Source organism: Methanoregula sp. (genome assembly GCF_028712425.1).
GTDB lineage: Archaea > Halobacteriota > Methanomicrobia > Methanomicrobiales > Methanospirillaceae > Methanoregula.
In genome coordinates this window covers 1-115,343 of the sequence record NZ_JAQTQD010000001.1, presented here as the reverse complement: position 1 = coordinate 115,343, position 115,343 = coordinate 1, and the positions used below count along the sequence as shown (strand labels likewise).

92 protein-coding genes, 1 tRNA gene, 1 other RNA gene and 1 pseudogene (1 of these 95 running past the window's edge) are annotated in these 115,343 nt (G+C 55.1%); 55 read left to right on the top strand and 40 right to left on the bottom strand.

Going from position 1 to position 115,343, the window contains the following annotated elements; translation table 11 throughout:
• Positions 1 to 907, top strand: partial view of a PLP-dependent aminotransferase family protein gene (locus tag PHF39_RS00465; protein ID WP_300218983.1) — the 3' portion only. 326 nt of this gene lie to the left of the window's left edge; only the last 907 of its 1,233 coding nucleotides appear in the window; its start codon lies off the left edge, out of view; the stop codon is at positions 905 to 907.
• A 765-nt stretch (positions 908 to 1,672) separates the two neighbouring features.
• On the top strand, positions 1,673 to 13,909 hold the full coding sequence (locus PHF39_RS00460; RefSeq protein ID WP_300218980.1) for a tetratricopeptide repeat protein: 12,237 nt from the start codon (positions 1,673 to 1,675) through the stop codon (positions 13,907 to 13,909).
• Between the two features lie 42 nt (positions 13,910 to 13,951).
• Here PHF39_RS00460 and PHF39_RS00455 read toward each other — a convergent pair whose 3' ends face one another.
• The 5 genes from PHF39_RS00455 to PHF39_RS00435 all read right to left on the bottom strand — a co-directional run bounded on the left by PHF39_RS00455 (position 13,952) and on the right by PHF39_RS00435 (position 19,303).
• Positions 13,952 to 14,641: a tetratricopeptide repeat protein gene (locus tag PHF39_RS00455; RefSeq protein ID WP_300218978.1), complete on the bottom strand. Its 690-nt coding sequence runs from the start codon at positions 14,639 to 14,641 to the stop codon at positions 13,952 to 13,954.
• 59 nt (positions 14,642 to 14,700) lie between these two features.
• Positions 14,701 to 15,669, bottom strand: coding sequence for a TRM11 family methyltransferase (locus tag PHF39_RS00450; RefSeq protein WP_300218975.1), 969 nt, complete (start codon positions 15,667 to 15,669; stop codon positions 14,701 to 14,703).
• A gap of 68 nt (positions 15,670 to 15,737) precedes the next feature.
• A complete protein-coding gene (dnaJ, locus tag PHF39_RS00445; RefSeq protein ID WP_300218972.1) occupies positions 15,738 to 16,871 on the bottom strand; it encodes a molecular chaperone DnaJ in 1,134 nt (377 codons plus the stop codon).
• A 12-nt stretch (positions 16,872 to 16,883) separates the two neighbouring features.
• Positions 16,884 to 18,752 (bottom strand): molecular chaperone DnaK, encoded by a 1,869-nt coding sequence (dnaK, locus tag PHF39_RS00440; protein ID WP_300218969.1) that lies wholly within the window; start codon positions 18,750 to 18,752, stop codon positions 16,884 to 16,886.
• A 5-nt stretch (positions 18,753 to 18,757) separates the two neighbouring features.
• Positions 18,758 to 19,303, bottom strand: a complete 546-nt coding sequence (locus tag PHF39_RS00435; protein WP_300218966.1) for a nucleotide exchange factor GrpE — start codon at positions 19,301 to 19,303, stop codon at positions 18,758 to 18,760.
• Positions 19,304 to 19,587: 284 nt separating this feature from the next.
• Here PHF39_RS00435 and purH point away from each other — a divergent pair, with 284 nt between their 5' ends.
• Complete coding sequence (gene purH / locus PHF39_RS00430) at positions 19,588 to 21,072, top strand: bifunctional phosphoribosylaminoimidazolecarboxamide formyltransferase/IMP cyclohydrolase (RefSeq protein ID WP_300218964.1); 1,485 nt, start codon at positions 19,588 to 19,590, stop codon at positions 21,070 to 21,072.
• A 133-nt stretch (positions 21,073 to 21,205) separates the two neighbouring features.
• Positions 21,206 to 21,847 (top strand): DUF4013 domain-containing protein, encoded by a 642-nt coding sequence (locus PHF39_RS00425; protein ID WP_300218962.1) that lies wholly within the window; start codon positions 21,206 to 21,208, stop codon positions 21,845 to 21,847.
• Positions 21,848 to 22,040: 193 nt separating this feature from the next.
• Here PHF39_RS00425 and ilvD read toward each other — a convergent pair whose 3' ends face one another.
• From ilvD to PHF39_RS00410, 3 genes are all read right to left on the bottom strand, one after another.
• On the bottom strand, positions 22,041 to 23,684 hold the full coding sequence (gene ilvD / locus PHF39_RS00420; protein WP_300218959.1) for a dihydroxy-acid dehydratase: 1,644 nt from the start codon (positions 23,682 to 23,684) through the stop codon (positions 22,041 to 22,043).
• A gap of 83 nt (positions 23,685 to 23,767) precedes the next feature.
• Positions 23,768 to 25,096: a cobyrinate a,c-diamide synthase gene (locus PHF39_RS00415; protein ID WP_300218956.1), complete on the bottom strand. Its 1,329-nt coding sequence runs from the start codon at positions 25,094 to 25,096 to the stop codon at positions 23,768 to 23,770.
• Positions 25,097 to 25,263: 167 nt separating this feature from the next.
• Positions 25,264 to 26,562 carry an S-layer protein gene (locus tag PHF39_RS00410; RefSeq protein WP_300218953.1) on the bottom strand — a complete coding sequence of 433 codons (1,299 nt, stop codon included), beginning with the start codon at positions 26,560 to 26,562 and terminating at the stop codon, positions 25,264 to 25,266.
• A gap of 981 nt (positions 26,563 to 27,543) precedes the next feature.
• Between PHF39_RS00410 and PHF39_RS00405 the strand changes: the two genes are divergently transcribed.
• Together PHF39_RS00405 and PHF39_RS00400 are read left to right on the top strand one after the other, a co-directional pair.
• Positions 27,544 to 28,323, top strand: a complete 780-nt coding sequence (locus PHF39_RS00405) for a hypothetical protein (RefSeq protein ID WP_300218951.1) — start codon at positions 27,544 to 27,546, stop codon at positions 28,321 to 28,323.
• Between the two features lie 111 nt (positions 28,324 to 28,434).
• Positions 28,435 to 28,506 (top strand) — tRNA-Arg (locus PHF39_RS00400).
• A gap of 78 nt (positions 28,507 to 28,584) precedes the next feature.
• On the opposite strand, the gene PHF39_RS00395 is transcribed toward PHF39_RS00400, so the two are convergent.
• Genes PHF39_RS00395 through PHF39_RS00385 form a run of 3 tightly spaced genes read right to left on the bottom strand, consistent with a single transcriptional unit; the run spans position 28,585 to position 31,339 of the window.
• A complete protein-coding gene (locus PHF39_RS00395) occupies positions 28,585 to 29,379 on the bottom strand; it encodes an energy-coupling factor transporter transmembrane component T (RefSeq protein WP_300218949.1) in 795 nt (264 codons plus the stop codon).
• Positions 29,380 to 29,381: 2 nt separating this feature from the next.
• On the bottom strand, positions 29,382 to 30,809 hold the full coding sequence (locus tag PHF39_RS00390) for an energy-coupling factor transporter ATPase (protein WP_300218947.1): 1,428 nt from the start codon (positions 30,807 to 30,809) through the stop codon (positions 29,382 to 29,384).
• Positions 30,806 to 31,339 carry a tryptophan transporter gene (locus PHF39_RS00385; protein WP_300218945.1) on the bottom strand — a complete coding sequence of 178 codons (534 nt, stop codon included), beginning with the start codon at positions 31,337 to 31,339 and terminating at the stop codon, positions 30,806 to 30,808. Before PHF39_RS00385 ends, PHF39_RS00390 begins: the two co-directional genes overlap by 4 nt.
• A 227-nt stretch (positions 31,340 to 31,566) precedes the next feature.
• On the opposite strand from PHF39_RS00385, the gene PHF39_RS00380 reads away from it, so the two are divergent.
• Complete coding sequence (locus tag PHF39_RS00380; RefSeq protein WP_300218942.1) at positions 31,567 to 32,799, top strand: NADP-dependent malic enzyme; 1,233 nt, start codon at positions 31,567 to 31,569, stop codon at positions 32,797 to 32,799.
• A gap of 140 nt (positions 32,800 to 32,939) precedes the next feature.
• Positions 32,940 to 34,370: an aldehyde dehydrogenase family protein gene (locus tag PHF39_RS00375; RefSeq protein WP_300218939.1), complete on the top strand. Its 1,431-nt coding sequence runs from the start codon at positions 32,940 to 32,942 to the stop codon at positions 34,368 to 34,370.
• A gap of 9 nt (positions 34,371 to 34,379) precedes the next feature.
• On the opposite strand, the gene PHF39_RS00370 is transcribed toward PHF39_RS00375, so the two are convergent.
• The gene (locus tag PHF39_RS00370) at positions 34,380 to 35,444 is read right to left on the bottom strand and encodes a hypothetical protein (protein WP_300218936.1); all 1,065 of its coding nucleotides are present in this window, start codon (positions 35,442 to 35,444) and stop codon (positions 34,380 to 34,382) included.
• Between the two features lie 131 nt (positions 35,445 to 35,575).
• Positions 35,576 to 35,913: RNase P RNA component (rnpB, locus tag PHF39_RS00365), an RNA gene on the bottom strand.
• Between the two features lie 135 nt (positions 35,914 to 36,048).
• On the opposite strand from rnpB, the gene PHF39_RS00360 reads away from it, so the two are divergent.
• The 10 genes from PHF39_RS00360 to PHF39_RS00315 all read left to right on the top strand — a co-directional run bounded on the left by PHF39_RS00360 (position 36,049) and on the right by PHF39_RS00315 (position 46,677).
• On the top strand, positions 36,049 to 36,612 hold the full coding sequence (locus tag PHF39_RS00360; protein WP_300218934.1) for a TIGR00296 family protein: 564 nt from the start codon (positions 36,049 to 36,051) through the stop codon (positions 36,610 to 36,612).
• Positions 36,613 to 36,666: 54 nt separating this feature from the next.
• Complete coding sequence (gene tgtA, locus PHF39_RS00355; RefSeq protein ID WP_300218932.1) at positions 36,667 to 38,121, top strand: tRNA guanosine(15) transglycosylase TgtA; 1,455 nt, start codon at positions 36,667 to 36,669, stop codon at positions 38,119 to 38,121.
• Positions 38,108 to 39,742, top strand: a complete 1,635-nt coding sequence (gene arcS / locus PHF39_RS00350; RefSeq protein ID WP_300218930.1) for an archaeosine synthase subunit alpha — start codon at positions 38,108 to 38,110, stop codon at positions 39,740 to 39,742. Before tgtA ends, arcS begins: the two co-directional genes overlap by 14 nt.
• A gap of 87 nt (positions 39,743 to 39,829) precedes the next feature.
• Positions 39,830 to 40,999, top strand: coding sequence for a Re/Si-specific NAD(P)(+) transhydrogenase subunit alpha (locus PHF39_RS00345; RefSeq protein WP_300218927.1), 1,170 nt, complete (start codon positions 39,830 to 39,832; stop codon positions 40,997 to 40,999).
• On the top strand, positions 40,996 to 41,307 hold the full coding sequence (locus tag PHF39_RS00340) for an NAD(P) transhydrogenase subunit alpha (RefSeq protein WP_300218924.1): 312 nt from the start codon (positions 40,996 to 40,998) through the stop codon (positions 41,305 to 41,307). The genes PHF39_RS00345 and PHF39_RS00340 overlap by 4 nt, the downstream gene beginning before the upstream one ends.
• A gap of 1 nt (position 41,308) precedes the next feature.
• Complete coding sequence (locus PHF39_RS00335; RefSeq protein WP_300218921.1) at positions 41,309 to 42,694, top strand: NAD(P)(+) transhydrogenase (Re/Si-specific) subunit beta; 1,386 nt, start codon at positions 41,309 to 41,311, stop codon at positions 42,692 to 42,694.
• 216 nt (positions 42,695 to 42,910) lie between these two features.
• Complete coding sequence (locus PHF39_RS00330; RefSeq protein ID WP_300218919.1) at positions 42,911 to 43,546, top strand: vWA domain-containing protein; 636 nt, start codon at positions 42,911 to 42,913, stop codon at positions 43,544 to 43,546.
• Positions 43,547 to 43,553: 7 nt separating this feature from the next.
• A complete protein-coding gene (locus tag PHF39_RS00325) occupies positions 43,554 to 44,468 on the top strand; it encodes a PP2C family serine/threonine-protein phosphatase (protein WP_300218917.1) in 915 nt (304 codons plus the stop codon).
• Positions 44,468 to 45,820 (top strand): protein kinase, encoded by a 1,353-nt coding sequence (locus PHF39_RS00320; RefSeq protein ID WP_300218916.1) that lies wholly within the window; start codon positions 44,468 to 44,470, stop codon positions 45,818 to 45,820. Before PHF39_RS00325 ends, PHF39_RS00320 begins: the two co-directional genes overlap by 1 nt.
• The gene (locus tag PHF39_RS00315) at positions 45,817 to 46,677 is read left to right on the top strand and encodes a HEAT repeat domain-containing protein (RefSeq protein WP_300218913.1); all 861 of its coding nucleotides are present in this window, start codon (positions 45,817 to 45,819) and stop codon (positions 46,675 to 46,677) included. Before PHF39_RS00320 ends, PHF39_RS00315 begins: the two co-directional genes overlap by 4 nt.
• A 23-nt stretch (positions 46,678 to 46,700) precedes the next feature.
• Here PHF39_RS00315 and PHF39_RS00310 read toward each other — a convergent pair whose 3' ends face one another.
• From PHF39_RS00310 to PHF39_RS00295, 4 genes are all read right to left on the bottom strand, one after another.
• Positions 46,701 to 48,296: a Ppx/GppA phosphatase family protein gene (locus PHF39_RS00310; RefSeq protein ID WP_300218910.1), complete on the bottom strand. Its 1,596-nt coding sequence runs from the start codon at positions 48,294 to 48,296 to the stop codon at positions 46,701 to 46,703.
• A complete protein-coding gene (locus tag PHF39_RS00305; RefSeq protein WP_300218908.1) occupies positions 48,293 to 49,909 on the bottom strand; it encodes a CHAD domain-containing protein in 1,617 nt (538 codons plus the stop codon). The genes PHF39_RS00310 and PHF39_RS00305 overlap by 4 nt, the downstream gene beginning before the upstream one ends.
• The gene (ppk1, locus tag PHF39_RS00300) at positions 49,893 to 51,995 is read right to left on the bottom strand and encodes a polyphosphate kinase 1 (protein WP_300218905.1); all 2,103 of its coding nucleotides are present in this window, start codon (positions 51,993 to 51,995) and stop codon (positions 49,893 to 49,895) included. Before ppk1 ends, PHF39_RS00305 begins: the two co-directional genes overlap by 17 nt.
• A gap of 155 nt (positions 51,996 to 52,150) precedes the next feature.
• Positions 52,151 to 52,825 carry a DUF2115 domain-containing protein gene (locus tag PHF39_RS00295; protein ID WP_300218902.1) on the bottom strand — a complete coding sequence of 225 codons (675 nt, stop codon included), beginning with the start codon at positions 52,823 to 52,825 and terminating at the stop codon, positions 52,151 to 52,153.
• Positions 52,826 to 53,343: 518 nt separating this feature from the next.
• On the opposite strand from PHF39_RS00295, the gene PHF39_RS00290 reads away from it, so the two are divergent.
• From PHF39_RS00290 to PHF39_RS00270, 5 genes are all read left to right on the top strand, one after another.
• A complete protein-coding gene (locus PHF39_RS00290; protein WP_300218899.1) occupies positions 53,344 to 54,834 on the top strand; it encodes a 2-isopropylmalate synthase in 1,491 nt (496 codons plus the stop codon).
• Positions 54,831 to 56,504, top strand: coding sequence for a biosynthetic-type acetolactate synthase large subunit (gene ilvB, locus PHF39_RS00285; RefSeq protein WP_300218896.1), 1,674 nt, complete (start codon positions 54,831 to 54,833; stop codon positions 56,502 to 56,504). The genes PHF39_RS00290 and ilvB overlap by 4 nt, the downstream gene beginning before the upstream one ends.
• Positions 56,501 to 57,004 carry an acetolactate synthase small subunit gene (gene ilvN, locus PHF39_RS00280; RefSeq protein WP_300218893.1) on the top strand — a complete coding sequence of 168 codons (504 nt, stop codon included), beginning with the start codon at positions 56,501 to 56,503 and terminating at the stop codon, positions 57,002 to 57,004. Before ilvB ends, ilvN begins: the two co-directional genes overlap by 4 nt.
• A 285-nt stretch (positions 57,005 to 57,289) precedes the next feature.
• Complete coding sequence (locus PHF39_RS00275) at positions 57,290 to 58,045, top strand: hypothetical protein (protein ID WP_300218889.1); 756 nt, start codon at positions 57,290 to 57,292, stop codon at positions 58,043 to 58,045.
• A 446-nt stretch (positions 58,046 to 58,491) separates the two neighbouring features.
• Positions 58,492 to 59,400, top strand: coding sequence for a 4Fe-4S binding protein (locus PHF39_RS00270; protein ID WP_300218886.1), 909 nt, complete (start codon positions 58,492 to 58,494; stop codon positions 59,398 to 59,400).
• 63 nt (positions 59,401 to 59,463) lie between these two features.
• Here PHF39_RS00270 and PHF39_RS00265 read toward each other — a convergent pair whose 3' ends face one another.
• On the bottom strand, positions 59,464 to 60,375 hold the full coding sequence (locus PHF39_RS00265; RefSeq protein WP_300218883.1) for a HAMP domain-containing sensor histidine kinase: 912 nt from the start codon (positions 60,373 to 60,375) through the stop codon (positions 59,464 to 59,466).
• A gap of 403 nt (positions 60,376 to 60,778) precedes the next feature.
• Entirely contained in the window at positions 60,779 to 60,991 is a 213-nt protein-coding gene (locus tag PHF39_RS00260; protein ID WP_300218881.1) for a hypothetical protein, read from the bottom strand.
• Between the two features lie 246 nt (positions 60,992 to 61,237).
• Here PHF39_RS00260 and PHF39_RS00255 point away from each other — a divergent pair, with 246 nt between their 5' ends.
• Both PHF39_RS00255 and PHF39_RS00250 read left to right on the top strand, forming a co-directional pair.
• Complete coding sequence (locus PHF39_RS00255) at positions 61,238 to 61,921, top strand: PEGA domain-containing protein (RefSeq protein ID WP_300218879.1); 684 nt, start codon at positions 61,238 to 61,240, stop codon at positions 61,919 to 61,921.
• Between the two features lie 64 nt (positions 61,922 to 61,985).
• Complete coding sequence (locus PHF39_RS00250; protein ID WP_300218876.1) at positions 61,986 to 62,534, top strand: shikimate kinase; 549 nt, start codon at positions 61,986 to 61,988, stop codon at positions 62,532 to 62,534.
• A gap of 89 nt (positions 62,535 to 62,623) precedes the next feature.
• Here PHF39_RS00250 and PHF39_RS00245 read toward each other — a convergent pair whose 3' ends face one another.
• Complete coding sequence (locus tag PHF39_RS00245) at positions 62,624 to 62,785, bottom strand: hypothetical protein (protein ID WP_300218875.1); 162 nt, start codon at positions 62,783 to 62,785, stop codon at positions 62,624 to 62,626.
• Positions 62,786 to 62,974: 189 nt separating this feature from the next.
• Between PHF39_RS00245 and PHF39_RS00240 the strand changes: the two genes are divergently transcribed.
• Positions 62,975 to 63,772 (top strand): DUF4013 domain-containing protein, encoded by a 798-nt coding sequence (locus PHF39_RS00240; RefSeq protein WP_300218874.1) that lies wholly within the window; start codon positions 62,975 to 62,977, stop codon positions 63,770 to 63,772.
• Positions 63,773 to 64,245: 473 nt separating this feature from the next.
• Here the strand turns inward: PHF39_RS00240 and PHF39_RS00235 are convergent, their stop codons facing one another.
• Positions 64,246 to 64,842 (bottom strand): hypothetical protein, encoded by a 597-nt coding sequence (locus PHF39_RS00235; RefSeq protein WP_300218873.1) that lies wholly within the window; start codon positions 64,840 to 64,842, stop codon positions 64,246 to 64,248.
• 128 nt (positions 64,843 to 64,970) lie between these two features.
• On the opposite strand from PHF39_RS00235, the gene PHF39_RS00230 reads away from it, so the two are divergent.
• On the top strand, positions 64,971 to 65,621 hold the full coding sequence (locus PHF39_RS00230; RefSeq protein ID WP_300218871.1) for a TMEM175 family protein: 651 nt from the start codon (positions 64,971 to 64,973) through the stop codon (positions 65,619 to 65,621).
• An 85-nt stretch (positions 65,622 to 65,706) separates the two neighbouring features.
• Here PHF39_RS00230 and PHF39_RS00225 read toward each other — a convergent pair whose 3' ends face one another.
• A complete protein-coding gene (locus tag PHF39_RS00225; protein ID WP_300218870.1) occupies positions 65,707 to 67,272 on the bottom strand; it encodes an L-lactate permease in 1,566 nt (521 codons plus the stop codon).
• 274 nt (positions 67,273 to 67,546) lie between these two features.
• On the opposite strand from PHF39_RS00225, the gene PHF39_RS00220 reads away from it, so the two are divergent.
• The 3 genes from PHF39_RS00220 (at position 67,547) to PHF39_RS00210 (ending at position 70,819) form a co-directional block, all read left to right on the top strand.
• Positions 67,547 to 68,878, top strand: coding sequence for an ABC transporter substrate-binding protein (locus PHF39_RS00220; RefSeq protein ID WP_300218868.1), 1,332 nt, complete (start codon positions 67,547 to 67,549; stop codon positions 68,876 to 68,878).
• Between the two features lie 70 nt (positions 68,879 to 68,948).
• The gene (locus tag PHF39_RS00215; protein ID WP_300218866.1) at positions 68,949 to 69,827 is read left to right on the top strand and encodes a branched-chain amino acid ABC transporter permease; all 879 of its coding nucleotides are present in this window, start codon (positions 68,949 to 68,951) and stop codon (positions 69,825 to 69,827) included.
• Between the two features lie 2 nt (positions 69,828 to 69,829).
• The gene (locus tag PHF39_RS00210; protein ID WP_300218864.1) at positions 69,830 to 70,819 is read left to right on the top strand and encodes a branched-chain amino acid ABC transporter permease; all 990 of its coding nucleotides are present in this window, start codon (positions 69,830 to 69,832) and stop codon (positions 70,817 to 70,819) included.
• 69 nt (positions 70,820 to 70,888) lie between these two features.
• On the opposite strand, the gene PHF39_RS00205 is transcribed toward PHF39_RS00210, so the two are convergent.
• Together PHF39_RS00205 and PHF39_RS00200 are read right to left on the bottom strand one after the other, a co-directional pair.
• Positions 70,889 to 71,584, bottom strand: coding sequence for an ABC transporter ATP-binding protein (locus PHF39_RS00205; protein ID WP_300218862.1), 696 nt, complete (start codon positions 71,582 to 71,584; stop codon positions 70,889 to 70,891).
• Positions 71,585 to 71,599: 15 nt separating this feature from the next.
• Positions 71,600 to 72,328, bottom strand: coding sequence for an ABC transporter ATP-binding protein (locus PHF39_RS00200; RefSeq protein WP_300218860.1), 729 nt, complete (start codon positions 72,326 to 72,328; stop codon positions 71,600 to 71,602).
• Between the two features lie 227 nt (positions 72,329 to 72,555).
• Between PHF39_RS00200 and PHF39_RS00195 the strand changes: the two genes are divergently transcribed.
• From PHF39_RS00195 to PHF39_RS00160, 9 genes and pseudogenes are all read left to right on the top strand, one after another.
• Entirely contained in the window at positions 72,556 to 74,061 is a 1,506-nt protein-coding gene (locus PHF39_RS00195) for a sodium/solute symporter (protein WP_300218858.1), read from the top strand.
• A gap of 106 nt (positions 74,062 to 74,167) precedes the next feature.
• A pseudogene (locus PHF39_RS13905) lies at positions 74,168 to 74,236 on the top strand (zinc ribbon domain-containing protein); the annotation flags it as partial.
• 132 nt (positions 74,237 to 74,368) lie between these two features.
• Positions 74,369 to 74,836, top strand: a complete 468-nt coding sequence (locus PHF39_RS00190) for a hypothetical protein (RefSeq protein ID WP_300218857.1) — start codon at positions 74,369 to 74,371, stop codon at positions 74,834 to 74,836.
• Positions 74,837 to 74,874: 38 nt separating this feature from the next.
• Positions 74,875 to 76,218 carry an FAD-dependent oxidoreductase gene (locus tag PHF39_RS00185; RefSeq protein ID WP_300218855.1) on the top strand — a complete coding sequence of 448 codons (1,344 nt, stop codon included), beginning with the start codon at positions 74,875 to 74,877 and terminating at the stop codon, positions 76,216 to 76,218.
• A gap of 63 nt (positions 76,219 to 76,281) precedes the next feature.
• On the top strand, positions 76,282 to 76,986 hold the full coding sequence (locus PHF39_RS00180) for a glycosyltransferase (protein ID WP_300218853.1): 705 nt from the start codon (positions 76,282 to 76,284) through the stop codon (positions 76,984 to 76,986).
• A 20-nt stretch (positions 76,987 to 77,006) separates the two neighbouring features.
• Positions 77,007 to 77,420 carry a PaaI family thioesterase gene (locus PHF39_RS00175; RefSeq protein ID WP_300218851.1) on the top strand — a complete coding sequence of 138 codons (414 nt, stop codon included), beginning with the start codon at positions 77,007 to 77,009 and terminating at the stop codon, positions 77,418 to 77,420.
• Between the two features lie 62 nt (positions 77,421 to 77,482).
• Positions 77,483 to 78,043, top strand: a complete 561-nt coding sequence (locus PHF39_RS00170; protein ID WP_300218849.1) for a DUF2148 domain-containing protein — start codon at positions 77,483 to 77,485, stop codon at positions 78,041 to 78,043.
• Between the two features lie 152 nt (positions 78,044 to 78,195).
• The gene (locus PHF39_RS00165) at positions 78,196 to 79,275 is read left to right on the top strand and encodes a GHMP kinase (protein WP_300218848.1); all 1,080 of its coding nucleotides are present in this window, start codon (positions 78,196 to 78,198) and stop codon (positions 79,273 to 79,275) included.
• Positions 79,276 to 79,329: 54 nt separating this feature from the next.
• Positions 79,330 to 79,830, top strand: a complete 501-nt coding sequence (locus tag PHF39_RS00160) for a YqhA family protein (RefSeq protein WP_300218846.1) — start codon at positions 79,330 to 79,332, stop codon at positions 79,828 to 79,830.
• Between the two features lie 125 nt (positions 79,831 to 79,955).
• On the opposite strand, the gene PHF39_RS00155 is transcribed toward PHF39_RS00160, so the two are convergent.
• Positions 79,956 to 80,624, bottom strand: a complete 669-nt coding sequence (locus tag PHF39_RS00155; protein ID WP_300218844.1) for a VTT domain-containing protein — start codon at positions 80,622 to 80,624, stop codon at positions 79,956 to 79,958.
• 173 nt (positions 80,625 to 80,797) lie between these two features.
• On the opposite strand from PHF39_RS00155, the gene PHF39_RS00150 reads away from it, so the two are divergent.
• Positions 80,798 to 81,682: a PEGA domain-containing protein gene (locus PHF39_RS00150; RefSeq protein ID WP_300218842.1), complete on the top strand. Its 885-nt coding sequence runs from the start codon at positions 80,798 to 80,800 to the stop codon at positions 81,680 to 81,682.
• 316 nt (positions 81,683 to 81,998) lie between these two features.
• On the opposite strand, the gene PHF39_RS00145 is transcribed toward PHF39_RS00150, so the two are convergent.
• The 9 genes from PHF39_RS00145 to PHF39_RS00105 form a co-directional block, all read right to left on the bottom strand.
• Entirely contained in the window at positions 81,999 to 83,306 is a 1,308-nt protein-coding gene (locus PHF39_RS00145; protein ID WP_300218840.1) for a PEGA domain-containing protein, read from the bottom strand.
• A gap of 61 nt (positions 83,307 to 83,367) precedes the next feature.
• Complete coding sequence (locus tag PHF39_RS00140; protein WP_300218838.1) at positions 83,368 to 83,994, bottom strand: class I SAM-dependent methyltransferase; 627 nt, start codon at positions 83,992 to 83,994, stop codon at positions 83,368 to 83,370.
• A gap of 84 nt (positions 83,995 to 84,078) precedes the next feature.
• Positions 84,079 to 85,914, bottom strand: a complete 1,836-nt coding sequence (locus PHF39_RS00135; RefSeq protein WP_300218836.1) for an ASKHA domain-containing protein — start codon at positions 85,912 to 85,914, stop codon at positions 84,079 to 84,081.
• A 94-nt stretch (positions 85,915 to 86,008) separates the two neighbouring features.
• Complete coding sequence (acsC, locus tag PHF39_RS00130) at positions 86,009 to 87,445, bottom strand: acetyl-CoA decarbonylase/synthase complex subunit gamma (RefSeq protein ID WP_300218834.1); 1,437 nt, start codon at positions 87,443 to 87,445, stop codon at positions 86,009 to 86,011.
• Entirely contained in the window at positions 87,442 to 88,698 is a 1,257-nt protein-coding gene (gene cdhD / locus PHF39_RS00125) for a CO dehydrogenase/acetyl-CoA synthase subunit delta (RefSeq protein WP_300218832.1), read from the bottom strand. The genes acsC and cdhD overlap by 4 nt, the downstream gene beginning before the upstream one ends.
• Positions 88,679 to 90,082, bottom strand: a complete 1,404-nt coding sequence (cdhC, locus tag PHF39_RS00120) for a CO dehydrogenase/CO-methylating acetyl-CoA synthase complex subunit beta (protein ID WP_300218830.1) — start codon at positions 90,080 to 90,082, stop codon at positions 88,679 to 88,681. The genes cdhD and cdhC overlap by 20 nt, the downstream gene beginning before the upstream one ends.
• 15 nt (positions 90,083 to 90,097) lie before the next feature.
• Positions 90,098 to 90,637, bottom strand: a complete 540-nt coding sequence (gene cdhB / locus PHF39_RS00115) for a CO dehydrogenase/acetyl-CoA synthase complex subunit epsilon (RefSeq protein WP_300218829.1) — start codon at positions 90,635 to 90,637, stop codon at positions 90,098 to 90,100.
• 2 nt (positions 90,638 to 90,639) lie between these two features.
• The gene (gene cdhA / locus PHF39_RS00110; protein WP_300218827.1) at positions 90,640 to 92,991 is read right to left on the bottom strand and encodes a CO dehydrogenase/acetyl-CoA synthase complex subunit alpha; all 2,352 of its coding nucleotides are present in this window, start codon (positions 92,989 to 92,991) and stop codon (positions 90,640 to 90,642) included.
• 119 nt (positions 92,992 to 93,110) lie between these two features.
• Entirely contained in the window at positions 93,111 to 93,686 is a 576-nt protein-coding gene (locus tag PHF39_RS00105; protein WP_300218825.1) for a hypothetical protein, read from the bottom strand.
• Between the two features lie 100 nt (positions 93,687 to 93,786).
• On the opposite strand from PHF39_RS00105, the gene PHF39_RS00100 reads away from it, so the two are divergent.
• From PHF39_RS00100 to PHF39_RS13900, 3 genes are all read left to right on the top strand, one after another.
• Positions 93,787 to 95,538: a DUF2070 family protein gene (locus PHF39_RS00100; RefSeq protein ID WP_300218823.1), complete on the top strand. Its 1,752-nt coding sequence runs from the start codon at positions 93,787 to 93,789 to the stop codon at positions 95,536 to 95,538.
• A gap of 240 nt (positions 95,539 to 95,778) precedes the next feature.
• Positions 95,779 to 96,039, top strand: coding sequence for a type II toxin-antitoxin system HicB family antitoxin (locus PHF39_RS00095; protein WP_300218821.1), 261 nt, complete (start codon positions 95,779 to 95,781; stop codon positions 96,037 to 96,039).
• On the top strand, positions 96,026 to 96,253 hold the full coding sequence (locus PHF39_RS13900; RefSeq protein WP_366144126.1) for a type II toxin-antitoxin system HicA family toxin: 228 nt from the start codon (positions 96,026 to 96,028) through the stop codon (positions 96,251 to 96,253). The genes PHF39_RS00095 and PHF39_RS13900 overlap by 14 nt, the downstream gene beginning before the upstream one ends.
• A gap of 12 nt (positions 96,254 to 96,265) precedes the next feature.
• Here PHF39_RS13900 and PHF39_RS00090 read toward each other — a convergent pair whose 3' ends face one another.
• The gene (locus PHF39_RS00090) at positions 96,266 to 97,030 is read right to left on the bottom strand and encodes an AAA family ATPase (RefSeq protein ID WP_300218819.1); all 765 of its coding nucleotides are present in this window, start codon (positions 97,028 to 97,030) and stop codon (positions 96,266 to 96,268) included.
• A 4-nt stretch (positions 97,031 to 97,034) separates the two neighbouring features.
• Entirely contained in the window at positions 97,035 to 97,898 is an 864-nt protein-coding gene (locus PHF39_RS00085; RefSeq protein WP_300218817.1) for an AAA family ATPase, read from the bottom strand.
• Between the two features lie 88 nt (positions 97,899 to 97,986).
• Between PHF39_RS00085 and PHF39_RS00080 the strand changes: the two genes are divergently transcribed.
• Entirely contained in the window at positions 97,987 to 98,982 is a 996-nt protein-coding gene (locus tag PHF39_RS00080) for a zinc ribbon domain-containing protein (RefSeq protein ID WP_300218816.1), read from the top strand.
• A gap of 39 nt (positions 98,983 to 99,021) precedes the next feature.
• Here PHF39_RS00080 and PHF39_RS00075 read toward each other — a convergent pair whose 3' ends face one another.
• The gene (locus tag PHF39_RS00075) at positions 99,022 to 99,225 is read right to left on the bottom strand and encodes a hypothetical protein (RefSeq protein WP_300218815.1); all 204 of its coding nucleotides are present in this window, start codon (positions 99,223 to 99,225) and stop codon (positions 99,022 to 99,024) included.
• 125 nt (positions 99,226 to 99,350) lie between these two features.
• Here PHF39_RS00075 and serS point away from each other — a divergent pair, with 125 nt between their 5' ends.
• Together serS and PHF39_RS00065 are read left to right on the top strand one after the other, a co-directional pair.
• Positions 99,351 to 100,628, top strand: coding sequence for a serine--tRNA ligase (gene serS / locus PHF39_RS00070; protein WP_300218813.1), 1,278 nt, complete (start codon positions 99,351 to 99,353; stop codon positions 100,626 to 100,628).
• Positions 100,629 to 100,713: 85 nt separating this feature from the next.
• Positions 100,714 to 102,450, top strand: a complete 1,737-nt coding sequence (locus tag PHF39_RS00065; protein WP_300218811.1) for a zinc ribbon domain-containing protein — start codon at positions 100,714 to 100,716, stop codon at positions 102,448 to 102,450.
• 20 nt (positions 102,451 to 102,470) lie between these two features.
• On the opposite strand, the gene PHF39_RS00060 is transcribed toward PHF39_RS00065, so the two are convergent.
• Positions 102,471 to 103,646 (bottom strand): response regulator, encoded by a 1,176-nt coding sequence (locus tag PHF39_RS00060; RefSeq protein ID WP_300218809.1) that lies wholly within the window; start codon positions 103,644 to 103,646, stop codon positions 102,471 to 102,473.
• Positions 103,647 to 105,383: 1,737 nt separating this feature from the next.
• Between PHF39_RS00060 and PHF39_RS00055 the strand changes: the two genes are divergently transcribed.
• The 6 genes from PHF39_RS00055 to PHF39_RS00030 all read left to right on the top strand — a co-directional run bounded on the left by PHF39_RS00055 (position 105,384) and on the right by PHF39_RS00030 (position 113,078).
• Positions 105,384 to 108,065: a DEAD/DEAH box helicase family protein gene (locus PHF39_RS00055; protein WP_300218807.1), complete on the top strand. Its 2,682-nt coding sequence runs from the start codon at positions 105,384 to 105,386 to the stop codon at positions 108,063 to 108,065.
• Entirely contained in the window at positions 108,062 to 109,507 is a 1,446-nt protein-coding gene (locus PHF39_RS00050; protein ID WP_300218805.1) for a class I SAM-dependent DNA methyltransferase, read from the top strand. Before PHF39_RS00055 ends, PHF39_RS00050 begins: the two co-directional genes overlap by 4 nt.
• Positions 109,504 to 110,877 (top strand): restriction endonuclease subunit S, encoded by a 1,374-nt coding sequence (locus tag PHF39_RS00045; protein ID WP_300218804.1) that lies wholly within the window; start codon positions 109,504 to 109,506, stop codon positions 110,875 to 110,877. Before PHF39_RS00050 ends, PHF39_RS00045 begins: the two co-directional genes overlap by 4 nt.
• Before the next feature lie 304 nt (positions 110,878 to 111,181).
• Positions 111,182 to 111,988 (top strand): hypothetical protein, encoded by an 807-nt coding sequence (locus PHF39_RS00040; RefSeq protein ID WP_300218802.1) that lies wholly within the window; start codon positions 111,182 to 111,184, stop codon positions 111,986 to 111,988.
• An 83-nt stretch (positions 111,989 to 112,071) separates the two neighbouring features.
• On the top strand, positions 112,072 to 112,632 hold the full coding sequence (locus PHF39_RS00035) for a hypothetical protein (RefSeq protein ID WP_300218801.1): 561 nt from the start codon (positions 112,072 to 112,074) through the stop codon (positions 112,630 to 112,632).
• A 272-nt stretch (positions 112,633 to 112,904) separates the two neighbouring features.
• Positions 112,905 to 113,078, top strand: coding sequence for a hypothetical protein (locus PHF39_RS00030; RefSeq protein WP_300218800.1), 174 nt, complete (start codon positions 112,905 to 112,907; stop codon positions 113,076 to 113,078).
• A 25-nt stretch (positions 113,079 to 113,103) separates the two neighbouring features.
• Here PHF39_RS00030 and PHF39_RS00025 read toward each other — a convergent pair whose 3' ends face one another.
• Both PHF39_RS00025 and PHF39_RS00020 read right to left on the bottom strand, forming a co-directional pair.
• Positions 113,104 to 113,307 carry a hypothetical protein gene (locus PHF39_RS00025; RefSeq protein WP_300218798.1) on the bottom strand — a complete coding sequence of 68 codons (204 nt, stop codon included), beginning with the start codon at positions 113,305 to 113,307 and terminating at the stop codon, positions 113,104 to 113,106.
• Positions 113,297 to 113,743: a PIN domain-containing protein gene (locus PHF39_RS00020; RefSeq protein ID WP_300218797.1), complete on the bottom strand. Its 447-nt coding sequence runs from the start codon at positions 113,741 to 113,743 to the stop codon at positions 113,297 to 113,299. The genes PHF39_RS00025 and PHF39_RS00020 overlap by 11 nt, the downstream gene beginning before the upstream one ends.
• Before the next feature lie 316 nt (positions 113,744 to 114,059).
• Here PHF39_RS00020 and PHF39_RS00015 point away from each other — a divergent pair, with 316 nt between their 5' ends.
• The 3 genes from PHF39_RS00015 to PHF39_RS00005 are packed head-to-tail and all read left to right on the top strand — an operon-like array spanning position 114,060 to position 114,767.
• Entirely contained in the window at positions 114,060 to 114,278 is a 219-nt protein-coding gene (locus PHF39_RS00015; protein ID WP_300218795.1) for a type II toxin-antitoxin system HicB family antitoxin, read from the top strand.
• Positions 114,275 to 114,496: a type II toxin-antitoxin system HicA family toxin gene (locus tag PHF39_RS00010; protein WP_300218793.1), complete on the top strand. Its 222-nt coding sequence runs from the start codon at positions 114,275 to 114,277 to the stop codon at positions 114,494 to 114,496. Before PHF39_RS00015 ends, PHF39_RS00010 begins: the two co-directional genes overlap by 4 nt.
• Before the next feature lie 58 nt (positions 114,497 to 114,554).
• Positions 114,555 to 114,767 carry a hypothetical protein gene (locus PHF39_RS00005; protein WP_300218791.1) on the top strand — a complete coding sequence of 71 codons (213 nt, stop codon included), beginning with the start codon at positions 114,555 to 114,557 and terminating at the stop codon, positions 114,765 to 114,767.
• Positions 114,768 to 115,343: the final 576 nt, after the last annotated feature.

Genomic DNA, 115,343 nt, shown 5'->3' with positions numbered 1-115,343 from the left:
CGAGATCCTGATCACGAACGGATCGCAGCAGTGCCTTGACCTGATCGGAAAAGTCCTCATCAGTGCCGGTGACCATGTGGCCATCGAGCGGCCCGGGTATCTTGGAGCAATCCAGGCATTCTCGCTGTACGAACCGGTCTTCCACCCAATCCTGCTCCATGATGATGGTCTGGACCCGGCGCAGTTCGCTCATGAACTGAAAGCACACCCGATCCGGTTCTTCTATGGCGTCCCGAACTCGCAGAATCCATCAGGGGTCACGTACTCGGAGCAGCGGAGACAGGATATCGCAGAACTGCTCCGTGGAAAAGACACACTGCTGGTCGAGGACGATGCCTATGGCGAACTGAATTTTGCCGGGAAATCGCTGCCATCGTTCCGGCAGTACCTTCCGGAGCAGACCATCATCACCGGATCGTTCTCCAAGATCCTTGCCCCGGGCATACGGATGGGTTGGGTTGTCGCACCGCCGGCCATCATGGAGCAGCTCGTTATTGCAAAACAGGCGTCGGATCTCCACTCCAATTACCTCTCGCAGCGGATCGCGTACGAGTACCTCACGCATGAGGATATCGATGCAAAGATCCGCATTATCCAGGCGCGGTACAAGGCCCAGGCAGAACTGATGGTCAGCCTCATGAAGGAACTGATGCCGGTGTCAGTCCGGTTCACGACGCCGCAGGGCGGCATGTTTGTCTGGGTTACGCTGCCGGAAGGGATCTCTTCAATGGAAGTCTTCGAGCGGGCGCTTAAAGAAAATGTAGCGGTCCTGCCCGGCACACCATTCTACACGGACGGCGGCGGAAAAGACACGCTGCGGCTCAACTTCTCCAACTCGTCGCCCGAGAAGATCCGGGCCGGCATCGAGCGGCTCGCCCGGGTGATCCGGGATATGGATCGCTCCTGATTTTTGGCTTTATAAAATTCCCCATAATAATCTTTGATTGATTACGATGGAGCCACGGGCGCTCGCCGCCTCGTCGGGGCTTGCCCCGTGGAGCATGACCGGGGACAGCGTATCACCAAGAAATCTGTTCTGTAGAATCCTATTCTTCCTGTTATGATCGCCCCCTTAGCGCCAGCGCAGCGTTTGATGCGGTGGGTATGCAGGAGATGCCTCGGTACTATCGGTAAAGGAAAAATGCCACGATCCGAACAGGGAATTAATGCCGCCGCGGGGACAGTCGCAGGCTGTGGAGAAATGATACCTTCGACTCGCCCTTCGGGGAGGTAATCGTCGCATCAGCGAGGATTACCTGGAGAAGGCATCAGCCTTCGACTTTGGCAGCGGCATACGTCTCAATGTGGGGTATGGGGGCATCAGCCCCCATCTTATTTTTGATGAGTTCAACGGAACAAAGAACCGAAGAAGGGGATTTCACTCATACAAATCCACTGAGTATGAAAACCAGAATGAATTCTACAGAGCTGATATTTCGCCCGCATTTTCCCCATGGTGCGAGAGTTTTATCATGAGCAGACCAGATCGTTCCCGCCGCCCTTAATACGGATTGAGTATAAAAACTCTGGCAAACCAACAGTATTGTACCATAGTAAATACCGGAAAGGGTATATGTGGTCTTTATAAAATCTTTAACAGGATTTGCGTCAGTAAAAAAGGCGCACAATAACAGAATACCGATCGCCAGATTTCATCCGGGGCAAATAGTATATGAACAAGAGTGATGCAGAAGCATTGTTGCGGCAGGGCATTGAACTCTATGACCTTGGCCGGTACGAGGAGGCCATTGTCATGTTCGACCGGGGGCTTGCCCTTTACCCCCGGCTTGCAAAGGCCCACTATTTCAAGGGCATTGCTTTATACGATCTCGGGAAGTTCGAGGACGCGATTGCCGCGTACGACATGGCAGTCTCCATCGAACCGTCCGATCCCAATGCCTGGTACAACAAGGCTGCCACGCTTGCGCAGATCGGCAGGAACGAGGAAGCCCTTGAGGCCTGCGACCACCTCCTTGCGATCCGGTACGACAATGCCGAGGCATGGATCTTAAAAGGCATCGCCCTGTACGAACTGGGCCGGTTCACGGATGCCATCTCCGCGTACGACCATGCCCTGATGATCGACCCGCGGCACGCGAAGGTCTACTACAACAAGGGCATCGCCCTTGCGGACCTTGGCCGGCACCAGGAAGCCATCTATTCTCACAACAAGGCAATCGAGATCGTGCCGGGATATGCACGGGCATATTACAACAAGGGCATCTCGCTCTACGAGCTCGGGAACCTCGACGATGCGCTGTCGGCATTCAACCGGGCCGCGGAACTCGATCCCGAAGATATCTGGGTCTGGTATTACCGGAGTTTCATCCTCTCCAGGCAGGACCAGAATGAATTTGCAGCCCAGTCCGCAGAAAAATTTCTGGCGCAGGAACCCGATCATGCGGACATCTGGGCGATCCGGGGCATGTCCCTCTTCAAGCTGGGCAGGTATGATGAAGCACTCGATGCCCTCCGGCAGGCCACAGCGATCAATCCCGATCTCTCCGATGCATGGTACTACCTCGGGCTTGCTGGTGTCGAGACCCGGCAGAATGACGATGCAGTCGAGGCATTCACCCGGAACCTTGAGATCCATCCTGGAAATGCCGGGGCACTCTACCACCGCGGGCTTGCGCATTACCGGCTGAAGCAGTACCGGGAAGCGGTGCAGGATTTCGATGCAACCCTTGAGCCGGAGCCCGGGAACAAGGAGGCGTGGTACCGCCGCGGGATCGCCTGCGTCAACCTGAGCCGGTACGAGGAGGCGCTCGAGTCCTTCAACCGCCGCCTTGCTCTTGGGCAGAACCATGCCGGCTCGTTGTACTTCCGGGGTATTGCACAGGCGCGTCTCGGACGCAACAAGGAAGCAATCGAATCTTTTGATGGAGCGCTTCAGGTCGATCCATCGTGTGCTTCAGCCGCGTTCCAGCAGGGCGTTGCGTACGCGAGCCTGGGCCGTTTTTCCGAGGCGGTTGCATCGTACGACCATGCCCTGCGGATCAACCCGGGGCTTTCCGATGCCATCTACCACAAGGGGTTTGCACTCTCGAAACTCGGCAGGACCGAGGATGCCGTGCAGGAGTTCGAGCGGACCGTTGCGTTCGACCCGAATAATGCAAAGGCATTCCACCAGAAAGGCCTGCAGCTGGTGAAGATCGGCAGGTTCGATGAAGCAATCGAAGCATTTGACGAGAGCCTTGCATTAAAGCCCGGGTTTGCCCAGGCAGCGTTCGATAAGGGCGCAGCTCTTATACGGGTCGGGAAATTCGGGGATGCACTTCAGGCATTCGACCAGGCAATTGCGACCAATCCCAAGTATGTCAATGCCTATTACCAGAAGGGCCTGACCCTTGTCCAGCTGGAACGGTTTTCCGATGCAATCACGGCGTTCGAACAGGCGGCAGTTATCGACCCGACCCATACGCTCTCGCTCTACCACCGCGGGCTGACGCTCGGGCGGCTCAACCGGTTCATGGAAGCGGTGGTTGCGTTCGATGCGGTCCTCGCCATCTCACCGGAAAATACCAATGCCCGGTACGAAAAAGGTATTGCCCTCTTCCACCTCCTGCGCTACGCGGAGGCAGTGCAGGAATTCCACGAGGCCCTCGAACAGAACCCGGCGCTTGTCAACGGCTGGCTGTACATGGGCATCTCGCTTGCGCACATCGGCCAACTGGAAGAAGCACTCCCTGCGTTTGACAAGGTAATCGCGCTGAACCCGAAACTTGCCGAGGCCCACGTGCGGAAGGGGATTGTCCTCTTCACCCTTGAACGACACGATGAGGCTGTCAGTACCCTCAACCGTGCGCTGGATGAGAATGCAAAGGACGTGTACGGCTGGTGCTACAAGGGTCTTGCCCTCTCTGCCCTCGGGAGGTTCGAGGAGGCGGTCCGCTCCTTTGACAAGGCGCTTGAGATCAACCGACGGTGCGCCCGGGCATTCTTCGAACGGGGCAACGCGCTCCTGAAACTGGGCAAGCCTCTCGAGGCAGTGGTTTCATACGACCAGGCGCTGGAGCTCTCTCCCGATGACCCGAAGATCCTGTACCAGAAAGGCCTGGCCCTGACCCAGCGGGAGCGTTTCGATGAGGCCATCCAGGCTTTCGAAAGCGCCCAGTCCCTCGAACCGGAGAATGCTTCCGGCGCCTATTACCTGGGCGTGGCCTATGCCGGGCGCGAACGGTACGATGACGCGATCCGGGCGTTCGACAATGCGATTGCGCTTGACCCCACGCAGGGTCAGGCATTCCACTTCAAGGGGATAGCCCTTGTCCAGCGCGAACGTTACCCGGAAGCAATCACGGCGTTTTTAAGCGCCCTGAAACGCGATCCCGACAACCCTGCTACCCACTATTACCTGGGGCTTGCATACCTGCAGGACAAGCAGTTTAAAAACGCGATCCCGGAGTTTTCCCGCGCAACGGAGCTCGACCCATCGCTTCTTGACGCATACCTGTACCATGGAATTGCCCTTGCAGCCATTGGTCAGCATGCTGAGGCCGTCCCGCTCTTCGATAAGTGCCTTGCCGGAAACCCGACACATATCGATGCTATGACAGCCCGGGCCCGTTCGCTCATGGTCCTCGAACGTTTTTCTGAGGTTGTCGAGACAGATGACCGGATCCTTTCTCTCAACCCGACACTCATCGATGTCTGGATGCAGAAAGGCGATGCCCTTGCAAGCCAGTCGCTGAAACAGGAAGCAATCGGGGCTTACAGCAAGGCCTTGGAGATCAATTCCGGTTTTACCGATGCATGGATCCGGAAAGGGAACGCCCTCATGGACCTTAACAAGATCCAGGACGCGGTTGGCGCGTACTCGCGGGCGCTTGAGATCAACCCGGCACTCTGCGACATCTGGATGAGGAAAGGCGATGCCCTGCAGCAGCTGGGAAAGACCGAGGATGCCATCCTTGCGTACGGCAAGTCCCTGAAGATCGATCCGGACAATGAGCCCGGCTGGATACGGCAGGGCAAGGCATTCTTTGACCTCACCCGGTACCAGGATGCCATCGATGCCTTTGACAATGCCATTTCCTTAAACCAGCGGAGTATCGAGGCGTTCTGGTATAAAGGTCTCGCTCTTGAAAAGGTCAACCGGCATGAGGGCGCTATCCATGTCTTTGAGATCCTGCTGGAGATCGATCCGAAGAACGGCGATGCGCAGTTCCACAAGGGGCTCGCACTTGCTGTCCTTGGCGATCACCGTGATGCTATCGGAAGTTTTGACAAGACCCTCCAGATCCTTCCGGACTCCGCCCCGGCATGGTACAATAAGGGTAAATCGCTTATCGAGATCGGGAGATACCCGGATGCGATTGCGGCACTGAAACGTGCAATAGAGATCGAGCCAGCCTATACGGAAGCGTTCTATTACTTCGGTTATGCGCTCTTAAAAACCGGTGACTACACCGGTGCCATCGAGGCATTCGACCGCAACCTTGCGCGGGACGGCAGCAATGCCCCGGGACATTTCAACCGTGGGATCGCGCTCGAAAAGAGCCGGCGGTTTGAGGAAGCGCTTGAATCGTTTGACAAATCCCTCATCTACGATCCGGGGAATGCTCTCGCATTCTACCACAAGGGGAAGGTCTATGCAGACCTGGGACGGCATGCCGACGCGGCCTTTGCTTTTGACAAGACCCTGCAGCTGAAACCTCGGTACACCGATGCCCGCCTCCGGATGGGGATTGCCGAGTACAACCTCGGAAAATTCATCGAAGCCATCCATGATTTCGACAAGACCATAGCCGATAACGCAAACAATTTGCAGGCCCATTACTACAAGGCCCGGGCCCTTGCTGACCTGAAACGGCATGAGGAAGCCGTTGAAGAGTATGACCTCGCGCTCAGGCTCGATCCCGACACTGCGGATATCCATTACCACAAGGGATTCTCGCTCATGGAACTCTCGCAGTACGAGAAAGCCATTCCGGAGTTCGAGCGCACCGAAGCACTCACGCCCGCAAATGCCATGGCTTTCTATTTGCACGGCCTTGCGCTGGTACGACTCGAACGGGAGAACGATGCAATCCCGGTGCTGGACCAGAGCATCGCCCTTTCTCCCCGGTACGCTCCGGCCCAGTACCAGCGGGGCCTTGCCTTAAACTCGCTCGGGCGGTACCGGGAATCCCTGGAATCGTTTGACGGGGCGCTTTCAGCCGACCCGCAGATGTCGGATGCAGCACTCCAGAAAGCAATTGCACTTGCCAGTATCGGAAGGCATGCCGACGCACTGGGGGCGGCAGATGTTGCCATCGCCATTCGGCCGGAACTGGCCCAGGCATGGCACCGGAAGGGGAGTGCACTTGCGGAACTCGACCGGGTCCCCGAAGCACTGGCAGCGTTCGACCGTGCCATCGAGATCGATCCTGCGAATGCACGGTCGCATTTCGAACGCGGCCTTACGCTTGCAAGGCTTGGCCGGCACCTTGAAGCAATCCAGGCCTTTGACCAGTCACTCTCCCTGATCCCGAACTATGTGCCGGCGTTTTACAACAAGGGACTGGCCCTGATGGCTACGGGGATGCAGGAGGAAGCGGTCTTATCCTTCAATATCGCCCTTGAGATCCTGCCGGATGACCCTGCTGTCCTGTACCAGAAAGGCCTTGCCCTGATGCGGTTGGAGAGTTACGAGGATGCCATCAGTGCATTCGATGCTGCCCTTGCGATCGATGCGCAAAAAACAGAATACCCGTACCAGAAAGGTCTTGCCCTTGCCGCACTGGGAAGGCATGACGAGGCAGAGGCAGCGTTCTCTGCAGCACTTGCACGGGATAAGGACAACCAGGATGCGCTGTACCACAAGGGCCTGTCGCTTGCCGAACTGGGCAGGTTCAGTGAGGCAATCGAAGACCTGACAAAAACCCTGGAGAGGAACCAGAAGATTGCCAATGCGTGGCTGATCCAGGGATTCTGCCTCTTTGCTGTCGAGCGCTACTCTGATGCACTCGCCTCGTACGACAAGGCCCTCGAGCTGGAGGCGCACAATCCCCACACGTGGTTCTACAAGGGCAGGGCCTGTTTGAACCTCGGGAACGACAGCGATGCCGTTCTGGCGTTTGAGCAGGCGATAAAGATCGTGCCGGATTTCGGCGAGGCGTTCCACTACATGGGCCTTGCCCTCTTCCGGCAGAAGAAACTTGCCGAGGCTGCCGTTGCATTCGAAGAGGCAAACCGCCTGATGCCGGACTTCCCCGAAGCATTCCAGGAGAAGGGCCGGGCCCTCTTTGCGCTGGGCAGGTATCGCGAGGCAGCCACAGCCTTCGAACAGGTGCTTGCTGCGGTGCCACGCGACCTTCATGCAACATACGGTTTGGCCCGGTCCCTTGACCTTCTTGGATCGGCAAAAGAGGCGATCCCGGTATATGCCAGGGTCAACCGGATCGCCCCCGATTGCGAACGGGCATTCCTCTACAAGGGATTCGCTCACCGGGATGTCCGCGAGTACGAAGAGGCGGTTGTTGCATTTAACCGGGTCATTGAGATCAATCCCGCAAATACCGGTGCCTGGCACGAGAAGGGAAAAGCACTCGTTGTCCTGGAAAAATATGCTCAGGCGCTGGAAGCATTTGACGGGTATCTTAAGCAGAAGCCGGACGATCCGGAGATCCTGTACGCGAAAGGCCTGTCCCTTGTAAAACTCGACCGGTTCGAAGACGCGCTGGCTGCATTCACCAATGCCATCGATAAGGGAATGAACACTCCCGCAGTCCATACCGAACAGGCGCTCTGCTTCTTAAAACTCGGGCGGGACGAGGAGGTCATCCTTTCGGCGGACCGTGCCCTTGCGCTTGATGCCGGCGAGACACGGGCGCTGCTGGCAAAGGGGGAGTCACTTGCCCGGCTTGGCCGCCATGAAGAGGCAGTCGTTGCATTCGAGGGCGTGATCGCACGGGATGCGGAGAACGACCGGGCCCGCCGCGGCCGGGGAATCTCCCTTGTACAGCTCAGGCGCTACGAGGACGCGGTCATTGAACTGGACCATGCGCTGGAGAACGATGCCACAAATGCCGAACTCCTCACCTGCAAAGGCTATTCGCTTTACCGCCTTGCGCGGTACAAGGAGACGGTAGAGTATCTCGGTAAGGCACTGAAACGGAAAGCAAAGGACCGGACCGTCCTGCTCTTCCGCGGAAAAGCATACCTCCGGCTGGGCCGGTGGGAAGATGCATACGGGATGTTCGACAGACTGACCGCTGTCGACCCGAAGCATGTGAAGGGCTGGTATTACAAAGGGCAGGCCCTTGCGGCCAAAGATCTCTACGAGGATGCCCTTTCCGCGTTTGAGACTACACTCTCGCTTGAGGAGCCCTGCGCAGTTGCATGGTACCATAAAGGGCGTGCGCTCAGTTCGCTTGCAAAACATGCGGACGCCGTTGCCGCATTTGACCGGGCGCTGGAATTGCAACCTGACATGCGGGATGCCGCGTACCATAAGGGTTTCGCCCTTGCAGCTCTTAACCGTCATGAGGATGCCGTAGCTGCATTCGATGCGGCCGCTTCCCTTGGCGTGGATAATGGCGAACTCTGGTACTGCCGCGGGACTTCTCTCATGCAGCTGGCCCGGTGGCAGGAGGCGCTGGATTCATTCAATAAAACGATCGCGCTTGTCCCGGACAATGCCCCGGCCTGGCTCAACAAGGGCCTTTCCCTCCAGAAACTGAACTATCACGCCGCTGCAGCCGAGGCTTTTGAGAAAACGTCAGCGCTTGATCCCATGTCCGTTTCCGCTGCTTTCGGCCGGGGCCAGTCGCTGGCGGAACTGGGAAGGGACGAGGAAGCAATTGCCGCGTTTACCCGCACGCTTGAACTCGACTCTACGCGGTATGAGGCCGCATACCTCCGGGGATATGCGTATCTCCGGCTCGCGAAACACACAGAGGCTGTCTCTTCGTTCGACTACACGATCCAGTACGCTCCCGATCATGCCCAGGCGCATTACCGCAAGGGCCTTGCCCTGCAGGCGCAGGGGAAGTACGAGAAAGCAATCCGGTCCTACAAGCAGGCACTGACACACGATGGCAGCATAACAGATGCTGTGTACCAGACCGGGCTCTCCTATGAAAGCCTTGGCAGAAACGAGCAGGCATTAAAAACATTTGACCGGATACTGGAGACATTCCCGGAACGACCTGATGTCCTGTTCCACAAGGGCAGGGCGCTCTTCCGCCTCCTGCGGTATGAGGAGGCGCTCGCTGCGATTGACGCTTCGCTTGCCATAGAGAACAATGACCTTACCGTATGGGAACTGAAAGGCAGGACACTCTACGAGCTCGGGCGGTACGAGGAGTCGCTCGAAGCTTATGACCGGGCCCTGGCCCTCAATCCTGACAGCATCACCTGCTGGTACTTAAAAGGCCGGTCGCTCTCCGACCTGGCACGGTACGAGGAGGCAATCCCCTGTTTTGACCGGGTCATCGGGGTCGATGAGACCTGTGCGGGAGCATGGTTACGGAAAGGAAGTTCCCTGCTCTCACTGGGTAAGTTTGCGCCGGCAATCGAAGCGCTCACCCGTTCGCTCGATCTCAAACCGGAGAATGCCAACGGGTGGTACGACCGCGGCATTGCCCTTGCGGAGATGAAACAGTTTGAAGATGCGGTTGCATCTTATGACCGGGCTATCGCGATCAACCGGAAATATGCCAATGCCTGGTACGACAAGGGAGTTGCGCTGGTCCACCTCGGGAGGGACACAGACGCTATCCAGGCATTCGAGAATACGACCGCAATCGATCCCCGGTTCATGAACGCGTTTTATGACAAGGGGCTGGCCCTTGCCCGCCTCGGGGAGCACACGGACGCGGTTTCGGCATTCGATGGGGCGCTCGCCATCAATGGATCGTTTGTCCCCACACTCTGCCAAAAAGGCCTCTCGCTCTTTTCGCTCCAGCAATACGAAGAGGCAGCCTCATCGCTGGGTGCTGCTCTCGACCTTGATCCGGGAATTTTCGATGCCTGGTATCACCAGGGCCTTGCATACCGGCATCTCGGGAATGCACCAGAAGCCATAGCATCGTTCAATCAGGCAATCCGGCTTGACCCTCATTCGTTTGCTGCACACTATGAGAAAGGCCTTGTCCTCTCTTCGCAGGAGCAGTGGGAAGCCGCGGTTACCGAACTCCGCACGGCGATTGAGTGCGACAGGGAAAGAAAGGAAGCGCACTATGCTCTTGGTCTTGCCCTGTTCGCGCTTGTGCAATATGCGGACGCACGGGATGCGTTCACAGCCGCAGCAGCACTGGACGCCGGGTATACCGACGCCCACTACTATGAAGGCCTCTCATCAGAATGTCTTACGCAGTATCCTGAGGCGGTTTCTTCGTTCGACCGCACGATAGCAGTAGTGCCCGACCATGCGATGGCATGGTACCACAAGGGCCTTGCCCTGGAGCACCTTGAAAACGATGAGGAGGCTATGGAAGCCTTCGAACAAGCCCGCAGGACCGAGCCGGACAACCCGGCAATCCTCCTTTCGCTCGGGAAGGTACGGTCGCGTCTCGGGCAGTTCGAGATGGCAATCCGGGTCTACGATCATGCCCTCTCCCTTGTGCCTTCCGATGGGGAGTTCCTGCTGGAAAAGGGGATTGCCCTTGCCCATCTCGAACGCCATGAGGAAGCGGAGGTTGTGTTCGCCCAGTCCGCAGACAGACTGCCGGACCGGTTCGAACCCCCGTTCCTCCGGGGACTCTCGCTCATGCTGATTGGGCGGTATGACGATGCAGTCCTGTCATTCGGGAAGGCCCTTGCCCTGAACGAAACGGACCCGGATATCTGGTACCACAAGGCCATCTCCCTTTTCCACCTGGGCAGGGCAGAGGAGGCGGTTCCTGCCTTTGACAAAGTACTCGAACTGCGTCCGGACGATGCTGAGGCATTCCTCGGGAGGGGCAGGGCATATTATTCCCTGAAGTCGTTTGACCGGGCCATTGAATCCTTTGACCGGGTCATCGGTTATCTCCCGCAGCATGCAGCAGCCTGGCATGAAAAAGGGATGGCGCTCTATGACCTTCGCAGGTACGAAGAGGCTATTGCAGCGTTTGACAAGGCGCTTGAAGAAGACGGTGGAAACCATGACGCGCTGTACTACAGCGCTCTTGCATATGCTGCCCTCGGGAAGGATGCCGAAGCGGTGGAGTCGTTTGAGCGTCTCCTTGCCCTGGCGCCCGACAACGCTACTGCCTGGTACGAAGACGGTCTCGCCCTTTCGCGCCTGAAACGTCATAAGGATGCCATCCATGCGTTCGACCAGGCAATCCGGGTCAGGCCGGATTATTTCGATGCCCACGAAATGCGGGCCAGGTCATTTGACAGCCTTGACGATCCAAAGGAGACGATTGACGCGTACAACCGGGCGCTGGCCCTCCAGCCGATGCATGTCCCCTCGCTGCACCGCAAGGGAGTTGCACTCATCCGCCTGGAACGATACGAAGAAGCCATCAAGATCTTTGACCGTGCACTTGAGATCGATCCTGCCTGTTCCGATGCGGTATACGACAAAGGCAGGGCACTCTCGGCCCTCGGGATGTACCGCGAGGCTGTCAAGACGTATGACAAGCTGCTCGGGACTGATGCAGGCAATGCGGAAGTGTTCTATGATAAAGGGATTGCGCTCGCGCACCTGGGGCGGCATGATGATGCCATTGTTGCATTCAACAAAGCTCTCGACCTTGACCCGGGCAGTGCGCAGGCTGCCTATCACAAGGGGCTCTCGCTTGCTACGACCGGCCGGCACCCGGATGCCATCGAGGCATTCGATCGGGTAATCGAACGGCAACCAGGTTCAGTTGAAGGATGGGTCCACCGGGGATTGTCCCTGTTTGCCCTTGGGAAATACAACGATGCCGTGGAATCCTATGTACGTGCCATAGCCATCGACCCATCGAATGCCGAAGCATGGTATTTCAAAGGAAGTGCCATCTTCGCATCAGGAGGATATGAGGATGCCATTGAGGCTTTCAACAAGGCACTGGAGTTCCGGCCGGACTATGTATCTGCATACAACGACAAGGGCCGGTCACTCTTCCACATGGGCATGTTTCGCGAAGCAGTTATTGCGTTCGACAATGCGCTTGCCCTTCAGCAGAAGAACGTGGATGCCCTGTATCACAAGGGCACCTCCCTCCTGCGGCTGGAACAGTACGACGAGGCCATCCAGGCGTTCGACCTTGCCCTGAAGATACGGCCTAACCATGCCCATCTCTGGACCGGAAAAGGCATTGCCCTCTCTTCGCTTGGAAAGGACCAGGATGCCGTCAGATTTTTCACAAAGGCACTGGGAATCGACAGTAAGGATGCCCGTGCCGCATACCATCTTGGAGTATCCTACTTAAAACTTGGGAAATACCATGAGGCCATACGGTATTTTGAGGCGGCCCTGGCACAGAAGCCTGCCTGCGTTGAAGCTAATTACCAGAAAGGCCGTGCGCTTGCGATGCTCGGGATGCATAACGACGCCATCACGGCGTATGACAAGGCACTTGCCGGAAAAGAGGACTTAGCTGAAGCCTGGTTGTACCGCGGCATCTCGCAGGCCAGCCTCAACCAGTACGACCGGGCGATCCAGGACTATGACCATGCACTTGGCCTCAGGCCAGAGTATGCACCAGCGCATCTTTTCCGGGGCATTACTCTTATCCATCTCTCCCGTCATGATCAGGCCGTGGAGGCCTTCAACAAGGCGCTGACCGTAGAGCCGGAATACCCCGAAGCCCTGTTCTACAAGGGGCTTGCACTCCTGGAACAGAAGCGGTATGCCGAGGCAATCCCGGTCTTCGACCAGGCACTTGCTGTCAACAGCCGGTATTCCGAGGCATGGCACAACAAAGGTGTCGCCCTTGCCCGCACCGGGCAGCATGAAGAGGCAATCGCTGCGTTTAATACAGCACTCGGGATACGGTCCGACTATGCCGAAGCACTCTTCGAACGCGGGAGATCGCTCGTATATACCGGCATGTTCCGGGAAGCCATTGCCTCCTTTGACAAGGTTCTGGTTCTTGCTCCCGGTAATGCCGGCGCACATTTCGAGAAAGGCCGTGCCCTGATCGCTCTTGGTAACCATGCCGATGCCATAACCGCCTTTGACCGGGCCATCGACATCAACCCGTCCTGCTGGCAGGCACTCGCCGGGAAGGGAAGGGCGGAGGCCTACCAGGGCAACTATGATGGAGCAATTACTGCGCTTGACCATGCTCTGGAGATTATGCCGAAGAAGGCGATCCTCCATGACCAGAAAGGACTTGCCTATGCGGCCCTTGAACAGTACCGCGATGCGGTGCAGTCCTATGACCGGGCCCTGGAGATCGAGCCCCTTGCTCGGGTCTTTGCCCACAAGGGTATCGCCCTTGCCGAGCTGGGGATGTACCGTGATGCCATTGAGGCATTCGACAAGGCGATCGAGTATGACGGGAATCTTGCCGAGGCGTGGATGGGCAAGGGGAATGTCCTGTACGATCTTGGGAAATATGCCGATGCCGAGCAGGCCTACGAACGCGGTCTTGCGCTCGACCCGGAGAATACTGAGGCCTGGACACGGCAGGGGATGGTTCTCTCAGCCCAGCAGAAATTCGAGGAGGCGCTCGAACACTATGACCGGGCTCTCATGATTGATCCGACATTTTCCATTGCCTACTTTACCAGAGGGAGTGCCCTCATCGCGATGAAACGGTACCAGGATGCGGTTGAGGCATTCGATGCCATGCTCCAAATTCAGCCGGACTTCGTGGACGCGTATATCCACAAGGGCCGGGCGCTCCAGGAGCTGGAGCTGTATCAGGATGCCCTTGCAGTCTTCAAGCATGCGCTTGAAATTGATCCTATGCGCAAGGAATGCTGGAATGATATCGGGGACATTCTCGAAAAGATCGGGAAGCACGAAGAAGCCCGGATCTGTTATGAGAAGGGACGGTAAAACCGGCCATTTCTCTGGTAATATTGAAAAAAACCTGAAAAATTAATCTTCTTTTTCCCTTAAGAAGAGGACCCAGAACAGGATCCCGATGATGATCGCGGCAATGCCGATGATCACGGGTGCATACGTAACATAGAACGGCGTGACGGAATCCCGGAGCTGGCGGGCAATCTCGCGGTTCTTGTCAATCTTGGGATATGCGGGATTTAGCTCCTTTACCTTGTCGAACGCTGCGATCGCTTCATCGTACCGTTTCAGGCCGGCCAGCGCATATGCCTTGTTGAACCAGGCATCGGCATTTGTCGGGTCAAGTACAATCGCTTTCTCGAATGCCTGGACCTGCTCAAGATAATACTCGTTTGCTTTCACCGGATCTTTTATCTGGTCCTCGTATACGTACCCGAGATTATACAGGATCTGGCCCCGGTTGATCCAGCCCGGCAGGTAACTGGAATTGACGGCAAGGGCACGGGAGGAGGATTCGAGGGCACTGGAGAACTGCCCGTCACGGTTCAGGGCATCAGCCCGGGCGTCCCAGGCTTCGTAATACTCCGGCTCAAGCAGGAGAGCCTGGTCGAATGCGGTTATTGCGTCGGACAGGTTGCCGGCAGCTACCGATGCTGTTCCCTGTTCATACAAAGTAACGGCGTCCGGAGAATAACCGGATGCAGGAACAGACAGGAAGAGCAGTGAGAGGAGGAGCAAAATCAGGATCGGGTACTGGTATTTCATAACGTGTGATACTATCTGACGTAACATGAAAAAAGCGTTCTCCCCAGGCAGGCACAGAATTACCTGGTGAGGACAAGCACCCGGCGGGTCAGGCTCTTGTGGACACGCTGGCTGTGCTGTTGCAGGATGGTCATATGCTGTGCAGCAATCGCAGAGATATCGCGGTGGGTGACCACTACGGCCCTTCGACCGGGCCGGAGCACACGGCAGATTTCCGAGAGCGCGTCACTGTACAGCCGGTCCATGGTGTCGACCTTGAGGATGCACACTGACTGGCCATAGGGAAAGTCGGTGACGATGCTGTCAATGGAATGATCCGGGAACGGGAGGCAGGTCGCGTCACCAGTGAGAAGATCGGAATCCTTTGCGTTCAGCCGGCTGCCGGCAATCATGAAGGGATCGAAGTCGCTGCCGATCGCGTGCATGCCGAGGAGTTCAGCCTCGATGAGAATGCCCCCGGTCCCGCAGAACGGGTCAAGAAGTGTATCACCCGCCCGGGTACACGCGATATTGACAAGAGTCCGCGCCATCCGCGGCATCATCACGCCTGGATGGAAGAAATCGCGTTTGCCGGGGTTCCGGTGGTCATATCCTCCGCGATCGATCCGGTGCAGCACTTTTCCAAAATAGCAGCGGTCTTCGGAAAGGATGGCACGGTACTCGACATCTGGGTGGAGCAGGGAGACCGGGCCATCGATCATGGTACCGATAAGGCGTTCGAACTCGCGCTGCGATGCAGGGTTTCGTTCCTGCGATCCCCCGTGGACTTTCTTTGCCCGGCCGGCAAAAGGCAGGTCGGTTGCCAGGGCAAGGTCTTTGAGCAGGTTTTTGAATGAAACAAGGTCCGGATCACATTCGCCAAGGTATTCCAGGACAACCTGGGTCATGGCAAGGCGACGGGTTGCATCCGGATCCGGGCATTCGGCAACAGCTGCCTGGAGCCTTTTGTCGGTAAGGGTGCCGATACAATCGATCTCGGCAAACGGGAGTGTCGCGTTCTCTCCCGAGAGCTCAAAGAGCAGCTTCATCCTGATCAGATGGTACCCGGGCGCTCAAATAGGTGTGCCAGAAAAAAAGTATGTGGAGTATCAGGGTTTTACTTCTTCCCTTTCTTCTTTCCCATTATACCGGAAAAGAAACCCCCGACACCGCCACCTTTGCCTTCAAGATCGATGATTTTCTGGTACAGTTCTTTCTGTTCGCTGCTGACAGATTTGGGGGTGACAATTTTCACCCGGACAAGAAGATCGCCGGGTTTTCCGCGTCGTTTGACCCCCTCACCGGCAATTTTTAATGCCGTGTTGTATTGCACTCCGGCAGGGATCTTGATGTCGATATGGCGCTTGTCGATGGTCTCGATCTCCACATCTGTGCCGAGAACTGCCTGGGCCGGCGAGATCTCGATGAGCGTCTCGAGATTGTCGCCCGAACGGATGAAGCGCTCGTGGGGCATGACATAGACTTCGAGGAATAAGTCCCCGTTTTGCGCGCCAAAGTCACCTGCCTCGCCATACCCTTCCATCCGGAGCCGCATGCCGCTGTCAATCCCTGCCGGGATATGGACCGAGACCTTCCGCTTGACACGCTTATGGCCGGACCCGTGGCACTCATGGCAGGTCTTCTCCGGGATCTTTCCCCTGCCGCCGCACTGGGTACAGGTAGACATCCGGACAAACTGCCCGAACGGGGAGTTTGTTGCCTGCCGCATCTGGCCGCTCCCGCCGCACCGCGGGCAGACATTCAATCGTTTCGTCTCGCTGCCGGAGCCGCTGCAGGTTGCACATGGCTCCGAATGCATCACCTCGATCTCCCGGTCGGTGCCGGCAACCGCGTCCTCAAGCCGGATCTGGATCCGCATCAGGAGATCGGCACCGGGTTGCGGGCCGGACCTCCGGTGGCCGCCACCGCCAAAGAAGTCGAAGATATCCCCAAAACCCGAGAAGTCTGAGTAGAACCCGCCGTTCCCAAAGCCGCTGCCTCCACCGGTGTAGGAGCCTTTTGATGCATTGGTGAAGGTCTCGTGGCCCATGTTGTCGTACTGGGCCTTCTTCTGGGCATCGGAGAGTACGCTATACGCCTCGTTGATCTTCTTAAACTTCTCCTCTGCTCCGGGCTCCTTGCAGACATCGGGGTGGTACTTGCGGGCAAGGTTGCGGTAGGCTTTCTTGATCTCCTTCTCGTCAGCATTCCGCGGGACACCTAAGGTGTCGTAGTAGTCGCCCGCACTCATTCCCTGATCACTTCACTCGTCTTTCACTTTATAGTCTGCGTTGACCACATTGTCGTCGGTCTTAGGCTCCTGCCCGGGAGCCTCTCCGCCGGCTCCTCCCGCAGCGCCGGCCTGCTGTTGTGCTGCTGCCTGCTGCTCGGCCTGCATCTTCTGGTAAATTTTCGTGGTTGCTGCATAGACTGCTTCGGTCAGGGATTCCATTGCCTTCTTGATCGCTTCGAGGTCTTCACCAGGTAAAACCTTCCTTACTTCTGCAATGCCTTCTTCGATCTTCGTCTTGTCTGCCGTCTCGAGCTTGTCGCCACTCTCTTTGAGCATCTTTTCGGCAGTGAAGACTGCTGTGTCAGCCTGGTTTCTGAGCTCGATCTCCTCACGCTTCTTCTTGTCGTCGGCCTCGAACTGCTTTGCTGCGTCCATCGCCTTCTTGATGTCCTCTTCTGAAAGCTTGCGGTCGCCCTTGATGGAGATGGCCTGCTGATTGCCGGTACCCATGTCCTTTGCGGAGACGTGGATGATGCCGTTGGAGTCGATATCGAACGTGACCTCGATCTGCGGGATGCCCCGGGGTGCCGGCGGGATGCCGGTCAGCTGGAAACGCCCGAGCGTGAAGTTATCCTTTGCGAGCGCACGCTCGCCCTGGACAACGTGGATCTCGACACTGGTCTGGCCATCGGCCGCAGTCGAGAAGATCTGGCTCTTCCGTGTCGGGATGGTGGTGTTTCGCTCGATGAGCTTTGTGGCGATACCCCCAAGCGTCTCGATACCCAGGGTCAGCGGGGTGACATCCAGCAGGACAATGTCCTTTGCTTCACCGGTGAGGACTGCTCCCTGGATCCCGGCACCGAGGGCGACACACTCATCGGGATTGATGCCCTTGTCGGGTTCTTTTCCGAGGAGCTTCTTGACAGTCTCCTGCACGAGCGGAACGCGGGTCGAACCACCTACAAGCAGGACATGGTCGATGTCCTTGGGCTCCAGCTTGGCGTCCGAGAGCGCCTGCTTGACCGGGCCCATGGTGGATTCGACAAGGCTGCTGATCAACTGCTCGAGCTTTGCCCGTGTGAGATCGATGTTAAGGAACTTGGGACCGCTTGCGTCCGTGGTGATGTACGGGAGGTTGATGTTTGTGGACTGGCGCTGGGAGAGCTCGATCTTCGCGTTCTCCGCCGCATCGCGCAGCCGCTGCATGGCATAGGGATCGTTGCGGAGATCGATGCCCTCCTTTCTCTTAAATTCCTCAATCAGGTGATCCTGGACCAGCTTGTCAAAGTCGTCGCCACCGAGGTGGTTGTTGCCGGCTGTTGACTTGACCTCGAAAACGCCATCGCCAAGCGTCAGGATTGAGACATCGAAGGTCCCGCCGCCAAGGTCGTACACGAGGATCGTGGCATCGGTTTCCTTGTCAATGCCGTAGGCAAGGGCGCTGGCAGTCGGTTCGTTGATGATACGGAGCACTTCGAGCCCGGCGATCTGGCCGGCATCCTTGGTTGCCTGCCGCTGCGCATCGTTGAAGTATGCCGGGACGGTGATAACGGCTTTTGAGATCTTCTCGCCCAGGTAGGCTTCCGCATCGATCTTCAGTTTCTGCAGGATCATTGCAGAGATCTCCTGGGGGGAGTATCCCTTTCCGTCAATGGTCACCTTCTCGCTCGTCCCCATCTTGCGCTTGATGGACTGGATCGTCCTCTGGGGATTGGTCACTGCCTGTCTCTTTGCAAGGCTGCCAACAAGGCGTTCGCCTTCCTTGGTGAACGCGACAACCGACGCGGTTGTCCGGCCGCCTTCGGAGTTCGGGATGATAATAGGTTTCCCGGCCTCCATGATCGAGATACAGGAATTGGTTGTTCCCAGATCGATTCCCAGAACCTTCTCATTTGCCATTGTATTCAGACCTCCTTGTGATTATTCTCATTTCCCTTGGATACTGCTACTTTTGCATACCTGATTACTTTGTCATGCATCCGGTACCCGCGGCAGACTTCGTCAATGACGGTTCCGGTGCAGGCATCCGATGGCACATGGGCAATTGCCTCATGCACCTCCGGATCGAACAATGTGTTAAGCGACTCTATGGGACAGACGCCGTGGCGTTGCAGCTGGGCAGAGAGGAGCTGCCGGATCTGGAGCATTCCCTCCCGTAAGTGGGCGTCATCCGATTTCAGTGCCCGCTCGATGTTGTCCGCAACTTCGAGAATATCACAGGCAAATCTCTCGTTGGCAAGGGCAATGGTCTGGGCCCGCTCCCGCTCACTGCGTTTCCTGAAATTCTCAAAATCGGCAGCAAGACGCAGGAACCGGTCGTTCAGTTCTGCGTAGGCTCCCTTCTGTTCATCAGCTTCCGCAGTTCCAGGCACCGGGGATCCCGCATTTTGTGCAGTCATGTCCGATATCTCCTGTTCCGGGGGCTCCTGCCCGTTCTCTGCATTGCTCATAGTCCATCCCATTCGATGTTCCAATATCTATTGCATTGTGGTTCTATATAAATTTTTGGTGTGTGAATATTAAGCAAGCCGCAATTATTGGCCTGTTTCAGAAACTGGGACTAAATTTCGCGTGAAATGAACATCCGACAAGGCAGGATTGTCGGTTTTATGGAAAATCTTACCGGAATCCGGTAATTTTTGCAGTGTTCGGCCGGTTACCCGCGCAATCTTAGGATGAAACGGGAAATTTCCCTCCATATCTTTTTTCTTCCTTCCAGCCCATAGTAATGACCATGAAGTGGGCATTACTTTCAGTCTGGGACAAGACCGGAATTGTGGATCTGGCGCGGGAACTTGCCGGGCAGAAATACAATATCATGAGTTCCGGGGGCACTGGCAAGGCTCTTGCCGCTGCCGGGATCCGCTTTACGGAAGTCTCCAGTTATACCGGGTTTCCCGAGATGATGGATGGCCGGGTCAAGACCCTCCACCCCCGGGTCCACGGCGGTCTTCTTGGCCGTCGGCAGATCGATGACGCGGTAATGGCCAAGCATGGCATCAACCGGATCGATCTCCTCGTTGTCAATCTCTACCCGTTCGAGACAATGTCACAACAGGACATGGACCTAGAGAAACTGATAGAGTTCATCGATATCGGCGGACCTGCGATGATCCGGGCCGCTGCGAAGAACTATCGCGATGTTGCCGTTGTTGTCGACCCTTCAGACTATCCTGCTATCCTTGAAGCCATCAAAAGCGGAGGGATCTCTGACAAGCAGCGCCTTGAACTGGCAAAAAAAGTGTTTGCCCGCACGGCTGCCTATGACGCTGCCATCAGCAATTATCTCCAGCGACTCGATTCCCCGTTCCCCCCTGCGCTCTCGATGCAGTTCACCCATGGCAGGCCTCTCCGCTATGGGGAGAACCCGCACCAGATGGCGGCCGTGTACGGGACAGCCGGGATTGCAGGCGCGGAACCGCTCCAGGGAAAGCAGATGTCTTATAACAATTATCTCGATGTTCACGCCAGTGTCTCGCTGCTCCGCGAATTCGATGGTCCGGCTGCGGTTATTGTCAAGCACAACAACCCCTGCGGAGTCTCAACCGGAAACGATGTTCTCGATGCTTACATCACTGCCCGCGAAGTGGACCCGGTTTCAGCATATGGTTCTGTTGTTTCCGTGAACCAGACCGTCACAAAAGCATTTGCCGAAGAGATCTGCGGTACCTTTGTCGAAGTAATTGTTGCCCCGGAGTTTGCACCTGATGCTCTTGAGGTCATGAAGAAGAAGGAGAACATGAGAGTTCTCCTCCTTCCAGAACCCTGTTCTTCTGATGAAGTCCGGACCATCGATGGCGGAATCCTTGTCCAGCGGACACCGGCCTACCAGGAGCACTGGCAGGTCATTACGGACCGCGACCCCACAGCGGATGAGATGAAGGGGCTCCAGCTCGCCTGGAAGGTCTGCAAGCATACCAAGAGCAATACGATCATCTTTGCTGACCAGAAGAGGACGCTCGGGATTGGAGCCGGCCAGATGAGCAGGGTGGACTCGGCAAAGATCGCCATCAGCAAGGCATGTGGTTCCCTCAAAGGATCTGCTGTAGCTTCCGATGCATTCCTCCCGTTCCCGGACACGCTGGAAGTTGCAGCAGAGGCAGGTGCAACAGCGCTTGTCCAGCCGGGTGGATCGATCCGGGACAAGGAAGTCATCGATGCAGCGAACCGCCTTCACATGGCAATGGTCTTTACGGGCATACGATACTTCAGGCACTGAAAATTTTCCTCTTTTTTAAAAAACACGCAGGAATCTGCGATAGATATTTATTCTGCGAAGTTTCCATACCTTCTTTAAATCGTTTGTGCCCGCTTCCGGTCATGGACGATTTGACTATACTGAGGCGAAAAGAATGGATTTCGGAAACATGCTTGGCGAGTCTTTTGCCTATGCAAAAGACGGGGTTGTTGGTAAATGGATGCAATGGATTTTGCTCCTGATAGCGACCATCCTTCTCTGTATCCCGCTCCTGGGGTACACCCTGAAGATCTATCGCGGTGAGAAACCTGCGCCTGAAGTCACAGGATGGGGGACTCTCATCATTGACGGCATCAAGTATCTCATCATCTCGCTTATCTGGGCCATCCCGAGCCTGATTATCTTCTTTGTCATGATTGGTGCAACGGTAACCTCCTATGTGACAAACCCCGCGGCAATTGTAGGAATCATGGGAGGCATGCTCGTAGGCTTCCTCCTTTTCTTCATTGTTCTCTTCATCACGGGCCTTCTTGCAACGATCGGTATCATCCGGTTTGCACGGACTGGATCCATGGGTGAGGCATTCAACTTCGGGGCAATCCTCGAAACCATTGGCAAGATCGGATGGGTCAACTACATCATTGCCCTCATCATCATCGGTATCATCATCGGGATCATCGAGTTTATCCTCATGTTAATCCCCTCTGTTGGAACACTCATCCTGTTCCTCATCATCCCGCCCCTCGTGCTCTGGCAATCGCGCTATTTCTGCCTGATCTACGATAGCGCAGCATAATCCTTCAACACTTTTTCTCCCTTTTATAGATTCAACCGCTGGTTATCTTTGACTCATAACCAACAGACTGCCGTTCGCTGCGAAAGACTGGTCCATTAAAAAAAGGGAACATCTCCTGGCTGGTGATTCACCTGCATACTTGAATCCAGAGCGAAGAAATTCGGCAGGAGGGAAAGGAGCGTTAAAAAAAGGATCAGCGCTGGACAGCGCCAAGATTGGCCTGCTCAACGGTCTTTGCGTATCTCGCAAGTACACCCGTCAGGTTCTTTGTGACGGGTTTCCATGCACTCTTCCGCTTTTTGAGTTCCTGTGCCGATACTTTGAGATCGATTGTCTTTTTGTGAAGGTCGACGGCGATGACATCCCCGTCTTTTACCAGCGCAATCGGACCGCCAATCGCGGCTTCCGGTGCAACATGGCCGATACAGGGACCGCGGGTGCCGCCGGAGAACCTCCCGTCAGTAATGAGCACGACCTTTTTGAACCCGAGCCCCATCATCGCGGATGTGGGCGAGAGCATCTCCGGCATTCCCGGTGCACCGCGGGGGCCTTCGTACCGGATCACGACAACGTCCCCTTCCCGGATCTTCCTTCCCAGGATTGCTTTCATGGCTGGACTTTCCCCATCAAAGACGCGGGCCGGACCGGTATGCTTCCACATCTCTTTGGGAACAGCAGCGCTCTTTACTACAGCCCCGTCAGGCGCAAGCGAACCGGAAAGGATCCGGAGTCCGCCTTCTGCATTGACAGGGTTTTTCACCGGCCGGATCACTTCGCTGTCCCTCACGACTGCCGACTTTGCAATTTCAAGGACTTTCCTGCCGGAGACCGTGGGAGTATTGTCAAGGACCTTTTCCAGCTGTTTCATAACCGCCGGGATCCCGCCGGACCGGTGCAGGGTTTGCATCGAGTGCGGGCCTGAAGGCTGCATGTAGCAGATATGGGGAATCTTCTCCGCAAGTTCTGAAAAATCATCAAGGGAAAGCGGAATTCCGGCCTCGGTAGCGATTGCCATGAAGTGAAGGACCGTGTTGGTGGAACCTCCAAGCGCCATATCAACCCGTATGGCATTCCGGAGGCTTTTTCTCGTGATGATATTGCGGGGAAGGACCTGTTTTTTCACGAGCGGGATAATTGCCTCTCCGGTCTCACGGGCGATCCGGAGTTTTCCGGCATCGACCGCGGGTGTTGCCGCACATCCGGGGAGTGACATCCCCATAGCTTCAGTCATGCAGGCCATAGTGTTCGCGGTGTAGAGTCCCTGGCAGGAGCCGCACCCCGGCATAGCGCAGCACTCGAGCTCGCCAAGAGCTTTCTCGGTCATGGATCCCGCGGCGACTTTTCCCACGCCTTCGAAGATATCAATGAGAGAGAGCTCCTTTCCGTCCTGGAAGCCGGAGAGCATGGCCCCGCCGGTCAGGACAACTGTCGGGATATTGCACCGGACTGCCGCCATCAGCATACCGGGCACGATCTTGTCGCAGGTACCGACACAGACGAGGCCGTCAAAACAATGGGCCTGAACCATCAGCTCGATCGAGTCAGCGATGTTCTCACGCGACGGAAGGGAATACCGCATTCCTTCGTGACCCATTGCGATACCATCGCAGATACCGATTGTGCCAAACTCAAAAGGTACGCCCCCGGCAGCAGCGATACCCTCTTTAACCTTCCCGGTCAGCTGGTTGAGGTGGACATGACCGGGCACGATCGTGTTATATGCATTAGCGATTCCGATGAACGGGAGTCCCATCTCGCGATCGGTCACCCCAAGCGAGCGGAGAAGCGCCCGGTTTGGTGCCCGCTCATATCCTTTCTTTGCATTATCACTGCGCATAAAAAACCAGACTACCTGTGAAAAAAGATTCGTGCTTCTGAATGATTATCCCTTGTGTCTGCGTGCGATGTGGTGCAGGAATGTCAGGTACGCGAGAAGGAAACTGCTGCATCAACAAAGCACCGGGCGAATTCCGGAGAGAAATATGCATGGGTGTACTGTCCCAGGGCATTCAGGGACACGAGCCCGTCCCTGCCATTAAAAATTCCCTTTCCCCGGGAGAGCGTGATGGTGAACCGCGCATCACGATCGGGATCGAGCTGGGAATAATGAAATTCATGTCCGGTAATGGTTTGGCCGGGGGTGAGAAATCCCGCGCCTTTGGAAGTTATTGTGCCTTTTGTGTACCCGAGAGCCTGGACACGTTTTGTCATGGTTGCTGAAGCCGGGAGGATCCCGGTCATACGGTGATTTGCTTCTCCTAAAACATCCCGCGCAAGATACATCAGTCCTCCACATTCACCAAGGATGGGCAGGTTATCTCCAGCTGCTTTTTTGAGTTCCATTGTACAGGAAGCCGATGCAAGATTGGGAAGAAACAACTCAGGATACCCGCCACCAATATAGACTGCGTCTACGGATGGCAGGTGATCTGTAAGCGCGGAGAAAAAGACGAGTTCAGCACCGGAACGTTCCAGCAGGTCGAGGTTGTCACGGTAGTAGAAGCAGAAGGCCTTGTCATATGCAATGCCGATCCGTGACCCGGGTGCAACTTTGATATCGGCATGTGCCGTAGCGGGAAGGGGAGGAGCGGCGCGTGCTGCCAATATGATCGCATCAAGATTGCAATGTTCAGCGATCAGGGCTGCAATTTCACGGTGGGGCGCGGGCTCATGGCCCATGACCAGCCCGAGGTGACGGCTCTTTACGGCAATTTCATCACTCCGTGGGAGCCACCCCAGCGCGGGGAGTGCAAGAAACGGCTCTATCATCGCCCGGTGACGCGGGCTGCCGGTGCGGTTGACAATCACTCCGGCAATCGAAACGGTTGGATCAAATTCCCGGAAACCACGGATAAGGGCATGGATACTCCGTGACATCCCTTTTGCATCGACAACAAGGATGACCGGGGCCTGGAGGATTCTGGCTACGTGTGCGGTGCTGGCAAGGTCTGTTCCGTCGACCCCGTCAAACATCCCCATTACTCCTTCAATGATCGCCACATCGGACGTTTCCGATGCACGGAGGAACGTATCACGGCACCCGGTTTCTCCCATCATGAATGGATCGAGGTTGCGGGATTCCCTGCCGCAGATCCGGGAATGGTGGCTTGGATCGATGAAGTCAGGGCCGACCTTGAAAGGCTGGACACGGTACCCTTTTGCGACAAGGGCTCCCATAAGCCCGCCAGCCACGGTTGTCTTCCCGCACCCGCTGTGCGTACCGGCAATAACGATACGGGGAATTGTCATGAGGGCTTTTCCGTTCTTCCTGGTGAAATGATCATGATTACCTGCCTGTTTATGGTATGAGTTCCCCATATCACCAGATCTTATTTGAGTTCCGGCTGAATGGTATCGTTATCATATTCTGGCAGTATCGCAGATAAAAGTGTATTTGAGAAAAAAAGGCTTATTGATTATTCCTTTTTCCTCCTGTAATAGAGTACCAGGTAGGCAATGCCGATAATTGCAGCGGCTACTATCGACAGGTAGATGGGATTTGTCAGGATAATGGCAAGTCCTTCCGGTGAAGTTACGTTTACTGTGACTTTCATAGGATCCGAGATGTGAGTATTATCAAGAGCATCCCGGTACCGGATCTCGGAATCAAGACCATACTCTTTTATCGTCGCGGTACGGTCCACGCCCAGCTGGAAGGCTACGACTCTCGATTCATTGGGCGGAAGTTCGCCGATATAAGCGATATCTGAAACGCTGGTGAACGGATCTACAGCACTTATCCTTGCCTGTGCACTGTAAACCGGACTCTCACCGGTGTTTTTGTATTCAACGGTGATCTCCTTCTTGTTCCCCGGGTGCATTTCAGCCGGTGGTGAGACAATGGCAAATTTTACCTTTCCGCCAACAGGAACACCGATGGTTTTTTCCCGGGCCGATACACTGTCCCCTTCATCATTCTGGTATATGACACCAACACCCATTGGGTAGGATTGCGATTCCGCCCGGTCCGAGACCGATACCTTGTATTGGACAGTTGCTGTGCTCCCGACGGGGAAATCTCCTATATAGACGCTATCGTCAACCGGAACAACCGGGCTTTCTCCATTACGGGTAAGAATCACAATGGCCTGCGAACCGTGCGCCGTGCCGGAATTTTTTATCTTCAGGTTGATGTATCCCTCAGCCCCTGCCGTTATATGTTCAGGCTCGGCAGAGATTACCTCAATTGCCAGTTCCGGTTTAATCGTGACAGGGATACCCAGAGTAATCTCTTTTGACTGGTAGGAATATTCCATTGCCGCATCATTGTACTGATTCGCATAAGAGAGGTAAGAATAATTCAGCGTAAGAGGAAGAATGAACGTTCCGCCTTTCGCATTCTCCTGGATCTTAATCGTGTATCGTGCGATGGTGGATGATGATTCTGCAAGGTCGCCAAGCATTACCGGATCGGTTTTTATCGTAAGTGGAGCATCGCCGGGCGACAGCGATGCTGTGAGGAATTTCGCAGTTGTCGGCAAATCGTCCCGGTCCGTAATCCCCGACTGGACAAGTTTATCTTCGCTCTGCCCGGTGTTCTGGACTGTGATGCTAATCTGTACTTCTGAATTAGGTGTGAACTCATTGGTTCCTGATACCGATGCTGAAAGATTTGGGCTGCCGGAAAGATACAATGTGCCGCCCATTACCGGCGTGACAAAAATTGCAGCCATGACGAACAGCACAAGGATAATGATTCTTTTAATTACTGCCATAGAAACCTACCATGAACCTCTCATAACATGATGTATGCGGATATTCCCGAAGAAAATTTCTTAAATTGTAATTCTTTCTATATCTAATGATAATCAACCGTAAAATAAATTATGGGGATTCAGTACTTACCTAATTATTCCTCCATGAATCCTGGCAGTATACGCTACCTGCCAAAAACCTGAATGAAAAGTTACACCATTCTTACTATCATGATGGATATCCAATAAAATTTTAATCACTCCCTCATACTCTGCTTGTTTTTTTTCTTGCAACACTTGATTGCAATTTCCGGGCAATCACGCCGGAGACTTGAAATTTTTGTAGCATGTACATACATTTTGTAGGATAATTATCCGATTGTAGTCTCTATAACTAACACCTTATGATCGCGATTGAAAATTTTTTAGCAGAGTCTGCTTGAAAAAAAAGTGAACTGAAAAGACCTTAATCCAAACACTTTATGCGAAACATATGAGTCTGTAAATCTTTGTCCATTCATAGTGGAATGTCAGTAACTGACATCACCTCAAATCCACTTTAACCTTCAAAGAACCGGAATTCATCATCATCGATCCGGGAACACGTAGAAAACTGACCTGGAATATCGATCAGAGGGACCCCGGATATTCCCGGGCAGGAATAAAATGATGATCAACAGGTACTCGATTATTATAGTTTTGAAGGAGGTTTTAGCATTCATCCTGTTTTTTTGCCGCAGAGTGACAATATCCGGTGCCCACTGTCTCGTGATATCTTACACCTTTTTTTTAGATCGGGCTAAATATTAGAGAAGTACAGATGTTGTGTCCATAATCGAAACGATACGTTTTCAACAAACGGATTTTGATTGACATTATCATTTTCTTGACGAATATAACAATTGCAAAATTATCTGGAACCATTTTTTGGAACCGGTTCCTGAAAGTCTCGGATTCCTCTCTGAAAAAAATATAAATCAGTAATTGCAGTAATCAATAATAATGACAAAACGAAGATTAATTCACTTAAGTCTTTTTGTAATTGCACTTGTCATTCTTGCTGGCTGTGTCGCACCTCCGAAAGAAACCTCAACAGCAGGTTCATCAAACACAAACAGCAATTCTGGTGCACCCCCGGTTGCTGCAACAACACTTCCTCCAACAGCCACTTCTGGATCAGTCTATGTAACTCTGGTCACTCCGACACCTGCTGCCACGACCACAATGGAATCTCAGGGATATAGTGAAATTGTCACCCAGACTATTCCTCCTGAAGACCGTAGTTGCAGGATCTTTACACATACCCAGACATTCACTTATAACGGGACTGCTTTTACCTTTGACCTGAAAAATCCCCCGATGTATATCACCTACAAAGTGACACCATCAGAAATAGAGGTGCGGAAGGTGAGAACCCACAGTACCAATAAAACCGAATATCTTCTCGAATACGATACGTTTGATCCCCTTTCCTTTATGGAAATTACCGTAAAAAATAAGGAAACCGGGGAAGTCTACCTTCAGGATGGATTTGGTACAGATTATACGCAATACACGACCCGTACCTTAAAAGTCCTCAACAGTGCAGACATGTATATCGAAATTAAGGGAAATCGGATTAAAGGCACTATCGAAGTCTGGGTGAAACCCGTGGGTAATTTCGCTGATCCGGACTCAATGAAATTTGATAACTGTACGTACTGGAGCCAGACTACACGGGACAATCTCCCCATAGCATTGGAAACAAGCACCCCCACTCCAACCTGGACATTTAAAAAATAAACATTCAAATCCAATTTTTAGATACTGGCTTTTTCTGGCTGATTATCTCTGATGAGAGTGACATATATAAGCGATAACAGCAATTTTAGTAAGGCAGGCGCATAACCTCGCGTCCCGGTGGGGTAGTGGATATCCTAGAAGCCTGCGGAGCTTTTGACCCGGGTTCAAGTCCCGGCCGGGGCGTATCTTTTTCTAAAGCAAATCTTTTCCTAAAGGTCTCATTAACAATGCTTTTACAAAAAAGAGAATTGGATTATATCCCTATACCATCTGCCCGATGAACAATGCGATAAATCCGCAACCTACGAATGCAAGAATACCCATAACCGCATAATCCCGGGAGAATAAAATCCGTTCGCGGACATGGGTCCTTTTTCCCATCCGGTATCCCCGCATGTCAATCGTAAGACCAAGGACATTTGAGCGGAGAAGGGCATTGGAGACAAGCGGGATGACAATCGGTGCAACGCTCCGGACTTTTCCTGTGATACCTGTTCCGGGATTGAATCCCCGGGCCAGCTGTGCTTCATGAATCCGTTGTCCCTCGATCTGGAGCGTCGGGATAAACCGAAGCGCGATGATGAACATCAGGATATAGTCGATGGGAAGCCCGACTTTCTCCATGGCATGGATAATATCGCGGGGCTGGGTCGAGATCAGGAAGAGCTGGAACGCAAAGATGAGGATCATGAACCGTAGCGTAAGCACTATCCCAATCATAAGCCCGCCGCTCGTGATCGGTATAAAACCCCCGATGACCGGAATCCCTGCCGGAATAACATATCCCAGGGTCTCACCGCCGGGCATTGTGATGACCGTGATGAGGATGAAGATGACACTCATCACCAGGATCAGTTTGAGCTGCTGGAGAGATTCGCGGAGCAATTTACCGCAGGCAGCAAATCCAAGCATGGCAACGACCATGAAGACAAGGAACGGGATGCTTGTCGCAATGATCGCCATGAGCGAGACAATGATGATAAAGAAGATCTTGGAATAGGGATGGAGCTGGTGCAGGAATGCATCCTTGTGTACGTACTGGAGGATCTCCGCCACGGTCACGCACCTCGTGTATCTGATACGATTTTCCCGTTCTCCATGAGTATGACGCGGTCGGCACAGTGCTGTGCGATCTCTTTGTTGTGGGTAATGATGAGGATGGTATGCCCTTTCTCCTGGAGGTCTTTTAACATATCAATGACCACACTCGCTTCGTTCCCGTCAAGCCCGGTAGTGGGCTCGTCCAGTACGATGACACCCGGTTGCATGGCAACCACACAGGCAATCGCGAGGCGCTGGCGCTCCCCACGCGAGAGCCACCGTGGATAAAGATCCGCCGAACTGGAGAGTCCCGCATCCCGGAGCGCGGCATCGATGACCGTGTCAGCGTTTTCAATACCCAGGTTGTTGACGCCATACGCGATCTCGTCCCTGACCGAATCTGCAAAGAACATGTGGTCCGGGTTCTGGAAGACAAGGCCGACGTCATGGGCGAGCATAGCAATACTGCATTCGCGGGTATTCTTCCCATTGACGATAACATCCCCGCTTGTCGGTGTCAGGAGACGGTTGAAGTGCTTGACAAGCGTTGTCTTTCCGGATCCGTTCTCACCAACGATTGCAACGAATTCACCTCGCCGGATTGTGAGGCTGATACCGCAAAGGGCTTCGACATCGCCATACGAGTGATGGAGATTTTGTACGGAAATGATAGGTGTGTCCGCCTGTGGTGGTGGCACGGTTCTCCGGATGGTCGAGAAGTCGGGCATCACCATGGCGCGGATCCGTTCATCACTCAGGACATGTTCGGGCGTTCCGGTGCTCGTTACCGCCCCGGCTTCCATGATGACAAGAGTATCCACGATGTCCCTGAAATGGTTAAACTTGTGTTCCACGAGAAGGATGGTCTTGCCCTGTTGCTTGAGATCGGAGAGGATGGCTGCAATCCTTTTCGTTGCGTACTCGTCGAGCTCTGATGTCGGTTCATCGAGAATAAGGATATCGTTTCCCAGCGCGAGCGTTGCTGCGAGGGCAACACGCTGTTTCTGGCCGCCGGAGAGATGATGCGGGGACCTGTCCCGGAGGTTTTCCAGGTAGGTGGTCTTCATGATCGCGGCAAGCCTTTCCTCGATAACAGATGCGGGTAAACCACGGTGCTCCAGGGCTGACAGGATCTCCTCTTCAACGGTCGTGAAGATCATCTGGGCTTCAGGATCGTCAAAGACAACCCCCACGTTCTGCGCGAGATCCGAGAGAGTCGTGTATTCCGCCACGTCTTTCCCGTCAACAATCACGGAACCCTCCTTCTTCCCGCCATACTCATGGTGAAGAATCCCGGACGCTGCAAGGCAGAGCGATGTTTTACCGGCTCCGGAGGGCCCGGTCACCATAACGCATCGACCTTTTTCGAGAGAGAGAGAAACACGGTGCAGGGCCGGTTGCACCGTGTGGGGATATGTGTACGTGATGTTTGTTAAGTCGATCATTCCTGTCCTCTAAGAAGCACCCTGCTGGAAGGGATGTAGAGGAACTGGACCACGATTGCATTAAAGACTGCCGTTATGACCACGATCGGCACGAACACGGCAACAAAGGCCATGATGTCTCCCCCGTATTTGGGGCTGGAGAGCACGCTTGCGCCGACAAACATCATTGCTATCGCGGCAAAGGAGAAGCCGCTTGCCAGGGTTGTAAGGAACGTAGTGACGGTTGGGGCGAGTTTCGTCCGTTCCCGGAGGGCTGCATAGATGACGAAGCAGACCAGTGCACCGATTGGCTCGCTGATGATATTCGCCGGAGGGAACATTGAACTCGAGATCACCATCGAGAGGACACCTGCAACAAGACCGATTCCGAGCGCTTCGAGAATCTTCGGCCGTATCAGGATGATCGCAAGACAGTAAAACGCGATGATCATGTTCGGTGTCAGGGGAGTGTGGAGCATCGCAAGGAAATACCGGAGGATGGCCCCGATAGCGAGCAGGATGCCCACGATTGCAATATCTTTTGACTTCATGATTAGCACAACCATATTCCAGGTAACAAGGAAGACGGGCCGCAGAGAAAGGGCCGCGCAATGAATTTTGTATACCTTGATGTATACATTTGTTCATTTGTGTATTAAATATTGCTTTCTGGAAGCACCGCTTTATTATCCCGGCATAGTATTATTCGGGGGTAACCCGTTTCGACCGCTATATTCATGACCAACGCCATCACTGTCACGTACAGTGAGACTCCTGCATGCCCTTCTCGCCCGGCAGTGATTCCCTGTACAGGGAATCCCTCGTCCTTCATGAAAAACACCGTGGGAAACTGGCCATCCGGCCAAAGGTACTCTTAAAAACACGGCATGACCTGTCCCTGGCCTACACTCCCGGTGTCGCTGAAGTCAGCCGGGAAATACTCCGTAACCGGGACATGGCATACGAATATACCCTGAAGGCAAATACCATCGCCATTGTTACGGATGGTTCGGCGGTCCTCGGGTTGGGAAATATCGGGGGATATGCAGCAATCCCGGTGATGGAGGGAAAAGCGATCCTGTTCAAGGAATTCGCAGGTGTGGATGCTTTCCCGATCTGCTTTGAAAGTTACGAGACGGATTTTGTAGACAAGGTTAAGAATATCGCACCGGTCTTCGGCGGCATCAACCTTGAGGACATTGCTGCTCCGAAATGCTTTGAGGTTGAAGATGCTCTCCAGGACATCGGGATCCCGGTCATGCACGATGACCAGCACGGAACAGCAATTGTCGTCCTTGCTGCACTCATCAATGCCTGTAAGGTAACAGGAAAAAACTACAGCGATCTCACTATCGTTATCAGCGGAGCCGGTGCGGCCGGTTACGCTATTACGAGAATGTTGAAATGCATCGGCTACAGCCCGGATGTCTGTACCCGGGTTAACGAGATCATTGTCTGTGATACGAAAGGGATGATATTCCGGGGCAGGGAAGGGCTCTATGGAAACAAGTATAAATTCATCATCTCGGAAGAGACCAACAGGGTCGCGCTCAAGGGCACTCTTGCCGATGCATTGTGCGGAGCAGATGTGTTCATCGGAGTCTCTGCTCCGGGTCTTGTGACACAGGACATGATCAAATCAATGAACAAAAATCCCATTGTCTTTGCTATGGCAAATCCCGTTCCGGAGATCATGCCGGATGCTGCAAAAGAGGCCGGAGCAGCGGTTATCGGCACTGGGAGGAGTGACTTTCCCAACCAGATCAACAATGTGCTGGCGTTCCCCGGAATATTCCGGGGTGCGCTGGATGCCCGGGCCACAAGGATTACCGATGAGATGAAGATCGCGGCCGCACATGCTATTGCCGGATGCATCCGACAACCGCGCCCGGATTGTATCCTTCCCAGTATCCTTGATAAGAGCGTGACAAGACGAGTGGCCAAAGCAGTGGCCAATGCTGCTGTCAAATCCGGGTGCAGCCGTTCCGTGCCATCATCCGGGCACCAGTAATTCCCGGTCATTTCCGGCTATCGAATTACCATCTTCTGCCGGATGGTTCTTGAACCTGACAGATGGGATTTTTAGGGCGCAATCGCAAAGTAAACCAGTACTACGGGACTGCTAATGTTCCGGAAAGGATGCGATAACAGATGCTGATGCGGGTTGGCGGGGCTGGTGCAGGAACGGATGAAAACAAATGGATACCCGTGATTAATCCTGCCACAGGAGATGAGATCGACCGTGTACCGGCCGGGACAAAGGACGATCTCGAACGCGCAGTGACCGCTGCGGATACGGCATTTTCCTCATGGAAGAGAAAAACGCAGCGCGAACGGGGGATGGTCCTTTTTCGTGCTGCCGGGATTGTGCGGGAGCGGCACAAGGATCTGGCCCGTCTCCTTACTACGGAACAGGGAAAACCCCTAAAGGAATCCATTGACGAGATTCGGGGATTTGCTAATATCCTTGAATTTTATGCCGGGATCTCCGCAGCCCAGAAAGGGGAACTGGTCCGGCTGGGTGCCACAGGAGATGCCATAATCACCCGTGAACCGATGGGAATCTGCGCTGCCATCATTCCCTGGAACATGCCAGCCCTTATCATGGGCTGGAAGATCGGTCCCGCGCTGCTAGCGGGAAATACCCTTTTACTCAAACCTGCATCCACCGCTCCCCTGACTGCGCTCCGTCTTACCGAGATCCTCGATGAAGCAGGATTACCTCCCGGGACCCTGAACACCGTCACCGGGGTGGGTGAGACAATTGGAGAAGCCATGGCAGGACACCCGGCAATAAAAAAACTCTCCTTTACGGGGAGTTGTGCAACTGGACAACGGATCCGTGAACTTGCTGCCGGAAGTCTCAAGGAGCTTACGCTCGAACTCGGGGGTTCCGACCCGATGATTGTTATGCCCGATGCTGACATCGACAAAGCTGTTGACGGGGCAATCAGGGGGAGGTTCTATAATGCAGGGCAGACCTGCACTGCAGTAAAACGTCTCTTTGTCCATGAGTCAATCGCCGCAGAATTCTCCCGCAGGCTGAAACAGAAGACAGAGTCACTAAAACTAGGGAATGGTCTTGATGCCGGTACGGACATGGGTCCGCTCAACAGTGCTATCCAGCGCGAGCGTATCGAAAAACTCATTGACAGGGTCCGGGATACGGGACAGGGAACGGTACTTACCGGGGGAACAAGGCCCGGGGGAGCAGAGTATTCACAGGGATTTTTCTACCGGCCCACAGTAGTATCTGATGTGGAGAAGACCAGCGGGCTCATGACCGGTGAAGTATTCGGACCAGTCCTTCCTGTCATGCCGGTACCTGACCTGGACGCTGCGATAACAGAGGCAAACCGGACTGCATATGGTCTTGGGGCATCGATCTGGACAAGCAGTCTTCCTGCGGTAAAACGCGCTTTCGACGAGATCCACGCAGGCATTATCTGGGTGAACCGGCACCTTACCATTCCCCCGGAAATCCCGTTCGGCGGGATGAACGAGAGTGGTTTTGGACGGGAAAATGGTCTCCATGCACTGGACAATTACTCCCGCACGAAGACCCTGCTGCTCGGGTGGTAACGTCCCCTGTTATCGTCTCCTGCTGATCTGGAGCATCATACCGGCAACAAGACCCGTGAGAATTATCCACAAGGGCACTGCGGTATGAGTTGTTGCAGGTTCGACACTCCTTACCGCAGGAGTAGTTGCGATGGCAGAGGGAATCTTGGTTTCTGATAGTGTTGTGCCTGGTGTATCAACCGGCACTGTCGGAACCGGAGTTGCTGCAAGGAGATCGAAGGTGGTCGAGCCTTTCACATCCTGTAAGATCCCCTCAACAGTAACGATATATTCATCCGGTCTGAATGTCGCAGAGTCGATGGCAAACGACCACTGGTTTTTCCCACCGGTTCCTGCAGTCACTTCAACAACATCGCTTGCCCCGGAATATGCTCCGGACTGGCTCTTTTTCGTGGGGGAAAACGAGGAAGAATAGACATCTACCTGAAGTTTGTCCCCGGCTGCAAGGTTTGTCGTGCCGGAGATCATGAATTTCTCCCCGACAACATGGTCGCCAACCGGATTGACAAATGCATTTGGCGGATTGATGAAAAATGATGCCGTGGCAAAGGTATCATCGACATTCTGGCTGCCAATTGCCCGCATGAGCGCTGACGCCGCATCCGGGCCCTGGAGGCTGCTGGCGCTGGTCAGCTGGAAGATAACTGTCCCGCTGGTGCCCCCTCTGCCGGGCTGCATCTGGCGGTTGATCACCTGTCCTGTTGCGGCAGAGTAGACAATATCAAACTGCCCGTTCATCATGGGGTGCTGCACAATCACAAGGTACTGGCCGGGAGCAAAATTCTGTGTCTCCGTTGAGGTAATCTCGTAGGTATAGGTATTGTCGCTTTTGACTTGCACGGTGGTGATCCTCACCATGTTATTACCGATGAGCCAGACCTGGAGACCGTTTTGCGGGTGACCGGTCGCTACGCCGTTAATATACACGGGATCACCTTTGGATATTATTGTGGAACCGGAGGATGCACCGGGAGTCAGGGTGACGGCCGTAACAGGCAGGATCAGTAAAACGAAAATGACAAGGGCAAGTGAACAACGCATGACAGATCGTCCCGGGATAATGGGAATACTCATGATGGAATCCTCCTACCGTACTCTGGGAATGCCGGTTTAATATCCTGTTGCAGGTATCCCCAAGGGGTTATGATCCACGGATGTTGAAAACCAGTCGCAGTATCTAATGTAAAGGATCCAGCAGGAAAAGTGAGTGGGAGGAGTAAGCCTCCTTCTGTTCAAAGCGGCATTCAGCTCTGCGTCATACCCGGACGGATACCGGACGATCCATCTGTCCTGTTCTGACTTGCACCCGCAGGGATTCGCCGTTTCACCGTATCCTGCCCGTGAACGCTCAGCGGGTTACTCGCATGGAGACCATGCTTCTCGCCCTTAGGCTCAACCGCATCATGACTGTTGGCAGGCCGTGTCGTTTCTGTGCCATTGCCGTGACTCTCGCCACCCGTACTTGCGTACGGCTGCGTGCCCGGTGGGTGGGGGGACTTTCCTCAGCAACATTGCTGTCACCGTCAGCCGCTCTCTCCCTCTCATTATTCTATAGGTCGTGAAAGATAATAAGGACAATGCCGCGCACCATATTCAGGCAAGGTTGCCCCCAATATTCATCCGATACATTGGTATACAAGGTTCACTCCAGTCTGACACACAGAAGAAGGAACCTGCCATGGAACTGCTCACCAATGATGAGGGGCTCATGGCGATCCGCTCTGCACGCGGCGCCGTTGAGTATGTGTGCGCAAAAAAACCGAAACCGCTACTGAAACTCACACCGGTATTCGAGGAAAAACGCGGCGTTTTTGTCACCCTGACCAAAAAAGGACAGCTCCGCGGGTGCATCGGTCTACCCTACCCGATAATGCCGCTTGGGGATGCAATCGAACACGCTGCGATTGCAGCAGCAACAGAAGATCCCCGCTTTCCTCCGGTCGGAAAACCCGAACTGCCGGAAATTGCCGTTGAGGTAACGATCCTGACAATCCCCGTTTCGCTTCCCGGGGAACCCGAAAAACGACCGGATGCCATTGTTGTCGGAAAACACGGGCTGATCATCCGGGGAATGCGCACAAGCGGGCTCCTTCTCCCCCAGGTGGCAACAGAATACGGGTGGGATGCCGCGACATTTCTCGAACATACCTGCATGAAGGCAGGTCTCCCCAACCGGTGCTGGACCTATCCTTCGGTAGAAGTCCTCACCTTCGAGGGCCAGATCTTCACCGAGAAACAGTGAGGGCAACCGTTTAACATACAAGAACACGCATGTACAAGGCGATCAGGGTGCATAATGGCCATTGCATTTGAGAGCCTGTACAGCGATATTGCCGGGCGGATCGGCAAACTGACGGTTGGTAAAAAGACGATCCGGACTCCCGCTCTTCTCCCGGTCATTAACCCCCACCTCCAGCTCGTGACCCCGAAGGAGATGGCGTCCATGGGAGTCGAGGCCCTCATCACGAATGCCTATATTTTTTCCCAGAGCAGACAATTCCGAGAACGGGCCCTTGCTGAAGGGCTTCATTCGGTCCTTGACTTTAGTGGCGTTATTATGACCGACTCCGGGTCCTTCCAGCTCTCGGTTTATGGTGAAGTATCCATCACCAACACAGAAACACTTTCCTTCCAGCGCGATATCGGAAGCGACATCTGGGTTCCCCTCGATATCCCTACATCTCCAACAGCGGACCGTGACACGACAGCGCGCGATCTTGCCATCACGCTCCAGCGACTTGCCGAGGCTAAAGAGGTCTTTGGCCCCGATGCACCCCTTGCCGGGCCGGTCCAGGGTGGGACATTTGAGGATCTCCGTGAAAAGTCTGCACGCGAGGTGATGGACCTCGGCTTCCCGTTCTGCCCTGTTGGTGCCGTTGTCCCGCTCATGGAATCATACCGGTATCGCGATCTCGTCCGGGTTGTCATGGCATCAAAACGCGCCCTCTCCCCATCCGCTTGTGTCCATCTCTTTGGTGCCGGTCATCCCTCGATGTTTGCCCTTGCAACGGCAATGGGATGCGATCTCTTCGATTCGGCCGCGTACGCGCTCTATGCAAAGGACGGCCGATACCTAACCGCTCATGGCTCATACCGGATCGAGGACCTTGTCGATCTCCCCTGTGCCTGTAGTGTCTGCCGGTCTCATTCTGCTGAAGAACTCCGGGCCGCCCCGGACCGGGAGCGCCTTCTCGCGCTCCATAACCTGTATGTTACGCTTGCCGAGATCTCCCGGGTCCGGCAGGCGATTGTTGATGGGACACTCTGGGAACTTGTTGATGAACGGTGCCGGAGCCACCCGCGCCTGCTTGACGGGTACCGCGAACTTCTCTCCCATGCCCCAACGCTTGCCGGCCATGACCGGGTATCCAAACGGCGGTTTTTTTACCGCGGCGATGAGAGCTGCCTCCGCACCGAAGTGATCCGATACCAGCAGCAGCTGGCCCGGCTTCCGCTGGGGCAAAAGGTACTGGTTGTCCTGGATGGCAAACCTTCGGAAGGTTATGATGACACGCTTTTCTTCCGGCCCCCGTTTGGTCCCTACCCGGTGGAGCTGAAAGAGACGTTCCCCATCGGCCCCTGCGAGATCCCGGAATGGGATGCGGCCATGGTACGCAAGGGATGCCAGGGTATCCGGATACTTGCTGACACGCATCCCGGAAGCAGGATTGTGCTTGCATGCAGCTCCCGCTGGGAAGGGATCGTCCGGCAGGAACTTTCCGGCATGGAGATTACCGATGACGAAGTTTGATATCCGGAGAAGGGACGGTCTTGCCCGCACCGGGGTTCTCGATACCGGCACAACCTCCATTAACCTCCCGGCAGCAGCGGAGACAGAGACCATCTTCCCTGCACTGGTCACGCCCACATCTGTCAACATGCCTCTTGCCGCACCGGCAAACCTTGCAGAAGAATTCCCCCCCGCCATTCCCGGGGGGCCGGTCATCATTCATCCCGCATTGAAGAATACGGCACAGAGCGGGGACTGTGTTCTCGTGACAAACTGGCATACCTCATTTGCCAATCCCCGTAACTACGTGAACTGGCTGGTCTCTCTCAAGGAGAAGACCCCGGCCGATACCGCATGGTATGGCCCTGCGGCAGCCCTTCCGTCAACCGCAGCCATCCTCTGCTACTCGGGTTTCGACCTCTTCGATTACACCGCCGTGGACCTCCGCTCCGCACAGGGGATCTTCTGTACCCCGGAAGGAGAGTTCCCCGCCACTGCGCTGGGTGACGGCATCTGCACCTGTCCCGGTTGCAGGGCTGGTGACCTGCGGGAGCACAACCGCCAAGCCCTCCGTCAGGAACTTGCCCTCATCACCCGGTTCATCCGGCAGGCACAACTGCGCGATCTGGTCGAGTCCCGCTGCCGCATGGATGCAAACCAGGTCGCGATCCTCCGCCACCTGGACCGTCACTATGCGTTCATGGAGGCAGCCCAGCCAATTGCCCGGGCTGTGATCATGCGGGCCAACTCAGGCGAATCAATGCAGCGCGCTGAAGTGCAGCGCTTTGCCGAACGGGTCCTGACCCGCTACATCCCGCCAGAGAAGTGCGATGTGGCAGTGCTCCTGCCCTGCTCGGCAAAAAAACCCTACTCGCTTTCGCAGAGTCACCGGAGGTTCCAGGCAGCAATCGGCGGGCGGGCGCACGAGCTGATCATCACATCGCCGCTCGGGCTGGTTCCCCGCGAGCTCGAATGCATCTACCCTGCCGGGCACTACGATGTCCCGGTCACCGGGTACTGGGACGCCGAGGAATGTGCTGTTTTATCCAATATCCTGGCCCGCTATTTCGCAAAATTCCCGTACCGGCGGATCATTGCACACCTCGATGGCGGCGCTCTCCAGGTTGCCCGCCAGGCAGCTGAAGCCTGCGGTATCACGCTTGAATATTCCTGTGCCGGTGACCCGGCGGGGCCTGCCGCGCTCAATGCGCTTGACGCAGCCCTTGCCGGAGAACGGCGGATCAGGGATGACCGCCTGCATGGTATGCTTTCATACCAGTTCGGGGCCGATGTTGTAACAAAGGGCATTGTTGCGCGAGGCCGGTTTCCCGAACTCTTTTACAGCAGGGGCAATACCCAGCTCTTCTCCATCGATACCGGCACCGGTCTCATCCGCCCGACATTCGACGGCTGGGCGCTCCTCCCGGAATGTTACCGCGTTACCATCGATGATTTTATCCCGGAAGGTGACGTCCTCGTTCCCGGGGTTACCGGCGCTGATCCGGCTATCCGGGAGGGGGACGAGGTCCTTGTTACCGGAAAGCGCGCCCTTGCAACCGGCCGTGCAGCACTTCCGGCGGGAGAGATGCACCGCTCGAAGCGCGGAGTAGCGGTCCGGGTGCGTAAGATAAAAAGACTGTAAAACCAACCAGTACGCTACATTGCGTATCATCGATGGAGTGAATTGATTGTCCTTAGTTGTGAAAAACAGTCAGGCCGGGTGGCTCTCGTGAGCGCTCCGTCCGGTTCAGGGGAAAGACCGGCCGTTATCGCTGTGGTAAAGGAATCGGCTGAAGGCGAATTGCGCGTTGCGACCGTTCCCGATGTTGTCCAGAAACTGGTCAGTTCCGGCCACCAGGTCAGGATTGAGCACAGCGCCGGCACAGGCGCCTTTTATCCTGACGAACTCTATACTGCAGCTGGTGCAACGATTGCAGCAAGCCGGGCGGATCTCTTAAAGGGCGCTGACATCGTTCTCTGTGTCCAGCCCCCGACTGTTGGCGATGTGGAGCAGGTTTCCGAAGGTTCTCTCCTTGTTGGGTTCATGAACCCTTCAGGAAATATCGATGCCATAAAAGCGATGCGCGACCGGAAGATCACCTCGTTTGCCCTTGAGCTGGTCCCGCGTATCACCCGCGCCCAGGGCATGGATGCCCTCAGCTCTCAGGCAACGGCCGGCGGATATTCCGCAGTGATACTGGGTGCAGGAAACTGCCCGAAATTCCTTCCCATGCTTACCACGGCTGCCGGGACGATCCGCCCGGCAACTGTACTCATCCTTGGTGCCGGTGTTGCCGGCCTGATGGCCATTGCCACGGCAAAGCGCCTTGGCGCCCTGGTTGAGGCCTATGATGTCCGGCGCGCAGCCGGAGAGCAGGTCCGCAGTCTCGGAGCAAAGTTCCTGGAACTTGAGATCAATGCCGAGGGTCAGGGAGGATATGCCCGCGAGCTCACCCCGGAAGAGAAAGCACTCGAGCAGGAGATGGTCTCCGCTGCTGTTGCCCGGGCAGATATCGTCATCACCACCGCGGCCATCCCCGGCCGGAAAGCTCCGGTCCTCATCACGAAAGAGACCGTTCTTCGGATGCGCCCCGGCGCGGTCATCGTGGATCTCGCAGCAGAGACCGGAGGAAACTGTGAACTGACCCAGGCAGGGAAAACAATCCAGGAGCACGGCGTCACTATCATCGGGCCAAGGAACCTCCCTGCCCGCGTGCCGTTCCACTCCAGCCAGATGTATGCAAAGAACCTCCAGGCATTTCTCGCGCTTCTTGTCAATAAAGAAGGCTCTCTCGTAAAAGACTACACGGACGAAATTCTTGTCGCAAGCCTGCTCACACATGCCGGCGAGGTATGCTTTGCTCCGGCTCGTAATATCATCGGGGGTGTAAAACCATGATCGAGATCAGTGCGTTCTGGACAGCCATCTATATCGCAATGCTTGCAGCGTTCACCGGGTACGTAGTCATCAGCCGGGTGCCGGTCATCCTGCACACGCCACTGATGAGCGGGTCGAACTTCATTCACGGTATCGTGCTGGTAGGCGCCATGGTGGCGCTCGGTCTTGCCACAACCCCGCTCGAACAGGTCATCGGCTTTGTCGCGGTGGTTCTCGGCGCTGCGAACGTCACCGGCGGATATGTCGTGACGGAACGGATCCTCCAGATGTTCGACAAGAGCGGCAGGAAGCCCGGAAAGGAGGCGTAAAATGACCGATCTCTCGTTTTTCATCGAACCGGTCTACATTGCCACGATCTTCTTCTTCATCGTGGGCCTCCAGCGCATGAGCCACCCGCTTACAGCACGGACCGGCATTGTCTGGGCCGGTGCCGCGATGTTCATTGCAACCATCGTGACATTCTTCATGCCCAACCTCACGAACCTTGCCCTCATCGCGATTGCCATTGTCATTGGAGGCGGGTTCGGGTATATTGCAGCCAAGAGGGTTGCCATGACCGACATGCCGCAGATGATTGCTCTCTATAATGGCATGGGCGGTGGCGCAGCAGCCTGCATCTCCGCGGTTGTGCTCCTCGGCACCCCGACAGAAGTCACCGGTTCCCTTGCAGTTGTCGGCGGCCTCATTGGTGCTGTCTCCTTCTCGGGCAGCATTATCGCCTTCTTAAAACTCCAGGGCTGGATGCCTGCCCGGGCCATCTCGTTTACCGGGCAGCAGGTCTTAAACCTTCTCATCTTCCTCCTTGCGGCGATCTCCGGGGCCTGCATCATCATCCAGCCGGCATTTATCCCGCTGGCAGTCTCCATGTACCTGCCGCTCTTCTTTGTCCTGGCACTCGGCTTCGGGCTCCTGATGACTCTTCCCATCGGTGGAGCGGATATGCCGGTAGTTATCTCGATGTACAATGCATTCACCGGCCTTGCGGTGGCACTGGACGGGTTCTCATTTGCATCCCCCAACTATGCCATGATCGTTGCCGGTGTCATTGTCGGGGCTGCCGGATCAATCCTGACTCTCCAGATGGCAAAAGCCATGAACCGTTCCCTGACAAATGTCTTCTTTGGGGCATTTGGTGCAAAGGACGAGAGCGGCGGGGAAGTGAAGGGCAGCATGAAGGCGATCGAGGCAGACGATGCCGCGATCCTCCTTGCCTATGCAACCAAAGTGATCATCGCGCCCGGCTATGGTATGGCCGTTGCGCAGGCCCAGCAGAAGGTCAAGGAACTCACGGACCTGCTGGGGAAGAAGGACATCACGGTCAAGTTCGCCATCCATCCTGTTGCAGGGCGGATGCCCGGGCATATGAATGTCCTGCTTGCCGAGGCCGGGGTTTCGTACGATCAGCTCTTTGACCGGGACGAGATCAATCCTGAGTTTCCGGCAACCGATGTCGTTCTTGTCATTGGTGCCAACGACACGGTCAACCCGGCAGCACACCGCCAGGGCAGCCCGCTCTTTGGTATGCCGGTCCTCGATGTCGAGCAGGCAAAGAACGTCATCGTGCTGAAACGCGGCCAGGGCAGGGGCTTTGCCGGGATCGAGAACGACCTGTTCTACCGGGACAATACCAAAATGCTTTATGGTGATGCACAGGAAACCGTCGGGAAACTCGTGCAGGCACTCAAGAAATTGTAACATTCCCAAAAACTCTTTTTTCCCTGTTTTCACGAACCGGACAGTACCGTGTCCGCCTTCAGCAAAAAGCCCGAAAACGGTGAACTTATATGGTTATCTGGCAGATTGAATGGTAAGCGAGGGGGTATTATCATAGACGATACAATTCCGATTCCCGATGGGCAGGTTGCCAAAAAGAAGCTGCACTTTTTCTGGCTCGCAGATTGTTCCGACTCTATGCGGGGCAAGAAGATAGCGACCCTGAACCAGGCGATCCGCGAGGCAATCCCTGAAGTCCAGAAGGCTGTTGCCGCGTATCCCCAGGTCGAGATCTTCATGCGGGCAATCAAATTCTCCGATGATGCTTCGTGGCATGTCGGCCCCGAAGCTGTCCCGCTCGAGGATTTTACCTGGCCCGAGCTTGAGACTTCCGGCCTGACCGCAACGGCAAAGGCAATCAACCTCCTCACCGGTGAACTCTCAATCGAACACATGCCCCGCCGGGGACTCCCCCCGGTCTGCATCCTTGTCTCCGATGGTTTCTGTACCGATCCCCGCGATGAATACGACAATGCCATTGCCGAACTCTCGAAAATCCCCTGGGGAGTAAAAGCGGTCCGGCTTGCTATTGCTATCGGTGACGAGTCTGATTATAATGAGCCCGAACTCTTAAAATTTGTCAACCAGGACCAGATCGGGCTCCTCAAAGCGCATTCGCCCGAGGAACTGGTCACCTATATCAAGTGGGCCTCTGTATCGGCATCGGTTGCCTCGTCACGGGGAAGGAGCCGCAGCACCGGTATGGACGACACCTCGAACGTATCCCTTGAATCGCCACCCCCGATGATAACCTCCAACACCGATTTATTCTAGATCGTTCATGCCCGAGCACCGACAGTTCCTCTGTGCATCCGATCCAACGCTTGGCTGGGCGTTCGGGTGCAGCCGTCGAGGGGCATCCCACCTCCGGCTCTCCCGTCCCTGCGAAGATGCTTATGCCATCTGCAGCGGTGCCTCGGGTGCGATTCCCTGGATCGCGGTAGCCATTGCTGACGGGCATGGCGATCCCCGGCATGACCAGAGCAGGACCGGAGCATCTCTCGGGGTACAGGCAGGCATGGATGAACTGACCAGTTTCCACCGGATGCATGTTCATACAATCCCTTCGCATATTCTCCGCTCGGAGTTCAAAGCGGATTTCCCAAGGAGAGTTACCCGCCGATGGAGGGAATATGTGCAGTCTGACGCGTCCGGCCGGGAGATAGCCGGCCCGGAAACGGATCCCTATGTCCGATATGGCTCTACCCTCATTGCATCCCTTATCGTTGCCGATACCATCCTCATCGGCCAGATCGGTGACGGGGATATTGTCCTTGTGCGACCAGACGGCTCCATTGAATGCCCCATTCCCATGGAGACCCGGCTCGTGGGAAAAGAGACCCACTCGCTCTCATCCCGCGATGCCCACCTTCTCTGGCGTACCGCAACCCTTGACCGGGGAGATGGCGGGGTCCTTATCGCTGCAACCGATGGCGTTTCAGATTCATTCGACACAACGGAAGGCGGGGAATTTTTTACCTTTATCAAAAGCCTCGTTGACCGGGTGAAAGAGTTTGGGATCGAAAGCGTTGCCGGCTCGATGGCAGGATGGCTTGACCGGTATTCCGAGCTCGCAAGCGGGGATGACATGACCATCGTCTTTGTCAGTATCAATCCCCATGAAACAGATTTATCCCGGTCTGAACAGGAACAGGATAAAGATGAGACTGTCCCCGGTCTCACGGAGTGCTGGTAATGCCTCTCGCAATCGGACAGCGCGTAAAAGCTGAACTTTCCGGCACGGAACTGCATGTACTCCGGAAACTTGGCGAGGGAACGCAGGGAGAAGTGTACCTTGTCGAAGGGCCACAGGGCTACCAGGCAGTGAAATGGTACAAGCCTGAACAGGCAACAGCCGAACAGCGATCGGCAATTCTCTATCTCGTCCGGACCGGCCCACCGTTCGGAGCAGCGGGCCGGCGGTTTATCTGGCCGCTGGACCTTGTCACACGGGAGGGATCGGGCCAGTTCGGGTACCTTATGGCACGGATCGACACACAGAAATTTGCGGAACTGGGCGAGGTCTGGGCACACCTCAAACCTGTCCCGAACTTTTCATCGCTGTCTGAAATCTCGTACCAGCTCGCAAACAGCTATCGTGCACTCCACCTCTCCGGTCATTGCTATCGCGATATCTCCGCAGGCAACCTCATGTTTGAGCCCGTCTCCGGCGATATCCTGATCTGCGATAATGACAATGTGGGAGTGAACCGCCAGTCCCGCTGCCAGGTCTGGGGTACGATGGAGTACATGGCACCCGAGATCATCCGTGGCGAGGCCGATCCCTCAACCCAGACCGATCTCCACTCACTTGCCATCCTCCTATTCTACCTCTGGGTGTGGCACCATCCGTTCCACGGTGAGATGGAATACCGTTTCCACTGCTGGGACATCCCGGCAAAGAAAAAAGTGTACGGGGAAACACCGATCTTTGTCTTCGACCCGGAAAACCCGGATAACCGCCTGCCCACAGATCCTGATTATGGGATTGCACGGGAACGCTGGAGCCTGTGTCCGACCGACCTGCAGGATATGTTCATCCGCGCATTTACTGACGGGCTGAAGGATCCCTCACGAAGGGTCACTGAAGGAGAATGGCAGAACCTCTTCTCCAGAATCAAGGACCGGATCATTTCCTGCCCGCGGTGCCGTGCCGAGAATTTTCTTGACTTGTCGGGCAATCCGGGTACCTGCTGGAACTGTAGTACCTCTCTTCCCCATCCCCCGTTTCTGGTTGTTCGTCGTCATTCCGCCGAAACATTCATCGCCCTCTCGAACGGCACCACACTCCGGCGAAGGCATGTCACCTTGTCACCGGCCAATGATGACGGGTCCGCAATCATTGGCATTGTTGTCCCCCACCCTGCTATTCCCGGCGCATCCGGAATCCGGAATGCTACAAGGGCGCCATGGAATGCTGAATTCCCTGATGGCAGCAAATCAGTTGTTCCCCCGGGCCGGGCCATACCGCTGAATCCCGGGGCCGCGATCATGATTGACGGAGTCACCATAACCATTACCGCACCAGACTCCATGGTGACACCATGAACGAAGAAGCAGCCCGCATCCTTCTTTCCCTTGTTTCCCGCCACGGGACATCCCTTGCGTTTGATCCGCTGCGGTGCGAAGCGCTGCTTCGCGACACCTGCCCGCGGTGCCGCCAGGAGATCTTCGTCCTGGTCAATGCCGTGCGCCAGCAAATTCCGGCCGACCTCCTCTCCCCCCGTCATTCGCTTCCCCCGGAACTGTTCCGGGGTTTCCTGAAAAAACGCCTGGAGGACGAACTGGCCTTTTCTGATGAGGCTGCACAATGGGCCGTGGATACCTGGGCAGCGGCACTCGGGGCCGGTACGGTTTCCGATACCAAGAAAAACAGCGCCCTGCAGGGTGCTTTGAAACGGATACCGGGAATCTCCTTTCCGGAGGATATGACAACCGGCAAGGTATGGGAACAACGTGCTGAATGGGCCCGGCAGTTAGAATCCGGCGATCCTGAAATCTGCTTTTCCGCAATTCACGCAATGGGGGATTCACCGGATACCGAAACAATTCGTCTCCTGATCATAGGATTGGAAAACCCTTTATGGAGGGTTAGGGAGGCAGCGTTTGATGCACTTGTTCACATGGGGGAACCTGCCGTGCCACCCCTGATCGAAGCGCTTGGGGACTCGCACGAACAGGTGGTCACCCGTGCCGTGCTTGTTCTTGGAGCACTCCGGGCGCAGGATGCTACGGAACCACTCATTGCCCTGCTCGAAACGGGCAGGGAGTGGATCACGGCAATCGTCTGGGCACTTGGCGAGATAGGGAACCGCCGGGCAATTACCCCCCTGACGAGATTTCTGAACAGCAGCAATCTGCAGGTTGCTTCTGAAGCCGAAGCAGCGTTAAAAAAATTCGGTTGAAGTATTAACCAAAGGGATACCAATCAGGAAGGTGTGGTCTCCACAACTGAAAAGATAATGTTTCGGCCAAACGCTTTCTCGAATGCACGTTTCTCATTCTCGATCCCCCACATCTCCAGCTGGCATTCCCCCCGGGCCTGGATCTCAAGCCGTGCCGTATTCTTGCCGGCAGCAGAGAAACGGACATGCTGCACAAGGGCAGCATGGCTCCGGTCAAGGCTCTCGCCCAGCCGGAGGAAACAGGAGAGCAGGAGGAGAGCGCGCTGGTCCCGGGGATCCAGGTCCGTGACAAAGGAATCTTTTTTCCGGGGGCTCTTTTTACGGTGGAACCGGGCCAGCATGGCGATAAGGTTCACCTCCCGTTCATTGAACCCGAGAAGTTCGGAATTCCGGATAATATAATACGAGTGCGCATGGTGGTTGGTGAACGACAGGAATGACCCGATATCATGGAGAAATGCTGCATATTCAAGGAGTTCTCGCTCGGCATCGGAAAAGTCATGGAGTTTCTTGGTCTTTGCCGAGTCGAACATCTCAAGAACAAGCATAGTGACCGTCCGGGCATGGACTTCATTGATCCCGCAGGACCGTCCCAGCTGGAGGACGCTCCGCTGCCGGGGTGTCAGTTCTCCCATCAGGGGAAAGGTGTCCATCCGTGAGAGGTAATCGGCAAGAAGTCCGTCCTGCAGGCTGCGATTGGTGACAGAGATCTCAGACAATCCCAGTTCCTTCATGAATACTTCGAGAATAATGGCCCCGGGAACGATGATGTCCGCCCGGTCCGGGTTGATCCCGGGCACCCGCCTGCGTTGTTCAAGGGTCATGGAAGACAGGAGCTCGATTACCTTCTTCAGCTCCTTGTATTTCAGCGTCTGACCATTTGATCCTTGTAATGGCACTGAACCGGAATGGAGCGCTTTTCCTGCGATCTCAGCAAGGTTCATGATCGTGCCGGAACTCCCGATGGCGCAATCGGGCTTCAACGACCGTACGGGAACCAGCACGGGGCCTATTGCGTCTCTGGCATGCTGGTGGATCTGTTTCTGCTGGGCGGGTGTAATAATTCCCCGTTCATCAGGACAGGGATAGAGATTGGCAAGCCGTATCGCCCCGATGGGGAAACTGTCAAGATGGTGGTATCCCCGTGCATCGCCAACCGCAATTTCGGTACTGCCGCCACCGATGTCGATACAGAAGATTGTCCGGTTGGCAGGATTAACGGTGCCCGCAACACCAAGGTAGATGAGGCGTGCCTCTTCGCGGCCGGAGATGATCCGTATATCAAGTCCGGCTTCCTGCCGGAGCCGGTGCAGCAGCTCATTCTGGTTAGTGGCTTCCCGTGTCGCTGACGTGGCTACTGCCACAAATTCCTCGGTATGGAATGTGCACGCAAGATCCACGAACTTCTTTGCAACGATAACCGCGCGATCCATGGCGGGAGGAGTAATCTCCTCATCTTCGAACGCTCCTTCTCCGAGACGCACCTGCTGCTTCTGGCGCGAGAGGATCGTATACGAGTGGTTCGCGTTGATGCGGACAATGAGCATCCTGAACGAGTTCGTTCCAAGGTCAATGAAGGTGACAACCCGTCCTTCGGGCCCGATCTCCCCTTCACTCACCGGAATACCAGCTCCCTGCCGAATTCGCGGGCGAACAGGGCGGATTTGGACCCTGCCCGTTCTTTCTCCTTAGTACAATCTGAGAGGGAGATAACATCACAAGTGACTTCTGCTTCACCAATGATACAATGAACTTCCTGCACCGTGCCGGTATGGAGATAGTCGAGCCCGTCTGCGACACGGAGAATTGCGGACAGCAGGAGTGTCTTTTTCTGGTCCTCTTTCGTGAGCAGCAGGAAGAGAGGGTGGGATTCGATCTTCACGCGCCCGCGGTGGGCATGGGCCATGAGTCCTGCAATGCTCCGGTCACGGATATCCAGGGGAAGGGATTCCTCGGAAAAGATCCAACGGGCCGACCGGATATTGTGCTTTCGTGCCCCTTCCTGCCAGCCCATATCATGGAGCATCCCTGCGCATTCGAGCAGGTTCCGGTCATGCCGGGTCAGTGCATGAAGCGGAAGAAGGCTGTCAAAGAACATGAGCGCAAGGCGGGTAACGGTTTTGTGATGGGAAAGCCCTTCCGGATAGGATGCTGAAAGGGTATTGCACACGGTGCAGATATCCTTCTTTGTCCCATCCCCGGCAGGGATAAACATCTGCTTTCTCTTTTGCGTGAGATCCATGCGAAGTTGATCCCATGCTGTATTGTCGATAAGAGACTGCCAGTACCGCATGAACCTCCGGTGGAGGAGCGTACGTTCCCTCTCCCGGGCCGCGAGGAACAAGCGCAGGCTGGCGAGCGTTGCCGTATCCGGGTGCTTATCATTGCGACCACTCCTCATGCGCCCGCGTTCCCGGAGGAGGAGCAGGGTGACATGGTCGATCCAGACATCACAGTCATGGAGATCTCCCAGGATCTCCTGAAGGTATTTTACCTGTGCATGAGATCGCTTCAGCCCCCGTTGGTAAACAGGGCCGTACACTTCCATGGTGTACCGGAGCTTTTTTGCCGCTATCCTCATGGCGTGGTGTTCGGCAACAGCATCAGCATGCGACACCCAGTCTCCAAACGAACACATCGTATTGAGACGCGATACAATCCGGAAAGCTGCAATTGTCGGGATCCCGTAGGCAGCAGACTGTACCGGGGTCCTGCGGCAGGATATCATCCTGAGAGCAAACGCGGCCCGCATCTCATCTATAATCCCGCTCTTCTCCAGGGAATCAAGTGCTGACAGGACCCGGTCCTGGAGCTGCTGCCGGCTTTTTTTCAGGTCCTGCAGGAGGTAAGCAATCGCCGGTTCGAGCGGTTTTTCCTGCGGAGATCCTTCAGGATTTTTTTTATTCCGTACTGCAGAACTCTTTTTCCGATATTTTACCAGAAACGCAATCTGGACATCCGCGTCCCGTGCATTTCCCAGTGCGCGCGTGATTGTTGCGATCTCCTGCATCCAGCGGGCATACTGCTTTGCCGGAAAGCACGAACGAAAGAGGGGGAGTGCGGCCCGGAGACGCCGGGATGCAACCCGCATGCGATGGATGTATTCAATATCGTCTCCACTGCGAACACCTTCGATCTCCTTTGCGAATGCTTCAAGAAGCGGGGGCAGTCTCTGCGTCGCAAACCAGCACTGGCCGACAGAGCCGGGCAGGGCATCAGGAATGACGGTCATACCATGCACCCCTGTGCCCGACAAGCCACGACTGTGCATTCAACGGTTCTTCGCTCTTGTCCGGTCTCCTGCGGGAATAGGTGCCGTCCGGCAGAAGAATTCTTGACTTGGAGTTATCGCCCAGCTGGACCGGCAGGATGGTCTTGATGACAGCTTTTTTCAGCGGTTCGTTTTCCACCGGGAAGAGGACTTCCACGCGCTTGTCAAGGTTCCGCGGCATGAGGTCTGCACTGCCCAGCCAGAGTTCCTCGTTCCCGCCATTATAGAAGTAGTAGGCCCGGGCATGTTCGAGGAATCGACCGACAATCGCCGATACGCGGATGTTCTCGCTGATCCCGGGCAGTCCCGGGCGGAGACAGCAGATCCCCCGTACCTGGAGGTCAACCTTCACGCCGGCGGCAGAAGCACGGTACAGAGCCGCAATACAGGCTGCGTCGACAAGGGCATTCATCTTGAAGATGAGATGCCCGTCGCCATGCGATCTCTGGCGGGCGATCTCCCTCTCGATCTTTTCAAGGATCATCTTCCGGATCGTGACCGGGGCCACCATCAGCTTGGTGTACTCCTCGATGCGGGCATACCCGGTAAGGAAATTGAAGAGATTAGCAACGTCCTCCCCAATACCGGGATCACAGGTCATGAGCCCGAAATCGGTATAAATCCGGGCGGTTGCTGCATTGTAGTTCCCGGTCCCCAGGTGCATGTACCGGCGGATCCCGTCTTTCTCGCGCCGGACCACCATGCAGAGTTTGGCATGGACTTTCAGGTTGACAACCCCGTACACGACGTGGACGCCAAGCCGTTCCAGTGCCCGGGCCCAGCCAATATTGTTCTCCTCATCGAACCGTGCTTTGAGTTCGATCAGGGCTGCCACAGTCTTCCCATTCTCCCGTGCTTCCATCAGGGCATTGACAATCGGTGAATTCGAACCAACGCGGTAGAGGGTAATCTTGATCGCGAGCACATCCGGGTCGCGGGCTGCCTGCCGGATGAAGTTGACGACCGGCGTGAAACTGTCATACGGGTGATAGAGGAGAATGTCGTGACGGCGTATCGCTGAGAAAACGTCCATGTCATCGGTAAGGTCATCCGGCATGGAGGGGAGGAAGGGGGTGTCCTTGAGTTCCGGGCGGTCAAGCGACATCAGCTGCATCAGGTCGGCCATTCCCACCGGGTGGGCAACATGGTAGATCATGGATTTGGGCACACCGAGTTTTGAGCCGAGTGTATGGCAGATACCGTCATGCATGGAACATTCGACTTCAATGCGAACCGGTTTTCCCCGGGCTCGCTGCTCCACAACCTCCTCGACCGTGGTGAGGAGGTCGGAAGCCTCGTCCACTTCAATCTCCAGGTCGGCATCCCGCGTGATGCGGAACGGAAACGAGGCGATGACATCGAGCCCGGGGAAGAGCATGTCCAGGTGTGCGGCAATGATCTCCTCGAGATACACGAACTGTACAAGGGAGTCGTCGTTCTTCAGACTGCCATCCGCCCCGGGAATCCTGACCAGCCGCGGGAAGAGCTTGGTCGGGACCTTGACCCGGGCAAAGAACTCTTTGCCGGAATGGTCCCGGACAATGATGGCAAGATTGAGGGAGAGGTTCGAGATAAACGGGAACGGGTGCGAGCTGTCGAACGCAAGCGGGGTGAGGACCGGGAAGATCTCTTCAACAAAGAACCGGTCCATTGCCGATTTCTGCCGGTCAGTCAGGGCATCATATTTCCGCAGGAGAATCCCCTGTTCGGCAAGTTTGGGCAGCAATTCGTTGTGCCAGCATTCGTCCTGTGCCTGGAGGTCCGGGAGGAGCATGGTATGAATGGCATCCAGCTGCTGGCCGGCTGTCATGCCGTCTGGTGGCGCCTTGAGCACACCTTTTGCAAGCTGGCGCTGGAGACCTGAGACCCGGATCATGAAGAACTCGTCCAGGTTGTTGGCAAAGATAGAGAGGAACTTCACCCGTTCAAGGAGGGGGTGGCTCTCGTCCAGAGCCTCATCCAGCACATGCCGGTTGAACCGTATCCAGCTCAGTTCGCGGTTGATATAGAGCGATGGATCATCATACTGCACTTCCTGCAACGTCATCCATTCCCCCAAAGATAACCGCCGGGATAACGCTCCCCGGCATGTCCACCAGTAGTGATGGATCTGCAATGAAATATACTCTTCTCTGACGGCAGGAACAACAGGTTACTCTCTTGTATTCTCGGGTGCCCCGGAAGGATATCCTCACCCGCACGTTACCCATTGAAGTTGTGATACCGGTAGCAGTTGTCGATAAATTCCTGTTTGTTCCGTTCCGTGGGTTTTGTTGCAGGGCAGAGATACCCGATGGATGGCGTCTGTTTTGCGGGACAGAACGGGCAGAGGGCGGCATCCACATCACCGGCCTTCTCCCGCACGGGACAATAATAGACCCCGTTCACCAGCTCGATTTCGTCACCGCCCGGGAACGGTGTTCCCACGGCATGGCCCGGTTCCTCAAGAACCAGCATAGAATAACCGGCAAGGAGATACTTGAGGAACCGGATTGCCGGTGCATCCCCACCGTCTTCATCACCGCACTGCCCGGCTACCATCTCCCAGTATTTCTTCTTCTCCGGTAAGATCGGTTCTTTCAGGGTTTTATACACGCCCTGCTGGTTGTCAAGCCTTATCCGCTGGTATGTCCCGAGCAGGTGCCCGGTGATCTTCGCGGTTACCTTCTCTCGGTATACCGGGTCAAGATCCCTGACTTTCGTCTCGAAATTCCTCTTCATCTGCTGGATATCGGCAGGGGAATGGGTGAGCACGAGCCGGGCTATCTGTTCGCCCAGTTCGCCACAGGTTTTTGCTTCTCTGAGTTCCCGGCACTGCTGTCCTATGGGCGTGTCCGGAAATTCTGTACTGTCAGGTTTCCTGCTGAATAATTTCATCGGGATGTTCCCTGGTTACCGGATGATATGAAGAGTGACAATATAGTATCTGCGGTCGGTACACGGCAGAATAAAGAAAATCATAATAATCAGATATGTTGTCTTTCTCCAATCCCCCCATCATTCGAGGAACCTTTCAGGTTCTTATCATGTCTCATATCTGATGAGATTCGACACTTCGAACTGCCGCCACTAGCAGGCCGAGATGCAGGTAAGGGATTTTAAAAACTCCTGCCCAGGAAAAATCATTCTCACGATTAACGGGGGCATTGCGACGATGATCCTCTTTTTTGGCCCACATACAGCAAATTTCCACGGGGCGAGGGTCGGAAGATCCCGAGCGCCCGTGGCCCCATCCCCATCAGACATATTCCCTTCCAGGTGTTCTACCAACCAGAAAAACAAAACAAATCAAAACGATGGAACATCCGGGGATGTGTGATAAATATCGAAAAATCTGGTGCAGCAATCCTTTTTATATTCTCCATTCCCACGATTACTCATGGTGTATACCATGAGTGAGTGTTTTATTCGCCGATAACCTGCGCTTTTTCGACACAACATTACGGGACGGGGAACAGACTCCCGGCGTCTCGCTGAATCCTGAACAGAAATTTGAGATCGCATCCAGGCTCTCGGACATTGGCATTGATGTCATTGAAGCAGGATCCGCGGCTGCATCCGATGGCGAGCGGGAAGCAATCCGCCGCATTGCGGATGCCGGGCTGAAAGCAGAGATCTGTACCTATGTCCGTGCCCTCAGGGAGGACATCGATTATGCTGCTGACCTGGGGGCGGATTCGGTTCACCTCGTTATCCCGGTAAGTGACCTGCATATAGCAAAGAAGCTGCGGAAAGATCGCGAGCAGGTTGCAAAAATGGCTTATGATGCCGTGGAGTATGCAAAAAGCCGCGGGCTCATTGTCGAACTCTCCGGGGAAGATGCATCAAGGGCCGACCAGGCATTCCTGCACGAGATCTTCAAAGGTGGTTTAGAGCGGGGAGCTGATCGGCTCTGCTTCTGCGACACCGTCGGTCTCCTGACACCCGAGAAGACCGCAGAGTTCATCCCGCCGCTTGCAGCGATCGCCCCGCTCTCGATCCACTGCCATGACGATCTCGGGTTTGCCCTGACGAACACCATGGCAGCCTTGAAAGCCGGGGCAAACTGTGCCCACGTGACCATCAACGGCCTCGGAGAACGGGCGGGCAACACGCCTTTCGAAGAGGTTGTGATGGCACTTGAAGCATTGTACGGGTACCAAACACGGATTGTCAAGGAGAAGATCTACCCGCTCTCAAGCCTCGTCTCCCGGCATACCGGTGTCCCGCTGGCGGTAAACAAAGCCATTGTCGGCGAGATGGCATTCACGCACGAGAGCGGCATCCATGCCCATGGCGTGATGCGCGACCCCTCCACGTACGAGTCCGTGAAACCCGAGATGGTGGGGCGTAAGCGGCGGATCGTTCTTGGCAAGCACTCGGGGACGGCATCGGTCGAAGCTGCCCTGCACGAAATGGACTACAATGCCGACGAAAAACAGGTAAAAGAGATCGTGAAACGGGTCAAGCAGCTTGGCGACGAAGGCAAACGCGTCACGGATGCAGATCTGATGGCAGTGGCCGATGCCGTGCTCTCGATCGAGTGCAAACCGGTCATCAAGATGCGGCAGTTCACCGCAACCTCCGGCAGCCATATGATCCCTACTGCGTCTGTCACGCTGGTCGTCAACGGCCAGGAGATGACCGGTGCAGCAACCGGGGACGGGCCGGTTGATGCAGCCATGGAAGTGCTCAGAAAGTGCGTCTCCGATGTTGCTGATATCCGGCTCGAAGAGTACCATGTGGACGCGATCAGCGGCGGGACGGATGCTCTCGTCGAAGTAACAGTAAGATTAAGTAAAGACGGGAAGATAATTACTTCACGCGGCGCCCGCACCGACATCATCATGGCAAGTGTCGAGGCGATGATCGCCGGCATGAACAGACTATTGAGGGACAGGACATGAAGACCGGGGCAAAAATCCTCGTTGAATCACTGCAGCGCGAAGGGACCGAGATCATCTTCGGGTACCCGGGCGGTGTAGTGCTGCCGATCTATGATGAACTCTATGATTCGTCTCTTCGGCACATTCTCGTACGGCACGAACAGGCTGCCGCGCATGCCGCAGACGGCTATGCACGCGCAAGCGGTCGTGTAGGCGTATGCCTTGCAACGAGCGGCCCCGGTGCATGCAACCTTGTCACCGGCATAGCCACTGCCTATATGGACTCGGTCCCCATTGTTGCGCTTACCGGGCAGGTCCCAACAAACCTGCTGGGCAACGACGCCTTCCAGGAGTCCGACATCACCGGCATCACGATGCCGGTCACAAAGCACAACTACCTTCTGAAGGATGCCGGGGACGTAAGCCGGGTCATCAAGGAAGCATTCTATATCGCGGGGACCGGACGGCCGGGCCCGGTGCTCGTTGACATCCCAAAGGATGTCAGCACCACATCCGTAAAGGACGTACCGGTTCCCGAACAAGTCCACCTCCGGGGCTATAACCCGACCTACTCCGGGCACAAGCGGCAGATCGAGAAGGCGCTCCAGCTCATCATGGCAGCCGAGCGGCCGGTCATCTATGCAGGAGGCGGAGTCATCCTCTCGAATGCCTCTGCCGAGCTCATCCGCATTGCAACGGAACTGGGGATCCCGGTCACGACAACGCTGATGGGCCTTGGCTGTATCCCGTGCGACCATCCGCTCAACCTCGGCATGCTTGGCATGCACGGCACGGAGTACGCGAACTTTGCGATCACCGAGTGCGACGTCCTCTTTGCCATTGGTGTCCGGTTCGATGACCGGGTAACCGGCAAGACCGAGACCTTTGCCCCGCATGCAAAGATTATCCACATCGACATTGACCCGGCCGAGATCGGCAAGAACAAGCGGGTCGATGTCCCCATTGTCGGCGACACGAAGACGGTCCTGACAGACATGCTTGCCTGCATGAAGAAGAAGGGCATCCATGATGCCTGGATCAAGAAGATCAAACACTGGAAGCAGCACCACCCGCTCAAGTGCCCGGACGACGGCTGCCTCCACCCGCAGTACATTATCCGGCAGATGAGCGAACTCTTGAAAGGCGATGCGGTGATTGTCTCCGAAGTCGGCCAGAACCAGATGTGGGCTGCCCAGCACTTCTGCTTCCGTCACCCTCGGACCTGGATCACGAGCGGAGGGCTTGGCACGATGGGCTATGGCCTTCCGGCAGCAATGGGAGCGCACTTTGCCCGGCCGGATGTCCCGGTCTTCGATGTAGCCGGCGACGGCAGCATCCAGATGAACATCCAGGAGTTCGGCACCATCGCCCACTACAACATTCCGGTCAAGGTCGCGATCCTGAACAACAGGTATCTTGGCATGGTCCGGCAATGGCAGGAACTCTTCTATGACCGGCGGTATTCCTACACCGAGCTGCCGTCTGTGGAGTTTGTCAAGATTGCCAACGCGTACGGTATCGAAGGCATCAAGGTTGAGTCCCCGGACGACGTCATGCCGGCCCTGAAGGCTGCGATAGAATGCGACGGCCCGTTTGTCCTGGACTTCCGGATTGAACGGGAGGAGAACGTCTTCCCGATGGTTCCGGCCGGTGCTGCAATCAACGAGATGATCGGGGGGCACTCGCGATGAAACCGCATACGTTGTCCATCCTTGTCGAGAACAAGGCCGGCGTTCTCTCGCGGGTCACCGGGCTCTTCTCCCGTCGCGGGTTCAATATCGAGAGCCTGGCCGTCGGCCCCTGCGAGGAGCCGGACATGAGCCGGATCACCATTGTCGTTATCGGTGACGATGCCCAGGTCGAGCAGGTGATGAAACAGCTCAACAAGCTGATCGATGTCATCAAGGTCTCCGACCTTACCGATAACGAACGGGTCGAGCGCGAACTCGCCCTGATTAAGGTCACGGCAGAGCTCGGCACCTCGCGGGCCGAGATCATGCAGATCGCGTCCATCTTCCGGGCCTCGATCGTGGATGTCGGGGCAAAAACGCTGATCCTCCAGGTCATCGGGGATACCGACAAGATCGATGCGCTGGAGAAACTGCTCCGGCAATACGGTGTGAAAGAGTTTGTCCGTACCGGCACGGTCGGGATCCTCCGCGGATCCAAAACCGTGACGAGCGGAAAGTAATTTCACCACCCTCTTTTTTGGCAATATCCTTCACAATCGATAACCTATCCTGCAAGAACCGGGCGCCACTACGGGGAAACTCTTATTCCCGGGAGAACCTTTCAGCATTCAGCACCAATGGGAACATGAGGTGCCGTTTTCTCTTAGCCTGCGTCACCAGACGGGTTCATTCTCAATGGGATAACCCGGTGGATCTACCCTGGAACCGCAAAGTATGAAAATTATATCAATAGAAATATCATATTTATCTTATCACATGTCACAGAACACTAATCGGGAGACTTCATGAGACGAGGTCCCCCGCCTACCAGAGGATTTGATATCACAATCCCCATTGCCATGGGCCGGGGGAGCGTGATGCTCTTCCAGCAGCTGCCGGAACATGTCTGCGATTTTTCCATCACGGGTAACGGAATCTTTGCCCTGGTACGGATCATGGCAACTACCCGGCTTCATGAAACCGTGGCGGAGATCAGCTGGAGATTTTCCGGTGCAATTGCCGGGCTCTCGACACTTCCATTCGGGGGCCCGATCTCCCGCGAGCTTTGGCTTTACTCGCGCTATGGTACCATGCGGTTTTTCCGGGTGCTTGAAACGGGTCTTGTCGAGATCGATTGCCACGGATTCTTGTTCGTAAACGGGAAGCCGGTCATCACACTGCCGACAAATCCCCGAATAAATCCGCTCCCGTCCGGAACCGTGGTTCCCGTTTCGGGTGGTCCCGGGCCGGCAATAACCGAGCCGGGTCGCAGCCCAAATACTACAAGAAGCCCGGCCATACACCGGTCCGGGAAAAAGCAAGCCGGCAAAAAACCGGAACCGGAAGAAAACAATCCCATACGTTCGGGCGATCCTGCTTCAGATAAAAATTGTGTACACAAAAAACCGGCCGCTGGCAGTAACCCGGGTCCAATTGCCGGGCTTGGAGCGCCAACCGGTGAACCTGGTATTGCTGGCCGGAAAATAATGCCATGTGACGGAACTCCTGTCAACAGCAGGGATCGCACACTACCTCCGGGGAAGCCTGAAGTGGAAAGGTGAGGTGAGGCAAACAGAGCCCAATTTGGCCTTCGATTTCTCATAAAGGTGGTCCGACCAACACAGTAACCGGAAAAACCAACAGGGTAATTTTGGGAAACGTTCATTTTGGCCCCCTATTGGCTGCAATGCGCTCATATTGCACTTTGAAATGACAGTATTTAGCAGAGTTACAGCAGCGTTTTTACAAAAAAACAGGGTGCAGCACGGAACTGGGAGGAGTGGAGACCGGGGATCTGCCGGTATTTCAGAAGAAAACACGCCTACTACAGGGCAGTACAGAGTCAGGAGAAAGGAAAGGTACTCGCGATATCGTACGAGAACGGGCAACCGGAAACGGTTCTCTAGGATGGACCTAATACCGTTGGACAAAACAGATTTTTAACGACCAGGTTCCCCGTTCGCAATCTTAATACGCTGTTCAGATAATATCCTCCGCGGGAGATTCAATGAAACGGAAGATTATCAGTATTGACGATATGAAATGCACGGGTTGCGGCCAGTGTATACCAGACTGCCCGGAAGGAGCACTCCAGCTCATCGATGGTAAGGCCCGGCTCGTGAGCGATCTCTTTTGTGATGGCCTTGGTGCTTGTATCGGCACCTGCCCGGAAGGTGCAATCAGCGTAATCGAACGCGAAGCCGAGCCCTACGATGAACGGAGAGTCATGGAGGTTATCGTAAAGCAGGGCGCTGCGGTAATTAAAGCGCACCTGGAACACCTGGCAGGCCATGGCGAGACTGCGTTGTATAACGAGGCCATCGAGTATCTTATCGAGTACGGCACTCCCATCCCCGAGCATAAGCCACCTGCGGCAAAAAAACCAGCCCCATTCGGTACCCGTTCAACCCGGGCAGCACCGGCCGCGGTATGCCATGCCGGGCCTCATGAGCCCAATCCCTTTATCGGTTGTCCTGGTGCAGCAGCACAGAGCATATCGCGGGAAGCACCGCGAACGGGCCCGGGGCAGCCGGTTGCCGGGGCATCATCATCCGAACTCCGGCAATGGCCGGTGCAACTGGCGCTGCTGAACCCGGCAGCAGCATACTTCAAGAATGCAGACCTGCTGGTAGCGGCCGACTGTACCCCGTTTGCGTTTGCACAATTCCATGAAGAGTTCTTAAAAGGCCGCATCCTGATCATCTTCTGTCCGAAACTCGATGCAGATATTGAGGGATATATTGACAAGCTTGCTGCCATCTTTTCCATGCACGCGATAAAATCGGTTATGGTTCTCAGGATGGAAGTCCCCTGCTGTGGCGGAGTGCGGCATGTTGTGGAAAAAGCCATGGAAAAAGCCGGCAAAAAGATTCCGCTTCAGGAAAAGATTGTTACGATTGACGGAACTATCCGGTAACTGTCCCCGTACGGTGTAATCAAAAAAAGAACGAGAAGAAAAAAATGAGGGGAAAAACCCGGATCAGATCTGCCGGAACACGCCCTTTGGCACCGCAATCTCAAACCTTGCGCCCTGGCCGGGGGTGCCGGACTCGAAGATGGTGATGCCGCTGACCGCGAGGGTCTCCCTTATCAGGAAGAGGCCGTAGCCGGCGTGCTTCCGGCTGCCCCATTCCTTCGGGAAGAGGAAGGCCTTCATCTCCTGCGAGATCCCGATCCCGTCGTCCTCAAAGACAATGATCATCTTCTCGTCTGCTTTCTTCCGGTAGATCCGGATCTGTGTGAGCTTGGGCCCGCCATACTTCATGGAGTTGCTGATCAGGTAGAAGAAGACCTTCTCAAGCAGCGGGTCGGCATAGACTTCAAGGTCGTGGATCTCCATCTCGAAACTGACATGGCCGAGGTCCACCCCGACCTTTGCCCGCATGATGGCGTCTGCCACGTTCTGCCACGATGGCGGGATTGCCCCGATGTCCTGGTACTCCTTGGTGAACTTGATCTGCCGGCGGATCCGCTCGATGGCCTCGTTCACCCGCTTCACTTCCGGCGTCTTCTCGGCCGGTTCCAAATCCCGGTGGAGCTGGGTCAGCTCGTTTAAGATATCGTACCGGGTGATGTTGTTGAGGAACATGAGTTTCGCGTTTGCCCGCTCCAGCGCATCCTGGAGTCGGTCCGTCTCCCCTGTTACCTGTGATATTTCATTCCACCTGCGGACGGCAAAGAAGACAAAGCCCACCGTGAGGAAGATTGCGGCAATAAAAAATGCACTTGTCTGCTGTGCACCGGACGATTCGAGAGCCCGGATCAGAACCTCCGGCAGGTTCATGAAATACGCAGCAATATACACGACCACGGCAAAGACGGCGATGATAAAAATGTCAACAAGCATCTTGAAGTGGGGCAGTCGTGTTATCTTTTTTGCCTCAGCACTCATACCGATATATCCACTTCATGAAGTTATCAATTTTATCAATAATTTCTTATTTTATTGTGTATCCGGGCAGGAATTGCACCCTAAGTTCTCCTCCACCTCCGGAACGCGGGGCATGCGGGAATGGATGACCGGGCAGTTCTCTGAATCTCCGCAGGTGTGTTGAATTGCCCGCGTCCTGTATACGCAATACATACCTGCTTGCATGAATCGAAGAGCGGGGCAGCTGGAAAAACGGTTGAACGAATGGGGGAAGAACAGATCAACGGGATCATAAACCAGCTCCAGGCACTCTTATCCGCAAAGAAATAACAAGGCAGAAAACCGGGCAACAATCCATTCCTTTTTTCCTTTTGCAGGGACTCTATCCATTACTATCCCGATATCAGCAACAACCCTGTCGCGGTCAGTCGTCCCGCCAGTCCATGTGGTCGAGCCAGTACATGTAAATGAGGGCCGTCAAAAGACAGAGACTAACAAAGAGCGTGGGCATGTACCATTGCCCGGAAAGATACTTCAGCATGGCCGAGAGGACGAGACCGAGGCCAATGGCAATGAGCATCATGCTTGTCACCACCTTCGGGTTCGTGAAGGTGTGGTAAACCTGCTGGATATCCATAGTAGTCTGAACGTGTTGTTGGGCGCGGCAGGAGAAAAAAGATATGGCAGATATTATTGGGAACACGGTTTCCCGGGCCCGGCTATTTCCTGGTACTGACACTAACTTTCCTGATAAAACAGGATATCTGGATTCACACTCCCTGTGATATCTGGTAAAAATCGTATCCCATTGCCGGAAACCGTTGAACCAGGACCATCAGCCCAATTCATATATTCTCCCGGTTCCACGAAAAACCGAGAAGATATGTCCCGCTTCCTCTTGCTGCTGATCCTCTCCCTTGCATGGATCACTCTCTGTGTTGCATCGTCCGGCTGTATCGCTCCTGCAGCACCGATCATCGCAACGGAAACCGGACAGGAAGGCGGAACCATCACTATTATCTCCCATCCGCCGGGCGCGGAGATATCCCTCGACGAGGTATTCCGGGGACTCACACCTTTGACCCTGGAAGACATCCCGGCCGGAAAGCACGTGATCCGGCTCACAATGGCCGGATATGAATCCTGGTCGGTTTCTTTGTCCACCGGCAATAAGCAGAACGAGACTATCACCGCAGAACTCATTGCAGGGGATAGTATCGTTCCGGTTACCACCTCTGCGCCATCCGTTTCACCACATGCAGCCCCGAAGATTCATGTTGACGGGTACTGGGAATACCCGGAGGGACGTGTGACAACAGAGAACCCGGTCCCGTTGGTTGTCCATACAGAGGCTTTCAACACCGGAACTGCAGCTGCCCGGGAGGTGACCGTCTCAGCCAACTTCTATTACCGGGGGAGGATGGCCTGCTGGAATGCCCTGAACCTTGGCACCCTTGCAGCCGGCGGGCACGTGAGCCGCAAGAGCCTTGTCTCCTGCACTCTCCCTCTGCCGGTCTCAGAAGAGCACTTCGAATTGAAATTTGAGAACATTGTACTAAAAGAATAACCGGCTGTACGCTGGCGCAATGCTTGATAGGGATTGAATGAGATACGGCTTACCGGGAAAGTCCGTGAAAAACATTGTCCTGATCGGGATGCCAGGTGCTGGGAAGAGTACCATAGGCGTTGTCCTGGCGAAGGCGCTCAACAAGAAGTTCGTTGATACGGACCTTTTGATCCAGGAAACAACCGGCCGGCACCTGCAGGGGATCCTGGACGCGGACGGTACAGCCACGTTCCGGAAGATCGAGGAAGATATCATCATCTCGCGCCGGTTCCACAACACGGTGATCGCAACCGGGGGGAGCGTTGTCCTGAGCCATAAGGCGATGGGGCACCTGAAGAAAGACGGGATTATCGTGTACCTGAACGTTTCTCTCACCGAGATCGAAAAAAGACTGGTTAACATTACGACACGGGGCATTGTACTGGAGAAAGGCCAGACACTCCGCGCTGTTTACGACCAGCGCGTCCCGCTGTACGAGAAATATGCCGACATTACAATCGACTGCTCCGGCTATGATTTCGAGCGGGTTGTCGCAAAGATCCTGGAGCAGGTTCGACAGCGGCCGGGGGCTGGAGTGAAGACCGGAGAAGACGGGCACCCAGGTCGTGGATGAAGAACGCTGTTTTCCAAAGAGTGTGATACCAGAGCCCGCCTGCATTCCTTAACGCCAGAAACGAAAATACAGGAAAAAATCGGGGCGGGTCAATGCGACTTCCAGCCCCGGGATTTGTACTTCCGCAACAGTTCGCCAAACTTCTGGAAGAACTGCTTCTCCTCCATCCGGAACTCCTTGTTCATATGCCTCCGCTCCCGCGGGGCGTCGTGGCGGTACCAGAACCGGGTTGTCTTCACGGTATCTGACATACCGGGATCTTTTCCTGTTTTCTATCCATCCTTTTTGGTCGGATAGGGGGTATAAACAAAGAGCGCTTCGACGGTATCCTCATAACCGGTGCGCGATCCGCGGTGCGGGACGTCCCGGCAGCCCGGATCCTGTCGGGAATGGCGGATTTTTCCCATGCACTTAATATCCCGGAATTACGATCGATGAACATGGATAACGGATTAATCGTTACCGAATCGTTCAACTATGCAAAGGAGACGCTTCTTGGGAAATGGATCCGCTGGGTCATCTTTATTATCTGCGGTCTGCCCATGGCCCTCTTCCCGTTCGTGTTCAACCCGGAGAAGATAGCAAATGCAACCACATTCAGCTGGGACCTGATCCCGTGGAAGGAGATCGCAGTCCTGTTCCTTGTAGCATTCCTCCTCTCGTTCATCCTCTCGGGGTACCTGGCCCGGATCTACCGTGGCGCAACAACCCCGCCGGAGTTTGACAACTGGGGCCCGCTCTACATTGACGGGATCAAGATCGCCGTAACCGGGTTTCTCTGGTTCATTCCAATGATTTTGGCATTTGTACTGATGGTAGCATTCGCGATTGTAGGATTCTCGTCTGACAGCGCTCTGTCCGGGGCCCCCGGTATCGGCATAACCATTATCTCTCTCATCCTCATGCTCGTCCTTGCCATCATCGGGGTCATCTACAGCATGATGGGAATCATCCGCTGCGCACGCACGGGGAGCATCCGTGAAGGGATCCGGTTTACAGCCATCACAGAGACCCTGCGGTCCATCGGCTGGGTGAACTATTTCATCGCTCTAGTCGTCCTATTCGTTATCGGGATCATCTTCTTCGTGGCCATCAGCGCCATCTCGCTCATCCCGTACGTGGGTGATATCGTCCAGCTCGTTTTCATCCCGTTCTATACGGTCTTTTCCGCTCGCTACATCACCCGCGTGTACGAGCACAGCGAGCCGCAGGCAGCGGCGCCGGATGTAATGGGGTAGGGATTTTCTTTTCTTTTTTTCAATGGAGTCTTAGGATGCCGTAGTATCAATATGTGTATGCTTCGCTTTGAGTCATTTTTCAAAGCCGGGGTTTTATAACTACGATTGAATTCTTCCTGTAATGATAGCCCCCCTTGCACCAGCCCGCCCCAAGGGGCGCTGGCGATGCCTCTGTATTACCTAAAGGGGAAAAACCGACACAGAGTTATTTTCATAAAAAGAAATTGAGGCCGCTGCGGGGACAGTCGCAGGCTGTGGAGAAGTGATACCTTCGACTCGCCCTTCTGGGAGGTAATCGTCGCATCAGCGAGGATTACCTGGAGAAGGCATCAGCCTTCGACTTTGGCAGCGGCAAGCATCTTAATGGGGGTATGGGGGCATCAGCCCCCATCAATACTTCAAAGGATCTCAACTGAGCGAAATTTTTCAATGCTATCTCAGAACAAAACAAAAACCAGAAAAAAAGGAAAAATTTACCTAATCTTTTCCGCAGCCTTGCTTGCAACAGCCTTCAGCACCTCATAATCGCTGGCAGTGCCGTTTATGTATAACTCCTCGTATACATCGTATTTCACGAATGCGATAATGTAATAGTCGACAGGTTCGCCAGCCTGGGTCAGTTTCAGCGCACTGCTCGCATCGCCGATACCGGGCGACGGCAGATCTTCAACCGTGACATTTTGGTCTTCGACGGTCCAGTTCTTGAAGCTCGACACGGTATCGGGGACAATGAGCGTGATATTTTCCGCTGGGTACACGGAGATCAGCTGGTCGAGCCCGCGGGCATCCGGGCGCTGGGTTTCAAAGGAGATAGCATACCCTTTCTTCCAGCCCTTTCCCAGCGCCCATTCCCGAGTGTCGGACGCATTCCGCTCGAATTCCTCCACCAGCGTGTAGTTTGCCGGGAGGTCGGATGCCTGCAGCGCCATCTTTGCGGGTTCGAGGGTTGAGAGTTTCTGCCCGGTTGCGGGCTGTGCGGGAGCGGTATTCGTGCAGCCCGCAATACCGGCACAGAAGACGATTCCCGCGGACATGAGGACGATCATGAGGGAAAATGACAGATTTCTCATGGTAATGCATGCCCCGGCAAAACGGTTAAGGGTTATCCGCAAAGGAGATCCGGGTCGAAGCGGGACGGCTGTCCGGGCGGCACAGAGCAACCCTTATTCCGTTTCAACGCAGAATTCTCCGGCACCTCATGACAGAAGAACCATCGTCTTTTGAGGCCATGCACCTCACAAAAAGCCGTCTTGAGACACTCTCGGACGGAATCTTTGCGTTTGCCATGACGCTGCTTGTCATCAGCATCGACCTCCCGGACAAGTCCCAGATCGTCCAGTCCCCGGCCTATGCAACCCACCTCCTCCTGTCGCTGTACTCAGACTTCTTCCACTATGTCCTTGCCTTCCTCATCCTCGGGGCATTCTGGCTAACCCACCATGTCCTGGTCCACCCGGTAAAAGGCCTGGACCGGATCTTTGTCTGGCTGAACCTCGGCACCCTGCTCTTTGTCTCGCTTTTGCCGTTCTCCACCTCGTTTGCGGGAGACCTCCACGGGACATCGATCGGCGCCCTGGTGTTCGAAGCCAACCTCCTTGCCATTGGTATGGGGATGTTCTTCCAGTGGAAGTACGCAACCGGGAATTTCCGGCTGGTCGAGCAGGATTTGGAACCCCGCTTTATCCGGCACGTGACTATCAACACGCTCGTTGTCCCCTGCCTTTCCCTGCTCGGGATCCTCATAGCCCTGACCGGGAACCAGTACAGCCAGATGGTGTACATGCTTGTTCCGGTGGTCGCAATCTTCACCCACCACAATGTCTGGAAACGTAAGACGGCGTTGGGATAAACCGGCTGCTTAATCTTTTTTGCAATCGGCCGGCCCGGCCGTCACGCGCTGTTTTTCCTGCCCGGATGCCCGGGCTAAAAAAAGTTCAGAGTGCCAGCATCACACAGAGCATTATACCGATAATCAGCGTGAGTGCTATTGCAACCGGGGCAACACGCCGGACCACTTCGCCCTCGATCCCGATCTTATCGATAACAGCTGCCGCGTTCACGATCTTTGCCACGGCCACTCCGGAAGCAACTCCCCCGGCCGTTGCGTGGGCAGCATATACCGGCATGAAGTCAAGCGAAAGGACGTTTGTCGATTTGTCGATGATGCCGTAGAACATCACATTCGAAGAAGCCTCGCTGCCGGAGATGAACGAACCGAAGAGGCCCAGAAGCGGGGAGATGAGCGGGAACCCGATACCGAACGTGAGCGCAAGCATGAGTCCGATGACCGCGTTCATGTTGAATGCATCAGCACCGGGAAGGAAACCAAGCGTGCCCCCGATGACCGACCGACCGGACCAGTCCATAACGTACGCGATAGCAAAGAAGACCATGGCAGCGAGTGTCGGGCTCCATGCCCGTTTCACCCAGAGCGAGAGGATGGTTTTTGCCTCTTGCCGGTTATGGACAAGGAGCGGGGCGGAGATGAGCGTACTCACGACCACCCAGAAGTAGGCCTGGTTGAGGAGTTTTAAGTCAATGACCTTGTCGGCAATGACCGGGACTTTCTGCACGGGGCCAAGGATGTTGTAGAGCCCCGACTGGATGAGCGGGATACTGATGATGATCGCAAACGAGACGAGCAGGATCCAGGGAAAAGAGGCCTTCCAGAGCGGCATGCCGTCCTCTGCGAGGGTAAGGACCGGGGCGGCGTCCATCGGTTTTCCCCGCAGGGCCCGCAGGATAAAAAGAACAAAAATGGTGACGAGCCCAGAGAAGACGCCGACAAGACCAATGGCAGATGCCGGGAGGATATTCACAAACAGGATGGCGGAGAACCCGAGCGTCAGTCCGGCGACAACTGCGGTGAAGAGACCTTTCCGGATTCCGGCAAATCCATCCGCGATCCAGAGCATACCAAGTGCGATGCCAGTGGAGACAACAGGCAGGAAAAGCGCAACCTGGCAGCCGAGCGCTTTTGCGTCAAAGCCGAAGGCTGCAGCCGGGATCGTGATGGGAACTGCAAGGAGCGAGAAGGAGGTGAGCGGGTCGTACCCGAGACAGGGGAGGGCAACTGCCGCAAGGGGAGAGAAGCCGAGCGCCATCATGATGGGCGGGAGCATGGTGACCGGAGTTGCGCCGATTGATACGAGAAAGGATCCGAATCCCACGTTCAGGATCATGATCTGCTCGTAACGCTCGGCTGCAATCGATTTAACGTATGCAGTAATCCGGCTGATAGCCCCGGTCAGATCCATCATCGTTACCTGGAGAATGGTGAAAAGGACCATGAGTGATATGCCAAATGACGAGAGAACGCCGGCCCAGGATGCTGCGAGCGCAACGGAGATTGAGGTCTGGAAGAAGATCACGGCAATGATAACCGTCAGGAGCCAGCCAAGGATGCCCATGAGCGTACCCGACTGTTTCAGGAAGACGAGCCCGATGAAGATCAGGATAATGGGAAGGATGGCAAGAAGGAACTGGAAAGCAAGGTCCACGATGAACTACCCGGTAAGTCTGTCCTGAGCTGTTGGACAGGATCAAGGAAAACCATATCGTTTAGGTCCGACATAACTAGGAGGCTTTCACCAAAACATTATCGTTTCGTATGGCAGGTATTTTACTCAACAACCCTGAATTGGATACCGGGTGTTGCCTTTGATATGACAACAATCCTGGTGTGCACCACCCCAGGGATAAACCGATAATTATTATTACGGCGGCAACCACCAATTCTTTGTCATGCTATATCATAGCATAGAAGGGAGTCCCATGAAATATTCTGTTTTCATCATTGCGGCCCTGCTAATCGCAGCCGCATGCATTGCCGGTTGTACACAACAGCAGGCATCAACGCAGTCGCCAGCTGCATCACAAGACACGATCAAGGTCGGTGTTATTGCATCACTGACCGGGCCGGCGAGCAATGTCGGCACGAACATGTGGCAATCGGCACAGGTTGCCGGAGAAAAGATCAATGCTGCCGGTGGCGTTACGTTAAAAGACGGTACAACAAAGCAGGTAAAGCTCATTGTGGGGGACGATGAATCCACCCAGGCCGGCGGCCAGAAGGCTGCAACCAAGCTCATCACCGATGACAAGGTCGACATCCTTGTCGGGGGATACTCGAGTGCCGTCACCTCGGCATACGAACAGACCATTGCCGAGTACAAAGTTCCGTATATCGTGACCGGTGCATCAAGCCCGATCATCACGCACCGCACAGACATAGACACAAGTTATGTCTTCCACCACTGTCCCACCACTGACACGTATGGGGAATACACAACACAGTTTATTGACGAAGTCGTTCGTGCGGCAGTGAATAAGAAACTGGGAGCACCATCTGACCGGCCGTTCCGGCTTGCAGTCCTGTACCAGGACACCGCGTTTGGCAAGGGTGTCCAGACTGCCGTAGACAACACCATCAAGACTAAGAACCTCAACATCGTGCTTGTTTCCCAGCAGAGTTTCAAGATGGGCGAGAGCGACTTCCGCACCCAGCTGACCGCGATCAAGGCTGCAAAGCCGGATGCTGTCTATATCGGGGCGTTCCCGAACGAAGGTGCCCCTGCAATCGTCCAGGCACGTCGTGACATTGGCCTGAATACCATCTTCCTCAATGTCGAAAACAATGACAACGCCCAGTTCTACAAGGACGTTGGGCAATATGGCGAGGGTGCTGTTATCGAGAGCCGGTTCTCTCCCTATACAGCACCTGCGGGAGCAGTAGCCGCAGCACAGGATGAGTTCAAGCAGGCATATTTCAAAAAATTCGGGACGTACCCGGACATGATGGGTGCCTCGACCTATGAAGGAGTTTTCATCGCCGCGGAAGCGATCAAACAGGCCGGAACCACAGACAAGGCAACAGTCCGGCAGACACTTACCACCATGAAGATGCCACAGGTCATCGAAGCAATGAAGGACTCGACCATCTCCTTCTCTTCCGGTTTCCGCGAGTCCTCGTTCGATCTCTGGATGGAGCAGCTGTACCCGGACGCGGCTGCCGGTGAAACACGACCGAAGATCGTCTGGCCTGACAACCTGAAGACAACGGAATTTGTCCTGCCGTCATGGTACGAGGCAGGAAGCAGCGCATAGGCCATACCATCCCTTTTTATTCCTTGCATCACGATGTTTTCCCTATACACAGGCAGGTGCTGATCGACGCATGGAAGACCTCTCTATCATCCTCCAGATCCTTTTCTGGGGGCTCTATGCCGGATGCATCTACATCCTGCTTGCCACGGGACTGAACCTGATCTTCGGCGTGATGAAGGTCGTCAACTTCGCGCACGGCGAGTTTCTGATGGTGGGCGCCTACATCACGTTCACCGTTTTCCTTTTTACCGGTTTCAACCCGTACGTCATCCTCCTCCTCTCGATGCTCGCGCTTGTCGGGATCGGCGCTATAGTTGAACGGCTCTGCTTCCGTCCCATTCTCGGGACCGGCAAGCTCAACGAGATCTTCCTCTCTATCGGGCTCATCTATATCTTCCAGAACGGGGCCGCCATGATCTGGGGGGATGCATGGCAGAGCGTCAAGAGCCCGTATGATGGGATCTCCGTGCCGGTCGGCCCATTATCCGTTCCTCTTGACTATATCATTATCATGGTCGTGACAGCCCTGATCCTCTGTGGGCTGTACCTCTTTTTGAAAAAGACGACCATCGGCATGCAGATGCAGGCAACGAGCCAGAACCGGAAGGGTGCGATGCTTGTCGGTATTAACGTGGAACGTATCGATATCATCAGTTTCGGCCTCGGTTGTGCGCTTGCGGCGGCTGCCGGCACGCTCTGGGTAGTGAGCGGGCAGGTCTTCAACCCGTACATGGGCGCAATCCCCGCAGTCAAGGCCTTTGCCATCATCATCCTTGGCGGCCTCGGGAGCATTCCCGGGGCCATCATCGGAGGGCTCCTGATGGGACTTGCCGAGAACGGCGCCGCGTTTTTGCTGGGCGGGATCTGGAAAGACGCGGTCTCGTTTATTGTCCTGATCGTTGTCCTGGTAATACGGCCGACCGGGCTCTTTGGCGGGAAGGAGGGATAAAGATGCTTTCGAATATACCGCTATCGCTCCGGTATGCGACTGCCCTAGCGGTCATCGCTGCTGTGGCGCTCCCCTTCCTCACCGACAACATGTTTATCGTGAACCTTGCGGTCCTGATGCTTATTGCCATCATCTTCGCTTCAGCCTGGAACCTTCTTGCCTGCTCGGGCCAGGGGTCGCTTGGTCATGCAGCGTTCTTTGGCATCGGGGCGTACGCATCAACCCTGGTTGCCGTGTCTCTTGGTATCACCCCGTTCATCACCATCTTCATTGGTGCCGGCGTGGCCGCGGTCATCGGGATCCTTATCGGCCTCACCTGCGTGCGACTGAAGGAATGGTTCCTTGCCATGGTCACGTTCGGGTTCGCCATCATCGTCCAGACACTCGTGGTCAGCGTGCTCGCGCCCATGACCGGGGGATGGGACGGAATACCTTCGCCCCGGCTTGTCAGCCCGGCCATACCGGGCTACCAGCTGATCGAGTACTATGCCATCCTCCTCATCACCATAGCGACAATCATTGCCATCTGGTACATTATGCGGTCAAAGGCAGGCCTCGCGTTTCTCGCGATCCGCGAGAACGAGACCGAGGCGCGGGCTGCCGGGATCGACCCGGTCCGGTACCGGCTCCTCGCATTTGCCATATCAGCGTTCATCGCGGGGATCGCCGGGGCGCTCCAGATCCACCATATCGGGTACATTACCCCGGAATTGTTTGGTGTCGACAATTCGTTCTGGCCGATTACATACGTCATTCTGGGCGGGCTGGGCACCATCGCGGGCCCCATTATCGGCACGGTTGCACTCACCGTTATCTGGGAAGGGCTCAAAGAGACCGGCATGACCTTTGCCCGGTATGTCATCATCGGCATCATCCTCATCCTCACGATCATCTTCCTGCCTAAAGGGCTTGTCAGCCTGCCGGAACGTCTTGTGGAATGGATGGCACGGAAAAAAAGAAAGATGGAAACTCATCCATTGACGGGAAAATAACCAGGACCCGGTTCCTGTTTTTCCCTGTTTAAACCGGAACAAGGGTGCCGGAACGCCTCATCTCCCCAATCAGATCCCGAGGTACGCTTTCTGGATCCGCGGATCACAAAGAAGAGCCTTGGACTTTCCTTCCTCCACGATCCGGCCATTCTCGAGAACATAGCCCCGCTCGCACATGGCAAGGGCATTCCGGACGTTCTGCTCTAAAAGGAGGACGGTCATTCCCTCGCGACCGAGCTGCTCCAGTGCACGGAAGACCTGTCCGGTCAGGAGCGGGGAGAGGCCGGTGGAGGGTTCATCAAGGATCAGGAGCCGGGGCTCCGACATGAGTGCCCGGCCGATGGCAAGCATCTGCTGTTCGCCGCCGGAAAGCGTCCCTGCTTCCTGGCGCTCCCGTTCCCGGAGGACCGGAAAGAGGCGGAATACGCGGTCAAGGGCTCGTTCACAATGAAGGTTCTGTGTCCCGCCCAGCAGGAGGTTCTCGATAACAGGCATGGACGGAAAAATTTCACGTTTCTCGGGAACGAGAGCGAGACCCTTGGTAAAAAGTTCATAGGGCGGATGGCCAAGAACCTCCTGCCCGTTGAACACAACCGACCCGTTTGCCCGCTTGTTCAGGCCGGCGATAGTCTCGACTGTGGTCGTCTTGCCGGCGCCGTTGGGGCCGATCATCGTGACAAGTTCTCCCTTGTTGACATGGAACGAGAGGTCCCAGACTACCTGGAGATTATTATGAAAGACATTGAGGTGGGAGACTGAGAGCATGGCAGATAAACCTCCTCAAAATGCGTCGATGTCACCGAGATAGGTGTCGATGACCCGCTGGTTGTTCACCACGTCATGCGGGTAGCCGTCGGCAATCTTCTCGCCATGATCGAGGACAACAATACGGTTCGAGACCCCCATGATGACGCTCATGACATGCTCGATGATCAGGATTGAGGTCCCGTCATCGCGGATCTTCCGGATCAGGCCCACCGCCTCACTACTCTCCTTCGGGTTGAGCCCGGTGGTGAGTTCGTCTAAGAGAAGGAGTTTTGGATGACTCGCAAGCGCCCGGGCAAGCTGGAGCCGCTTGAGCTCGACAACATTGAGGTTCCGTGTCAGGGTACCGGCCTTCTCCTCCGGGAAATTGACAAAGGAAAGGATCTCCCGGGCCTCAATACGGGCCTGCCTCATGTCAGGGGAACGGGTGTTCCCGAACAGGACACCGATCATCACGCACTGTTCAGCGTTCAGGTTGGGGAATGACTCGGCGATCTGGAACGTCTTTGCTATGCCTCTGCGGCAGATCCGGTCAGCACTCAGGCCCGTGATGTCTTCACCAAGAAACGTGATCTTCCCGCCAGTCGGGGGAACCATGCCGGAGATGATATTGAGGAGCGTTGTTTTACCGGCCCCGTTCGGTCCCACAAGGCCGACGATCTGGCCGGCACTCATCGTAAGATCAACATTGTTCACTGCAGTAAGGCCGCCGATCTGCTTGGTGACACCGGAAAGAGAGAGCACGAATGATCACGAAGCCGGAATTATGTCATATGTTATCATGGAGCATAAAAAAGATACCGGTGCATCACTCCGACCAATTTCGAACGTGTTATATGTTAGCATGCTTCAACCTAACACGGTACAATGTTTGGGTTACCGGATTTGACTGTTATTGTCGTTGGCGGGGTTGTGCTCGTCATCATTGCTGCATTGCTGTACTGGGGACTTACCTTTAAGGAGAACGCGTCATGAGCGATATAGTGACCATTGTCCTTGTGGCAATCTATTTCCTTGCCATGGTGGGGATTGGGGTGTGGGCCTCAAAGAAGATCCATAACATGGAGGACTATGTTGTTGCAGGAAGGTCTCTCGGTTTCTGGGTTTTCACCCTCCTGATGATTGGATCGGTCTGCTCGGGGATGTCGCTTCTCGGTGTCTCGGGCCTGGGATTCAAGTTTGCCTGGCCCACCATCTGGGAGCAGATCGCTGTCCCGCTCTCCATCGCATTCTGTATTATCTTCTTTGGTGTCAAGATGTACGCGGTGGCAAAGAAGTCTGGTTACATAACCGTGCAGGACTATCTCGCCCACCGGTTTGAGAGCAACACGGCACTCCGCGGCCTTTCTGCCGTATCGGGGATTGTCGTGTCCATGATCTACCTTGCCGGCCAGTACACCGCAGTCAGCATCGTCCTGATGTGGCTCTTCAAGATCCCCCATCTCTGGGCACTCCTGATCGGTGCTGCCATTGTCACGATCTACACGGTCATCGGTGGATTGTACGCCGTCTCATGGACTACGCTCGTCCAGGGTGTCATCCTTATCGCAGGTGTCCTCATCATGGCCCCCTTCGTCATTATGGCGGCCGGCGGATTCACGCATGTCAATGAAGTTATGGCATCCATCAACCCTTCGAACGTTGATCCGTGGGTTGCCGGGGGCGTCTTCTGCCCTGAGTACGTGGTATCCTTCCTCCTCCTTCTCACCATCGGCCTTGCCTGCGCCCCGCACGTGATCAACAATGTACTGGCGGTAAAGGACATCTCGTACTTCAAGTGGGCGCCGATCATCGCGTTTGTCGTATACGGCATCGTGATGTTCCTCCTGAAGTTTGCCGGGTTCGCGGGCATGTCCATGGTAAAGGAAGGACTTATCGTCCTGCCGGATGTGAAAAATGCATCGGACTATATCTTCGTTGCCGGGATTGAATATGCGCTCCCGAGCGTCCTTCTCTGGGGCATTCTCGGTGTCATCATCCTTGCTGCGGTCATGTCCACGACCGACCGCCTGATGCTCACTATCGGGACATACTTTTCATGGGATATCTACAAGAAGATCTTAAAGCCGGATGCACCGGATAAGCAGGTCCTCCTTGTCAGCCAGCTCTCGGTGCTGGGTGCTGCTGTCATCACGCTCCTGATGGCAATCAGCCCGCCGGACATGCTCGTCTGGCTCATCTGGGCCGGTATCGGGATCATGTTCGCCACGTTTGCCGTGCCGCTGCTTGCAGGGCTCTACTGGCGTGGTGCAACCCGTGAGGGTGCCCTTGCCTCGATGGCGCTTGGCCTGATCGCAGCACTCTTCTTCGGCGGCCTGAGTTACTTCAAGATCCAACTCTTCGCTATGCCCATGCACTTCTCGTTCTACGCCTTTGTCATCTCGCTTGTTGCGATGATCGTTGTCAGCATGGTGACAAAGAAGACCTCGAAGAAGGTGCTGGACGAGACAATGACCGGGTGGTATATCCGGAGATAACTTTTTTCCTCCGGCTACAAGACCAGAGCCACAGTGCATAAACTGTAAAGAAATCTTTTTTCTTTCTGCCGGGAAAGGTGTGGTAAGCGAAAACCGGTGATTCCCGTTGCGGTCATGTCCATCCTGTGGTGCACCAGCAAAACCTGTCGATAAATTCTGCGGGCAGTGCGGCTCACCACTGGAGCCGGCCCCGGGGGCCGGGACTGTTGAACAGTCCTCCAATGTACCGCGTACAGCTAAAAAAACCATTTTCATTGCCCTTGGGATGGGTATCATCATTCTCATTATTGCTGCCGGAGCTGTTTTTATGAAAGGTGGATTGAACGCACCTTCAGGCTCTGCTACGGCAAACCAGTCTTTCCCATCTGGTTCCTATGTCCTCATCGAAACAGAGATACCGGCAACAACGAGCCCGGTGACCATGCCTCCACCCACACCAGCGCTTCCAACTGAAATCCCGCCAACCATGAAGACCCCGAAGTACGGCACCTGCCCGACAGACCGGAGGCTCTGCGGCACGAACTGCACGGACACCCTGACCGACAGCAGCAACTGCGGTTACTGTGGCAATGCGTGCACCCGGGGACTGGCCTGTATCAATGGCCATTGTTTACTGGACTGCCCGGCCGGAAAAACTGCCTGTGTCGAGGGCTGTTTCAACCTTCAAACCGATCCCGACCATTGCGGCATCTGCACCAACAACTGCCCGGCCGGCCTTGTCTGTTCCAAAGGCCAGTGCGCACCCCCTCCGACAACCATCAACAGGGCTCTGTAGCAACTGCTTATCGGCCAGGGTTTCACCCCTATCAATATATGGCCGGCGAGTCAATCTATGGAGCAGTGACAACAGCAATCCTTGGGGGCGGTCTCACCGGCCTTACCCTTGCCCGGCTCCTGCACGAACGGGGGGAAGAGGTCATTGTTCTTGAAGCGGAGCCGGTAATCGGCGGGCTCTGCCGCTCCGTGACAAAAGACGGATTCACCTTTGACATCGGCGGGTCCCATATCATCTTCTCCCGCGATGCCGAAGTGCTCGCGTTCATGCGAAGGATGATTGCCGGAAACGAACAACGCAACAACCGGAATACCAAGATCTTCTACAAGGGATCCTTTGTCAAGTACCCGTTCGAGAACGGCCTTTCACAACTTCCTCCTGATGACAGGTTCCTCTGCATCAACGGGTTTGTCCAGAACTTGATCGCAGTCGAAAAAGGAGACGTAAAAGAACCCCGCAACTTCCGGGAGTGGATTTATTTCACATTCGGATCCGGTCTCGCAGAGTGCTACATGGTGCCATATAACGAGAAGATCTGGAAGTACCCCACGGAGAAGATGTCGCTTCACTGGGTCGATGGCCGCATCCCCCGCCCTCCGGTCGAGGACATCATAAAATCGGCAATCGGGATCGAGACCGAGGGTTATACCCACCAGGCTGTCTTCTCCTACCCGGTTGATGGGGGCATCGAAGCCCTTGTCAGGGCGATCGCAAAGCCCGTGGAGAAGTTCATCCGCACCGGCTTCCGCGTCACAGCTGTTAAGAAGAAGGGCACTGCATGGTTGATCAGCAATGGCAGCGAGACGATCCCTGCTGACAAGGTAATCTGTACAATCCCGGTCCAGCACCTGCTCCCGTGTCTTGACAGTGTCCCGACAGAAGTAAACGCTGCTTGTGAAGCCCTTGTGTACAATTCCATTGCATGCATCACCATAGGGATAAAGGGAACACTTCCCCCAATCTCCTGGATGTACATCCCGGATAAAAAACTCGGTATGACCAACCGGCTCTCCTTCCCTTCAAACTTCAGCCGTCACGCAGCACCGGAAGGGCATAGTTCGATCCTTGCCGAGATCACGTACCAGCCGGGCGATGAAGTCGCAACGCTACCTGATGCAACCTTGGTCGATGAGGTGACACGCATGCTGGAAGAAATGGGAGTCTGCACCCGGGACAGGATTGAGTTCAGCGCTGTTGAACGCCAGCCTTTCGCGTATGTTGTGTACGACCTTGCGTACCAGGAGAACATCGCGGTAGTCAAAGAGTATTGCACAAACGCCGGGATCCCGCTTGTGGGGCGTTTTGCCCAGTTCGAGTACCTGAACATGGACGGCGTTATCCGTTCTGTTTTTGATTTTCTCGGCAATGGCAGGGCGGGCTGACCCATTCCGGCATCACCCTTATTATCCGTGGTACCAAAAACCTAGAGAGGAGTCTGCATCCCGATGATCTCAGTTGTCATCCCAACGTTCAATGAAGAAGAGAATATTGCCCAGTGCCTTGTTTCGCTCACGCACCAGACAATCCCGAGAACCGAGTACGAGATCATTGTTGTTGACGGGGGTTCAAAAGACAACACCTGCGGGATTGCAAAGAAGTACGCAGACCAGGTCTTTACCCAGACCAGCAGGAAAGTCGGGGGTGCCCGGAACGATGGCGTGATGGCGGCCAGGGGGGATATTATTACCACAACCGATGCTGACTGCATCCTCCCCCCGGGCTGGATCAAGCGGATTGCCGATAACTTTGTGGCGGACCCAGGACTTGTCCAGCTCTACGGTCCGGTCTACCCCATCGAGGAGGGGCTCCGGAACAAGTTCTCCCTCTTCCTTGCCAATACCTTCTCGCGGATCGGCTACTACAGCCGGACCTTCTATTATACTCTCGGGTGCAACACGGCATTCCGGAAAGATGCGTTTATCAAGGCCGGCGGATACCGGTGCATCGACGCCGGGGACGATCTCGAGATCGCGATGCGCCTCAATGACCTTGGCAGGATCAGGTTTGACGGGAAACTGAAGGTGGGATTCTCAATGCGGCGCTACCAGCAGTTCGGGACACTCCAGTCGCTGTACGAATGGGTTTATATCGTGGCTGATGGCGGTGAAACGGACAAGTACTCGTACACCCGGAAAGATTACAAGGGATAATTGCCGGGAATTTTTTTACCATGACCTGTAATCCCGAATTCCTGCCGGATACTACTGCCATCAAGGCTACAATTCAAAAATTCAATGAGAGCGAATTCGCCCGTCTTTTAGGAATAGTTGTTGAGGAAGCCCGGGACGGGTACGCGCGGGTTACTATGGACTGCACCGGAAAAGCAAACCCGTCCGGGGTTGTTCATGGCGGGGCGATAGCCTCCCTTGCCGACCAGGCATTCGGCATTGCCGAGAACTGTGCAGGCATACACCGCGTTGCAGTTTCCATTCACATCCAGTATCTTATCCCGGGGAACGGCCTGCTTGTCGCCATTGCGGAACGGGTACAGGACAATGGTTCCTGCGACACCTGCCGGGTGCTGGTGTATGCCAGCGACCGGATCATCGCCGAGTTCACCGGGGTCGCATTCCGGGTAGACTGAGTTTCACCATCCCGGCATTATTATCCGCATCCTTTTTTCTTTCCGGCAGCGCATATCCCGGTATGACCCCGGAACAGAATGCGATTCTGGCTGTTGCTGACCTGATGGCACTTGCTGCCCGCACGGCCCCGAAGGGAAAGGGCGAGGATACCCTGGAGGTCCGCGTGCTTGACAAGAAGGCAACAAAGAAGCTTGCCACCCGGCTCGAAACGATTGGCGAAGAGATGCAGATCGGGTTCTTCATCCGCGATGCAAAGAACATCGCAGCGTCCGATGCCTGCGTCGTGGTTGCTTCTCGCGGAGATACGATTGCTGGCATCAACTGCGGGGGATGCGGTTTTGCAACCTGCACCGCACTCCAGAAGGCAAGAAAAGCGAAGAAGAAAGAGAGTCCTTTCTTTGACGGCCCGAACTGCGTTATCCGCATGGCCGATCTCGGGATTGCCATCGGTTCGGCAGTAAAGACAGCCCAGGTACACAATGCCGACAACCGGATCATGTACTCCGGAGGGGTTGCAGCCCGCGATCTCGGGATTGTGCCAAAGGACTGCACGGTCGCCTACGCGATCCCGCTCTCGGCAACCGGCAAGAACATCTTCTTTGACCGGCCATCATCACGCTGAATCCCAACAGATCCTTTGACAAAAAAAGCCCCCCTTTGCATCACAGCTTGCACTGAGTGACCTCCAACAACAGATGTTCCATCCCCGTGCACCAATTCACATGCGAATAAGAAACCTTATGCGCTGGATGTAACAAAGGGGATCTTATACCCATGGCGATTATGAAGATACGCGGGGGTGATCTCGATCTCGTTGAATACGAGTTTTCCACCTTCGCACCCGGCAAGAATCTCAAGACACTGGGATTTGAGAAGAAGAAATTCTCCCTTCGCCCCATACGCGAGAAGGTGCATGTCAGGGCTCCGGCCCGGATTCACCTCACCGTTCTTGACATGAACCGTTTCGCACCGGACCACCCGGGCGGCGGCGGCATCGGATTTGCCATCCAATGTTACTGTACCGCAGAAGTCCGGTGCACGAAAAAGGCGATCAACATCGACTATGACCGGGCTCCCATCATCGAGAATTTCATCCAGGTCTTCCGGAAAGTCACGGGATACAAGGGAGGGTTCTCGGTTAAAGTTACCGACCACGAGCACAAGCACGTGGGGCTCGGCTCCACGAGCACCGTCATGATCGCGGTCGCCACAGCGCTCAACGAAGCCGTTGGATCCCCGCTCACGGTCACCCAGCTCCGGCACCTCATCGGTCATAATTACGTAGAAGAGACCGCGGACGGGAACATCGCGTTCGGGTTTGAGACGGGGGTCGGCCCCGCCGTCAGCGTGCACGGGGGCATGGTACTGATGGGTGATGAGCTCGCGCTCGCCTATCACCATACCTTTGCAGAGGGGAAGAATGTATACATCATCATCCCGCCAACCGATATCTCCTCGGCCGGCACGCAGGAATTCGACCTCTTGATGAACAAGGCACGGACGCTGGATTACCGGGACCGGGAACTCAAGGCATACTTCTTTTTAATGGACCTCGTCCCGGCACTCGAACGCGATGACCTCAAAAAGATCGGCGACGTCATCTGGGAGATCGAATTCCGGGGATCGAAACGGGCAGAAGTCGAGCACCACAGTTACGGCATCTACCATTACATGAACCTCCTGCGCGAGAAAAAACTCGAGTTCGTTGGCATGAGTTCCGTGGGCCCGTCCATTGCCGTTGTGACGGGTCTTGACAAAAATGCAATGAAGAAACTGATCGACCCACTCGGCCTGAAAATCGCCATCGCTACAAAGTCTGATAACACCGGGCTCATCATCACCCGGTCCCCATAATTTTCCCGGATCATTTTAGTCAGGCATGTATCGCATGAAGTTAATGTCCGGGTGATGTTTGCCCGGTTCTATACCCTGCGCTATATCTGTGTCATTGCAGTTGTCGCCCTTTTTGCCGGCTCTGTCCTGATGTTTTTATCCGGGGCATTGCATACCATCGAGGCCTACCAGATCTTCTTTTTCGGCCACAGTGTTGTTACCCTGCCGGGCCACCTGAGCGAGAACACAATCGCCTCGGTTGTCCTGATCCAGGCCGTAGACGCTTTCCTCTTTGCACTCGTCCTCCTCATCTTCTCGTACGGGGTCTACACCCTGTTTGTCCACCGGGAAGAGGAGATGCAGATGAAGCTCCCCAGGTGGCTTCGTATTGAGACGATCAGCCAGCTCAAGACAACTCTCGTGCAGGTCATCATTGTCATCCTCGCGGTGAACCTGCTCGAGTACGTGGTTGTCGCCGGGTCCGAATCGCTCCGGTGGGAGGCCCTCATTATCCCTGCCTCCATGGTCGGTCTTGCCCTTGCACTCAAGCTGATGCATACCGGACAGGAAGTCTGATCCACCCTCTTTTTCTCCGCACGGCAACGATACAATCAGATACAAGTCCTTCATGTTACTGCGGGAAAAAACCTGCTGGAGAAAACTGAACGAGGAAAAAAAGGTGGAATCGATACACCACGCGTTCACTGGCGGGACTCGCCGGTTTCCTTCTTCCGCTTCAGGTATGCAGAAACAAGATTACCAAGGATGAAGACAATTGTTCCAAGGGAGAGGAGGATGACACCGATCATGAGGAGACTCATGTTCTCTTTCACAATGGAAAAAGTGCCAAGGTAGTATCCTGCCATAACAAGGCTGAACGACCACGCGATTGCACCGAGGAGATTCCAGAGGAGGAACCGGCGGTACTGCATGGTCCCTATTCCGGCGAGGCAGGGGGCAAATGTCCTCACCATGGGGATGAACCGGGCAACGAAGATGGTTGCCCCCCCGTATTTCTCGAAAAATCCGTTCGTCCGGTCTATGTACTCTTTCTTTACCAGATTCGGGTACCGCTCGCAGAAGAAACCAAGGCCGATCCGGTTCCCAATCCAGTAGTTGAGCGTGTCCCCAAGAACCGCTCCGGCAATAATCACGGCAATCAGGATCCAGAGGTCCAGGATACCGCTTGCGGCAGCTGCACCCCCGACAAAGAGCAGGCTGTCACCCGGCAGAAACGGCGTGATCACAAGGCCGGTCTCAAAAAAGATGATGACAAACAGGATTACATAGGTCCAGATCCCGTATTCGTTGACCACCGCGGGAAGCTGCTGGTCAATGGTGAGGAGGATCTGGAGGAACGAATCGATCATATATCCTGTACCAATGCATCATCGTTACAGATAAGGTCGGTGGTTGCCTGCAGAAACAGCCCCAAGGGGAAAACACTTAACGGTTTTCCCAAGAAACATTATTAACGGATCTCCCGTATTGGTCCGCTCTTTCAGGGAACAAACCCTGCTTATGACGATACAGGAAAATACCTATGGCACGATACAACAACTCACCCGCCCTCATGGCGGTTATCCTCTTGTGCACGGCCCTTTTTCTTGCCGTGCCGGTCCAGGCATTTACCGCTGATTCACTGGACATTACGATAGACAAAAACGGGGATGCCACTGCAGTTTTCCGGTTCACCCTGGAGGGTTTGATCGAAAATGCCATCCCCCAGTCCGTGCTCGAGGAACAGCTCGTGAAGGGACTATCCTCCGGCTCCGAACCGCCCACGCTCGTCTCAATGGACCGCTCCCGTGCCAGCATTATCCTGAAAAAATTCGCAAACACCTATGACAGCCCACAGGGAACCGATTACCTGACCAGTTCCATGGATTTCCGGAAAGCCGAGATTGCACTCCAGAACTCCGCTGTGAGCAGTGTCATTTCCGCTGATTTCTCACCGGCAACAGCAACCCTGATCTTTTCGGACGGGTATGTCCGTACTTTCACGGATATCGAATCGCTGCCCTCGATCACCCATACGATTATCGACCCGGTGAAAGCCGCTTCTGCAAAAGCTGCCGCAACCTCAGCCGTAACACTCGCTGCAACCCCCGCCGCCCCTCCACAAACCGGTACTATTAACGTCACTTCATCGCCGGAGGGTGTCGCAGTCTGGATCGACGGGACCAACTATGGCAATACACCCGCAGTCTTCAGCAATATCCCTGCCGGGGCACATTCACTCACCTTCAAAAAAGAGGGTTATGCCCCGGTAACAAAAGACGTTACCATCACCAATGGCGCGACAATCCGGCTCTCGGTCTATCTTGCACCCATTGAACCTACTCCAACACAAGCACCCACCGGCGCGCTTGCCACGGGTATTGCCATCGCCCTCTGCCTTGCCCTCATGGCTCTCCGCAGACCGTAAACTTCTTTCCTTTTTTGACTACTGGCATGAAAAAAACAAGATTTTCATACCGGCAGAAAACACTGCTCTGTAGAAATCCTTCTGTAATCCTCTCAATGGAATTACGAGTGTGACCCCCATTTCCATTTTTCAAGGCTCCCGGGCGGCTAAGTTCCGCGGTCTGAATAGTCGACAGACCGTGAGGATGAGAAGAATCCGATGGACTCTTCGTGGGGCGAGGGTTGGGAGATCCCGAGCACCCGTGGCTTCATCTCTCCCTAAAACTATCCCAAACTGGTTTTCTTCAGATGAGAAAAAACAAAAAAAAGGTCGTGGTTCAATCCTTCCGGCGGAGGAGGAGAAGGACTGCACCAATGATTGCTATACCGGCAATGACAGGGGCCGGTGATGACTTTGGTGTTGGTGTCACTTTGGTAAGGGCTGCCGAGACCGTGCTGACCGCGCCACTGTTCACCTGTGTTGAGACAGAGTACTCCTGGTACCCGTCAAGCTTCATGGACACCGTGTGCGTCCCGGCCGTGACGTCGGGCAGGGTAAGCGGAGAGATCCCGACAAAGGCATTGTCGAGGAAGACATTGGCCCCGGCCGGGGTGGACGTGATGGTAAGGCCGCCGGATCCGGTGGGAGCTGCGGTCGGCTGGAGAAGCGCGCTCACTTCTGTCACGGTATTGGGAGAGACCGAGACCGTTGCGGTATATTGCAGGTAACCGGGGCGGTTCAGGACAACGGCGTGAGTTCCCGTGGCGACGTTATTCAGTTTCAGGGAACCCGATGACGGGGTCTCACCCATGATGGCGCCGTCAAGTGTTACTGATGCGCCGCCGGGACTTGAAGAGACATAGATCCAACCGCTTGTGGATGACGGCATCGGGTTCAGCGTTGCATCAATGGTCCTGGTACCGCCAGCAGGAACATTCACCGTTGATTTCCAGTCATAATACCCGGCATGGTCAACTTCAAGGATATGGGTGCCCGCAGCAATATTGCTGATCGTGAGGGGTGTTTTTCCCTTGTATGCGGCATCAAGATAAATACTGGAGCCGGAAGGTGTGGATATCACGTACAATGAGCCGCTTGTCACATGGGGAGTCAGCGGACAGTGGACGGTTGTCTGTGTTCCGGAGGAGACATAAGCTGTTGTCGAATAATCCTGGTAACCAGTCTTCTCTGCCCGGATTGTATACGTCCCGGGCCAGACATCAGCAATGGTAAGGGGCGAGAGACCGCGGTAATCGCCATTGAAATAGATCTCCGCACCCGACGGCTGCGAACTCACGAAGATGGACCCGTACCGCACCGGGACCGGGGTCACGACCGGGTTCAGGGTTGTGTAGACTGTTGTTGTCTGGCCTTTTTTGGGCATGGTGAGGGAAGCTGTGGCAGGCAAATACCCGCTCTTTTCCACCGTTGCCGTGGAATAGGGGGCACCGGTCGTGTATACCAGGGCCGTGTAAGACCCGCCGCTGATCTCTCCCATGTACTTGCCGTCAAAGTACACCGAGGCTCCATCCACATTACAATAGACCGTAATCCATCCTTCATCGCCACCGAGACCGGATGCTCCGGGAATACATATCAGCAGGATGAGGGCAGCAATGCACAATGTCAGGTATCTCTTCGTCATCGGGATTCTCCTGTGAGAGAAAATGGGTGCGGATACCATAAAAATGATCCACGAAAAACGTTCATTGAGGCTTCGAGAACAGGACAGTAATCTCGGAACGGGGATACTCTCTCCCCCGTACGCGGAGCGTCCATTCGATATGCTCAACAGTCCGTACGGTATATCCCGGAAAGATCGCGATAACATCCGGTTCCGAGAAATACCGGGTGATGATACTGTTTCCCCGGGCATAGGTAGCCGGCTCAACCTCGGTGCCAGTGCCGCAGCGGAAGTCCTGTTGCGAGAAAACCACAGCGTACAGGGTTCCGCCCGGCCGGAGTACACGGTCAATCTCGCGCGAAATACGGCGCAACCCATCCACAGAAACGTGCCCCAGCAGGTGGATGGCCGTCACGATATCAAATGAATTTTTCCTTATGGGGAGCTGCAGGGCATCTGCAACAATACAATCAACATTGGCCGGATTCCCGCCCACTTCGCTTGCAAGAGAAACTGCCGCAGGAGAGAAGTCGACAGCTGTCACGTGCCAGCCCCTGTCCTCCATGGATACCAGGGATTTGCCGTCACCGCAGCCAAGATCAAGGACCCGGGATCCGGAAGGGAAGGCGGGAAGCTGCCGCGGCGAACCGCCGTACAATCGCCCCTTCTTCCGGTAATCTGCTTCCCAGGATGCCTGCAGGGAATCCATATTCATCGGCATCGTTTTGTCCTCATCATCATTCCTGCAAAGGCTGCCGGGTGCGGATTGTCTGCTGTTACAGGCAATACCCGATTATATGCGGCGGGGAAAAAACTCGGGTTTGCCGGGTATATAGACTGCTGCCGCATACTCCTCGATAAAGTCGGCATCCACCAGCAGGTCGATGTAGACCATTCTCCGGGCAATGTCCGCTGCCTCCTCCCTCTTCTTTCGCGAGAGGATCGTTGCGCATGCGCCCGAGAGGGCCCCGTTCCCGATCCCGTGAACGGTTGCGTTGACAAAGTCGGGGATGATCCCGAACTCCACGACCTTCTTAATATCCGCATACGCCCCGAACGCCCCGGCAAGGAAGACGTGGCGGACATCGGAGATACCGACGCGGTACTTATTCATGAGGACACCGATTGCCCCGCAAGCAGCAGCCTTGGAATCGATAAGGTAGGCCATGTCATTTTTTGTGATCATGATATCCTGCCCGGTCGCAGTCTTCTCACCGGGCACCAGGACATACTCCGGTCCATCCGGCCCATCCCGAACACCGGGTTTTCCGGATACAATCCGCCCGGTGAAGTCAAGGATCCCTGCTGCCACCATGGCCGCTGCCGCATCAATAATTCCGGACCCGCATATCCCCCGGGGCTTCGCACCCCCGATGGTTGTCCAGGCAACGGCTCCCGTGCCGGGATCGATAGTAACATGGTCAATTGCCCCTCTCATGGCCCGCATGCCGGAGGAGATGCCGGCACCTTCGAATGCCGGGCCGGAGGCGCACGAGACCGAAGCCATCCAGTCTGCATTGCCCAGGATCACCTCGCCGTTTGTCCCGAGGTCGATAATCAGCGTGAGTTCGCCGGAATGGTTCATGCCGGACGTGAGGACATTTCCCACGGCATCGCCTCCCACAAACCGGCTTACGTCAGGAAGGCAGAAGACACGGGCATCGGGATTGATGGCAATACCAAGCGCTCCTGCAAGGACCACGCGGGGCTCACGGGAAATCTCCACATTTGCCAGTTCGAGCCGGGTGGGATCCTGCCCGAGGAGGAGCCAGGTCATAACCGTGTTGCATGCAATGCACGCATCGCAGATATCTCCTGAATCCGTGCCGGAAACCGTTGCGAGCTGCCGGATAACTGCATTGATGCTGTCGATTGCGGCTGACTGGAGCTTTATCCGCCCGGTTTCCGATTTAGCCATGGCAATGCGGGTGAGGAGTTCCTCCCCATGGGTGATCTGCTGGTTGAGAACAGATGCCTCGGCGCAAACCCTGCCGGTGTTCAGGTCAACAAGAATCCCGACAACGGTTGTAGTACCCAGATCGATTGCCAGTCCGAAATTCCGTGCTGTCGTGTCGCCATCCTCGATGCGGATAACCTCCGGGAACCCGCCGGAACGCGTGATGGTAACGGTACACTCCCCACAGCCGGTGGTAATCTTCTGGAGCTGGTCCCTCGTCATGTGAGGCCGGGTGCCGCGGTACCCTTCGAGCTGGATTGAACGGTGGGCGAGATTGTGGTGATCCGTGTGCGTAATGGCAACACGGTGTTTTGTCACCGCCGGGTCAAGTTCACTGACGGACTCATGGTGGTTTTGCAGGATCTTCGGGGAGTCTGTCCGGCTCTCAATGGGGATGATAAACTCACAGTCGCCAAGGATATGGGTCTGGCAGGCCCGGCAGTAGTTTTTCTGTACTTCCTGGGACGTGAGCCCGCGGACTGTTGCCGGGGCACCCGCATCGCAGTCTCCCCGGACATGGATCACCCTGCATTTATTGCACTCCCCTTTCCCCCCGCAGATGCTCTCCACGAGGATACCTGCCTTCTGGATGGCGGAAAGGACGGATGAGCCCATGGCTACGGTTACCGTTTTCCCCATGGGAGAGAAAAAGACCTCACAAGTACCGGTCATCTCAGGCTCCGCGGGTACGTGGCGGCATGTGAACCCGGGGTACATAGACCCCCGTCGCTATTTGCAGGATTTCGGTTGGCAGGGATCATAGAGGTCAGCTTTCCACAGGCCAGCGATCGCGGAGGAACTGCGAGATCCCCGAGGAGTCCTTGGGCCCGACCAGGATCTTCCAGCCGGTCGCCTCCTCAGTCTCCCCGCTCAGCCGTGCAGCAAGTCCCGGGATGATGAGGGTAGTATGGCTGACAAGGCTGGAAACATTGTTCTCGTTCAGTGCCCGTGCAATATCCTCTGCCGTGAAATTCCGGCCGGCAACTGCGCTCTCGACACTGAGACCCCCGGTATCGGCGACGATCAGGTAACAGTCGAGGTTCGCCGACTTGATGTCGGATTCTACCGTGAAGTACGTGAGGGCATAGTTGGTCGTGATGAGGACCGGTGACCGGGTATCCGGCCGGCCGAATGTCCTGACACCAGCCTCGACAGAGACCGGTTTCCGCGGGTCAGTGTAGAGGTTGAACCGCCAGATGAGCTGCGGGAGGATGACCCAGCCGTCGAGACTGTGCATGATCAGAAGGTCGGAATAGCGGGAGATGAGCATGGAGGCAGTGATGGCCTCCCGCCACTTGAGGACATCCTCGGAGAGCTCGCTGCCGGCCCAGACCGTGAGCGGGACACCGAGAAGGGGGAAGCCGAAGAGATCATCGAACTGCTTTGTGGCCGCGGTCCGGATCGCAGTGAAATTGGTTATGGTGTCACCCAGTCCTTCATCAGGGAAGGTGCCGGGGTCGAGGACAAGATCGCGGATGCCGCAGGCAAGCAGTGTAGCAACAAGGGACCGGAGCAGTGCAAGGTCATTGGGTGCAAAGACCGCAAGGGGGGCATTGTGCAGAAGGGCGAGATCCGCCATCTCCTTCCAGTTGCTTTCCGTTGCCGCATAGATGAGGGGGCGGCGCCCTTTTGCCGCTTCCAGGCCGGCAGCCATGACGCGGGCGTCCAGTGCGCAGAGGATGAGCGGGAACCGGCTGGCCCCGGATACCGTCCTGACGGTATTCCGGAATTTTTCCGGATCGTTTGATACAGAGCGGATGGCAATGGCATTGAGGGTCAGCTTCCTGCCAATGTAATTGTACGAAAAATCCCCGATCCTGCGGACACGCTCGATGAGTTCCTCCTCTTTCATCAGGTCGTTGACATCGATGGCAATCGGGGTGGGATTATGGTACGTGAAGTCATGGCGCTGCAACACGTACTTGCCCCCGATATCCATAGCATAATCGCCCGTGCCGATGGTGACCGTCCGGACGGGCGGGGCAAGGAGGATTTCGAGTTTCTCCCGCGGGGATGCGTATTCTTCCGTATGGACCTGGGGGCAGTCGGCAAGGAGGAGTTCCCCGTTGACGAGCCGCGTTGCATAGGCCATGCAGTTTGCCTCACCGCATTCCCCGCAGTTGGTCCGGGGGAGGAGCTTGTACACGTCAATCGGGCTGATCTCGCGGATGCTCTTTTTCTTCTTTGGCGCTGCTGGGGTCATAAACGCACCCCCACCCAGTCGGCGATCTGCCCGGCATGGGCATTCCCTACAGCCGGGAGCCGCGGGATGACCTCACGCATGGTGAGGACAGCCGCCGGGTGCATCATCAGGAAGAGGTCAACGCCGGCAAGGAGCAGCGTGAGCGCATTGACAGTCTCCCAGACCGGGCCGCGGAGCTGGCGCGACCCGTATTCCGGTGCCATCTTCATCCACGCCTCGCGGGCAGCCCAGGCATTGGTTGCTGCGGAGATGGTCGGGTGGGCGAGTTCGGTATCGCCCATCAGTGCGGCATATCTCGCCCGTTCATGGATGGTGAAGGAGTACTCAAGACCGTATCCAAGGGCAACGGTGGTCAGGTCCATGACAATCTGTTCCGGGGGGATGTACTCGTACAGGCGCCGGTTGAGCTCCTTGGCATTGTTCAGGTCAAGACCGGTAAATGCGAGAACGGCATGCCCGTGATCGCGGGCAGCTGTTGCCACCCGTTCAAGGATCCCTGCCTCGGCCATGTCAAGGGTCACCGAGTTGATGAGAAGCCGCTCACCTTCCGCCATCTCGGCAACAGCACAGAATACCTCGGCATCCTTTCTCGGGTCGCCGCACCCGCCGATGATGAGCGGGACATCGACTGCCTGGAGCACCGATTCGACCGTCTTCACCGCAGCCGAAGCCGAAGCATCGCGGAAGAGCGGGTCGGTACTGGTCAGGTGGACCGTTACTACGTCCGCACCAAACTTCTGAACATTCATCTTCGCCCATTCGGCCGGGTCTTCGATGACATCGGCAACATTTTCCCGGAGGACCCGGGGAAGGGTCACCGGCATGTCGAAAACATCGAGAGAGATGACCGGTGAATGGAGCGGGGGCCGGGCCGGATCCGAGTAGGCCGGGGCAGTTGCACCGCCAATGGTAATCGAGTGGCGGCGACTCCCCCCTTCGGCCTTTGTCGCGCCCAGCCGGACTTCGCGGATCCTGCCGGGGAAGTCGGTAGTAACCTTTGTATAAGACTCGCGGATCAGGTCTGTAGGTTTCACCGGCGGCTGGACAACAGTTCCGGGTGCGTCCGCGGTTGCCGGAGACGCGACAGTTCCTGTCATGGGGATGAAGAGATCAAGGTCTCCAATCTCCATCGTAAAATGCTCGAGCTCGACCTGGCTGACACCTTTTAAGAGCTCGCGGAGCTGGGGAGCGAGGGCGAAGAGCTGCGCTGCATCGAAGGGCGGGGTCGGGTTCTCAGGGTTTCTGCGTGCCATGGCGCTCACCTCCCGGGCGGATCGGCTGGATGATCACTTTCTCGGCAGTGATCTTCGCATTCTTGAGGATGATCCGGAATCCCCCTGCTGTAAACGGGATGTCACGTCCCGAAAGAACGGAGACCTCCTGTCGTTCGACCGGCATGTCTCCTGCTCCAGCAGGATTGTCCTGCTCCCACCGCTTCGTGACCGGGTGGTTATGGGACTGGAGGAACACCTTCAATTCATCGAGGGTTTTTGCGTCCTGCTCGGTGGCGATTGCCCCGTACACGGACTCCGGGATGAATGATTGTAAGCGTTCCTTTGTCTCCTGCGGCATCCAGACAACGCGATCATACCCGCCATCCGCTGCCATGAACTTCTGCGAACGCATGTACTCCAGCGAGATACCATGGAAGCCGTCAACCTGCCGTCCTCCCGCAGTTGAATCCGCCATGGTTGAGAACGGGAGCCCGTTGACCGTAACATCACGGAAGCCCCGGAGGACGATCCCGAAGCCGTCCACCTCCGGAATGTAGAACGCAATTCCCTCGAAACACCCGCAGGAGGTATGGGGATAACCGAATGCAGAGTAGAGGTAGACCCGGCTCACCTCCCCCATGGAGCGCTGCTTTGCACTCTCGTTCACGCCGGAATATTCTCCCTTTTCCGGATCAATGCACGTACCCTTCCCGATGGCATAGATCGGTCCCTTGGGATCGACCCCGGCAGCGGCACGCCCGTCAAACCAGCTGATGGCGCCGCAGTTTGCGTAGCGCTGGGGCGTGATGACACAGACGTGCGTGGGTGCAAACGACTGGCAGAGGGCGCATCCGTAGAAGACATCCACATCATCATCGGAAAGCCCCCGGGCGCGGGCGTCACGCGCCTCGTAGGTCTTCATGGCCTCTTCAAACAGGGGCTTTATTGCCGCAGGGTCCATGATGAACGTGACCTGTATCTTCTCGATAAGGGGCAGTTCCTTCCGGAAGAGGTCGATCATCACCTCCCCGATAAAGCGCAGGGACGTGAGGCCTTTTTTGAACGCTTTCTTTGAGACACGTATCCAGATGTCGTACCGCTGGTTAAGGTGCATGAAGCCCTCGATATAATTGCAGTACTCGTGGATGCGGCGTTCGACAACTCCTTCAAGGTCCGGCTCCAGCCTTGCACCGGAAATCTCCACGACAATGCCAAGCGGGTAATGCTTTCCCTCGGCCATATCAGCAATGTCGGGGCCGTTGATGAGGATCTTCCCGTCCTCTACAGCATCTGCCGGGCGGACACGTACAATCTCGAACTTCTCCGGCTCCTGCGGACCACCCAGCTCCACCTGCATGTCGTTTTTCCGGACACGCTCCCCTTCATGGACAAGACCAACTTCCACCGGGATATTCTCAAACATGGTATGCTCCGCGCCCTAGTCCTCGAGGTTCTCGACAATACCCTTCAGGTTCGCTGCCCAGTCTTTAATAGTACTGTTCGGGAATGACCAGCTTGCATTGGGCTGGTACACGCAGTCGAAGGTCATGGTCTTGACATTCGGTGCAAAATGCTTGAGCCCCGAAAGGATCGTCCACTCCATGGAGTACGGAAGGCCGACGAATATGGCAAGGTCGTACGGTTCCTTGCCGTCGAGGCCTTTCCATTCCGGGTCGGTGAGCCTGCTGCTGATCTCGACGGCGGACATGATCGCCGCAGGCTCGAACTCGCGGGAGAGAAACTCCCGGTTAGTGCTTGCCGACACAACAACCGGAATGACCGCCTTCCGCGCAAGGGCAATCAGGCACTCGATCATCGGTTTCCCGTCAACCTCATACTCGACAATACCATGACCTACGATCATGATCGGGCGCTTGGCGCGGCTGATCAGGGCATCAGCGATATCCGGCTTGAGGATGAGCGAGGCCTTCTTGGGGCCGGGGATCTCGGCAGTCTGCCAGGCATCCGTCATCGGCATGATCAGGCCACCTTCTTTGCGTGCACCATGCGGGAGAGCAGCGTGGGATCGGGGATTGATGATTCTTTCCAGTCATGCTCCGCGAGGTGTGCATCCACTTCGTCCTTCAGGGTCAGGGGGATGTCGGCCGGTGTCCTGACAAGGCGGTACACGTCTCCCGGAATGCCGCCGACATACCGCTTGTGAAGGTCGATATAGTTGGCAAGCTTGTTCGCCCGGCCCTTGCTCGTGTCGTTTGGCCGCATGGCAAGCTTGGCGATCAGCACCATCGCCTCCTCCTTGGTCTCTGCGGCAATGAAGAGGTGCTCGGGCACCGGCCCGCCGTACACGCTCTCGCCGGACCGGGCATCATACACCATCCAGTCGTCTCCTCGGTCTGCCCGGCCAAGCAGCATCCGGCGGTACTTCGTGCCATGCGGGCCGACGACAACCGGGATGCCAAGCCGCCAGAAGCCTGCAGCAATCGAGGCTGCCTTCTGGGACATGGCGCCCCATGCCACGCCTACGGCACCGACACGGTTGTACACGTAATCAGCGATCTCCTCGTAGTTCCCCCTCAGGGGTCTCTTTGCAAAAATGCTGGCGATCTTGATGGCCGCTCCCGAGATATGGGCATTCGATACGCAGGAGCCGACATTGACCACCCCGCCGGCCTCGAATGCCCCGGAGAACTGCTCGTATACCGTCTTTCCCTCTTCGTTGCGGGACATGCCGGCCGACATTGCTGCGCACCCGGAGGTGCATACGATATAGCGCCTTTTTGCAAATTCAGTAACCATATCGGCCACTTCGCGCGACCCTTTGGGGTAATTGGCGCAGCCGACAAAAGCGACGATACCCGGGATCTCCCCGAGCACGATCGGACCTCCCACCTTCCGGATCTCGATGTCCTGGATGGCCCCCCGCCCGGTCCGGAGGCAGTAGGTCTCATCGCGGGTCTGTTTTTCTGCCGCACTGACAATGAGACTGTGGATGGGGAGTTTCTGTTTGCACGCGGATTCGCACCTGCCGCAGCCAAGGCAGTCATCATAGAGTTCGTCAAGGCCGGAGAGATTCTCAGAAGCAGCCAGCTTGACCGCCTGTGCAACCGGCAGGTCATTGGGACAGGCCCGCCGGCACTGCATGCAGAGCGTGCACTTTTTTGCCATCTCGGCGATCTTGTGTTTTGTCGGCATGCTCCCGTGCTTCTTCCGTTTGGGATGAAGAGCGAGGGCAACCCGGGATGCGACCTCCCCGACCTTCTCCGGGTCAAGGATGAGCGCTCCCGTCACGTCCCCGTGGACAAACGCTGCCACGATTGCATCTGCCGGCTCATGCGTCATATCGGGCAGGCCCAGGCAGTTCTTCTCGCTTGTTGCGATAAGGGGGGCATGAATCTTCTCTGCCTCGGTAAGCGTGTCCGTACGGATGCACTGCTCATCGACAACGATCACATCCGGCACCCCGCTCCGGATATAGCGGAGCTGCCAGGAGATCGGGCCGACGATCTTTGCTTTCGGGGCGTACCGTGTCAGGTCAAGCGACGTGCAGCAGATACCGGTCACCTCGACATCACCGGCATTGTCATGTTCGCGGAGGTAATCGATGATGGCAGCCGCCGGGGGAACATTATGCCCGATGACAAGGATGACCGGTTTTTTTGCATCAATGGTCCCGAGGCCGAGATCGGCAAGCGGGGCTTCGGGTTCTGCCTTCGGGAAACCGAGCGCAGAGACCTGCGCAAGGTCTGCAACTTCCATGCCGAGATGGTCGATCATGCCGGTATGGAAGACCTTGGACTCAAAATCAAGACTGTTCCCTTCCTGTCCCGTATGGGTGACAGCGAGGAGCTGCGTCAGCTGGTTCTCGCAATAATCAAGCACCGGTTCAAGGTCGCCAAGCGTCTCCGGTTTTATGCCGCAGACAAGCCGGGTGATGGGCGCTTCCACCTCAACCGCAGTTCCCCCGGGATTGACCGGGCAGTCGCGGCCGAATGTATCGATCGTGTGCGTAAGGATCTCGCGGGCATGGCTCGTGTGGGTGGCGGCACCGATACAGGCTGAAAGGAGAACCACCCGGGACTGCTGGGCGGGCATGGAGATCCCGCAGGCACCTTTCTTTGTGCCGGTAAGATCGCACTTCCCGTACGTACAGAGGCAGCAGAGATCGCAAAACGGCATATAAAATGGCTTATAACGGGAAAGAAGCAGGCGATCCCACGGGCGGAGTGTTGTGAGCGACGGAAAGGGAGACGGGCCCATTGGTTCATCCCACCGCTCACGGGTGATCGCGCCGATTGTGATGTTGAGATCGCGGAACCGTGCAAGATCTGAATCGATCTCTTTGATACTGACGCTGACACTCTTCCGGCTCACCGAAGTAATCCCCCAAAAGTTCAACTATACATTGTGATATGGGTAAAATAAGTGTATTGGAACAGTTCAGGTGAGGGGCACCGGGCGGGACGCGGTAGCATTCGGTCCCCACCCACCGGTTATTTCCCTTCGTCAACGGTTTTCGAAGCCTTGTCCGAGCGGCTCATGATGCAGATTACAAGACCCGCAACTACGAGGAACAGGGCCATGGCAAAACCATACAGTATCCCGTTGGTGAACGGGGTATGCCAGAAGATTGCCGGTTTCATCGAGAGCCCGGACCAGACCAGAAGGAAGGGGAGGAACGCACCGGCCAGCGACACAAGCGTGTTGCTGATGAGGATATGTTTGTAAGACGGCAGTCCTTGTCGTTTTTGATACACGAACATGGCCATCAACATGACCGCTGCCGGAATTCCGGCAGCCAGTGTTGTGGCAAGGAGCATGGAAGCGTCTGCATTCATAAATGCAAGATATCCCCCGGTCATGACAATGAAGGGGAGCGCAATTTGTGCAGGACGGCAGGAGATTCTTTCCAGCACCAGGTACATTCCAGTCAGGAGACAGATCCCGGCCAGGAAAAAGGTAATGTCAAGGAGGATAATGATACCCAGAAATCCTTCTGCATTGGTCATGGCGGATGCCTTTTTATGTATCCCGGGGGAAACAGCAAAGGCGTTTCGGTATGACTTCATGAAATCCCGGGATCTCATCCCGCGTTCTTATATTCCCTGACACCGTACTCTCCCATCAGGATAACCATGAATGCCATGACCTGCGCAGGAGAATTTCATAATGTCCGGTGAGATGGACCTTAAGCTTGAGTCGCTTTCCCAGTATATCGTGACCAGCCCATCCTGGGTCCGGTCACTCGCGCTCATCCTCCTGCTCTGCGGCTGCGTCGAGATCATGTCGATCCTTGGCAGCGAGAAAGCCTTTTCCAACCCCAATCTTTTCCCCATTGCCGCGTACCTTATCCCGGCGCTGGCGGCTCTTGCGATCACTCCCTGGCTTGCGCGGAGGTTCGGCGGAAAACTCGATTATGGCTGGTCGGGTCTGACAGCAGCTCTTGGCCTCATCATCTCGCTCTTTGTCTCGCTCTCGCCCATCCTCCTCTTCCGGTTCTCGTTTGCGCTCTTCTTTGCGGTCTCGCTTGCCCTTGTCTTCGCATTCCGGATGCTCCTCCTTGCCGCCGTTGTCGACTTCCATCTCAGGAAGGTGGTTGTCCCCGCGTTCCTCCACTCCGGCATCGCAATCCTTGGAGCAGCACCGTTCCTCGGCATGTGGTTTGTGCAGGTCTCGGTCCTGCTCCACATCAGCTTCGCCGTCGGCGTCTTTGCCTTCATCATCATTGTCGAGCGCCCGATGAAGGCCAACTTCAAGGTCGGTCCTCTCGAACTGGTGAACGCGTTCCTCCTCCACCTCTCCGAAGGGAGCAGGAAACTCGACGATTTCTTCCGGAGCATCGGGCAGAGTGTTGTTGTGCCCCAGGTCTCCCTCGTGCTCCAGCGTGATGGAAAGGAGGAGATTTTTGTCACTATCCCTAATGTCCACCCGGGTCCCCTTGGGGAGATAGGGGGCAGCAACCTGCCAAAGATCCTTCACGGACAGATAGGCGGCGCTGCAATGGTCCTGCACGGAGCAGCGTCGCATGACTTCAACCCGGTCGATGAGACCGAAGTGAGAAAGGTCGGCGCTGCTGTCCTTGCCTCCCGCCCGAAAACCTGCACCACCGACCGCTGCACGAAAGCCGGCAGGTACCGGCAGGGATCGGTTGAGGTCATGGCGCAGGCATTCGGCGATACGGTCATTGCTGTTGCAACCCGGTCCCCTCTGGTCACAGAAGACCTTGACTTTGCCATGGGGTTCACGATCATGAAAGCCGGTGAAAAGCAGTTCCGTCATGTCGGTTTTGTCGATGCCCACAACTGTATGGACGCGCTCGCGGACGGGGTCTATTCCGGGACTCCGCTCGGCATGGAATATCTCGCAGCAGCAGAGGACGCATTTTCCGGCACGGCGCAGAAAGAACAGGTGCCGTTCCTGGCCGGTTATGCCCACCGGAAGCTTCCCTGGTCCCGGGCAGACGGGTTCGGCGACTTGGGCGTCCAGATCCTCGTTATCACGGCCGGTAGCCAGAAGACCGCGTACGTCCTCTTTGACGGCAATAACATGCATACGGGCGCCCGCGACGAGATCCGCCGGCGCCTGCTTTCCCTTGTCGATGAATGCGAGGTCATGACCACTGACACGCACGTGGTGAACACGGTCTCCGGCCGGAACCAGGTTGGCTTGAAAGTGCCGGTCAATGCATTTTATCCGTATGTCGAGGAGGCAGTGCGTGAAGCCCTGGCAGATTCCGCCCCGGCCTGTTCTGCCGGCACAACCGCATGGTGCCGGGACATTGTTGTTTTTGGCTCCCAGCGCATCTCCCAGATCGCGTCAACCGTCAACGCGATGATGGGGTTCCTCGTGCCGGTGGCAATCATCATCATTGTCGGGGCGTTTATCACGACTGCGATGGCCTATTTCCTGCTGGTGTATTGATATCCGGACAAACAAACACTCATTTTGATAATAGTATTTTACCACCTTTTCATCAGCAGAATTCGTCCAATCCATCTCATCAACGCCGGTTTCTGAAGAACCCATCACGAGGAAAAACGGCCTGATAAGATGGCAACATTTCGGTCTATTTCAGCACAGGAACAGTTTTTATTAGTTTATCATGCAAACATCACCATCATCCAAAAAGATAATCCGGGCTCTCCGGAGAGGAGTGAACAGATGATCCTGGAATATATTGAACGGGCGCTTGCCCATGCCCGGTACGAGCTCATCGAAGACGAAGAACCCTATTACGGTGAGATCCCGGAACTAAAAGGAGTGTACGCCACCGGGAAAACCCTTGAAGACTGCAGGGCAAACCTTAAGGAAGTCGTTGATGGCTGGATCATAGTCAGGCTCCGCCGTGGACTTTCCATCCCACCCATTGATAATTGTACCATTGAGGAAGTAGTAAGGCTGGATCAAAGTGTCCGGGCATAAACTCACTCCCATTTCGTGGACAGAACTTATCAGAAAACTCCGGGTGTTCGATTTTGACGGGCCGTATCACGGAGGGAAACATCCCTACATGATCCGTGGAGATCTCGTCCTTACGATCCCCAACCCACACCGTACGGAAATCAGCGTGGATCTCCAGGTAAGAATTCTTCGCCAGGCGGGTATTTCCCGGGAAGAATGGATCTTTTGCGAGTGAGATAATCCAAAACTACGGTCGCAGCACCTGTTGAATAATCATCTTTACCGACCGGTACGCCGGCGAACCAGCAGGAGTATCAAGCAGGCACTCTCCACGAAGCACCATCTGCGCAATCGTTTCGTCCTGCGCGATCCGGCCGATATAGGGGAGGCCGAGTCCCGCAAGCGCCCCGGGATCCGGATCATTCGTGAAGCCATACCCCCCGATGACAAAAAAACGGTCGAACCGGATCCCGACCTCGCTGATGACCCGGTGCGCCCGCCGGACATGGGCAAAAGACTTGGACGACGGGCCCATGACATCGAAGATGATATCGACAGTGCTTGCAATCTTCCGGTTCAGGTGTTCAAGGCCGCCCGGGGAGTCGATAAGGATATACGTGTACTGGCGTGTAATTGAGGAGAGCGCGTTCTTGAGCGCCGCGTCCGGCAGGCAGTAGCACCCCTCGACCCATTTTGTCCCTACCGAGAAGAGGTCGAACTGATCCCCTTCATAGAGCCCTTCCTGCCAGATCCGGTTCTCGATCCGTTTCGAGGGGGGGATGCCAACCGTTGTCCCGCCCTGCTGGATGAAGGTCTCCGACAAAAGTTCCGCAATGGTCTTCTTCCCGGCCGCTTCGAGATCAACGCCCACCATCTCGGCAAGGTTCTGGTCCGGATCGGCATCAACGAGAAGGATCGGGCCATTGCCCGATTCAATGAGATATTTTGCCATGAGCGCGACAAACGTTGTCTTGCCGGTCCCGCCCCGCCCCATGGTCACGATTGTCTTCATGCGGTCACCCCGTTGTTCCGGTTTGACGTGATTTGTCTTCCGGCCTTTTCGCCTTTTCCAGAGCACCGGCAAGTTCGCGCACGGCATTCCATGCTGGGGATTGCCCGGGAACGGCAGGTTCGCCTGTTATGCCGGCTTCCCTGACTGCCGGATCGTACGGCACACTGCCCAGGAGTACAATGCCGTTCTCCTCTGCGAATGCACGCACGATTTCCTCCTCTTTTGGCGTTGCATTCCGGTTTGCAACAATACCTGCCACCGGAATTCCCGCCTCGTTTGCAAGCCGGCAGATCGTGGCCGCAGTCAGGAGCGATTTTTTGTTTGCATCCGAGACCGCGAGCAGGACATCGACACGCGCGGCAGTGCCCCGGCCAAGATGCTCGATGCCGGCTTCCATATCAAGAATAACAACTTCGTTTCGCTCGACAACAAGATGGCGCATCAGGGCCCGGACAACTGAGTGGGCGGGGCAGGTGCAGCCCGTTCCCGCAGCCTTAATAGTCCCCATCACAAGCAGGTGTGCGCCGGACGGCGTCTGCACCGCGTACTTCGCGATGATGTCGTCCACCGAGAACGAGAGCCGGAAAACACCCGGGTGATCGGTGGCAGTCTTGACGCGGATCAGTTCCTCGTTCTCGGCAACCGGCTGGATCCGCGATGCCTCTTCCTGCGTGAGCCCGAGCGTGAGGGCAAGGTTGGGGGAGGAGTCTGCATCGATGGCAATGACCGGCCGGCCGGTGGAGGCAAAGTGGGCGGCAAGGCTCCCGGCAAGGAAGGTTTTCCCCACACCGCCCTTGCCGCAGACCGCGATCTTCATGGTACATGGGGTACGGTGTCCCCCCACATAGACTATTGCCTTCCCGGTCATCCCACCGCGTCCCGGGTACGGATGGTTTTAACTGATAGGCGGGAAACCGGAAGTACAGGGTTTTTATAACAGGTAAGGTCGGATCAGCATGAAACTGCCATGGTCGCGCAAGAAGGATGAGCCGGGTACCCTGATATCCTGCCCGCGGTGCAATGCACCGGCACCATCAGACAAGCCCTTCTGCGAGGCCTGCGGCGCGCGGATCGCCCCACCACCCTCCTGCTCTCTCTGCGGAACGCTCCTTGAGCCGGGATCGCGCTTCTGCCCCTCGTGCGGGGCAATGATCGGGAGCACAAAGGACAAACCTGTTGCAGAATCTCCCAAAAAAACACCGGTAAAGAAATCCCGGGCGCCGGTAAGCAAAGAGTCACCGCCCCCGCATGAACCGGAGAACGCGAAGACACCTGACATCCCGGAGAACATTTCGGAAGATCCATGGACCGCTCATGAGCCCGTGGAAAAACCGGAATCACGACCTGCCCAAAAAACGCCGATGTCTCCTGCGAAAAAGACCATCCCGCCCGGGCAGGCGCATGGCCTTGTCGCGCGCCTCGGGCTGGGGACCGGGATGATTGCACTCATCATCGTTCTCATCCTTGCCGGTGCTGTCCTCATCTTTTCCGGCATCCTCTCCCTCCCCGTTGTTTCATCCCAGCCCGTTGTTCCACCTGAGGTGGTCCCTGAAACGACTCTCTCACCAGTCACGGTGGCAGCTACCACAGTAACGACCGCGGTACCGGACGCACCAGCCGGAGACATCTCGCTCGTGCCCGGCCCCACACAGACTCTCCCCGCGCACCTGGACATTGTCCTGCAGACAGAACGCGACCCGCGGACAAAGATGATCTCGGTCGAGTACATGGGAGGCAAGGGCCAGTACGGGGTGCGGGAAATCTTCGTCCGGCTCACCCGTTCCGATGGCGAAGTCCTGACCGGCTCCTTCAAGCCTATCCAGATCGGCAGCAGGATTGAGCTGCAGGGAACCGAGAAGGTGGACCGGCTCGAAGTGGTTGTCCGGTATTATTCGGGCGAGGAATACACGGTTATTGACCAGGTTTTCGAGTATAAAGTCCGGAGTGCGTAACCGGCCCGGCACTCACGGAAAACCAGGGATTGTGCGGAACTATTTCCGCTTCCTGATCGAGAGGATCTTCAAATAATCCGCAGCCGGGCAGAGGCGTTTTCCTTCCGCAGCCGATTCTGCGGAGTCTGCAATGCAGTATTCACCGGTCTCCAGGTTTTTTGCACAGGTGCCGATGCCGGACTCCTGCCCTTTCCCCGGTGCAGTGCCTTTCAGGTTTTTGCAGATGAACGTAAAATCGGCCATTTCGTATCAGCGTTCTGTTATACACGGGAGCTGATAAAGCGGACGGGCAGACCGCAAGGGAAAGCCGATAAATGAGATCGAAACAAACCTGTTGGTAATAACAAGGCAGGAGCGGAGAATTCCCGATGCTTGACATAAAGTTCGTACGGGCCAGCCCGGATGTGGTGAAGGCAGATCTCACAAAAAGAAACGACCTAGAAAAGCTTGCATGGGTTGATGAGCTGCTTGCAAAGGACGCCCGATCCCGCGAACTCAAAGTGGAGACTGACCAGCTCCGCCAGCGGAGAAACACCATTGCAAGGGACATCAATGCGGCAAAGAAGGCAGGCGAGGATGCAAAACCGCTGATGGAAGAGGCCGCCTTGCTCCCGAAGAAGATCAAAGATCACGATTCTGAGCAGGAGGAGATCCGGACCCGGATGCGGGAGATCCAGATGCGCCTGCCCAACATCCTGCACGAGAGCGTCCCGGTGGGGAAAGACGATACCGAAAACGTTGAGGTGAAGCGGGTCGGGACTCCCCGCACCTTCTCCTTTGAGGTGAAGAACCACGGTCAGCTCGCCTCCGAAAAGGGCTGGGCAGATTTCGAACGGGCAGCGAAGACTTCGGGTGCCGGGTTCTATTTCCTGAAAGGGAACCTCGTGCTCCTCGACATGGCGCTCCAGCGCTACGCAATCGATCTTTTAGAGAAGAAAGGCTACACGCCCGTCATCCCGCCTTACATGATCAACCGTACCTCCTACGAGGGCGTGACCGATCTCGGTGACTTCGAGAAAGTGATGTACAAGATCGATGGCGACGACGCGTACCTGATCGCAACGAGCGAGCACCCCCTCGGCGCCATGTACCAGGACGAGATCTTCGAGGAAAAAGATCTCCCGCTCCGGCTTGCCGGCATCTCTCCCTGTTTCCGGCGCGAGATCGGCGCCCACGGTCTTGACACAAAGGGCCTGTTCCGGGTCCACCAGTTCACCAAGGTCGAGCAGTTCGTCTTCTGCAAGCCGGAGGACTCCTGGACGATCCACGAAGAACTGCTCGCCAATGCCGAGGAGATCTTCCAGGGGCTCTCTCTTCCCTACCATATCGTGAACATCTGCACGGGCGACATCGGCACAGTCGCGGCAAAGAAGTACGACATCGAGGTCTGGATGCCGCGCGAGAACGCGTACAAGGAGGTTGTCTCCTGCTCGAACTGCACGAGTTATCAGGCCGTCCGGCTTAATATACGGGTCCGGGACAAGAGCGACTTTGAGTTAAAACAGCACGTGCACACCCTCAACTCAACAGCCATTGCCACCTCCCGCGTGCTGCGGGCGATCCTCGAGAACAACCAGCAGGAAGACGGCTCGGTTGTCATACCGGAAGTGCTCCGTCCGTACATGAACGGGCGGGAGTTGCTCTGAAGCACAGGAACACGTCCCATTTTGGTATTTCGCCCATATCCTTTTTTTATCCATAGGACGCAGATATATTCAGGATTGTGGTCGCATGGCATATCCCAACCTCTACAGTGACGAATCGATCGTCCTCAATGCACAGAATGTCAAGGTGAAGTCCGTTTCGTTCGAAGCGGTGCTCACGACACGCAGGCTCATTCTTGTTGACAGCAAGAAGCACCTGATCGCACCGCAGGAGATCCTGCTCGCCACCCTGCGCGACACCGAAGCCGGAGAGAATGCCATCCGCGACCCCACCATCACCCTCTCCATCATCACCACAACGGGCGCAACCCGCCAGATGATCCTCACGTTCTCGAAGACAAGCGGCGGGGACCGCAGGCGCGAGCGCGATGAGTGGATCAAGGCACTGAAGCAGAACATCGCTTCGGCCGGGCAGCACCCGATCATGCCCGACCAGCCGGCCCCGGAGGATATCTATTCCCAAAGCGCCGATGAGCGGCCGTCTCCCGCGCATGCGGCACAAGCAAACGTTCCGGCCCCCTCCGCAAAAAAGAAGATCGAGATCGCCCGCCCGGGCCCGATCAAGAAGATCATCGATGCCCCCCCGGCCATCCCGAAGCCCGTGGAGACTACAAGCCTTCCCACGGGCTCGTTCTGCAACAAGTGCGGCAGCCGCGTGCCCCCGGACTCCGCGTTCTGCAACAAGTGCGGCACACCGGTGGTGACCGACGCGGAACTTGACGCACACATCGCTGCCATGCCTGCCCCGCAGCCCTCCGTCCCCCAGATCCAGGTGCAGCCCCGGCCGGCAACCGCGCAGGGCGACAAGAAGGAGCGCCCCATCGAAGAAGTCATCCACTCAATCGAGCCGCTCATCGAGGACTCGGTGCCGCGGACCCAGCCCTACCCGCTGGTGCCTAAGCAGGTGTACCAGCCTCACGATACGGAAGAGGCCGGGCCGGAGCAGCAGGCATCTTCACCGGAACCTGCTGCTGAACCTGAAGCGCCCGCAACTGAATCCCCGACTCCCGGTGTGAACTGGCCGGTACTTGGTTCTGCGGGCGGCCCGGTCGAAGGGCAGATCTCGATCCCGGCACAACCGGAAGGAGCACCAGCCGCAACACCGCAGGCTCCCCCCGTCCCGCCCGCGCCGCCTGTTCCGGCAGCCCCCGGCGGGAAGAAAAAGATCGTGATCGTGGGTGCCGTTGCGCTGGTAATCGTCCTCATCATCGCGGCGGTCTTCATCTTCGCAAACCCGCTTGGCGGGGGACCAGCAGTCACGACAACACCTGAACCAACCCCTGTGCCTACAACGATTGCCACTCCCACCCCCTCCACACCTGCGATGACGGTTATCCCGACAGCAACCACTCCTGCCGTTGAACCCACGGAGATACCGGCCGGGTCAACCAGTCCTGCCGGCGGCAAGATGATTGTCCCGGACCAGAACGTCTGGATCCACATCATCTATGATGGCGAATACAACGGTATCTATGGTGTTGCCGGTGGGTCCACTACCATTGCCGGCGAAGGCGAGAATGTCCTCCAGATCCCGGTGAACGTGGGAATCGTGATCGCCTCGATCCAGAAACTGGACGGCTCCGGTGACAGGCTGACGGTTGAGATCTGGAAAGACGGTGAAATAGTTGAGCAGAAATCCACGGTTTCGCCAAAAGGCGTAGTCGAGATCCAGACTGACTTACGGCCGACAGCTACCCCGACTCCCACACCAACGGCCACCAAAATCCCGGTTCCGGTAAAGACCACGGCGGCGGTAAACGAGACTGCCAATGCAACGGCAACGACTACTGCGGCAGCAGAATAACACTTCTTTTTTCCCTTTTTTCAGCAGGGTTTTTCTGGTTTTACTTCGACACCAGTCCCGACAACGTACGTTTCCTCCCCGACAACCAGCCGGCTGCCGCGCAGGCGATAGTCCTTCACAACATTGTCCTTTCCCTTCAGATGAACGCGTATTTCTCCCGACCCGGTGGAGAATATTTCCCTGATAGCATTCTCAGCTGCATGCCGGTCCTCTTCTACAATAAACGCGAGCGCATTCATGTCGACTATCGCTTCCCCGGATTTTCCGAGCGATTCTTCTATGAACCGGTTGGTCCGGATAAATTTTGCATCCCGGTCCAGGACAAAGAAGATATTGGGGATGCAGTCGATGACCGCATCGAAGAACTCTTTCTCCCGCTGGAGGGCGTCCCTGACAACCTTCCGGTCCGTGACATCCCGGATCGATTCGATCGCCCCAATTATTGTTCCTGCATTATCATACAGGGGAGATGCAGTAAACCATAACAGGGCATCCCGGCCCTCGCTGAAACCCGGCACCGTGACCTCGGCATACAGGATGTTTCCGTTCCGTTTGATGAAAGGATAGTGGGCCTTTAATGCCGGGTCGTTGTTCAGCACAAGGTCGATCAGCATCGGGTGTTCTTCCTGGTAGAAGGGCTTAGCGTATGCATAACCGCCCTTCCCGACAATTCCGGACGCGGGGATCCCGGTCAGGTTCTCCATGGCCCGGTTCCATGCAATCACGATCCCTTCCGTGTTGATGGCAAAGGTTGCATCGGGCAGGAAGTTGAGGATATCTGCCTGGATGCGTTTCTGGTCGGAGACTTTCCGGTCAGCCCTCCGGAGCTCAACCGCATGCCGGATCTTGTGCGCGAGTTCCGCAAACTGCGACTTTGCCTCGCCCCCTTTCTGGAGGTAGAAATCCGCCCCTTCATTGAGGGCCTGGATGACAATCTCCTCCCGGCCCTTGCCGGTAAAGATGATAAACGGGATGGTATTACCGGAAGCCCGGATCTTTTTTAAGAACGTAATCCCGTCCATGACCGGCATCTGGTAATCGGACACAATAGCTTCATAGTCCCCGGACTCCAGGAGTTTCAAGCCTTCAGAAGCAGAGGCCGCTGTATCGACACGGAACTTCCCGTGTCGCTCAAGGAAGATCTTGCCGATCTGGAGCGGCTCGGGCTCATCATCAACATACAGGACCTGGAACATACTTACGCGGGAATCCTTTACAGTGATGACTATAGTTTACTATTAATAATTTTCTTTAGGAGGAACGACACTGAAAACAGGTTGGCCGGTTTTTCCGGATGATTTTTTCTTTTTGTTTCAACAAAATTTTTTCTCCAAATTTTTTTTCTCCGGTTTTTTGTGCCAGTAAAATTTTTACCGGTGTTTATGGGGAAACCGGGTCATGGGCAGTGAAGCCTCGTGCTCTGCATTTCATGATCCTGAATACTGGAAAGGGACATCTGTTACTGATGAGGACCGGGTGTCGCCGTACCGTCGTGCCAGGAAGGGTGTACCGTCAGTACTCGCTCATGGCAAAACCCCCTTTCTTTTCGTTTCGCGTACTCCCCATGCAAAAAAAGAGCGATCGGCCGCTGGAAGGGCACTATTTAGTTAATTTTTAGGGGCAGAAATAGACGCCGTTCGTGAAAATACAGGCAAAATATCAGTATTTTCCAAATGAGATACTGTAATTCGCGAAAAAATGCGACTTCCGGAAAAACCGTTTTTCAAAATGGGCTCCGATCCGAAAACGGAGCGATTATAAGAGAGATTGGACTTATGGGGATGGTCTCTGGCGGAAGTCATCCGGAACATCCTCCTGCCAGTTCGTTTAGCGTGCCCATGCCAGGAAAAATCCGTGATCGTTGAACCGGGAGTGCCTATATTGGCATTTTTCCGGGGTATATCCTGCTCCGTTAAGGGAAAAAACCCCCTAATATTCATTCGTTAAAAATCCAGGTACTGTAATTCGCGAAAAAGTGCGATCCTCCAAAAGTCGGTTTCTCAAAATGAACCCGGATTCGAAATCGGAGCTCTATACGAGGAGATTGGTTTTAGGTAGTCCGGCTCCCTGCCGGCAGTGCGGGCTCCGACGGAGAACAGGTGTTCACCGTTGTGATAACCCAGTTCTGATGACAAATCGTGAAGATCTGCCGGACCCCCTGTTCTGCAAAAACCTCCAGGAGGAATGACCCAAACAGGGGGTCGGCGGATCTTATTCCGGGCCCATATAGAACCCGGATGGGAAAAAACAGGTGAACGGGGCACGTATCGGGCCCGGATTCCATCAGGAATCAGGGCTTGAGAAGAACCTTTCAGGGTTCTTCGAGTGCCCGGATTCCAAGAGTTGCTGATCCGGAAAAAGGGGGTTCTGGAGGGGGTGTTTTATGACGAGAGGAGGGGGGTTGCCGGAGGGTATTGGGTGATGCAGTGATGTGAGATTTTGTTTACAAAAAATGTTTTGAAAATTTTTTTGCGAGCCGGAAATTTTTCGAAAAATTTTTCCGGATGCTGCTAAAAATATTTATCGCGATCGGTGATCATGTTTGATCCATCGAATCAGATCGATCGAATCCGTCAATTTTTTTTCCGAGCCTTTGCGTGTGAAAATTTTTTTGTCTCAATGATACGAGCATCACACGAGAAACACATTAACACCTGTACGATCAAGGCCGTTGCCCAGCGAGGGGTCGGTAGAAATCGAGCGTCGCATCAGCGAGGTTCGATTGGAGAAGACACAAGTCTTCGACTCCCCCGAGCGACTCCATGCAAAGCATGGAGGGAGAACCTCATCATCAAAATGAAGGTTTGAGTTCCAATTCAAAAACCTGACAAGTTTTTCTTTATTTTTTCCCATCACCCGGGCAGAGGCAAACAAACCACAACACATAATGATTCTGTTTTTATAATCTCATACATTACCGACAGCCCACGGATATGACCGAAGAACGTGAAGCAGCAACACGAAAGAAACGGATCGATCCCTTACTGAAAGCTGCCAACTGGAAGGTAATCCGGTATGAAAACGGCATGAACCTTTCCCAGTATAACAAATGCGCTCTTGAAGAATATCCCACGGACAACGGACCGGCCGATTATGCCCTTTGCCTTGACGGGAAGATCGTTGCGGTGGTGGAAGCAAAGAAAGTCTCACTTGGTCCGCAGAATGTCCTGACCCAGGCCGAGCGTTATGCTGAGGGAATCAAAGGGAGTCCTTTCAATTTTTCCGGATTCCGTGTCCCGTTCATCTATTCCACAAACGGCGAGATCATCTGGTATCACGATCTCCGTAACCCGTTAAACAGATCACGGGTTGTGGCAAAATTCCATACGCCCGATGCACTTTTGGAACGGCTCCGCGATACGTTCGATGCGTCCTGCCAGCGCCTCGCTGGGTGGGAGAACGCTCATCCCCTGATCCGTCCTTATCAGGCAGATGCAAATGCTGCTATCGAGCAGGCCATCCGGGATCGCAAGAGACAGATGCTCGTTGCCATGGCGACCGGGACCGGGAAGACCTACACGATGGTCAACCAGATCTTTCGTCTTATGGAATCCGGTGTTGCAAAACGGATTCTCTTCCTTGTGGACCGGCGGGCTCTTGCTGCACAGGCGGTCAAGGCATTTGCTTCTTTTGAGGCCCGTCCCGGACTGAAGTTCGACCGGTCGTACGAAGTGTACAGCCAGCGGTTCTTCCGCGAAGATTTCGAGGAGGATGAAAAATTCGATCCCAAAGTCCTTCCGTCAAATTATCTTCTGGAGCCCAAACCCGGCCATGCATTTGTCTATGTCTGCACTATCCAGCGGATGACGATCAACCTTTTTGGGCGGAGCGCTGTCTTTGGTGGTGACGATGAACCAATCGATGAGGACGCAGAGCAGATGAACATCCCCATCCATGCATTTGATTTAATCATCGCGGACGAATGTCACCGGGGATATACGGCTGCGGATCAATCAGTCTGGCGCAGGACGCTCGATCATTTTGATGCGATCAAGATCGGTTTGACGGCAACGCCGGCCGCACACACGATGGCATACTTCCGGGAGATCGTGTTCAAGTACGATTATGCCCGGGCCGTGCGGGAGGGGTTCCTTGTCGATTACGATGCGGTCGCCCTTGATTCAAACGTGAGGATGAACGGGATCTTCTTGAAGGCCGGGGAGGAGGTCGGGGTCATCGATGCAACAACGGGCCTGCAATCGTACGATCACCTTGAAGATGAACGGCTGTTCGATACTGCGGAAGTTGAACGGACGATCACATCACCGGATTCCAACCGGAAGATCCTCTCCGAAATCCGGAAGTATGCAGAAGAGCATGAGGAGCGGTTCGGCCGGTTCCCCAAAACCCTGATCTTTGCCGTGAACGATCTCTCCCATATGTCCCATGCTGACCAGCTCGTGGATCTCGCGCGGGACGTGTTCGGGAAAGGCGATTCGTTTGTCCAGAAAATTACCGGCAAAGTGGATCGTCCGCTCCAGCATATCCGCGAGTTCCGGAACCGCCCGATGCCGGCCGTTGTGGTGACAGTGGATATGCTCTCGACCGGTGTCGATATTCCGGACCTGGAATTCATCGTCTTTTTGCGGCCGGTGAAATCGCGTATCCTTTTCGAGCAGATGCTGGGCCGGGGAACCCGGAAGGGCGAGCGGTGCCCGGACAAATCCCACTTCGTTGTCTTCGATTGTTTTGGCGGAACGCTTCTTGAATATTTCCGGCAGGCAACCGGTATCACCGCAGAGCCGCCCGAGAAAGAGACGCGGTCGATTACGCAGGTGATCAAGGATATCTGGGATAACCGGGACCGGGAGTACAATACCCGGGTGCTGGTGCGCCGGCTCCAGCGGATCGATAAGGAGATGAGCGGCGAGGCCCGGGATTTGTTTGCTGCGTATATTCCCTCCGGAGATCTGAAACGATTTGCCGCGGGACTCCCTGCACGACTTCATGAGGATTTCCCGGCAACGATGGCCATTCTCCGGAATCCTGAATTTTCGGATCTGCTTCTCCATTATCCCCGGCCCCCGCGCTCGCTGATTGTCGCGTATGAGAATACGGATGAAGTGAGTTCCCGGTATATTTTCCGGGATTCGGCAGGTACTGAATACAAGCCGGAGGATTATCTGACTACATTCTCAACATTCGTGAAGGAGAACCCGGAACATATCGAAGCGATCCGGATCCTGCTGGACCGGCCGAAAGACTGGGGGACGGATGCGCTGTCCGAGCTGCGGCAGAAACTGGCGGCAAGCCGGTACCGCTTCACGGTCGAGAACCTCCAGATGGCGCACAAGGTGCGGTACAACAAGGCGCTCGTGGATATCATCTCGATGGTGAAGCACGCGGCCCGCGAGGAAGAACCGCTCTGTACCGCGGAACAGCGAATCCACCGGGTCTTTGACAAGATGGCCTACGCCATGTCACTGACACCGGACCAGCAGCAGTGGCTGGACAAAATCCGTGAACATTTAATTGCGAATCTCTCAATCAGTAAGAGCGACTTTGATATCATCCCGATCTTTTCCAATGAAGGCGGATGGAACAAAGCGAACCGGATCTTTTCCGGGCAGCTGCCTGATCTGATCCGGCAGTGGAATGAGGCGATTGCAGCGTGAGTGATATTGTTCAGAAGTTGTGGGGATTCTGCCACACCCTGCGTCATGACGGGATCGATTACGGGGATTATATCGAGCAGATCACGTATCTCCTCTTCATCAAGATGGCAGATGAGCGGAACGTAAAACTTCCCGATGGCTGCGACTGGAAGACGCTCATCGATAAGTCCGGGACCGACCTGACGGATACCTACGTAGATGTCCTGCGGAAGCTCGGGACGCAGAAGGGACTGCTTGGCGATATTTTTGCCGGGGCCCTATCGCGGTTCACGAACCCGGTGAACCTGAAACGTCTCATCGGCCTGATTGACGAAACCGAGTGGACTGAACTCGACATCGATGTGAAGGGCGAGGCGTTCGAAGGTCTCTTAGAGAAAGCGGCGAGCGAGGGGAAGAAGGGAGCCGGCCAATATTTTACCCCGCGTATCCTGATCCAGTCGATTGTCCGGTGCATGAAACCCGATCCCCGGAAGAAGGCGGACTTCACGATCTGCGATCCAGCGTGCGGGACCGGCGGGTTCCTTGTCTGTTCGTACGAGTGGCTGCTGGAGCAGACAAAGGGCGGGGCGCTGGAACGCGATGTGGCGCTCCGCGTAATGACGGGCAAAACCTACTTTGGTCAGGAACTTGTTGCCCGCCCGCGCCGGCTTGCGCTGATGAACCTCTTCCTGCACAATGTCGAGCCCGTGATCAAATTCGGCGACTCGATCTACGAGAACCCGGACAGCCAGCGCTTCGATGTCGTGCTGACCAATCCCCCGTTCGGCACGAAGGGCGCGAACCAGGCACCGGACCGCGAGGACTTCACGATCTCCACGTCCAACAAGCAGCTCAACTTCGTGCAGCACGTTATCACGATCTTAAAACCCGGCGGACGGGCTGCGGTCGTGGTGCCGGACAACGTCCTCTTTGCCGACCAGGCCGGCGAGGTCTTCAAGGTGCTGACCGAGGACTGCAACCTGCATACGATCCTGAGGCTCCCGAACGGCACCTTCACACCCTATTCCCCGGGCACGAAGACGAACGTGCTCTTCTTCACCAAGGGCTACTCCACCGAAACGATCTGGGTGTACGATGGCCGGACAAACGTGCCGGGCATCACGAAGAAGGACCGGCCCCTGACACCGGCATATTTCACGGAGTTTGAGAAATTATACGGCGCTGACCCGAACGGCGGCTCGAAGCGCAACTCAGCGGATTCAAAAGAGGATCGCTGGCACTCGTTCCACATCAGCGAAGTTAAAGAGAAGAACTACAAAATTGATTCGCTGAAGTGGCTCACAGATAACACTCTCGATGATGCGGATTCGCTGCCGGAGCCGGAGGAGCTGGCTGTTGAGGCAATCGAGGAACTGCGGGCGGCGGTGGATGAGCTGCAGAAGGTTGTCGTGCTGCTGGAGAACGGGAACGGGGATTCGGCGGCGAGTGAAGGGAAGCGATGAAACCCATTCAATCTAATTCATCTGACTCACTTCGACCATTAAATGAGCCTGAAATCCCTGATGGGTGGACACTTGAAAGAATTGGGGATTTAATATCCATCACAAGCGGCAAATCAATAAAAAATTCAGAATATTCGAAAACCCCGGATAGACCATATCCTGTTGCTGGAGCAGGAGGGCCAATTGGATGGTCCGACGAATTTAATTTTCTGCCTCCAATCATCACACTAGGTCGAGTTGGATCTGCGGGGTCTTTGAATGTTTATCATACAAATACGTGGGTTACAGATAACACACTTGTCTTAAAACCGAATGAAAAAATATTGCTTCCATTTCTGTCGAATTATCTTCGTACAATAGATTGGAATGAACTATCAACAGGAAGTACCCAGCCGTTGATAACCCAAACAATTGTAAAAAATATTCCTATCATCTTGCCTCCACTTACCGAACAGCAGCGCATCGTTGCCCATGTCGAAGCCCTCCTGACGCAGATCAACACCGCCCGCGAACGATTGAACCGGGTGCCGTTGATCATGAAAAAGTTCCGGCAGGCGGTGCTGGCGGCCGCGTGCAGCGGGAGGTTGACGGAGGGGTGGAGAGGAGATCATCCGAATATTGAAACCTCATCAAAAACACTTGAAAATACTTACAAAAAACTACGTGACGAAATCACTTTAAAAATAATTCAAAAGAGAACAAAAATCGCTGAAGATTCACCAGATTTTGAAATATCTTTTGAGATTCCCGAGAGTTGGTGTTGGGCCAAGTTAGAGACACTTGCAGCATTTGAAAAAAATGCGATGACTGATGGTCCATTTGGATCTAATTTGAAGACTGAGCATTATTCTCATACGGGTCCGAGAGTGATTAGACTTCAAAATATTAGTGAAGGGGCATTCATCGATATAAAAACTCATATTTCTCAATCACATTTTGAAACTTTGTTGAAAAATCAAATTTTTTCCGGAGAAATTGCAATAGGATTGCTTGGAGATCCAATCCCTCGTGCTTGTATCATCCCTGATGGAATTGGTCCCGCGATTGTCAAGGCCGATTGTATTAGATTCAAACCAAATTCTGATTTAGCTTTGGTCGAATTTTTAGTCTATGCAATTAATGAACCAGAACTTTGTACACAAACGATGGAATCCGTTCATGGGGTTGCAAGACCTCGGTTAAATCTAACTCAAATTAAAAATTATAAAATCCCTCTCGCGCCCCTTGCCGAGCAGCACGAGGTCGTCCGACGTGTTAGCATGCTGTTCGAGCGTGCGGATGCGATTGATCGGGAGGTTGCTGCGGCGGGCCGGCGCTGCGAGCGGATGACGCAGGCGGTGCTGGGGAAGGCGTTTGCCGGGAAGTTATGACGGACCGCGAATACTGGAGAAGAAATAAGCAGGTTTTTTCGATGATGTTTGCGGGAAACATTAATCTCGATCACTTCCCAACGGTCAATCCTATGAATTTGCACTTTCACATCGAACAACAAAAACTTTAATAACCCCACTCAAATATGTAAGTAACCAAATAATTTGGAGACGCCTTTTGGTAAAGAACCCCCTGCTGAAATATTCTATAGAACGCTTACTGCATGAAGCAAATCCGGAAGGGGGTACTTTTTTCGGGGCGACCGCATTCAACAAGACGATTTTTCTGCTGCATAAGCAACTAATGGCAGATGCAATCGATCTGAAGTTACCCTATTTCTGGTACCTTCAGGGTTCCTTAATCGAAGAGCACCAGTTCGAGGAGGATGTAGGACATCCCCGAGAATACTACATCACTTCAGACCGTTCAAGCAGGAGAATGATGACCGTCCCGAAGTCATCAATTCCCGGTGATTTGAAGGAAACGGTTGAAGAGAATATTATCAGTTTAGTTCAGTATTACCGGCAACCGAATGGTTATTTCAAGAAGGGGTATGTGGATCTTCTTCTGGATGATGTCTACGCAAAAGCTCCGTACGAGTTCCAGAGAGTCTTCAACCGGAAATTTATCCCGTACCTGGAAACTCTTAAAAATTCAGAGCGGATGCAGGATCCAGCATCATTTTCATTCGAGAACGATGAGCAGGAAAAAATTGAATCTTTTCTGGATGCCTCACTCAGGGTTTTCCCGCAGGATGATATGGAACAGATTTACAACACCTATCTTGAATGGGATGATACAATTCGCATAACTCTCGATTACGAAGAGAAAAAGATATTTCAGATGTCAGATAATTTCTGGAACTTTTTCTGTCATGATCTCCGGATACTTCAGAACGAAAATCTGTCTCCGAAATTAATTCAGCACTGGAACTCCCGGTTTATTGAGAATATTCTTCCGAAATATGAATCGGGTCTTGAGAAATTGCGTAAATCCCTGTTAAAAAAATGGAAGGCAGGGCAGGATGAAGACCGGGAAATTGACGGCCTTGTGGCAAAATTGAACCACTTATCCCGGGATCATTTTGAACGATCAGGTAATGAGGCGTAACGTTGCCTTACTTTTTAGACAGTAACGTCCTCATTGGTTTCTATTTCCTTTGCGGTGATCAATGGGGAACCCAGGCGAAAAAAGTGATCGAACTACGGGGAGTGAAACATTCCAGCACATCAGTATGGCACGAGTGTTTTGGCGAAGGTGGGGCGGGAAGATGTAGAACAGTGTTCCGGGACATTAAAAACGAATTTTATACCGCAATCTCTCTTCTGACAAAGGACCAATATTCTCCCGCGGACTTGTACTGTGAAGCGGTCAGTGAGAAATGGAAGATTCTTGAGATCATCCAGGATTTGGCTGGAAGATATGAGCATGACGTTAAAGAGATGATCAGAAAGATCCGGAAAGCCGAGCGTCGATATGAGATCGATTGTGAGGAACGATTAAATTCTTTGAAAAAATCTACCCTCCTCAAGATTCACACTCGGGATAACGAATATCCGAACACCAGAAAGAATCTGGAATCGGCAATTGAAGATCCACCAGATATCACAATATTATTAGACGCCCACCATGTTGGCGTCACAGTAGCGGAGTTGGATTTCGTTACCGGAGATTACAAACACATCATCCGGCAAAAAGAGGCCATTGTCCGTTACACCAATATTTCTCATGTAACCTATCTTGATTCAATTTAGGGGGATGGCGACGAAACGGGCGGAGGCGCTGATACAAACGGTGCTGGCACGAGCATTCTCGGGACGGCTCTGACAGTGGCGGAACGGAGGTCTCTCGTGAACCTCTTTACCCCCAGATGGTAGGGGGTATGATCGTCCAGACCACAACAACAATGCGGGCCGGGGGCTGTGACGAACTAATCCCACCCCCTTAACCCCATTGAGTGGTCACAATGCGCGGCACAATCAGCCGGGGATTCGGGTGATTCTCTTCGTGCACCGGGCATTGCGATATGAAAAAATCGCGGATGGAGCGTATAAAGTTTCTAACGCAATCGTCTACCGATCACGACAAGACGCTACTCCAGCGGCAGATCGAGGCAACGGATGCGGCGATTGACAAGCTGGTGTACGAGTTGTACGGGCTGACCGAAGAGGAGATTGCGATTGTGGAAGGGAAGTTATAATAAAAAAAGAGACTGGCTGAAATCTTCAGAGCGATTTCTGCAATTCGAGAATTTCTTTTCCAATCTGTTTTACGGTCATTTTCTTAAGATATTTTTTCCGGTCCTGGGTGTAGTCGCCACTGCCGGGATCAAAACTCCGGATGAACCGTATCGCATCCTCCGGCCCGAGTGCATTAACAAGGGCATCGTATCCTTCACTCTGGATCTTTGCTATCGTTTTACTCCCCATGATGATTCACCTCCATCAACCAGTGCAGCGGATTATCTGCACACACAGATGTACGTGGTGCATTCTTCATCATAATCTTTACCAGAGCATCATCGGTTGTGAGCAGTACCGCCCCGGCTTTTTCAGCGCAGGCAATATGAACTGCATCCATACCCATAACACCGAGATTCTCAAATTCTTCTGCCCGTGACAGCAGGTTATCATCAACCCGGATCGTCTCACGAGCCCGCTGAACCAGACGCAATGCGTGCGATCGTTTCGCAGGATCTCCGATAAGTCCGATCTCATACAGGACCGCAGTACTGGTTACCAGCTCCCAGTCAAGAGAACAACGTTTGAGGATCGAAAGGATTGCTTCCGTTTCCAGTCGGACTCTTGTCTCACTATGATTATCGAACGGCCGGCACAAGCAGCAAACATCCAGATAAATCTTCATAGCATTCCTGTTTTTAGTATTCCCCACGTAAACCGATAAATGATCGTACAGGGAAAATCTAAAAACCGTTTTGTACTGGTAGCTGTTTTTTCCTCATTGCGCGTATTGCGCAAAAATTGCGCATATCAATCCCAAAAATCAACTATTCGGAAATTCCGAATAGTTCGTACTGATTGTTGAGACACCAGATGCTACCTTCGATAAGCTGGTGTACGAGCTGTACGAGCTGACGGACGAGGAGATTCAGATTGTTGAAACCTGATGAAGCCTCTTATATATCAAAACCAAATATTTGTATACGATTTGGGGTGCAGACATGGATTTCAAAATAGCCATTGAGCAGGATGAGGATGGCTGGTTCATCGTCACCGTACCGGCACTCCCGGGCTGTATCTCCCAGGGAAAGACCGAAGAGGAGGCCAAGAAAAATATTGCTGAAGCCATCGAACTGCACCTTTCCGCACTTGCACGCGATGGCATCCCTCTCTATCACCGCCCGGGTACAAAAGAGACTTTCGTTGCCGTTGATATATGACGGACAAACTTCCCATCCTTTCCGGTAAGGACGTTGTGAAAGCCCTTGGCAAACTCGGCTACACGATCAATGACCAGAAAGGAAGTCATATTCATCTCAGGCATCCGGTCCGGCGCCCGCTGACGGTTCCCAATCATCCGGAAATTGCCCGGGGAACACTAAGGATCATCATCAAGGATGCGGATCTTTCCATTGAAAATTTTCTGGAGTTACTATAATTCCCATGACTGAGGTTGTCCTGTACCTGAACAATCCATCAGGAGATTTTTCATTACTATGAAGAGCGCCAGAACATTACACCAGATCCAGCAGGAAGGACTTGAAGTACTGGTTGAGAAACTTGGGCCGGACGATGCGATCCGGTTCCCCCGGATTTATGAAACGGGCAGCGGCAACTGGACAAAGGATCGGAAAAAGATCCTTGAGAAAGACCCTGATATAATAGTCAGGAGTATTATGGCACGAAGGAAAAAAGTTCCCGAGCCATAAATGTGGCTTCTCATTTTTCTGCAACAAATCTTTCTCATCGCTATCCAGAAACCGCAGAATATGTAGTTTGGGGATGAGAGGAGCCATTCAGGATTTTTCGCTATCCAAATGGTTCATCAGATTTCGAACTGTTCATCGGAACCTTACGAAAAAAACATCATCTAAACGTTAGGGATTCTAACCAGAATAGTAGATGCTGCTATGGAGCTACCTTTTAGCTGGTTAGAATCCGCTTCATTCCAGCTTGTTTTCATAAAATCCTCCCCAAATTGGGATGATCTCTCTTTACGCGCGATATCCTGATAAGACTTTTGAAAGGGCGGAAATTTCTGGATATTTTGAAGCCGGGTTACCGGTGATAAATGATCGTATTTCGTTGTATCTTACGAAAATTTTCTGAACATTGTTTGAATACTATGCGATCTCTCTTTTTTTTTACGACAACTATTAAACTGGGATCCGAGTCGTCAACAAAATTACCTATAGATAGACTAAATTAACAAAATTCAGACTCATTTTTTTCATTACATTTTTCCGACGTGAGAAATATGGAGAAATACGGATTATATCTACCAT

Excerpts from the sequence above, each read along its gene's own strand:
- PHF39_RS00160 (WP_300218846.1), top strand. The coding sequence starts at position 79,330 with ATGTTTGCCCGGTTCTATACCCTGCGCTATATCTGTGTCATTGCAGTT.
- PHF39_RS00195 (WP_300218858.1), top strand. The coding sequence starts at position 72,556 with ATGAGCGATATAGTGACCATTGTCCTTGTGGCAATCTATTTCCTTGCC.
- PHF39_RS00150 (WP_300218842.1), top strand. The coding sequence starts at position 80,798 with ATGGCACGATACAACAACTCACCCGCCCTCATGGCGGTTATCCTCTTG.
- cdhD (WP_300218832.1), bottom strand. The coding sequence starts at position 88,698 with ATGGCACGCAGAAACCCTGAGAACCCGACCCCGCCCTTCGATGCAGCG.
- PHF39_RS00240 (WP_300218874.1), top strand. The coding sequence starts at position 62,975 with ATGGATAACGGATTAATCGTTACCGAATCGTTCAACTATGCAAAGGAG.
- PHF39_RS00315 (WP_300218913.1), top strand. The coding sequence starts at position 45,817 with ATGAACGAAGAAGCAGCCCGCATCCTTCTTTCCCTTGTTTCCCGCCAC.
- PHF39_RS00265 (WP_300218883.1), bottom strand. The coding sequence starts at position 60,375 with ATGAGTGCTGAGGCAAAAAAGATAACACGACTGCCCCACTTCAAGATG.
- dnaK (WP_300218969.1), bottom strand. The coding sequence starts at position 18,752 with ATGGCAAATGAGAAGGTTCTGGGAATCGATCTGGGAACAACCAATTCC.
- PHF39_RS00155 (WP_300218844.1), bottom strand. The coding sequence starts at position 80,624 with ATGATCGATTCGTTCCTCCAGATCCTCCTCACCATTGACCAGCAGCTT.
- PHF39_RS00015 (WP_300218795.1), top strand. The coding sequence starts at position 114,060 with ATGGATTTCAAAATAGCCATTGAGCAGGATGAGGATGGCTGGTTCATC.
- cdhB (WP_300218829.1), bottom strand. The coding sequence starts at position 90,637 with ATGCCGATGACGGATGCCTGGCAGACTGCCGAGATCCCCGGCCCCAAG.
- PHF39_RS00390 (WP_300218947.1), bottom strand. The coding sequence starts at position 30,809 with ATGATCGACTTAACAAACATCACGTACACATATCCCCACACGGTGCAA.
- PHF39_RS00330 (WP_300218919.1), top strand. The coding sequence starts at position 42,911 with ATGCGGGGCAAGAAGATAGCGACCCTGAACCAGGCGATCCGCGAGGCA.
- PHF39_RS00065 (WP_300218811.1), top strand. The coding sequence starts at position 100,714 with ATGGCATATCCCAACCTCTACAGTGACGAATCGATCGTCCTCAATGCA.
- ilvB (WP_300218896.1), top strand. The coding sequence starts at position 54,831 with ATGAAGACCGGGGCAAAAATCCTCGTTGAATCACTGCAGCGCGAAGGG.
- PHF39_RS00190 (WP_300218857.1), top strand. The coding sequence starts at position 74,369 with ATGAAAGGTGGATTGAACGCACCTTCAGGCTCTGCTACGGCAAACCAG.
- PHF39_RS00075 (WP_300218815.1), bottom strand. The coding sequence starts at position 99,225 with ATGGCCGATTTTACGTTCATCTGCAAAAACCTGAAAGGCACTGCACCG.
- PHF39_RS00100 (WP_300218823.1), top strand. The coding sequence starts at position 93,787 with ATGTCCGGTGAGATGGACCTTAAGCTTGAGTCGCTTTCCCAGTATATC.
- arcS (WP_300218930.1), top strand. The coding sequence starts at position 38,108 with ATGACGAAGTTTGATATCCGGAGAAGGGACGGTCTTGCCCGCACCGGG.
- PHF39_RS00165 (WP_300218848.1), top strand. The coding sequence starts at position 78,196 with ATGGCGATTATGAAGATACGCGGGGGTGATCTCGATCTCGTTGAATAC.
- acsC (WP_300218834.1), bottom strand. The coding sequence starts at position 87,445 with ATGACCCCAGCAGCGCCAAAGAAGAAAAAGAGCATCCGCGAGATCAGC.
- PHF39_RS00060 (WP_300218809.1), bottom strand. The coding sequence starts at position 103,646 with ATGTTCCAGGTCCTGTATGTTGATGATGAGCCCGAGCCGCTCCAGATC.
- PHF39_RS00025 (WP_300218798.1), bottom strand. The coding sequence starts at position 113,307 with ATGGGGAGTAAAACGATAGCAAAGATCCAGAGTGAAGGATACGATGCC.
- PHF39_RS00055 (WP_300218807.1), top strand. The coding sequence starts at position 105,384 with ATGACCGAAGAACGTGAAGCAGCAACACGAAAGAAACGGATCGATCCC.
- PHF39_RS00325 (WP_300218917.1), top strand. The coding sequence starts at position 43,554 with ATGCCCGAGCACCGACAGTTCCTCTGTGCATCCGATCCAACGCTTGGC.
- PHF39_RS00220 (WP_300218868.1), top strand. The coding sequence starts at position 67,547 with ATGAAATATTCTGTTTTCATCATTGCGGCCCTGCTAATCGCAGCCGCA.
- PHF39_RS00335 (WP_300218921.1), top strand. The coding sequence starts at position 41,309 with ATGACCGATCTCTCGTTTTTCATCGAACCGGTCTACATTGCCACGATC.
- PHF39_RS00405 (WP_300218951.1), top strand. The coding sequence starts at position 27,544 with ATGACAAAACGAAGATTAATTCACTTAAGTCTTTTTGTAATTGCACTT.
- PHF39_RS00340 (WP_300218924.1), top strand. The coding sequence starts at position 40,996 with ATGATCGAGATCAGTGCGTTCTGGACAGCCATCTATATCGCAATGCTT.
- PHF39_RS00180 (WP_300218853.1), top strand. The coding sequence starts at position 76,282 with ATGATCTCAGTTGTCATCCCAACGTTCAATGAAGAAGAGAATATTGCC.
- PHF39_RS00140 (WP_300218838.1), bottom strand. The coding sequence starts at position 83,994 with ATGGATTCCCTGCAGGCATCCTGGGAAGCAGATTACCGGAAGAAGGGG.
- PHF39_RS00230 (WP_300218871.1), top strand. The coding sequence starts at position 64,971 with ATGACAGAAGAACCATCGTCTTTTGAGGCCATGCACCTCACAAAAAGC.
- PHF39_RS00010 (WP_300218793.1), top strand. The coding sequence starts at position 114,275 with ATGACGGACAAACTTCCCATCCTTTCCGGTAAGGACGTTGTGAAAGCC.
- PHF39_RS00320 (WP_300218916.1), top strand. The coding sequence starts at position 44,468 with ATGCCTCTCGCAATCGGACAGCGCGTAAAAGCTGAACTTTCCGGCACG.
- PHF39_RS00040 (WP_300218802.1), top strand. The coding sequence starts at position 111,182 with ATGGCAGATGCAATCGATCTGAAGTTACCCTATTTCTGGTACCTTCAG.
- purH (WP_300218964.1), top strand. The coding sequence starts at position 19,588 with ATGAAGTGGGCATTACTTTCAGTCTGGGACAAGACCGGAATTGTGGAT.
- PHF39_RS00410 (WP_300218953.1), bottom strand. The coding sequence starts at position 26,562 with ATGGCAGTAATTAAAAGAATCATTATCCTTGTGCTGTTCGTCATGGCT.
- PHF39_RS00005 (WP_300218791.1), top strand. The coding sequence starts at position 114,555 with ATGAAGAGCGCCAGAACATTACACCAGATCCAGCAGGAAGGACTTGAA.
- PHF39_RS00170 (WP_300218849.1), top strand. The coding sequence starts at position 77,483 with ATGACCCCGGAACAGAATGCGATTCTGGCTGTTGCTGACCTGATGGCA.
- PHF39_RS00385 (WP_300218945.1), bottom strand. The coding sequence starts at position 31,339 with ATGAAGTCAAAAGATATTGCAATCGTGGGCATCCTGCTCGCTATCGGG.
- PHF39_RS00275 (WP_300218889.1), top strand. The coding sequence starts at position 57,290 with ATGAGACGAGGTCCCCCGCCTACCAGAGGATTTGATATCACAATCCCC.
- PHF39_RS00095 (WP_300218821.1), top strand. The coding sequence starts at position 95,779 with ATGATCCTGGAATATATTGAACGGGCGCTTGCCCATGCCCGGTACGAG.
- PHF39_RS00030 (WP_300218800.1), top strand. The coding sequence starts at position 112,905 with ATGAAAAAATCGCGGATGGAGCGTATAAAGTTTCTAACGCAATCGTCT.
- PHF39_RS00360 (WP_300218934.1), top strand. The coding sequence starts at position 36,049 with ATGGAACTGCTCACCAATGATGAGGGGCTCATGGCGATCCGCTCTGCA.
- PHF39_RS00305 (WP_300218908.1), bottom strand. The coding sequence starts at position 49,909 with ATGACCGTCATTCCTGATGCCCTGCCCGGCTCTGTCGGCCAGTGCTGG.
- PHF39_RS00450 (WP_300218975.1), bottom strand. The coding sequence starts at position 15,669 with ATGAAGCTGCTCTTTGAGCTCTCGGGAGAGAACGCGACACTCCCGTTT.
- PHF39_RS00245 (WP_300218875.1), bottom strand. The coding sequence starts at position 62,785 with ATGTCAGATACCGTGAAGACAACCCGGTTCTGGTACCGCCACGACGCC.
- PHF39_RS00105 (WP_300218825.1), bottom strand. The coding sequence starts at position 93,686 with ATGAAGTCATACCGAAACGCCTTTGCTGTTTCCCCCGGGATACATAAA.
- PHF39_RS00215 (WP_300218866.1), top strand. The coding sequence starts at position 68,949 with ATGGAAGACCTCTCTATCATCCTCCAGATCCTTTTCTGGGGGCTCTAT.
- PHF39_RS00145 (WP_300218840.1), bottom strand. The coding sequence starts at position 83,306 with ATGACGAAGAGATACCTGACATTGTGCATTGCTGCCCTCATCCTGCTG.
- ilvD (WP_300218959.1), bottom strand. The coding sequence starts at position 23,684 with ATGCGCAGTGATAATGCAAAGAAAGGATATGAGCGGGCACCAAACCGG.
- PHF39_RS00270 (WP_300218886.1), top strand. The coding sequence starts at position 58,492 with ATGAAACGGAAGATTATCAGTATTGACGATATGAAATGCACGGGTTGC.
- ppk1 (WP_300218905.1), bottom strand. The coding sequence starts at position 51,995 with ATGACGTTGCAGGAAGTGCAGTATGATGATCCATCGCTCTATATCAAC.
- PHF39_RS00375 (WP_300218939.1), top strand. The coding sequence starts at position 32,940 with ATGCTGATGCGGGTTGGCGGGGCTGGTGCAGGAACGGATGAAAACAAA.
- PHF39_RS00080 (WP_300218816.1), top strand. The coding sequence starts at position 97,987 with ATGAAACTGCCATGGTCGCGCAAGAAGGATGAGCCGGGTACCCTGATA.
- PHF39_RS00295 (WP_300218902.1), bottom strand. The coding sequence starts at position 52,825 with ATGAAATTATTCAGCAGGAAACCTGACAGTACAGAATTTCCGGACACG.
- PHF39_RS00380 (WP_300218942.1), top strand. The coding sequence starts at position 31,567 with ATGCCCTTCTCGCCCGGCAGTGATTCCCTGTACAGGGAATCCCTCGTC.
- PHF39_RS00175 (WP_300218851.1), top strand. The coding sequence starts at position 77,007 with ATGACCTGTAATCCCGAATTCCTGCCGGATACTACTGCCATCAAGGCT.
- cdhC (WP_300218830.1), bottom strand. The coding sequence starts at position 90,082 with ATGTTTGAGAATATCCCGGTGGAAGTTGGTCTTGTCCATGAAGGGGAG.
- PHF39_RS00020 (WP_300218797.1), bottom strand. The coding sequence starts at position 113,743 with ATGAAGATTTATCTGGATGTTTGCTGCTTGTGCCGGCCGTTCGATAAT.
- PHF39_RS00370 (WP_300218936.1), bottom strand. The coding sequence starts at position 35,444 with ATGAGTATTCCCATTATCCCGGGACGATCTGTCATGCGTTGTTCACTT.
- PHF39_RS00205 (WP_300218862.1), bottom strand. The coding sequence starts at position 71,584 with ATGCTCTCAGTCTCCCACCTCAATGTCTTTCATAATAATCTCCAGGTA.
- PHF39_RS00260 (WP_300218881.1), bottom strand. The coding sequence starts at position 60,991 with ATGGATATCCAGCAGGTTTACCACACCTTCACGAACCCGAAGGTGGTG.
- serS (WP_300218813.1), top strand. The coding sequence starts at position 99,351 with ATGCTTGACATAAAGTTCGTACGGGCCAGCCCGGATGTGGTGAAGGCA.
- PHF39_RS00045 (WP_300218804.1), top strand. The coding sequence starts at position 109,504 with ATGAAACCCATTCAATCTAATTCATCTGACTCACTTCGACCATTAAAT.
- PHF39_RS00255 (WP_300218879.1), top strand. The coding sequence starts at position 61,238 with ATGTCCCGCTTCCTCTTGCTGCTGATCCTCTCCCTTGCATGGATCACT.
- PHF39_RS00235 (WP_300218873.1), bottom strand. The coding sequence starts at position 64,842 with ATGAGAAATCTGTCATTTTCCCTCATGATCGTCCTCATGTCCGCGGGA.
- PHF39_RS00425 (WP_300218962.1), top strand. The coding sequence starts at position 21,206 with ATGGATTTCGGAAACATGCTTGGCGAGTCTTTTGCCTATGCAAAAGAC.
- dnaJ (WP_300218972.1), bottom strand. The coding sequence starts at position 16,871 with ATGAGTGCGGGCGACTACTACGACACCTTAGGTGTCCCGCGGAATGCT.
- PHF39_RS00085 (WP_300218817.1), bottom strand. The coding sequence starts at position 97,898 with ATGACCGGGAAGGCAATAGTCTATGTGGGGGGACACCGTACCCCATGT.
- PHF39_RS00210 (WP_300218864.1), top strand. The coding sequence starts at position 69,830 with ATGCTTTCGAATATACCGCTATCGCTCCGGTATGCGACTGCCCTAGCG.
- PHF39_RS00460 (WP_300218980.1), top strand. The coding sequence starts at position 1,673 with ATGAACAAGAGTGATGCAGAAGCATTGTTGCGGCAGGGCATTGAACTC.
- PHF39_RS00185 (WP_300218855.1), top strand. The coding sequence starts at position 74,875 with ATGGCCGGCGAGTCAATCTATGGAGCAGTGACAACAGCAATCCTTGGG.
- ilvN (WP_300218893.1), top strand. The coding sequence starts at position 56,501 with ATGAAACCGCATACGTTGTCCATCCTTGTCGAGAACAAGGCCGGCGTT.
- PHF39_RS00415 (WP_300218956.1), bottom strand. The coding sequence starts at position 25,096 with ATGACAATTCCCCGTATCGTTATTGCCGGTACGCACAGCGGGTGCGGG.
- PHF39_RS00135 (WP_300218836.1), bottom strand. The coding sequence starts at position 85,914 with ATGACCGGTACTTGTGAGGTCTTTTTCTCTCCCATGGGGAAAACGGTA.
- tgtA (WP_300218932.1), top strand. The coding sequence starts at position 36,667 with ATGGCCATTGCATTTGAGAGCCTGTACAGCGATATTGCCGGGCGGATC.
- PHF39_RS00090 (WP_300218819.1), bottom strand. The coding sequence starts at position 97,030 with ATGAAGACAATCGTGACCATGGGGCGGGGCGGGACCGGCAAGACAACG.
- PHF39_RS00435 (WP_300218966.1), bottom strand. The coding sequence starts at position 19,303 with ATGAGCAATGCAGAGAACGGGCAGGAGCCCCCGGAACAGGAGATATCG.
- PHF39_RS00455 (WP_300218978.1), bottom strand. The coding sequence starts at position 14,641 with ATGAAATACCAGTACCCGATCCTGATTTTGCTCCTCCTCTCACTGCTC.